The following is a 114159-nucleotide window of genomic DNA, read 5'->3' as shown; positions in this document are numbered from 1 at the left end:
CCCGCGATGGCGGCCTGCTCCAGAATATGGCGCGGATAATGGGTCGGGAAGGTACCTAGGATCCGCTTGATGACGCGGGCCTCCTCGACCACGCGCTGCAGGTCGTTGCCGACGATCTCCTCGCCCGTGCCGAGTTTCAGGACAGCGCCCTCAACCCCTTGGGCGATCAGGTAATCTTCCAGGGCATTCTGGTCCTTGAGGTAAACCTCGGACTTGCCGCGCGAGACCTTATAGAGCGGCGGCTGCGCGATATAGAGATAGCCACGTTCGATCAGCTCCGGCATCTGGCGGAAGAAGAATGTCAGCAGAAGGGTGCGGATATGGGCGCCGTCCACGTCCGCATCGGTCATGATGATGATCTTGTGGTAGCGTAGCTTGTCGATATTGAACTCGTCGCGACCGATACCGGTGCCGAGCGCGGTGATCAGCGTGCCGATCTGGTCGGAGGACAGCATCCGGTCGAACCGCGCGCGCTCGACATTGAGGATCTTGCCGCGCAGCGGCAGGACGGCCTGATTTTGTCGTGCGCGCCCCTGTTTGGCCGAGCCACCTGCCGAATCCCCCTCGACGAGGAAGACTTCGGAGAAGGCCGGATCCTTTTCCTGACAATCCGCCAGCTTGCCCGGAAGCGAGGCCACATCCATCGCCGTTTTCCGACGGGTCAGCTCGCGGGCCTTGCGCGCGGCCTCGCGGGCCAGCGCCGCCTCGACAATCTTGCCGACGATCTGACGGGCTTCGGCGGGATGCTCCTCGAACCATTCGCCAAGCTTCTCGTTCACGAGGTTTTCCACCGCGGGGCGCACCTCGGAGGAGACCAGCTTGTCTTTGGTCTGGCTGGAGAATTTCGGGTCCGGCACTTTGACCGACAGCACGCAGGTCAGGCCTTCGCGGGCATCGTCGCCGGTAAAGTTGACCTTTTCTTTCTTCGCGATCCCCGAGGATTGCGCGTAATTGTTGATCGTGCGGGTCAGCGCGCCACGGAAGCCCGCCATATGGGTGCCGCCATCGCGCTGGGGGATGTTGTTGGTGAAGGGCAGCACGGTCTCGTGATAGCTGTCATTCCACCACAGTGCCACCTCGACGCCGATCCCGTTGACCTCGCCCAGCATATAGACGGGGCTCTCCATCACGGGCGTCTTGGAACGGTCGAGATATTTGACGAATTCGCGCACGCCACCATCGTAATGCAGCTCGGTCTTCAGCGGCTCCGCGGGGCGTTCATCCTCGATGATGATACGCACGCCCGAGTTCAGGAAGGCCAGCTCGCGCAGGCGCTTTTCCAGCGTCTCGAAACTGTAGTTGAGATTCGAGAAGGTGCCCTCGGGGTCGGTTTCCTTGTTGGACGCAAGGAAGCGGACCTCGGTGCCACGTCCACCGACCTCGTCGCCCACGACATGCACATGCTCGACGCATTCGCCCTTCTCGAAGCGGGCTTTGTAGATCTTGTCGTTGCGCCAGACGGTCAGCTCGAGCCAGTCCGAGAGCGCGTTCACCACTGAAACGCCCACACCGTGCAGACCGCCCGAGACCTTGTAGGCATTGCCATCGGTATCGGTATTGTTGAACTTCCCGCCCGCATGCAGCTGGGTCATGATGACCTCTGCCGCCGAGACGCCTTCCTCGGCATGCATATCGACCGGAATTCCGCGCCCGTTATCGCGCACCGATACCGAGCTATCGGCGTGAATTTTTACATGGACATAGTCGGCATAATTGGCCAGCGCCTCGTCGATGCCGTTATCGACGACCTCATAGACCATGTGATGCAGGCCCGACCCGTCATCCGTATCCCCGATATACATGCCGGGGCGTTTCCGTACAGCTTCCAACCCCTTCAAAACCTTGATGGAATCGGCACCATATTCGGATTTCTTGACGTGTTCTTCGGTCATGCCTGCTCGTCCTTTTTTACGTCCCCGATTTATAGGGGTTTTGGGCCGCCATGTCACGCCTTAGCCACAGAATTCGGGGCTTTCTTGGCGATACGGGCGGCCTGTCAAATAAGGGCGATCAATACCGCTACGGCAAGCATGAGGCTGCCTGCGATGCGGTTCATGCGGGTCATGGCCGCGGGGCTGGAAATCAGTCTGCGAACGCGGCCGACAAAGGCGGCAAGGATCAGGTTTCCGATCATCGGGCAGAGCGCCGAGAGCAGGGCAATCACCGCGATATCGGCCGGGGTGATCGTGTCGAGCGCGAAGAAGCCCGGCACGACGCCCATATAGAACAGGATCGCCTTGGGGTTACCGAGGATTGCCACGACCCCCACAACAAACCCCGCCCAGCGTCCGGGCCGGGTCAGTTTGCTGTTTTGCGAGATCCCCGCCTTGGCATGGCGGATCAGCATCGCGCCCATAAAGGCGAACATCGCCGCAGCCACCCAGCGCAGGACCGTCAGGAAGCCCGCGACATGCTCTACAACCCAGCTCATGCCGACAAGAGCCAGCACGGACCAGAACGCATCGCCAAGCGCCACGCCCACGGCCAGCGGCCACGCTGCGGCAAAGCCGCCGGAGACGGTGCGTGCGAGCATCGCGAGCCAGACCGGTCCGGGGGTCAGGAAGATCACGAGAAGCGCGCCCGAATAGAACAGGGCCTGATGCAGCGTAATCGTCATGGCAGGGCTACTCGGTCGGGGGCAGCGTCAGGCTGCCATCTGCGGCCAGCGGCAAGAACGGATTCATTGCGACCTCCCAGACATGGCCGTCGGGATCGGACCAATAGCCGGAATATCCGCCCCAGAAGACCTTTTCGGGACGTTTGAGCGGCGTGGCACCTGCCGCGAGGGCTGCGGCAAAGGCTGCGTCCACCTCTGGCTCGGTGTCGAAATTCTGCGCCAGTGTCATGGCGCCCGTGCCAAGGGTCGCGCCCGCACGGCCTTGATCCTTGGCCAGATCATCGCGCCCGAAAAGCGCCAGACCCTGTCCGTGCATCTGGTAGAAAGCCACGCCGTCCTGCTGCGCCGCAGGCTCCCAGCCCAGCTGCGCGTAGAAGGCGCAGGAGGCGGCGAGATCGGTCACACCTAGCGTGATCAGGGTGATGCGCTGCACGGGATAGCTCATTCGACTTCCTCCAGAACCGAGGTCGCGGCCTCTTCCGAGACCTGAAGATAATGTCCGCGCGCGCCCAACGCGTCGAACAAAGCGCGTTCCGTGCCCGTCATGAAGACCTGTGCGTCGAGGGCGCAGATCTCGTCATAAAGGGCTGCGCGGCGGTTCGGGTCAAGATGGGCCGAGACCTCGTCGAGCAGGACGATGGCGGGCGCCCCCTCGATCGCGCGCGCATTGGCCAGCACCAAAGACAGCAGAAGCGCCTTCTGCTCTCCGGTCGAGACCTGATCGGCGGGCATCGCCTTGGCACTGTAGATCGCCGTCAGATCGGCCCGATGCGGCCCTTCCAGTGTGCGTCCGGCGGCCATATCGCGACGGCGCGTCTCGGCCCAGAACAGGGCGAGATCTGCGGTGTCATCGCCGGTAACCGACAGATCGGCCGCCGGAAATGCGGTCTGGGCCGCCGTTTGCGCCTGTGCGATCCGCGTAAGAGCGGCAGCGCGTGCGCCACGGATCTCGGTTGCGGCCTCGCTCATCCGCGCCTCCAGCACCTGATACCAATGCGGATCGCCCGCGCCGTCCTTCAAAAGTCTGTTCCGCTCGCGCATGGCCTTTTCGTAAGCCAGACTGGCCTCGGCATGATCGGGGAAGAAGGAAAGAGTGATCCGGTCCAGAAAACGTCGCCGCCCTTCGGGGGCCTCGATCCAGAGCCGGTCCATCGCGGGCACCAGCCACTGAATGCGCACCAGCCGCCCCAAAGCGGTCTGCGGCACAAGTTTTTCATCCACCCGCACCTGACGGGGCTGGGCGGGTGCGGCCTCGGTCTGCACCTCGTGGCCGGACAGTCGGGCGCGGATCTTCCAGCCGACATTTTCAGCACGGCGCATCAGGTCGGGGGCCTGCGCGCGGCGCAACCCCCGACCAGGCGATAAAAGCGAGATCGCCTCGAGGATATTGGTCTTGCCCGCACCATTGGCCCCGAAGATCGCAACAGGGCGCGTATCCGGCGCCAAAACGGCACGGCGATGCGACCGGAACTGATAGAGGCTCAGTTCCGATAGCATCGCGTTACTTCCCGTAAGAGGCTGATCTTAGACACGCATCGGCATGACGACATAGACCGCCGAGGTGTCGCCACCTTCGCGCATCAGGGTCGGGTCGCCCGAGGTGTTGAACATGAAGACCGCATTCTCGCGATCGACCTGATTGGCGATTTCCAGCAGGTATTTGGCGTTGAAGCCGATTTCCAGACGCTCGTCGGCATAGGCCACAACCAGCTCCTCCTCGGCGGCACCAGCATCGGGTGCGTTGACCGAGAGCACCAGCTTGTCGGCGTCCAGCGTCAGCTTGACGGCGCGCGAACGTTCAGACGAGACGGTGGCCACACGGTCCACAGCCTTGGCGAACTCGTTTGCATCTACTTCGAGACGGCGCGTATTGCCCATCGGGATCACGCGTGTGTAATCGGGGAAAGTGCCGTCGATAACCTTGGAGGTCAGGGTGATACGCGGGGTGGCAAACCGGACCTTGGTCTCCGAAACCGAGACCTCGATCAGCGTTTCGTCATCATCCAGAAGCTTGCGCAGCTCGCCCACGGTCTTGCGCGGCACGATCACGCCAGGCATGCCCTCGGCGCCTTGGGGCAGGGGGGCATCGATACGGGCCAGACGGTGACCATCGGTCGCCACGGCGCGCAGCATCTGGCCATCTTCGGCGGTGGCCACATGCAGATAGACGCCGTTCAGGTAGTAGCGGGTCTCCTCGGTCGAGATCGCAAAGCGCGATTTCTCGAAGAGACGTTTCAGCTCGCCCGCCTTGGCCGAGAAATTCGCGGTGTAATCCGAGCTGGCCATCACGGGGAAATCCTCGCGCGGCAAGGTCGCCAGCGTAAAGCTCGAGCGGCCCGCCTCGATCACCAGACGGCCCGAGGCAGGATCATCCATCAGTGTGACGAGCGCCCCGTCGGGCAGCTTGCGCACGATCTCGTGCAGCATCACGGCGGAGACAGTGGTGGCACCGGCCTTCTCGACCTGCGCGGGCGCACGGTCGACCACTTCGATATCGAGATCGGTGGCGCGGAAGGAGATCGTGCTGCCTTCGGCCTCGATCAGCACATTGGCCAGAATCGGGATCGTGTTGCGACGTTCGACAACCGATTGTGCTTGCGCGACGGCTTTCAACAGCTCTGCGCGTTCGATGCTGATCTTCATTTCAATCCCTCACGGCTGTCCGGACCGTGACGTTACCATCTAAGACACCGGACACAAGAATTTTCGCGACAATCTAACGCAAAGGCGGGCAGGTCAAGGGACCAGCCCGCTTTCACACAGATTTCGCTTGGTTTTCCCGGAAATCAGTTTTCCAGAAGGCGGCGCAGCAGATCGATATCCTCGGCCAGCTGGCGGTCATCGCCCTTCAACTCCTCGATCTTGCGGATACCATGCATGATGGTGGTGTGATCGCGGCCACCGAAGCGGCGCCCGATATCGGGAAGCGAGCGGGTGGTGAGCTGTTTGGACAGATACATCGCCACCTGACGCGGACGCGCGATGGTGCGCACGCGCTTGGGGCCGATCATATCCGCAAGACGGACATTGTAATGCTCGGCAACCTTGCGCTGGATCTCCTCGATGGTGACCTTGCGGTCCGAGGTGCGCAAGATATCGGTCAGACATTCCTGTGCCAGATCGAGCGTAATCTCGCGGCCGACCAGCGAGGCGAAGGCGAACAGACGCGTCAGCGCGCCCTCAAGCACACGCACGTTGGTCGAGATACGATGGGCGAGGAATTCCAGCACGCCATCGGCAATCATCAGGCCCGGATATTGCATCCGGTAATTTTCGGTCTTGGTCTGCAGGATGCCAAGGCGCAGCTCGTAATCGGTGGGATGGAGATCCACCACCAGCCCGCATTGCAGGCGCGATTTGATCCGTTCTTCCAGTTCCTTGATCTCGCCCGGCGCACGGTCGGCGGAGATCACGATCTGTTTGCCCTGATCGACGAGCGCGTTGAACGTGTGGAAGAACTCTTCCTGCGTCGAATCCTTGCCCGCGATGAACTGCACGTCATCGACCATAAGCACGTCGACCGAGCGGAACATCTCCTTGAAATCCATGATCTGGCGTTCGCGCAGAGCCTGCACGAAACGATACATGAATTGCTCGGCCGAGAGGTAGAGCACGCGCAGATCGGGGCGCTTGGTTTGCAGCTCGTGGGCGATGGCATGCATCAGGTGGGTCTTACCCAGGCCCACGCCACCATAGAGGAAGAGCGGGTTGAAGGTCACCGGACCGCCTTCTGCCACACGGCGCGCGGCGGCATGGGCCAGCTCGTTCGGCTTGCCGACCACGAAAGTGTCGAAGGTAAAACGCTGGTCCAGCGGCGCGCCGGGCAGATCGTCATCCTGCGTCTGGGCAAGACGTGGTTTGATCTGGGCAATGCGTGGCGTGCTCGTGGGGGCAGGGGCCTGCTGGACGGGATTGGCGGAATTGGCCGGACGGATCATCGGTGCCGAAGACACGCGAAGATCGATACGCTCAACGATAATCCCAAATTTGCGCAGCTCGTTCTGGATCGCCTCGGAGAAGTTCCGCTGCACCCAGTCGCGCATGAATTTTGTAGGGGCCTCGAAGGCGGCAATGCCGTCATCGACCTCAATGACCTTCAGCGGGGCAATCCACGTCAGGAAGTTGTTTTTTCCCACGCTCTTTTGCAGCTCATCGCACACACGCCCCCAAGTATCGTCGGTCATCATTCTTGCCCATTCTTATCACACCTCGCGACCAACGATTCTCGGAAAATACGATCCACCACGCCAAACAGATTTTGGCGCGTGGTGCATTTTCTGCACTTAGGACAAGGTTACCCGACCCGCTCACGCGGGTTTCGACAGAATCGAAATGTGGGAGGTGGCAGCCCTCCAGCATCGGAATCGCATCCCCCAGGCCAATTGGTCCGGTTGTTATCCTTGTCGTGGCAGACGTTATTGTCCGGTCCAGCTAGGGTAAGATGCGTCAGTCCCCCGAGGCGACGTTGATCGCTCAGTGAAACTACTCCGGCTCGCTGACGAGTCGCAACAGAACTTCACGCTTGACTCCGGATTGCGTGAATCGAATCTGCCACAGTTTCGTCATGTTGCATTTCGGACATATCATCTTATTGAAAACATTGCGAAAAATGAAAAAGGCGCCATAAATGGCGCCTTTTTATCTTGCTTTTGCAAGGGAATCGCTTAGGCGTTCAGAGCCTTCACGCGAGCCGCCAGACGCGACACTTTGCGCGATGCGGTGTTCTTGTGAATCACGCCTTTGGTCACGCCACGCATCAGTTCCGGCTGCGCCACTTTCAGAGCTTCCTGAGCTGCTGCGTAGTCGCCCGAGGTGATGGCTTCTTCGACTTTGCGGAGGAAGGTACGGATGCGCGAACGACGTGCTTTGTTGATGTCGTTACGACGCTCGTTCTGACGTGCGCGCTTTTTGGACTGGAGCGTATTTGCCATGTGTGTGTTTCCACTTTCGGGTTTGGTACAATATGCGACTGCATGCAAAACCCGGGCACACCAGTGAACCGGTTGATTCTAGCCTAAGCGGGCTCCACACGCATTTGAAGGGGGCCTATACGGCAATTTTGCCAAGTTGGGAAGCCCCAAATGAGAACCGGGCCCCGAGGCCCGGCATTTCGCGTAAGTGACCGCGCTTATTTATCGCGGAATTGCGGCTCGCGCTTCTCGAGGAAGGCGGCCATGCCCTCTTTCTGGTCCTCGGTGGCAAACAGCGCGTGGAACATGCGTTTTTCAAACAGCAGCCCCTCGCGCAGGGTGGTCTCGTAGGAGCGGTTCACCGCCTCCTTCACCACCATGGCCGAAAGCTGCGATTTCTCGGCGATCTTCGAGGCGGCAGCCATGGCTTCGGACACCAGTTTGGCAGTCGGCACCACGCGGGAGACAAGGCCCGAACGCTCGGCTTCCTCGGCATCCATGAACCGGCCCGTCAGATGCATGTCCATTGCCTTCGACTTGCCCACGAAACGGGTCAGGCGCTGGGTGCCGCCGATTCCCGCGCAGATGCCGAGATTGATCTCGGGCTGGCCGAATTTCGCATTATCGGCGCAGATGATGAAGTCGCACATCATCGCCAGTTCGCAGCCGCCGCCAAGCGCATAGCCCGACACGGCTGCAATCACCGGCTTGCGGGTGCGCAGGAAATTCTCGGTGGCATCGCCGAAGAAATCGGCCTTGAACATGCCGACAAAGCCCTTCTCGGACATTTCCTTGATGTCGGCGCCGGCGGCAAAGGCCTTCTCGGAGCCGGTGATGACAATGGCACGCACCTTGTCATTGGCGTCGAGATTCGCCAGCGCGTCCCCCATCTCGGTCAGCAGAACGGAGTTCAGCGCGTTCAGTGCTTCCGGACGGTTGAGCCGGACTAGGGCGACATTATCTTCGATCTCGACGATCAGCGTCTGGTAGGCCATTTGGCAGTGCCTTTCCTTTTCATCAGACCGGAGTCCTAACAAAACCGGCCCATATATCAAGTCAACTCTCGCGCCCGTGTTCCTCTTAGCGCTGGCAATGCGCGCAATAAAAGCTGGATCGCCCCGATTGCACGATCCTGAGCACCGGTTGCCCGCAGCTTTGGCAGGGCGCGCCCTCGCGACCGTAAACTTTGAAGCGGTGCTGGAAATATCCCAGCTCCCCATCGGCCTGCCGGTGGTCGCGGAGCGAAGATCCACCCGCCTCGATAGCCTCCTCCAGAACCTCGCGGATGATTGCGACAAGAGGCCGCAGACGCTTCTCGGCAATCTGGCGGCCCTGACGGCGCGGGTCGATGCCCGCGCGGAACAGCACCTCGCAGACATAGATATTGCCAAGCCCCGCCACGATCGCCTGATCCAGAAGCAGCGTCTTGATAGGGCTCGCGCGACTGCGCAGTCTGGCGGTCAGATACTCCTCGTTCAGCTGGTTGCTGAACGGTTCAGGGCCGAGCTTCTCGAGGAGCCAGTAACTGTCCTCGGCGCCAGTGGGGAACAGATCCATCGCCCCGAAGCGACGCGCATCATTGAAGGTGACACGCCCGCCGCCCTCCATATGGAAGACGATGTGGTCATGTTTCTGCGGCGTCGGGTGGTCGATGACGAACTCTCCCAGTGCCACACCGGAGACCAGCATCCGCCCCGACATGCCCAGATGGATCAGGAGGGTCTCCCCGCGATCCAGGTCGGCAAGGATATATTTCGAGCGTCTGCGCAGGCGCAATATGCGTGCGCCGGTCAGGCGGGCGGCCATGTTATCCGGCAGGGGCCAGCGCAGATCGGGGCGGTTGACCTCGGCGCGTTCGATCACGCGGCCCTCCATCGCGGGTAAAAGGCCCCGCCTGACGGTTTCGACCTCGGGAAGTTCGGGCATTGTGATCGTCCTCGTGCATTGTCACTTCTGAAACGGCCCCTATAAGAAGGGGGTAGACCAGACGAACCTCAAGGGGCCACGGGACAGATGACCGCAGATCAGAGCAAGACGACGCATTTCGGCTTTCAGACCGTGGACGAGAGCCAGAAGGCCGGCATGGTGCATGGCGTGTTCTCGCGCGTGGCTTCGAAATACGACATCATGAACGACCTGATGAGCATGGGCATCCATCGCGTCTGGAAAGACGCGATGATGGATTGGCTTGCGCCGCGCCGTGGCCAGAAGCTTCTGGATGTGGCGGGGGGGACCGGCGATGTGGCCTTCCGCTTCCTCGGTCGTGCGCCCGAAGCCACGGCGACCGTCTGCGATATGACCGAATCGATGCTGATCGAGGGCCAGAAGCGCGCCGAGGCCGAGGATATGGCCGAGCGTCTGGACTGGATCGTGGGCGATGCGATGGCGCTGCCGTTCGAGGATAACTCCTTTGATGTCTATACGATTTCCTTCGGTATCCGGAACGTGACGCGCGTGCAGGACGCGCTGGACGAAGCCTATCGTGTGCTGAAACCCGGCGGGCGTCTGATGGTTCTGGAATTCAGCCAGATCCCGAATGATCTGATGCAGAAAGCCTATGATCTCTATTCCTTCAATATCATTCCGGTGATGGGCCAGATCGTGGCCAATGATCGTGACAGCTACCAGTATCTGGTCGAATCAATCCGCAAATTCCCCGATCAGGAGACGTTCCTGTCGATGATTCGCAAGGCGGGCTTCGAGCAGGCGAGCTATCGCAACCTGACCATGGGTATCGCGGCGCTGCATTCTGGCTGGAAGATCTGAGATGCGCGGGCCGATCAATATCTGGCGCCTGATCCGCACTGGCGCCACCTTCATCCGCTCGCGCGCGATGCATCAGGTGCTGGAGGCCATGGACGCGCCGCCGCGCCTGCGGGCGGCCGCCTATGCGGTATCGGCCCCTTTCGCGTGGCTTGGCTACAAGGGCGACCCGAACTTGCCGCCGGTGACACGGGCGATCACAGCGCTTGGTCCGGCCTATATCAAATTCGGGCAGATTCTATCGACGCGCGCAGATGTGGTCGGGCCAGAACTGGCCACGCAGTTGCGCGTGTTGCAAGACCGCCTGCCACCGTTCTCGACCGATCTGGCAAAGAAGACGATCGAGGAAGAATTCGAGCGTCCGATCTCCGAGATGTTCACAGAGTTTTCCGAGCCTGTGGCTGCGGCCTCTATCGCACAGGTCCATCAGGCCGTGCTGGCGCGCACTGGCGAGAAGGTTGCCGTGAAGGTGCTGCGTCCGGGGATCGAACGCGCCTTCCGCCGTGATCTCGATGCGTTCCATTTTGTGGCGAAATTCATCGAGCGGTTCTCGCCTTCGTCGCGAAGGTTGCGTCCGACCGATGTGGTGAAACACTTCGAGCGCACTGTCATGGGGGAGTTGGATCTGCGCATGGAAGCGGCGCGCGCGTCGCAATTTGCCGCGAATACGGCAGATGATGCGGGGTTTGCGGTGCCAAAGCCTGCCTGGGACATGTCGAGCCGCCGCGTGATGGTGCTGGACTGGGCCGAGGGCGTGCCGATGGGCGATCCCGAGGCGATCAGGGCTGCAGGCCATGATCTGGTCGCACTGTCCGAGCGTATCTTGCAGCTCTTTCTCAGCCATGCGCTGCGCGACGGATATTTCCATGGGGATATGCATCAGGGCAACCTGAAGGTCGCCGCCAATGGTGATATTCTTGCCTATGATTTCGGGATCATGGGGCAGATCGATGAATATACCCGTCGTGTCTATGCCGAGATCCTCATCGGGTTCATCCAGCGCGATTACCGCCGTGTGGCCGAGGTGCATTTCGAGGCGGGCTATGTGCCCGCGGATCGGGACGTGAACGAATTCGCGCTGGCCCTTCGCGCGGTGGGCGAACCGATCTTTGGCATGGATGCAAGCCATATTTCGATGGCACGCCTTCTGGCCTATCTCTTTGAAGTCACGGAGCGTTTCGGAATGCCAACGCGCACCGAACTGATCTTGCTGCAGCGATCGATGGTTGTGGCCGAGGGGGTCGCACGGTCTCTGAACCCGTCGCTGAATATGTGGCAGGCCGCCAAGCCCGCCGTCGAAACCTATATCCGTGAGAATCTCGGGCCGAAAGCGGCGCTGCATGACCTGCGCAAGGTGGTGAAAGTCATGGCGCGTTACAGCCCGCAATTCCCCGATATGTTGAAGAATTCCATCGAGCGGCGCGCGCATCCGGAGGCGCCAACCCCTGCGGACAAACCGCTTCATCCCGCCATTTGGGCGGGGATCATCGCAGCTGTCTTTGTCGCGGGGCTGGCGGCCGGTCTGCTGGCCTGATCAGCTTGAGGGGCTACGCAGTCCGGTGATATCGTCGCTCGAGACGGTAGAGCCCGACATCATGACGAGTTCTGTGCCACTATCGGTGACGCGCGCTTCGATGATACGGCCATAGGCTGGTGCGGTCTCGGTAGAGATAAGGTCACTGCCGCTATAGCTTTTGAGTGTGAAGGTGTAGTTGCCATAAACGGCGGTTTCACCATCCGAATTGGTGCCGTCCCACTCGACGAAATCCTCGTCCACATCTACGGCACCGCTGTAAACGGTGTTCCCCGACTCGTTCTGAACCGTAAGAACAGCCGAATCCGCTTGGCTATCGGCTTCGGTTTCAACGACGATCGAGCTACCAAAGAAATACACAGGCTCTTCGGTTTTTCCGTCCATACCGACCCAGCTTGCCAGCTCCGAGATGCCCATCTGGCTGATCGAAGATGCGATGCTTTCCAGAAGCGAGTTGGTCTCTACCTGCTGTTCGACCCCCGAGAAGGTCGCGAGTTGCACGGCATAATCCGTACTATCCATCGGATTGAGCGGGTCCTGATTCTGCATCTGGACGGTCAGCATCTCGAGGAAGGTCTGGTAATCCGAGGTTGCGAAGGTTTGTGCATCCGCCGTCGAGCTGGAGCTCGTCGCGGATGCCGTGGTTGAGGCGCTTGTTACAGTGGTCATGGAAATCCTCCGTCACATTCTGAGATCTAGCCCCCCCAGCACGGAGCCGGAGGTGCGCGAGGGATTGAGGGTGTTGGAAATGGAGCCAGCGCTGAATGCGGCTTGGGTTCCGCGTTCGGCGCGGATACGGTCGGCTTGTTCGGCAAGTTCCTGGGCGTTCTGCCCGCTTTGGCCCTGATCCGTGAAATTCAGGTTCACATCCGTATAGCCGAGCTCCCGCAGGTCGCGGCTGAGCATCTCGGCATGTCTTCGCATCAGGTCGAGAGTTTCGGGCCTGTCGGCATAGATCATCACGGACATGCCGCTGTCGCTATGATGCATGACCATCCGCACCTTACCCAATTCTTCGGGGGCGAGGGTCAATTCGACTGCTCCATCCGATGTGCTGGTTGCGGCGCGTGCGAGCTGTTGCGAGACGTTTTGGGCCATAGCCTGTTGCGCGGCGGGTTGGGATGCCGTTGTCGCCGCGGTCATGCCGGTGTGACTGGGGAGAGGAGCAAGGCCGAAGCGTTGGCTGTCTTCATCGATAGGAGTGGGTTGATCCTGCGCAAGCAAGCCGCTTTCCGCCGGCAGAGACTGTCCGGATGCGCCGTTCGACATTGTCGTGCTCGCTGCGGAGGTAACGGCATAGGCCGTCTCCATACGCGATTGCGCCGTTCGGTCCTTGCCGATCTGGGTAACTGTCAGTTCCTCGTCGAGTTGTTCGCTAAGTTCACGGCGCTTCGTGACATATTTCTCGGCACCCAGTTGCGCCTGCGCAACCGTTTGTAGAGGTATCGCCGAGGTCTGCAGGGGCGTATTCGAGCCGGTATTCACGGTCGAGGTAATAGTCGTCGTATCCGTGCTATCGGTCGTCTCGATGTCGATCGGTGCTGCTGCGGCCGGCTGGGTTTCCTGCGGAGAAATGGCACCGGTCTGCCCGGTTACAATGCCGGAAGGTACTTTGGGTTGCGAGATGTTACGCACCGAGACGCCAATCTCGCTGCGCAGCGCGGGATCGGATTCCACATTTTCGTCCGTCGGAATCGGTAGAGCTACGGCATTTTCCGAGATCTCCTCCATACCGTCGGGAAGTGCAACCTGCCCGGAGGTGGCTCCGTTCTGTGGTGTGCTGAAGAAGCTTGCAGTCGAACTGTGCAAGGCGAATCGTGCTTCGCTGACCGAAGGTGCCGCGGTCGCGGTATATCTTGCTTCGGGGCGCTGCTCGGAGGCTGGCTGTAGTGTTGCGGGTTCGTCTGCTGTTGCGACCGTCTCAGCGGTGCCGGTCTCGTCCGCTGCTGTCAACTGACGACCATATACATCAGATTGCCGAGGCAGGTCGGGTTGCGGAGTTGCGCTCGTACCAGAGGAGGACTGGGCATCAGGGCGAACCGTTTGAGGGGGAGCCTTCTCTTGCGACGGGAAGCCTCGGTTATTAAAAGCGATTTGTGCGGTTGGCTCCGAGGTCTGCAACTCGGAATCCTGCATCGGTGCTACTGCTGACTGCGGCACCATGGCGGATTGCGTCTGGACGCCTGTGTGCGACAGGAATTCAGGCGCGGTATCTGTTCCCTTATCTGTCTGGAAGGAAGCCATTTCCTCGTCCAGTTCGGCGTGGGGTTCGCTCACTTCCGATGCCGTGAAGTTCAACGTTGGGGAGCTTCGGGGATCAGATTGAGGGAGTGCCGATGCCTCTAGCTGCGTATCGGCGGCAGGAACGTGCTCGGTATCGAAAACCTCATCCGTTTGGTCTCCATCCTTCGAGGAACCATCATTTTTCTTGCTCTCGACCGGGGAGCTGGTGGCCTCTGCTGCGCGCGGCAAGCCCTGTTCTGTCCAGAGAGGATTACTTTGTTCACCTGGCGCCCACGCTTTATCCGTGTTCTTTGCAGAAGAAGGAGCATCTTGCGGTGCTTTGATCTGCCCGGGTGTTACTGTGGGCATCTCGGCAGAGACAATCTGTTCGTCGCGCGGCAAGTTGAATGCGCGGGGTTGCTGTTCAGAATTCGTAGAAACCGGGCCCTTTGAATGTGGCCGAATCGTCGCGCCAGTATCAGCGCGGCCTATCGTCTCGGTCAGAGCCGAAAACTCCAAAGAAAATTCTGTGCTCTTACCGTTCGTCGCGGTGGCGGGCGAATCGATTCCAGCTGCTTGGCCCTTTGTAGCAAGGGGAAATTGAGCTGCTATTGCGTCAAAACTGGTCATGATCCTCAAGACTTCTGCCTGTGATGATCACCACATTGCCTCAATGAGGTTACCGGTTCTTTACCGCAAGCTGTCAAAAAGGAGAGAATGCGAATGATGCGGAGAATCCCATGCAAGTCACATCGACTGGGTTACCTTTAACGACAGATGGATCGAAGTCCTTGCGCGTTGTCAGCGCGGAGCAGCAAGAGAAGATGCGTGATACTGCGCAGGCTCTTGAGGCGAGCTTCCTGTCCGAGATGCTCAAATATACGGGTTTGGGCGAAAATAAATCCGAGTTTTCCGGCGGTGTCGGCGAGGAACAGTTCTCGTCGTTCTTGCGGGAAGAGCAGGCCAGTGAGATGGCGAAGGCCGGAGGGATCGGCCTGGCTGAAACTATTTTCAACTCGATGCTGAAGAGGGCGCAGAATGGCTGATAAAGATGATGCGGTAGTTGAGGAGCTGATCAATTTGCTGCGCCTCGAACGGGATGTGATTCGCAAAGCAGAATTCGAAGCGCTGACGGCTCTGGTTGCGCGAAAGGAAGCACTCCTTATGCAGGTGAAGGATTTCCCGGCGCAAAAGCTGAAGCGTGCACATGAGATGTCCCGCCAGAATCAGCGGCTTCTTTCTGCGGCGTTGAAAGGTATCCGCGCGGCGCAGATCAGGCTCTCGGCGATCCAGAAAGCGGCCCATAGTTTCGGAAGCTACGACAAATCGGGCCGCCCGCAGCGCATTGTCGGTACGCAGGGGTCGATCGAGAAGCGCGCATAAACCATTTTAATAAAATGCAACCAAAACAAGGCCGGCCGCAAAGCCGGCCTTAGCTTTTCGTTAGGGGAGATGGTGCAAACATACCCCTGCATCCAGTGACTGGGTGGCGCGCTCCGGGAACCGGGGCGCATGTGTCAGAAGGACCTGTGCATTCGCTCCGACAAGAAGTCGGGCGGTATATAGACACCTTCGCGCAAAAGCGCACATATCTGAGGACCCAAAACTATGTCCAGCATTCTGACCAACACCGGCGCAATGACCGCACTTCAAACCCTGAAGTCGATCAACTCCTCGCTTGGCGATACCCAATCGGCCATCTCGACCGGTAAAGATATCTCCACTGCAAAAGATAACGCCGCAGTTTGGGCAATTTCGAAAGTCATGGAATCGGACGTTGCCGGTTTCAATGCGATCGAAGACTCTCTCGCTCTGGGTGAATCGACCGTTGCTGTCGCGTCGACCGGCGCAGAGCAAATCGTTGAGAAACTCAACGAGATGAAAGAGAAAATCGTTTCGGCGACCGGTGAGAACGTTGATAACGACAAGCTGACCGCAGACGTGAACGAGCTGAAAAAGCAAATCGGTTCGATCATCAATGCGTCGCAGTTCAACGGTGCAAACCTTCTGCGCACCGATGTTGATGGCAATGGCGGGACCGGTATCAGCGTCCTGTCCTCGCTCGACCGCGTCGGTTCGGGCACGGGTGCGACGGTGAGTGCGTCGAATATCAACGTGGCATCGGCTGACCTCGAAGCTGCGTTCGGTACCTACAGTGCGGCTGCCTCTGATGGTGGCATGCTGACCGACATCGACGTGTCCAGCGCAACTGCCGCTGATGCATCGCTGGCGGCGATCGAAGTCCATATCCAGACTGCAACCAACAAAGCTGCAGAACTGGGTGCCGCTGCTTCGCGCATCTCCGATCAGAGCGACTTCATCTCGAAGCTCTCTGATGCCGTGACCTCGGGTATCGGTTCGCTCGTCGACGCCGATATGGAAGAGACGTCGGCACGTCTGCAGGCTCTGCAGGTTCAGCAACAGCTGGGCACGCAAGCTCTGTCGATTGCCAACCAAGCGCCGCAACAGCTCCTGTCGCTGTTCCAGTAATGAGCATCTGAGGGGCGCAGTCAATGCGCCCCTCAACCACCTGGCAAAACGCCGGGTTTTAAAACTTGCAGCCACAGGAAGGGCTTCTCGTGAACGCTTATGCTCAGGCCAAAATGGCCTATTCCAAACCAAACCAGGCGGTGCGAACCGACCGCGATATCGAGTACGAAGCACTTGCTCGTATCACCAGCCGCCTTCGTGGTGTAGCTGGCAAAGAAAAAGAAAAGTTTCCAGATCTCGTCGACGCTGTAAGCCGAAACCGCAAATTGTGGCGGATCTTCGCAGATGATGTCGGTCTTTCGGATAATGGCCTACCAGAGTTGTTGCGGGCGCGGATATTATTCCTCCAGAAATTCGTCGATGTGCACAGCTCGAAGGTTCTGGCGCGTAAAGCTAACCTCGATCCTCTTATAGAAATTAATACTGCCATTATGCGTGGCCTTCGCCCTACTGGAGGCACAAAATGAGTGGCCTTGTTCTAAAGTTGGCTCCCAAGGAGCGTGTTCTCATTAATGGCGCTGTGATCGAGAATGGAGACCGGAGATCCCGTCTCGCGATCATGACCCCGAACGCGAATATTTTGCGACTTCGCGATGCAATCCATCCTGAGGAGGCAAACACACCTGTTCGCCGGGTATGCTATATCGCGCAACTCGTTTTGTCGGGAGATAACAATCCTGAAGAAACTCGGCTGCAGCTACTGCGCGGTATTGAGCAGCTTAGCCAAGTCTTGACGGATCACGATAGCCGGACGCAGCTCGCGATTGCAACCAAATCCGTTCTTGAGGAACAGCACTATCAGGCTCTCAAGGCGCTTCGTAGTCTTCTACCAAGGGAGGAGCGGCTTCTGGCCGCGGCACGCCAATGACATATCAACCCATTGTTCCGCTAAGTGGTTATGCCGGTTGGAAAGTCCTTAATCGGACAATGGAAACACAGAAGGCGGCATTCACCGCCTCTGTGACTATTCAGAATGACGAAGAGTATTTTCGTGAAAATATCGGAAACGTAACCTCGGCGGAGGAACTCGTTTCCGATTATCGGCTGCTCAAAGTTGCGCTGGGGGCTTTTGGTCTGGATGATGACCTACAGAACAAGTATTTCATCAAGAAGGTTCTCGAAGAGGGGACGCTTGACGAGGATTCCTTTGCAAACAAGCTTTCGGATAAGAAATATGCGGCACTTTCCGAAGCCTTCAGTTTTGATTTCGATCCACCCAATACCGTTCTGAGTTCCTTCGCTGACGAGATGATCGCGAATTACGAAGAAAGGCAGTTTGAGATTGCTGTGGGAGATAGTGATGAAAGCTACCGTTTCGCACTCAATGCTCAGCGTGAATTGGCAGACCTCGCAGCAGAGGATAGCTCTGACAATACAAAATGGTATACGATTATAGGTAACGAAGCTCTCGCTACGGTTATGCGCACCGGTTTGGGATTGCCCGAAAGTACATCGTCCTTGGATGTCGACCAACAGGTCACAATATTCAAGCAAAAGGCCCAACAGGTATTCGGGTCCGATGAGGTTTCACAATTCACTGACGAGGAGAGCGTCGAGAAGCTCATCAAATACTATCTTCTGCGAGATCAGGTGATGAACGGCAGTGTTTCAACCAGCTCCAACTCTATTGCGCTAACCCTGCTGCAAAACGCAGCCAGCTTTTCTGCTCGTTTTTAATGTAAAGCCAAGTATTAAATCACGGGGCCAGTGGCTAGTTTAAGAATGTACTTGGTAATCCCCCCGTTTTTGCGGGGGCTTGGTCGTAGAGTTTCCGCGGCCATTCTCAGTTTCTATGCGGGGGTCATCCCGCCGTTGCCCATGTTCGGACGTTCGTTGTTGTAGGACCAGAGCCATTCGGTGGCAATGTTCTGGACCTCGTCGATGGTTTCGAAGATATGGAGGTCCAGCTATTCGTGCCGGACCGTCCGGTTGTAGTGCTCGACAAAGGCGTTCTGCTGCGGCTTTCCGGGCTGGATGTGCGCCAAGGCGATGCCCTTGTGTTCGGCCCATTCCATCAAGGTGCCGCTGATATATTCCGGGCCATTGTCGACCCTGATCGTCTTGGGCGGGCCGCGCCATTCGATGATCTGGTTCAACGCTCGGACAACGCGCTCGGCGCGGAGCGAGAAGTCGATCTCGATCCCTAGGCCTTCGCGGTTGAAGTCGTCTAGGACGTTCAGCAGCCGGAACTGGCGACCGTCCCCGAGGCGGTCTGCCATGAAATACATCGACCAGACTTCGTTCGCGGCCTCTGGAACCGCCGACGCCTCTGGCTTGTCCCGCTTCAGCCGCTTGCTGGGCTTAATCCTGAGATTCAGCTCCAGCTCGCGGTAGATCCGGGACAGGCGCTTGTGGTTCCACCCGTGCCCTTGGACGTTGCGCATGTAGAGAAAACACAGGCCGAAGCCCCAGGTCTTCTTTGCCTTTGTCAGTCCGGGCAGCAGACCGGCAATCTGTTCGTTCTCGTCATCGAGCTTCGGGCTGTATCGAAAGCACGTCTCGCTGACATCGAAGGCCCGATACGCTAGCGCAATGCTGACGCCCTTCATCGTCACCGCTTTTACGGCCAACTCCCGGCGTTGAGTTGGCGACTTCAGGCCTCCTTGAGCAGATCATTCTGCATGCTGACGTCAGCATACATGCGCTTCAGGCGGCGATTCTCCTCCGCCATCGCCTTCATCTCGCTGACGATACTTGGCGCGCCACTTGTACAGTGTCGTGCTGCTCATCCCGTGCTCACGGCAAAGCTCGGCTGCTGGCACACCGCCTTCCACCTGGCGCAGCACGCCCATGATCTGGACCTCGGTGAAACGTGTGTTCTTCATCGGAATCTCCTCACTCATCCTGACGAGAAAATTCTACTTCCGCATCCCTTTGGGATCAGGGGAGATTACCCGCTGAACGGAAAACTTGGTCTCACCAACCATCATGGCCTGTGCCGGTGCTACATGCCGCTACGTACGAGCGCATCTGGGACAGTTGTGCCGCGGCGAGCGACGATGAGGAAGTGTCTACAAAGCGCTGAGACCGGCCATCGGATGCAATGGCACGAATGACGGCAATGGGCCGTGAGTGTCAGGCAGCGGGAGGCCGGAGGGACCATGCGGTTTGTCCGCTTCAGCAGTTTCGCCAAGGAATCTAGAGATGAAGGTCAATTTGCCATTTGCTTACAGACAAAGTCGGCGCGTGTTACAAAATCGGCGCGCGGCAGCTCCGTGATTTTGTATCCGAGGGCCGTGTAGGTCTCGCGCGTGATGGCATTGGTCGCTTCGACTTCGGCGCGAGTCTGCTTGCCTTCGGTGTCTTGCGTGAAGATCTCATCCTAGAACGACGCTAGGAAGACACGACGGTTGTGGCAGGCTGCCTTAGCCGCTGTAGCCACGTGGGGAGGCCGCAGAGAGTCAAGTAGCCCATGATGTTGGGAGTGGCGCGATTGAAGATTACGGGCCCTGAAAGGGGCTGTGCCGCGCTGTGGGCGCGCAGGTAGTGCTCCAGCATCCGTGCGGCGTAGGCCATGCGGTCGGCCCAAGGGAGGGCGTCTCCTCGCGAATGACCGCGCGGCCGGATTCGGGGATCGCGTGAAAGCCGCGGCAGGAGAGCTCGGTGATCAGGCTGGTCTTGCCCGCGCCCCAAGGCCGCCCGTCACGACGAAGAGATGGTCGCTCATGGGGCATCCTCTGGTTCGACAGAGGGAAGCGCTGCGGAGCGATCAACACGCCGAAAAGGCGCGGATCAAAGCAGCATGGATTTTTGTAGGAAAACAGCACCGGTCTGCACGACAGAGGCAAATCCTCTGACAAGAAAGGCAGAACTATTTGGTGCTTTTCAGTAAATGGGAAGGGGCACATAGTTTTGCCTCTGAGCGTCAGAATTTCCTTTTGAATTCAGTACCCCGAAATCTCGATGCTGAACTGAAGCTGCCTTTTTCGTCAGATAGGGTTGCCTCTCGGAAGATATGAAAAAAGCCGACGCAGTGGTCGGCTTTCTCAAGGGTTATCGTGTCAGAAGGTCCTGGGGATGGAATGCACAGGCTTCGGCCCAATCAGGCAGCAAATCCCACCATCATTCTTGACCTCATCTATCGTTCACATCGCGACGGCGAAAGATGATCCGGTTTTCGCCGTTGAAGATGAGTGGTTCGACGCCGTTCTTGTAAAGCTCGCGGCAGAGATTGGCGGGATCGCGTCGTAACTCGCGGGCAAGATCGGTAGCAGAGATGTAGTGCTCGGCGAAGATTGTGACGGAGGCCTCATCGACCACCCGCCAGCGTTCTGAGGACTTTTGGCTCTTTGGAGCAGCGGTCAAGTAGCCCGCGTTCATCAGGTTGCGGATTGTTGCGGTGTCGACACCGAGCTTGCCGGCAGCCTCGGACATGCTGATCGCACCAGCTGAGTTCTGGCCTATGGCCGTTTTTACCCGCTCTACAGATATCAGGAAATCGTTGAACCTTGCGTCTGCACCCGCCACGCAACGTAGCGGAATATCATGTTCGAAAATCAGGTGCAGGAGTTCGAGGGTCGAACATTGGCACGCGGGCGTGGCCGCAATGAGAGAAACCTCATCATTGGCCGGTTCCAGCTCGGGGCGTGTTTGGCGATTCAAACGACCGAGAAAGGCGTCGAGATCCTCCCTCCGGAAATACGGCGCGTTTCGGGCCATCTCTCCGGCCTTCTTGACGAGCCCTACCACGACGAAAATGCGCAGCAGGTGGATGTCCACCCCGAGATAGTCTGCAGCGTCGAACCCGCGGAGCAGCCCATTTGTTTCATCGGCGAGTTCCTGCAGCGTCTCCCGTGAGGGATAGCGACGATAGGTGATGGCACCGGATTTTCCCGTTCTCGAGATGTCGCCACGCTCCAAGAGCTTATGGCGCAGCATCCGTTCGTCGATCCCGTAGGCCTTTGCGCCTTTTCGAAGGGAATACACCTGTTGCCTGTCGCACCGTATCCGCAGGACGGTGCTACCGACGAGCATGGGATACGTCCGCAGAATATAGTCGAAAACAATCCGGCGGATGTGATTGAAGGCAGCATCATCCTCACGCTGGGACAGCCAGGTCAGGAAAGAACCGGCAATCGCACCGTAGGTGTGACAGCCAGGGCCTGCCTCCATGCGAAGCTCTTCAAGCGCTGCGACCATTTGATCAGGCCCGTTGCGTAGGAGGTCGTATCCTGCTGCACCGGCCTCAAGCCATTGTCGTTCGGTCGTTTCCGCTCGGGTGGCCTTGGGGCCTTGCGTCATCAAAAGGCCAAAATTCTCGCAAAGCTGTGCTGCGACATGGAACTCCAGCGTGTCGAGCCAACAGCCTGCGGGCGTGCCATCCAATCGGCCAAGGAGGTAGCGTTCCAGAGATCGCGCCTCTTCGGCAACAATCTGGATGTCGTCTATGTCCATGTTGTCGACCATCCGCGCGAAATCATAGCTGTGCTTGTGATGCGAGGGAGGCGGGACCTCGATCAACATGCAAGAATGCCGGGCGCAGGTCCGGATTGAAGTGAGCTGCCATGCCCCGAGATGAAACGGGCCATGGGCACCCTGCTCTGAAAGAGCTTCAGCGGCACATTTCGGGCATCCTCTGATCGTGCTTCGGCTGTAGGCCGTGAACCTCGGCGCCTCTGCTCCTAGCTGATAATTCGTCTTCGACGGGGCGTGGGGTGTCCAAGTGCGGAGTTTGGTGGGAGCACACCCTGCGAGTGCGGCTACCCGCTCAATCTCCACCGGGTCGCCGACCTTCAGGGCGCGATAGGAAATGCTCATGTCGGCGCAGAAAGACTGAAGGCTGGCAGTCCCGTTCTTCCGCGCGATGCGGGACGCAAGCGACGTCGCGCTTTCACCGGGTACCGGGGTGACGGTGAGGGGAAGCGGCTTGAGGGGTGACAACATCATGTGCGGTTCTCCCGAGAAAACACCTGGCGGGCGTCGATGCGCATGAAGTCCGGCACGACAAACGGGTTGAACTCGGCATCGCAGGAGGTCCGCCGATGGTAGGCCCTGATGAAATTGCGCTGGTTCAGCGTCTTCTGGCCTTGCAAGTAGGCATCCTCGATGGCGTCGAGGATCAGGACAATGGCGATGCCGAACTGGTTTGCCGCAGCATGGACCACGCGTTCGCCGTGGGATAATTCCAGAACGTCATCCTCTGGTTCGAGCTGCGCCAGTTCGCAGTAGTTCTCGAGCAGGTCGAGAATATCATCACCATACGCAGCAGCGGATAGGCTCTCGAACCGAACGGTCCGCATGCGCCGAGCGAGCTGATGGTCGTGGTTGAGGATGTCTTCCAGCTCGTTTGTGCCCGACAGAATGATCCCAACTGGCCATTCCGGGTCCGTCATCAGAGTCTTCAGCATGGATGTCACTGAATCCAGCTCGTGCTTGGTGCCCCGCGACGCCAGGTCCTGCGCCTCGTCGAGATGCACGAACAAAACGCGCCGCTCCTTCAGGTGATGTTGGACCAGGTCCCAGATGTACCAGGCATGGCGATCGGCACCGATAGGGTAGCCGAGCGCCCGAAGGAGCATCTGCCCGACGAATTTCAGCGTTGCGGGTGATGGCACCCGCAAGCTGATGATGGTTGAATCTCCGTATCCCTGATCGGCCAGCCGCTGCCTTTCTTGGGCAAGGAGATGGGTGATTGCCGCGCTTTTTCCGGCCCCGGAGTGCCCGGACAGGGCAAGCCCTTGCGCCTCGCTGATACGGTCGGTCTGGATGTCTACGAGCCTTTTCTCAGCGAGGATGGAAAACCCTTCTGCCAGAGGAACGAAGCGCTCGTGATCGACGAAATATGCCTTCAATTCAGCGACCCGTTGTGCCGCTTGGGTGATCAGATCATTTCCCATCGTTGAACCCCCAGCGTCTGCGGTTCTTGCGTCTCGTTCGACGCTCTGAGATCGGCCCGTTATCGTCGCTGTCCGGCTTCCGAGATGTGTCCGTTGGCGGAGTAATGGAGATTGCACCATTGAGAAGGTCGTTGCTCGGCGGCATGTGTCGCAGCCGCTGCTGATCAGAGCGGAGCGGATAGTGCAGTGCAGCATCTGCGCGGGCGACGTCCACGTCGGTCACATGGAAAGGGGTCAGGGCGCGCAGAGCGAATGCGCGGCGGTTCGCTTCGGAGATCCGCGCAATTGCCCGCTGGACTTTGGGCGCGTCCAACTTCGCGTTACTGGCGTGCACGTGGCGAACGGCACGCATGCCTTCTCGCAGCTCTTCGAAGCTCACGCCCTCGAAGCCAGGCTGATTGGCGAGCGCAGGATACCAGGACGCACCGACCTTGACGGCTATCCACCCGATGTCCTGCAGATCGACCCTGATTTCCACCTCCCGTACGGGAGAGTGTAGGTGCGCTTCTCGCAACGCCTCGCAGCTATAGCTTAGGCCCGAGAACAGGACGCCCTCTTTATTAAATTTCCGGGATTTAGGTCGCCCAAATGCTTTTCGAAGGGTCAGGCCATCCGGAACCGGAGGCGTCCCGTGTTCAGCCACCAGCCGCTTCCAGGCTGCATTCGGAGTTTCCCCGTTCAGAGAGCCATGCGGTTGGTTGTGATAGATATCAACAATATAGGTCAGCAGGACCTTGATCAGGTCGTCGTCACACAGACAGGCGAGCATTTCTGAAGGATAGTCGCCGCGATCGATGGTGTCGAAAAAGGTTCGACCTGCCAAGAGCGGCATGAGCTGATGTCCGAGTGTGCGGAAGAAGGACTCAATGTGTCCCCGCATCCATGGGATGCCAGCGGGCGGCAAGTGCGACGTGACCCCAAGTGACGCTACCGTTGCCTGGAAGGCGTCCGAGACGAAGGCAGGCCCCATGTCGGTCACAAGTGTTCCGATCCCGCCATGATGATGCCATGTGCTTTCGCATTCGGCCGCCTGGGCCAGCGGGGTCTTGTCCTCGAAAATCTGCCGCAGCGCGCGGATCGCATCATCCGAGTTCGGATTGTCGGCCAGTCGCATCGACACGACACATTTCGTGGCGCAGTCGATCGCTAGATACATCCAGCGCCGCCCTGTCTCGAATTTCTTCTGCCGATCCGGCGGCAGGTGCTCCCAGATGCCTGTCAGCGTCAGTAACGACACGACGTCGAGCTTGTTTTCATCCATCTCGACCCGCTCCATGGGGCGCACAACATCGGGACCGTTGCTGCTCATTGCGAATTTCCTGGCGGCTGCAGACACGCCAAATCGTTTTGCGCAGACGTAGAATGGGTCTGCCGAGTCCAATCGGCGTTTAACGCTGGAGGCAGAGGGGATCGTGAGCGGCGTTGCCCCCGCGCTGGCTCTGCGCGCGTTCTCTTCGGCGAACAGTGCCCGAGTCTCCTGAATAGACTGGACCTTGGTTGGTTGCTGCGTGTCGGCGTAAATCTCGATGACCTGGTTCATCAGGGCTTCCGCCTTCGGACACCAGCGCCGGCTCCGATTGCCGGATAGGTGAGTGGCCGGAATGAGAGAAAGTGCAGAGTAGCCTGCAGCCTGATAGGAGCGGACCCACTGCAAGACTGTTCGGCTTCCCGGCAGCTTACGAACTTTTATTTCCTTGCCCGGTCGTATCTTGGCAAAGGCCGCTGCGCCTTCGCCAACGAGCCTGGCCGTCACTGATGCGAGCTGCGCTTTGGCCTGCTCATATGCCCGCTGCGTGCGTTTGACGAGGCCCGCAGCTTCGAGAGCTAGGAAGGCGTCACAGACGGCCTTCCGCCAGATCACCAGCCGTGCGGTCTTTTCCGACAGTTCGCTGATGACCTCTACCGGCTTGTTGCGACGCGCCTCTTGCGTCGCCCGGTCAAAATATCCTGGAAAATATTTGGTATCTGGGCGACGCATCATCTCAGCAAGTTCTTGGTGAGAAAAAGCCTCTGTGACCCCCGGCTGGCCCACACGCCCATAGACGCCGCCGTGCTCGTTGGTCTCAATCGGGTAGATCGCGACACCCGCAGTGATAATCATGTCAGAGGTCGACAAGCGGAAGCGAGGGATCATGCTGCGGACTCCACTAGAGAGGGGCGCGACCAAGCGAGCGTCCGCGCCGCTTCAGCGGCAGCCTGTCGGTCAATGTGCTCGTCCGTGACGAGCAGCACACGATCCGCAAATGACTTGGTTACTGCCGCAGAGACAGCTTCGAGCTCGGATGCAAAGTTCAGCCTCAGCACACGCTGCATGGGTTTGATGGCCACGGCGATGCGCTCCCCGTCCGTTTTCGTAACCAAGAAATCGAAGACATGTCGCGCGGGGCGGCCGTCAGTGCCGACATAGGATATCGCCTGGGGTTGCTCGCGGATGTGGTGCACGTCGTCGCGTACCAACATCAGGCAGAGGAAGGCGTATTCGAGCGCACTCTCGAAGTGGATGATGCGCGGGCGCTCGAAGCCGGGCAGCTGTGCGACCATCGAGCCGCGCAGGCTCCCTTTAGAACGGCGCGCAGGCACTCGGGTCGCGTGGCTCGGTTCCGGCCCGCGGTAGAACAAGGTGTTGTACATGATGTTTTGGAGCGCACCTCACCTGGGCGCCGACCCATGTGGATCGGAGCAGGCGCGGGGCGACATCCCCCTATGTTTGAGATGAGTTTGACTGCCCTGCCGAGAGACGCCTCGGCAGGTTGACTTTTCGTGAGACTCAGGGGATGAATAAGGGGTCGGATCGAAACGACACTTATTCAAAAGGCCTTCCTGTTAGCGCAGGAGGGTCTTTTTATTTCCCGATGTCAGGTTTTGTTTGCCGCGCTGTCCTCCTCTGCTGCGTAACGGTCGGGGAAGAGCTTCTGGGGAGTTGTACCAAGCTGAGTTGCGATGGCGGACTGCACACGGTGCGAACGACGATAGCCTTGGCTAACTACCGTCACGCTGCTCTGCTTGATGCCGAGCGTGCGGGCGATTTCCGCCATGCTCGACCCGGCTTGCCGAAGCCTGCACTTCAGCTGCTCGTGATTGTGCAAATCTACCTTCATGGCCTGATGCAAGTCCTTAGACTCCGTTCTTACCCACTCCAACAGTGATTCGGAGATTGATTCGTCGTGCAAGTTTTCTTCGGCTGCGGAGGCGTTTTCTCAGATTTTGTCGGGCTGCTTTGCCGATCAAACCGAGAATACCGGCAAGCTTCAGACCTGATGACTTTGCACTGCCGGTTTACCGCGCCAAGGTTGTCACTGAAGGAGCGACTCCAGTGACAACGCAACGAAGTGAAGAAGAACGACGACTTCGGGAGGCTCGGGAACAACTCGAAGCTGCCAAGAGTGTTATTGCTGAACTGGAAGGCCCACGCCTTCGGCTGCGCGTATCCCGTAGAAAACTCGCGTGCCAAAAAGCCACACAGTCAGAAGCGGCGGGGACACAAGCCCAGGCGGTAGATGTCAGCGATGTTGGGGCAGAGCCGCAGGACCCTGTTCGCAAGGTGCTGCGGGGCGGAGAAAAGCCTCGGTTGCCGGAGTCGGCTGAGGTCAAGCGGATATATGAGGAAATGCCGTCACTGGACCAAGTGGCGCAGGCTTTGGCACGAGACCGCCGTGCGGCAGTCAAAGCTTTGGCCGCCGCAGGGATCGACATAAAAGAAGATATTGCGAAACAGTGGGACTCGGGCAGTTCCCTGCGTGAGCTGCACAAGCGGCATGGTCCAGGATGCGATACGATTTCGAGATGGATCAAGAGTACTGGCCGCAAAGTCCAACCGCGAAACGCCAACCGTCAGTGCGATGAAGCGCTGATCGTCGAGACGTATTTAAAGACACGATCCGCAAACCGATGCGCCCTGGTGGCAGGTGTTTCATGGGAAAAAGCGCGGAACATCCTGCGGAAGCGGGGAATGTGGGAGAAGTAACCGCTTCGTACCAAGAGCTGAAGGAACCTACCATCAACGAGGACAGCATGGTCAAGCCGACGCATCCGGATCAGCATGAGTTGCACGATTGGCCGATGTACGGTCCGAAGAACCCGGAAATCGCAAACATGGTGGAGCGGCTTGCTTACGATCATGGGATGCGCGTTCGTGACATTGAGGAGGTCATACTGTTGGCGTTACAGGACAGGCTCCGAGAAGCCGAGCGCGGAAGTGGTGCCTAATGATTTCAAGCTGCCCGAATGAGGATCGTTCGACGGACGGAGTACAGCAGCTCTCCGGCGAGAAACTGATGCGAGCGTAGCAATGGGCGGATGAAAACCGCTCCCTTTTCGTCTGGCTGTTTTTGGCTGACGCACACCTGCCGATGTGCCGAGAGTTCATTCGGATCGGTTGGCGGGCGGTATTGTAGAGGTTCGTCGCCGTGCGCGCCTATTTCAATAACAAGCGCGGGCAAAATCCACTCGCCGCGGTGTCTTGGTCCATGGCAAGACGTAGGACCAGAAGAGGGGGCAAGTTGACCATGGGCCGATATAGCCGCTCGCGTGTCCTGTTTAGACGAACACGTTCATTGGGCGTCCACCTCCATGACCCAAACGCTTATCCTCCGACGTTCCACAAGTTGCCACGCTTATCGGGGCCGAGCCTATGTCATCATGCTTCGGCACTCGGCGTGTCAGTGACGAGACCCAGCGTGTCGATTTCGGCGATTTTCTGAAACTCAGCCAAATATTCTTGTCGGTGGTTCAACAACCAGCGCGCGACGCGGGCGTTGGCGAGAAGCTTGGTGATATAGCCGCGCGCGACCGTCAGGTGTAGATTATCGATGCCATACGTATCTTCGACCGATTTGACCTGGGTCTGTAACGCGGCTAATTCCCGTTCCATGCGTGCGATCTGCTGGCCGGAGGGGGTGGGGACCGCTGCACCTCTTCCCTTTTTGGCTGCCACAAGTTGACTTTCGGGTGTTGCGGCGCGGATCGCTCTAGCAAACATGACCGAATAGTTATTCTGCCCGATCATCAGATCGGCGGCCTCTATTTGCCGAACAGGGGTCATCTGCCGCAGCGTATCGAAAACCTTCATTGAGCAGGGTGTGTCCTTGAGCATTTCGGCGGCCTCTGGGCTGATACCTTCGAGTAGTCGGAAGCGCCTCAGAACGGACTCGACGTGAAGATTGAGGGCATCGGCGATCGCGGTTGATGAGACCCCGCGCTCCATGGCGCGGGCGATCATCCGATGTTCTTGGATCGGGGGTATCCGGTTAACGCGCTTGTTGTAGGTGTAGGTATCGTCGTCCGTGGCAAGCAGGCATTCGACCTCCACGATGCCCAACTCCTTGAGGGCTTCCAGACGAAGATGGCCATCGATCAGAAAATACATCCCGCTGTTCGCAGTATCGGCCACCACAGCAGGCGCCTCAATTAGTCCGACCGCCTTGATAGAACTCAAAACTTGCGAAAATGCCCGGCTTTCGCGAGCTCCATCAGGCAAGGTCTTGAGCGGTATGATCACCGTGAGTGGGAGCGTGATGAAACTTCGGTCAAAGGCGAGACGGACAAGCCCGTCGTCGTCGCCATGATCTTTGAGCTGATCAGCCATCATTTTCCCCTGAGATTCGCGTGGACAAGGCGCGAGGCATCGTCGCGAGACCTTCTGCCCTGAGCAGATTAAGGAAGCTCTCATCTGTCAGAAGATCCTTGAGTGCCTCGACGATGAACAGGAGCCGCACCTGAGTAAAATCCGACTTCTTGACCAAGAGCCGCTGCTTTTCCGCCTCACGCTGATAGACCTGCATGAGGTCATTTGCCGTCATCCGGCGGCTATGCCCTTTGCGTCCTAGGCGCCCTGCCGGCAAACCTTTGCCCTGGGTGCGCATTCGCATGTCGAGCATCCGCCGGACGGCCGCCAGCTTCTTGCCCCTGAGCTTGCCGGTCTCATAGGCATCGAGAAGTAGATTTTGTGCCTCCTGCGTTTCTGCTTTGGATATTTCCATCGCGAGCGTGATCGGGATCAGCCCGGTCTCGACAGCGGCGACCAGACGTTCTTCACCACGCTCAAGCAGCGACGCTATCATATTCACCCATGAGGCGCCGACGCCGATCTTCTCGCCGATGGCACCGTCACTGTAGCCTCGCGCACGCAACGCCCCGATCTCCCGCATGATGTCGATGGGCCTGGGCGTTCGACGGGCAATATTTTCTACGAGACTCATCACCAGGCATTCAGTTTCGTTCGCATCGATCACCACTGCGGGGATCTCGACCTGACCAAGCATCTGGAACGCTTCCAGCCGGCCCTCGCCGCAAACCAGATCATACCGGGTGCCACTTGGCCCATCCCGGCGGCTGACGGTGATGGGGCGTTTCAGCCCGATGGCCTCGATATTGTTTACGATCTCCCGGTGCTGCCGTTTGTTCCGCGCACGAGGATTGAGCACGGTGATGCGTGAAATCGGGATCATTTCCACATGACTTGGATGGGTGCCGGGCATCAGGCAGCCTCCGGAAGGGGAACAGGTGTCGAGATGTCGTAGAGAAAATTCAGGTCATCGAAGCGATAGGCGTCGAGGCTCAAGTCGTTATCTTCTCTCAGCCTTAGCTTGTCGGAGAGCCTGTCAATATGCGGGAACAGGTAGTAGTCGAACGGGGCATGATTGCTGCTGTCCATACGAACGACGATGGTGATGTCGGGCGAGAGCGATGTATCAAAGCGGAGTTCCCAACGCATAAGTCCGGTCGGTGACTGAATGCAGCGCGAGATGACGATTGAAAGGCTGAACTCGCCATTGACGATCACGCGATCCGTTTCGAGATCCTGCCTAACGTCGCTACCTGCTGCCTGCAGACCATCGATCACCTCGCGGACGATGCCTGGGTGAAGCTTGCGTAGCTCGCGGTTGATCTCGACATAGCGATAGTCCCGTTCCGGCGTGAACCCCACGAGACTGTAGGCCCGGAGCAGGCTGCCGAAACGCGAACGATAGGCCGCACTCGATGGCATTCCTTCGGATTCGTCGATAACGATACCGGAGAGGGCGCCATGCCTCTGATATAGCGCCTGCAATGCCTGAAGCATATCCTCGTCGCTCAGACGAAAGGAGCGAGCATTGATGATCGCCCGCGCAGCCTCGAAAAGCTCGCGGTCGATAGCTGCCTCGAACGCGCCTTCGGCCCGAATCCACATATCAGGCGCGTTGCTAACTCGCTTCTTTTTCAGCTTGTAGGAACGGCGGTTCCAGACGTTGTCACCGGCGTATTTCTCGTTGATCAGGATCTGGTGAATCGTACCCCTGGTCCATGGCCGTTCAAGGTCTGTAGCAAGACCTCGTGCGTTTAGATCAGCCGCAATCTCGCTTTCTTTGCGCCCGTCAATAACAAAGGCTCTATAGATTTCACGGACAAGATCGACTTCTTCGGAAGGGCCCAAGGCTAGGATCACGCGGTCAGTTTGGATACTCTTGTGCTCGCCGCGCCTCAAAACGCCTTTGATGGCTCCATGCTCGTCGATTAGGGTTCGTCGCAAGCCGAAACCGGCTGGCCCCCCTTGGCGATATCCTTTTTCGATCAGCCGACCTTGCCCGGCGAAGACTTTGGTGGATAGCTCGCGGCTGTACTCACCAGCCATCGCCCGCTTGACGCCCTTGACGATGGTTGAGACAGGGCTGCCATCATTCTCGAACTGCTCGGCACAGTACTGGACGGCAATTCCGGCACGTCGGCAGATATACTCGTAATATGCGCTTTCGTCTGCGTCCTGAAACCGGCCCCAGCGGCTGACATCATAGACCAGAACGACCGTGAAATCAGCGCTGCCGTTCTGCACATCCTCGATCAGTTGTCGGAGTGCATCGCGTCCCTCGAGCTTCAGGCCGCTTTTTCCGGCATCTGCGTAAGTGCGCACCACTTCTATGCTACGCGCCTGAGCATATTGCCGGATCGCGTCAGATTGGTTTTCCGTCGAATATTTCTGATGATCAGTTGACATGCGGACGTATTCGGCTGCCCGAACAGGATGATCCGGCTTCCATGAGCATTCATCGCGAGGTTCCTGGCTCTTCAAAATCTTGCCCCTTCACCGTTCTGGCAGCGGTGGTCCGGGCGACCTACCGCTGCAGCGCCTGACAGGTCTGTGCCGTAGCTCCGCACTGTCGTGAATCTAACAGCGGAGGAAGCGGAATATGTTGCCGAAAAAGGGCAGGAGATTGCCGGTATGGGAGGGCGTCCTCAGTGGGCGCGGTGCCTATACTCAGACCATTGCCGAACTGTTGCGAAAGGAGCATGGGGACAGCCACCGCGCGGTCAAGCAACTGATGCGCCAGACGCATGCGAGCGAGCGTGCGGTCAAGCACTGGCTTTCTGGACAACATGGCCCGGATACGGTGTTTTTCCTACGCTTAGCGGTTTCATCGCCAATCATTCGCGTCTTCTTGCTCGGCCTGATCGAGAAGCCAGCTGCGAACAGCTCGGCTGACCACGTGGATCGGAATTCTCTTTCGGCGGCACGGGCGGCATATGTCGCGGGTGAGAATACGACCGCCGTCCCGAGAAGGCGCCAATGGCACAATGACCCTATGGATGACCCTGATCGTGACACTATAGATGACCCTGAACCAGCGGAACTTAACGAGCGCCAGCGTTGGTTCCTCGCTCGAGTTGAGGCGGGTGATCGCTGTAGCGCAAATGAGATTGTTTCAGCCTGGCAAGTAAGTCTGAAAAGCGCGCGCCGAGATATCGCGGGCCTGAAAGCGCAACGCCTCATCCAGTATGTCGGGTCACGGCGAAAGGGCCGTTACAAAAGGTGCGTGCGACGAAGTAGATGACGGCTGCAGATTTGCCTTCCGGGGAGATCACGCCGTCGTGAGACGCGCTTTGTTGCGACGCGCAAATTCGGACTAAGGCGACTGCAGCGTGACTCTTTACACTTCGTGTGTTTTGTTAAGAGTTGATCTCGGCCAAGCCTTGCCAGGCAGAGACTTGTGAGAGGCGACATAACCATGCCCAATCGGCGAAGTGTCAAGAGTGGGGATGACCGGGCGACCGACGCCCATGTGCGGAGCCGTGACTACCTTGGTCAGCCGGATATCGACCGGCTTCTCGCTTCCGCCAAAAAGGGCCGCCACGGGGTTCGCGACCACCTATTGATCCTGATGATGTTTCGGCATGGACTGCGCGTCTCCGAAGTGATCGCGCTTCGTCGGCAAGACGTGGATCTTGCGCAGTCGCGGATCTGGGTCGCACGGCTGAAGAACGGGCTCAGCGTCGAGCAGCCAGTCGCTGGCGAAGAGCTGCGGGCTATCAAGCGCTGGCTCGCGCGCAGGGAGGATGCGCTGCCTTGGCTCTTCGTCTCCGAGCGCAAGCAGCCGCTCACGAGGCAGGCCGTAAACTACATCCTCGGATCCGCCGGCACCCGTGCCGGGCTTGAGCGCGTCCACCCACATATGCTTCGCCATTCCTGCGGTTTCGCCTTGGCGAACAAGGGGCACGACTTGCGAGTCATTCAGGACTACCTCGGACACCGTGATCCCCGGCACACAGCGCATTACACGCGGACGGCTGCGCACCGGTTCAACGATCTGTGGTAGCCGGAAACTGCAGCGGCTGAGAAGAGGAAGAATGGGCGGAAACCGGTCATTCGCTGCACATGCCAACGGTTCGGACTTAAACGTTGGGAGCAGACATTGAGCGGCAAACAATTAACCGGCGGACCATATTATTCAGGGCATTATGTCAGATCACTCACCCTTTGAAGGCTCTTCGAAGCGCGTTTCAATATCCGTAAATGTGATGACTTCCACGGAGTGCTTATCGGTCAATTCCGCAAAAACCAAAGGAGTGGGTTGGCTGAGCAATAAGACACGCTCCACTGTCTCCACTTCCATGCCAACATAGTCGCCCACCTTATCGAGATTCGCCTCAATCTCTTCACATCTGTTCAAGTGCTTTTTGAGGTCGTCTGGCTTGCCGTTACTCTTGATGATGCCTTGGTACTTCGATAACCGATTTGCGACTTCGCCGATTGTCTTATCAAACGACAAATCTTTGCATTCTATGATGAGAAGGCGCTTACTCGCCTTATCCCATGCCAACACATCAACATCACCAAATGTCTTTGATTTCGGCCTGTTGAAGATTTGACCATCCGATTGATTGGGCCTGGCTTCCCAGCCGATCTCACCGAACTTCTTCGCTACAATGCTATTGAACTCTTCGCCCATCTCACCATTTATTGCGTCCATCAACTTATAAAGATTCCCGTTCGTTCTGAACATATCATGCGAAAATACGCCTTGGAGCGTATTCGCATAGAACCGTTCCAAGTGCTGGACGCACATGGCGGGAGCGATTATCAGCACTGGGTCTTCTTCATCATCCAACTGGATGATGGGTTTCGTCACCAATGACAGTTGTCGTTGAAATCGCCACGGATGCCAAGCGTTGTCAGGATAACCGTCTGACACGTCAGTCCATGATGGACGCGGTTGAAGCGTAAAGCGATCGAGACATTTTCCGATTTTTTCATCGTCAAGTTCGATGTCCTTCCCGATCCGCTTGACAAGAACTGAGCGTGCCTCTTTGATGATCGGCTCGCGATCTGTCTGCAGGATCATCCAAAAACCGCCGATAAATTTGAGAAAATCTTCGGCGCTGAAGCCAAACTCATCAAGCCAAGCGTTCTCAAAGGCATCCTTATCTTTCTGTTCTTTCTCGGAAAGATCGGGCGGTGTTTGGTTTACCTCCTTGGATTCGTAGCGAGAGGCGTATTTTCTCTTCTCTCCTGCGAGGGAGTGTGCGGTAAAATGCTGACCAAACGGTCTTATCACGGAGTCACTGAACCCGTGGTCCATCATGACTTCACCAGCGGGTGAGATCACAATCTCTGGCGGCATAATGCCCGCCAGTATAGCGGCGCGGTATCCGCCCAGATGATGCATTTGTGAGGCATCAGCAAGAAGTCTGTTGATGTCCATATCACCAGGTTCGAAGCCTTTATACAAAGGGGCTTCGCATATGGCAGCCTCAGCGATGATCCTTGAGGCCATGCTCCCAGCAAACAGGCGTCCAATTTCTTCGGACGCATCTTGAACTGCAAAATCATCTGTATCACCCAGTGCCTCGACCGCACCAAAAGTACGTTTCCACACGTCGCTTTCGTGCGAACATGACTCGTGATTTAGCAATGCGCGCCCAAGCAAAGCCTCACGATCAAAGGTTGCCACCTGTTCCTTGAACCGAGTAGCAAGCGCATCAAGCAACTGAGTTAGATAAGCGGCACACGGGCCTTTGCCTTCAATTTTGTGACCGTCCGAGCGGTCGCGACACGACCATCCTAGTCCAATCCGTGTGAAGGCATCGTCTAGCTGTTCAACGACCAAAGGCGACGGCAAATGATCACGAACATAGTCGCGTAAATCTGGTTCAGCGAAGGCGTGTAAGTGCCGCGCTTTCTCTGACTTCACCACTGACCAAATCAGTGATTCGATCTCATCGGCATTCAGCTCGCGCCCTTGCGCCTCAACACAGGCGTTGATCAGTGCCCCAACAAGTTGGCGCTCTCCGAAATTGTCCGCACGACGACCTGCCGACATAAAGCCCTTCTTGACATCGATGACAACGTCCACACCCTCGGATTGAATGCCTGAGCGTCGCTCAATCAGGGAGGCAACTTCTTCATCGGTTGGTCTTGGTAGGGTCCCATCAATCGCGATCTCATCGTCACCAAAGGCGACATGGTGAGACATCTGAACACCCTGCGGCGTCTCATCTTGTGCATCAATCATGCGAAAAACTTTCTCGGCCCAATGCATCGTCAAAGAAAGCAGTTGATAAGCGCTGTGACGGTCCAAGTCATCTTTGGTGCTCACGCTTATCCAATAGGTCCCCTTTTCACCACGATAGACATTTCGATATTCCCCGTCGCGATAGCCAGTCACGTCAACATAAAATGGCGATAGAGATCGCGTACCGTATCGTGGCGTTGCATGTGCACGTTGCGCTTCTGCAAAGGTACCATCGGGACGTTGCAAGGTCTGAATGTCAGACGCTAGGTAGGATTCAATCCGCGCATCCAACAAGCTATTTGTTGGGATATGCATCATTCCAGGACGGTCCGCAGTAACAAAATCATGCTCCAACTTCTCATGTTGGACGATGTGTCCATCGTTATTCATCATCCACGCCCACAAATTAAAAATTCCGTTTGCATTGATCAGGACGATATTCTGTTCTGACACGGCGTCTTGAGCATCCAATATCTTGAATAAGTCAGTCGTCTTGAATTTAGGCATGTCATGAAAAGCAAGCGCATCATGAGGGGGCATCAAATCAATGCGCCAATTGTGAGGGAGTTCAGGTGGTCGAAATCCTACATATCGACCCCAGCCGCATGGAATAACAAGCGTCAAGCCCTCGCGGAAGTCAGACGCCTCAATGCATTTCTTACGCGCTTCCTCTATTGATTTCCGTACATAGTCCGAAATCGGTTCTACTGGGTTTGTGCCGACAAATGTTTCTTCTGCGAAGTCCTCAAAGCCATCAACAAAGAACAAGAGGTGTAGGTATCGCCCTTTATCCAGCTCTTGCACGAGTTGTGCGGCATGGAACGGGCCACAATACTGCATCTGAAGTGGCGGAGGGTTTTTCTTAAGCAAGCCTTTATTGGCAAAGATTTGCACATACGCATTGGCAAGCGCTCCGTGCAGTTCTCTTTCCATGTCCATCCTCTGACATATCGTTATCATCATGTGACGGATCGCCGTGCCGATCATCGTCGGATGGAAAACGACCAATTCATCCTTATGCAGGATGAGAGGATGCCAATCCAATGGGCTATGACCAGGCATATGGTCTAGCAGACCTTTCGCGTGATCTTTCTGAATGAAGAAGGGCTCAAGCGTTGACAGATCAATCGCATGGGCTCCAAGCGCACTCCGCGAGAAGACGACCCTTTGGCGTAACTCTCGCCACGCCTCTGGTGAAGGTTTGCCAATCCCTGATCTCGGTGTTGTGCTCCCTACATAGTATGGCGGGACACCAAATCGTTCTGCGATCAGCTCGGATAGTGTGAGGATCGAGCGAACACCATTCTTCATCATGGTGTAAGGTCCGCCATTCGGCATGTCCTGTAAGATCGTTAAGAACAGTTGAGTGTGGAAGCGATTGCCTTCTGCGCTTCCCTCAAACAGTCTATATTGCTGCCCTTCAAATGTGACAGGTGCAACAAATACATCTTCGGTGGCGTCCTCTTGCCGCCCGCACGTCCCCTTATCGAGTGCGTTAAACCAAGCTGTTACATTCGTGGGCGTAGGACGAGATTTTCCTTCTGCATGAAGGAACGCTAAGTGGATAAGGACTTCCAAACGATAATGATTGGCCTGCAACTCGGGTATGGTCATCATGGCGCCAATAATGCGCAAGCAATTTACACGACCATATTTTTTTAGTGCCCTAGAGATTGCTTTGTATTCTTTTGAGAAATCCCCAAATGTTTTGCTGAGGGGAGAGCCTGCGAAATTTTCTAGGCTGAAATTATCGCCAAGATTTAAGCTCGCCATTGTTGCTTCAGGCGGGCCTGATTTTCCTTTTATAAAATCAGAGATCAGTTTTAAGAGATCATCATCGTCTTTAGACACAATACCCTCGCAGGGAGTTGACATATACGCATTTTCGTTTTCCGCGAAGGTCGGCCTTGAGGCCACGCACGCAGTATACTCTTAGCACTTGGTCGTCGGTTCTTAGAGGGTCAGTGGAAACAGTTCTTGGGTTTCGGATTTGTCAGCAACAAGTACTGAGCATACTCAATCATTCAGCGTTCCCCTATATCGTCCAGCACCAACGAGCACCTACAACATGTGGTCGTTGGATGGCGTCGATTCAACCGTTGGGGCCGACCTTACCACAACGTGGAAGTCATTATTCTTATGAATGGCTGCTTTGATGGGCCGCGACGTAAAGCCGGAACACCGTACCCAATGGCAGCAAAGGGCCGTTCGTTGGTCTGGCTGCCTCACTTTGGCCTCAAGCGCGTCGCAGTGCCCCAGTTCGGCATGGAACTCAAAGCGATCTGTCGCAACGAAGCTTGAGCCTTCGTTTAATTGAAGCGGGAGATTGACAGGCCGAGTGAAGGACGCCCCTATCACCATATTTAAACAAGGCAGGTGGGGCATGGTGTTTGGCGTTTTCAGGAAGATGTTCGGGGGAAAAAACGCTGCAGGGCGGAACAAGGATCTTCCTGTGATTAGCGAGGCGGCCGGCTCAGGCGATGATGGCGTGGACAGTGAGCGCCGCAGCCGTTTTGAGGACTTTGAACGGGAAACGAGGGAGCGCCTTGAGGCACAATCCCATGAAATGCCAGGGCAGGCTTACTTCAGCCAATTACAGGCCCTGCAAGAAAGTATATCGGATCGCAGGTACATGGACGCAGCAACCGCGGCGCGCAAGAGCCTGCCGCTCATTCGCAAGTGGCTCGAGGATCCCAGAGGCAACGGGAAGAGGCTCAGCCTGAGCATGCCCGCGCTCACTCAAGGCGGCACCATGCTGGCCATCACCGGTGACCGGAAGGGACTGGCGATGCTGCATGATCTGGTATCAGAATTCGATCATCTCGAGGAATACCGCGCCGATGCCGAAAAGCATCTTGCCGCCATCGACCTCTTCAACGCTATTCGCAAGGCTGTCGCAGCGAAGCCTGGCATCTTGCAGAACAAGATGAAGTCGGAGGTGGGCGCCGAGGATGGCCGCCTTGTCAGCAACCTGATCTCGTGGCTGGAGAAGGCTGGCGAGATCACCCGCGCCAAGAACGGAAAGACCTACGCGCTCTACGTAGATGGCGTCGAGATGAGTGCCAAGGACGCTTCGGCAATCTACACCGAGCCGCCGCGTCCTGGGTCTCATCAGGCCAGATCCAAGCCGGGCAAACTCATCGAACTCAACCTCGACAAGCTGACCTTGTTGCCGCTGCCACCATCCCCGGAGGCCTGGAGCAGCCAGTTTACGCTGCCTGCGACCTCTGAGACATTCGAGGATGCCGAAGGTGTTTGGCGTGAACTTACTGTAGAGGCGATCGCACCCGCGGATCGCCCGGACCCTGCCTTCCGGAAACACTTCACCACGCGCGGCGGTGTGCTTTCCTTTGATGATCTTGCAAAGTCCGAGGCAAGTCTCGGTGCGCCGGGTGCAGTGATGTTCACCTCCGAGCAGGACGGCACCCCTATGATCGAACGACTGGAGCGTCCGATCTATGCGCTTGATGTTCATCCCGAGGGCCAAGGCTTCGCGACACGGTCGAAAACGAATATTCTGACCGTCTATGGTGAGGACCTGAAGGTCGATTTCGAGACCGACCTTTCCGCCACGCCCGAAGTCGCAGCAGGGCGCCGCCGTCTCGATCTTGACGGGGAAGGTGGTATCCTTTGGGGCGAACCCCACTTGGCGCTCAACTGCATCGCGCTCAGCCCTAACCGAGACCGCTACCTTTACACACACGTGGATGAAGCGTGGTGCATCGACCGGGACGGAAAGCCCCTCTGGGGTGTCCGCATGCCCGAGCGTCCGGTAGAGACCTATCATCAGACCTTTGAATTGGGCGGCATAGGCGGACATACGGGAACCGCCGTGGAAATCGAGGAGGCCCTCGAAGAGTTTGGGCTTGCGCTGCCGGTAACGCCGGATGAGATCCGGCGGCAATACCGCGGTCTAGTGCGTAAGCTGCACCCGGACCTCAGCCCGGGCAACGAGGAGCGGATGAAGGCGGTCAACGCGGCTTACGAGACGCTGACTGGGGCCAGCCACGATGATCTGCAGGGTAAGGGAAGTGCCGAGGACTTGCTGACGTTCTCCGCCACCGTGACGTTCATGACCGGCGGCGGTCCTGACCGCCTTCAGGCTGCGGCCTTCTCGGGGCGTGGCGACTCGGTGTTGCTGGGAACCTCCCAGGGACGGGTCCTGCGCATTGATGCTTCCGGCAAGCCGATCGCTCTATACGATGTGGGCAGCGCGCCGATCCGGGTCCTGGAGACGGATCGCTACCTCTACATCCAGACATTCACCCGGCTTTACGTGCTTGAAGGAGACCGCCTAGTGGGGCTGCAGGACTGCACGACCAAGTGCGACTTGCTGGTCGACGAAGGCTTGGTCTTGCTGGTCGAGAATAAGGGCGTGCGGGTGCTAACGGAGGCGGGCCGACTGCTGGGCGTTGCGCTAACCAAGGCACCGATCCGCCGGGCTGGGATCGAGGATGGCGTGCTTGTCGTCGAAACGCGAACTCATCGCGGCCGGTTCAGCGGTCTCGTTGCGTAGCACGTGAGCGATGCAGCTGTTCCGCTTGCACCGCATCGCCGCCGGTCGACCCACAGCGAGCAGCACCTTTAGGGACCGGCAGGAACGTCCTGCATTGTTGAGGTTGGCTTGCCGGACCACGCTACACAGTGTCACCAATGACCGGTCTAGGGACGTCGCAGCGCAGCATTGGCCAACCCGGTGAACGGCACCAACGGGCCGTGAGTGTCAGGCAGCGGGAGGCTGGAGGGGACATGCGGTTTGTCTGCTTCAGCAGTTTCGCCACTGCCTCTAGAGATGACGGTCAATTTGCCAGTTGCTTACAGACAAAGCCGGCACGTGTTGCAATGTCGGCGCGCGGCAGTTCTGTGATTTGGTATCCGAGCGCGGTGTAGGTCTCCCGCATGACGGCGCAGGTCGCTTCGGCTTCGGCGCGGGTCTGCTTGCGTTCGGTGTCCTGCGTGAAGATCTCATCCCAGAACGGCGCCAGGAAGACGCGGGCGTTGTAACGGGCTGTCTTGGCCGCAGCGGCGAAGTGGGGCGGCACGGGGAGGCCGCAGAGCGTCAGGTAGCCCATGATGTCGGGGATGCCTCGATCGAAGATGACAGGTCCTGAGAGTGCCTGTGCGGCGCTGTAGGCGCCCAGGTCCCGCTCCAGCATCCGTTCGGCATATGTCATGCGATCCACCCAGGGGAGGGCATCTCCGCCGCGCGCCACCTCCTCGCGAATGATCGCGCGGCCGGATTCGGGGATCGTGTGAAAGCCGCGGCGGGCAAGCTCGGTGATCAGGCTGGTCTTGCCCGCACCGGGACCGCCCGTCACGACGAAGAAATGGTCGCTCATGGGCCATCCTCGGGTTTGACAGGGGAGGGACTGCGCAGCGATCGACGCGCTGAAGGGCGCGGATCAAAGCAGCATGGATTTTCGTAGGGAAAACAGCACCGGTCTGCGTGGCAGAGGCAAATCCCTGACGAAAAAGGCAGAACTATCTGGTGCTTTTCAGTAAAATTTGGTGGAGCCTAGGGGGATCGAACCCCTGACCTCTTGCATGCCATGCAAGCGCTCTCCCAGCTGAGCTAAGGCCCCGTTCGCAAAGTGTTTTGCGTAGGCGGGTTATTAGTAGGGAATTTGGGGTAGTGCAAGCGGGAATTTTGATTTTTTGTAATTTTCCAGAAGATGTTTTTGGATGTCGCGAGGAACCATCCCAGTGGTCTCATCCATATTTGGCCCGCTTATCAAAATGTCTCTTTTTACAAGACGAGGTAATAATGTCGCCGTCCCCCTTTTCTTTTTTGTGGTCTCTGAGCTGGCCTCGAAATGGTAATTGTCGTCGTCGGTCCTGAGAAGGTCGCTACGCTGTGCGCGGCGGTCTTCTTTGCGTCGCCTAAGACGCAAGTCGGTGAGCTGCAGCTTGAATATCTGGTGGTTACGACACTGGGGTGCGGTTAGGGTTTGGCTCGCGCAGGTGGGACCGCAAGGCGACGCATGAGGCGCCGAAGGGCAGGCATCCTAACTCCCCCGGGAACACGCACCCGCTCCGGATCAACGCTTCTGTGGACCTCCCCTCACTTTGCTGCGCCTCCACCAGTCCGATTGTTTGGGCGCAGCACAGCCCCCGCGCAGATGCAAGAGCGCCTGAGACCGGCGGGCCGTCGCGACATGGCTGGTCCCGGTTTCTGACAACCAATCAGGACTACGGTGCCGGCACCAACCAGGAATTCCATTGGGAACGTTGCCGCATATGGTCCTTGTTGATCCCGCTCGCTGCGAAAGTGATGCCAGACAGGTCTTTGTTAGACGGGACAAGATTGACCCGCCCGCCCGAGGTTTGGTGGAATACGAGATGGAAGAGACCTTATGTTCTGACATATCGGCCTTCGGTAGCTGTAAAAGGGTGGGGCATGTTAAAGGGCGCCTGCATCATCTTGATGGTATGCGTCCGGCATGGCGTGATGCGGTGCCAAGGGCAGGATTTCTCCTCTCCCTCGATCACTGCCTCGCGCCCAGGAACCGATTTATCCAGCAACTGGCGGAATGCCCCCGGAATCTCGAAATATGGGGAGCCATTGTGCGCAGCGCATCCGGTTGCGAGCCTGAACCTGAACCGGGAAAGCTACCAGAGGATCAAACCCGTGGTGGATCTTCGCGCTTGCCGACCGGAGTGGCGATGCGGATTTGTTGCGCGAGATGATCGGCTTTATCGCGGAGCACCTGATGGCTCGGAGGTAGGCGTGGACCAGGGAGACATCAGGGCTGAGCGGCTGGCTCCGCGCAATGGCCCCAGAGAGCGGGATCGGCAGATCCGCGTATCCCGACATATCCGGTCTGGGGAAGGGAAGCGGGGAGGCTGTTCTCAGCGACACCCAGTAACGATCTTCCAGAACGTCAAGCAGCGCTGCTTTTTCAGCGGGGGTTTGCGGAGAGCTGTCGATGTGTCTCTGGTGGTCGGCCGGTTTGGTGATCTCGGCGCATAGGGGCATGAAAAAAGGCCGGGAAGATGTCCCGGCCTTTCCATCGTTATCAGCCCAGCTCTGCCAATCGTTTGACGGCAGCGGCGATCTTGTCCGCCTCTTCCTGACGAAGTGCCAGATTGCCGCGAGTTTCCTCGATCACCTCGGCCTCGGCTTTTTCGAGGAATTTCGGGTTCTTCAGACGCCCCTCCATTCCGCCGATCTCCTTCTGGATCTTGGCCAGAGCCTTCTCCAACCGAGTCTTCTCGGCTTTGACGTCGATCACCCCTTCGAGCGGCAGGCCGAAGAGCGCGCCATGGGCAGGGATCGAGATCGCCCCTTTCGGGATCGGCCCTTCGGTGATGCTGTCCACGCGCGCCAGTTTCAGGATCAGCGCCTCGTTATTGGCAAGCGCCGCACGCGCCGCCGCATCGGCCTCGGCCAGGATCATCGGCAGTTTCAGTCCCACCGGCACGCCCATCTGCGCCCGCGAGGAGCGGATTTCCTCGATCAGCGCGATCACCCAGTTCATCTCGGCATCGGCTGCCGGGTCAACGAGTTCCGCTGCCGTGTAAACGGGCCAATCGCCATGGGCCAGAAGCTTCGTGCGCTCGCCGGTCAGCTCCCAGAGCTCTTCGGTGATGAAGGGCATGATCGGGTGCAGCATGGTATAGGCCTGATCCAGCACCCAGCGCATGGTCTCGCGGGTTTCCTGTGCATGCTCGCCGTCAAACAGAGGCTTGGCGAATTCGACATACCAGTCGCAGACCTTGCCCCAGACGAAGCCGTAAAGTGCGTTGGCGGCGTCATTGAAACGATAGGTGTCAAAGGCCGCATCGACCTCTTCGCGGACCTTGGCGACCTCGCCCACGATCCAGCGGTTTACCGTATGGGTGGGCGCGGGCATTGCGACAGGTGCGCCCTCGAACACCCCATTCATCTCTGCGAAGCGGGTCGCGTTCCAGATCTTGGTGCCGAAGTTGCGATAGCCCGCGATGCGGTCTTTCGAGAGTTTCAGCACGCCGCCAAGGGCCGCCATCGACGCATTGGTGAAGCGCAGCGCGTCGGCCCCGAACTCGTCGATGATTTCCAGCGGATCGATGACATTGCCGGTGGTCTTCGACATCTTCTTGCCCTTCTCGTCACGCACGAGCTGGTGCAGGTAGACGGTGTGGAACGGCACCTGATCGACAACGGCGAGCTGCATCATCATCATGCGCGCCACCCAGAAGAACAGGATGTCAAAGCCGGTGACCAGAACATCGGTCGGGAAGTATTTCTTGGTGCTCTCGTCCCAGTTCGGCCAGCCCAGCGTGCCGATCGGCCAGAGGCCCGAAGAGAACCAGGTATCGAGCACATCGCCGTCGCGCCAGACCGGATAGACCAGATGGGTCGGGTCCTGAGACAGGTTATACTCGGCCAGAGATGCCGCCAGCGTTTCCATTGCGGCCTTCCGGTCGGCCACCTCGACGATACGGGCCGCCGAGAGTGGCACGGGCAGAGCGGCATTCGCATCGCGGAACATCTCGGTCACCGAGTCGAAATCGGCGGCGCAATGGTGGATGTCACCACGGTGCAGCATGCCGCCTTCGTTCAAGAGACGGCCCAGTTCGACCTCGTCCAGATCGCCATTGTTCTCGTCATCGGTGAAACCCGTCACCGACAGGTCCAGGCCATACCATACAGGGATCTGATGCCCCCACCAGAGCTGGCGCGAGATGCACCACGGCTCGATGTTTTCGAGCCAGTGGAAATAGGTCTTCTCGCCCGATTCCGGCATGATCTTGGTGCGGCCATCGCGCACGGCATCCAGTGCCTTGCCCACGATCTTCTCGGCATCGACGAACCACTGGTCGGTCAGCATCGGCTCGATCACCACCTTCGAGCGGTCGCCGAAGGGCTGCATGATCGGCTTGTCCTCGACATAAGGCACCCAGATCGCGGCTTCGTTATCCTCGTCATCAGTAATGATCTTCTCGATCGTCACCGCAAGCCCGGCGGCATTGATATCCGCGATCACCGCCTTGCGGGCCTCGAACCGGTCCATGCCGCGATATTTCTCGGGCACGAGGTTGAGGCTGTCGATCTCCATCTCGCCCGCTTCGGCGCCTGCCGCGATCTCGCGGGCACGCGCCACGCAATCCTCGTAGGGCAGGCCATCGGCGCGCATCGCGCCCTGCATGTCCATCAGGCGATACATCGGCAGGTTGCAGCGTTTGGCGACCTGATAATCGTTGAAATCATGCGCGCCGGTGATCTTCACGGCGCCCGAGCCGAAGGTCATGTCCGGATATTCGTCCGCCACGATCGGGATCAGACGGTCACAGAGCGGCAGATGCACCATCTTGCCGACGATGGGCGCATAACGCTCGTCTTTGGGGTTCACGGCCACCGCGCCATCGCCCAGCATGGTTTCGGGGCGGGTGGTCGCGATGGAGATATAGTCGCGCACCTCCTCGAAGGTGACGTTGCCGTCTTCGTCCTTCTCGCGGTAGGTATAGGTCTCGCCACCGGCCAGCTTGTATTTGAAGTGCCACATATGGCCCGCGACTTCGATATTCTCGACTTCGAGGTCCGAGATCGCGGTCTCGAAATGGGGGTCCCAGTTCACGAGACGCTTGCCGCGATAGATCATGCCCTTGTTATACATATCCACGAAGACCTTGATGACGGCATCGTGGAAATTCGGGCTATTTTCGTGGCCGGTGCGCGGATCGCCCGGTGCGCCCGCCATGGTGAAGGCATTGCGCGACCAGTCACAGGACGAGCCAAGTCGCTGAAGCTGGCCCACGATGGTCGAGCCGTATTGGCCCTTCCAGTCCCAGACCTTCTCCAGGAATTTCTCGCGGCCCAGCTCGCGGCGGCCCGGCTGGCCGGTCTTGGCCAGTTCCTTTTCCACCATCAGCTGGGTGGCGATGCCGGCATGGTCCTGACCCGGCTGCCAGAGCGTGTCAAAGCCGCGCATCCGGTGCCAGCGGACCAGAATATCCTGAATGGTGTTGTTGAACGCATGGCCCACATGCAGCGCGCCGGTCACGTTCGGCGGCGGGATCATGATGGTGAAGGTTTCGGGGCGCGAGGCATTGGCGCCCGCTTTGAAGGCCCCTGCCTCTTCCCATTTGGCGGAGATGCGGGGTTCTGCCTCGGCGGCGTTGAAGGTCTTTTCCATCGGCATGCGTCTGATCCTTGTAAGGCTTGGCCCTCTTTAACGTGGGCCAAGCGCGAGGAAAAGCCTTTGGAGCAAGGCAAATGTGTCAGAGCGTGATCCGGTAGAGCGCGAATCCGTCTTGGGCTTCGCCCGCATCCGCGATCTGCACACCCTTCACGGCCTCCATGAAGTCCCGTCCAGCGGGGCCGGAGGCGAAGGTCACCGTGGTGCCTTCCATTGGCGCAAAGCTCCAGTTGCCATCCGCCGCGGGGTTGATCGTGCCTTGCTCCTGAATAAACCGCACGATGATATCGCGATTGGTATCGGGCCCTTCGAACACGATTTTCGAGGCATCCACGCCCGGGAAATGGCCACCGCCGCCAGCGCGGTAATTGTTCGACGCCACGATGAACTCCTGATCAGGGTCAATGGGTTTGCCCTCGAACATCAGATCCACGATCCGCCCGCCCTCGCTGACCTGTTTGCCCTCGCTGTCGAATTTGGCGGGTTTCGAGAGGTCGATGCGGTAGCTCACCCCGTCAATCACGTCGAAATTATAGCTCGGGAAATCAGGGTTGAGGAGGGCCGCATCCTTGGCCCCCACCTCGATCTGGTTGAACGCCCCCGCCGAACGCTCGAGCCAGTCGGCCACGGTGGCACCCGTCACCTTCAGCGCGCGGAAGGTGTTGGGATAGAGATAGAGATCGGCCACATTCTTGATGGCAACAGGGCCTTTGGCGACATTGGTGTAATAGTCCGGCCCGCCACGCCCGCCACATTTGAACGGTGCCGCCGCCGAGAGGACGGCCAAATCCTTATAGGCGGTTTCCTTCAGCATATCCTTGGCATACCAGCTTTGCGCCTGCGAGACGATCTGCACCGAAGGGTCATCGGCGACCAGCGCGAAATAGCTGTAAAGCGGGGCCGAGGTCTCGCCCACCGGCGAGCGGATATAGGCGAGTGTCGCCTGATGGTCCGGCTCGACGGCCTCGGTGATGGGTGCGAAGCTCTCTGTCAGGGCGATCGCCTTGCGGTCCTCGCGCTTGTAGATGGGGCGGGCCTCGGAAGTATGGCTCACAATCCCCCATTTGCCGTTCTGCTTCTCCAGCATCAGGTCGATCAGCCCCATATGCGAGCCCCAGAACCCCGCCATCACGGCGGGCTTGCCGGCGAGCGTGCCCTTTTCGGCATCCACGCCCTCGATGCCCGCATAATCGGGGCCGGGCAGGACACGGTGCTGGTGGCCGGTCAGCACGACATCGATACCCTCGACCTCGGCCACATAAAGGGCCGCGTTTTCCATGCCTTCGGTGTAACCGCCGCCCTCGATGCCGGTATGGGCCAGCGCGATCACCAGATCACAGGCCTCGTCGCCTTTCAGCTTGGGCACCCATGCCTTGGCGGCCGCCACAATATCGCGCGTCGAAACTCGGCCTTTCAGATTGGCCTCGTCCCATTGCATGATCTGTGGCGGGACGAAACCGATCACGCCGATCTTCACCAGATGCGCCTCGCCCGAGCCATCGGTCAGGGCGCGCTCCATCACATAATAGGGCGGGAAGAGTGTCTGGTCCTCCAGCGGATCGGCGCTTAGCTCGGGGCCCGAGACGACATTGGCGCAGACGAAGGGGAAGGCTGCCGCCTCGAGGGATGCCTGCAGGAATTCGAGCCCGTAATTGAACTCGTGATTGCCGAGCGTCGCGCAATCATAGCCAAGGATGTTCATCGCCTTGACCATCGGGTGCACGTCATCGCCTACACCTTTCTGATGCGCGATGTAATCACCCAGAGGATTGCCCTGCAGCAAGTCGCCATTATCCAGCAGAAGCGTGTTCTCGGCCTCGTCGCGCAAGCCCTCGATCAGGGTCGCGGTGCGGGCCAGCCCTTGGGTGTCGTCGGGCTTGTCGCCGTAATAGTCATAGGGGTCGAGCGCCACATGGATATCGGTCGTCTCGATGATGCGCAGATGGATCTGGCCCTCGGCGGCCTCGGCCTTGAACGGATGCACCAGATAGGCGCCGGTGGCGGCGGTAGCCGACAGAAAGAAGCGGCGAGAAATGCCCGACATGAAAATCCCCTTCATCAGTTTTTTCCAAATCTGGCGCAGATCCCCGACAGTTTCACGACAATTGCGCAGGGCACGTCGGGTCAATCCGCCGCAACCTGCCGAAATGCGCGAAAATTAGACCACACGATCAATTCCTATCAACGAGCGGAGGACGGCTTCGGGGTTGATTTGGGTGGTTCAGCTGGCACTTTGGGGACGTGACGCGGTAATTTGCCCTTTTCAGGGCAGGGCTTTGGCCCCATATCGCAGTTCTGGAAAGGCAGGAAGGGCGGACAGCCTCACCTGAGAACGAATTGCGTAAGCGCTTACCCATCCGCAGGGCGGTTCCTGCATTGGGGCAAGAGGTGGCTGCCACTATGATGGGAGGAAAGCCGATGGGCGTTTCGAAGACGATCTGGATGAACCCGTCCGAGATTATCCGTGTGAACCGGCCCGATCATCCGGTGCTGGTCTTCTCTCCTGCGGTGCTACAGCAGACGGCGGTGCGCTATATCCGCGGCTTTCCGGGGCTTGTGACCTATGATGTCAAATCGAACCCCGCCGAGATGGTGATCGAGAATCTCGCCGCCGCCAGTATCCGCGGCTTCGATGTGGCCTCGCCCGACGAGATCGATCTGATCCGCCGCCTCGCGCCCAATTGCGCGCTCCATTACCATAATCCCGTGCGCGGGCGGGCCGAGATCGCCCATGCGGTCGAGGCCGGCGTGAAGGTCTGGTCGGTCGATAGCCGGAGCGAATTGTCGAAGCTGGTCGATCTGGTGCCCTATGAGGGTTGCGAGATCTCGGTGCGCTTCGAGCTGGCCGACGAGACGGGGGCCTATGACGCAAGCGCGAAGTTCGGCGCGACCGAGGATCTGGCGGTTGCTCTTCTGCGCGATGTGGGTGAGGCGGGCTTCAAGCCCTCGCTCACCTTCCAGCCCGGATCGCAGGTGACCGACCCGATGGTCTGGGACCGCTACATCCGTGCCGCGGCGCGCATTGCGGAGCAGGCAGGTGTCAGGCTCCACCGGCTTAACGTGGGCGGGGGATTCCCCAATCACCGCAAGGCGGGGCCTGCGCCCAAGGTCGAGGAGATTTTCACCACCATTGACCGCGTGGCGGGCGAGGCCTTTGGCGAGGCGCGTCCCGCATTGGTCTGCGAGCCGGGGCGGGGGCTGGTGGGCGATGCCTTCACCCATATCACCCGCGTGAAATCGCTGCGCGATGGCGGTGACGTGTTCCTCAATGACGGGATCTATGGCGGGCTGGCCGATCTGCCGCTGGTGGGCAATATCGAGCGCCTGACCTGCTACGGACCTGATGGCCGCAAGCGCGAGGGCGCAACGCTCCCGCGCACGGTCTTCGGTCCGACCTGCGATCCGGTGGACCGCCTACCCAGCCAGCTGGCGCTCCCCGAGGATCTGGAGGAAGAGGATTACATCGTCTTCCACGGCATGGGGGCCTATAGCGCCGTGACCAACACCCGCTTCAGCGGTTTCGGCAAGATGGAGATCGTCACGGCGCTCAGTCTTGTGTGATCAGGGCTTCAGGCTGGTGGTGACGTAATTCACCGACAGATCGCGCGCCGAGGTGGACCAGCGCCATGTGATGGGGTTGAGCACCATGCCCTTGCGGTCGACCATATCCAGCTGGGCGTTCAGGACCATGTCCTCCAGCTCGTCGGGGGTGATGAACTTTGCCCAGTCATGGGTGCCGTTGGGGAGCCATTTCAGGATCCGCTCGGCCCCGATGATGGCGAACATATAGCTCTTGGCATTGCGATTGAGGGTGGAGACAAACATCATCCCCCCCGATTTCACCAGCGCCGCACAGGTCTCGATGAACTCTTGCGGCACGGCCACATGTTCGACGATCTCCATCGCCAGAACCACGTCGAATGTCTCGCCATCTGCGGCCAGCGCCTCGGCGGTGCCGTGGCGGTAATCGATCTCGAGCCCCGATTGCTCGGCATGCAGCCGCGCCACCGGCAGGTTGCCTTCAGCGGCATCCACACCCACCACGGTCGCGCCGAGCCGCGCCATCGGTTCCGACAGGAGCCCGCCGCCACAGCCGATATCCAGAATGCGCAGCCCTTCAAAAGGTCGTGCGTCGCGCAGGTTGCGGCCGAATTGCGCTGCGATCTGTGTGGTCAGATAGTCGAGGCGGCAAGGGTTCATCTGGTGCAGCGGGCGGAACTTGCCGTTCGGGTCCCACCATTCGGCGGCCATCGCCTCAAATTTGGCGACCTCATCGGGATTGATCGTCGATTTCGCGTCTGACATGCTTTGCCCTCGAAATATCTGCCTCTGCCCCGTGGTGGAGCACCGTTTTGCGCTATATAGTCTGATCATGGATAGAACTGCAGGTCAAAAACGTCAGCCGACATCATATCTTTACCCGCCGATCGAGCCTTTCGACCGGCGGATGCTGGATGTGGGCGATGGCCATCAGCTGTATGTCGAGCAATCGGGCAATCCGCATGGCGTGCCCGTGGTAGTGTTCCATGGCGGTCCGGGGGGCGGGTGCAGCCCCGCGATGCGCCGGTTCTTCGATCCGGCCCATTACCGGATCGTGCTCTTCGACCAGCGTGGTTGCGGGCTGTCCAAGCCGCAGGCCTCGGTGGAGCATAATACCACATGGCATCTGGTCGCCGATATCGAGCTGATTCGTCAAACCCTCGGGATCGAGCGCTGGATCGTTTTCGGCGGCAGCTGGGGGGCAACGCTGGCGCTGATCTATGCCGAGGCGCATCCGGACCATGTGCAGGCGCTGGTGCTGCGCGGTGTGTTTCTGGCGATGCAGCGCGAGATCGACTGGTTTTACGGGGGCGGCGCGGGGCAGTTCTTCCCCGATCTGTGGGCCCGCTTTTGCGAGCAGATCCCCGAGGAGGAACGCGACGATCTCGTCGGGGCCTATCACAAACGCCTCTTCTGCGGCGATTATGTGACCGAGGCCCGCCATGCCCGCATCTGGACGATGTGGGAAAACGCTCTGGCATCGGTGGATACTGACGGCCATATGGGCGAGGCGCCGGCGGATTATGCCCGTGCGTTCGCGCGTCTGGAAAATCACTATTTTACCAACAGGGCCTTTCTCGACGAGGATGGCCAGATCTTGCGTGACCGTCACCGGATCGAGCATATCCCGACCATGATCGTGCAGGGGCGGATGGATATGATCTGCCCGCCGCTTTCGGCATGGCGTCTGGCGCGGGACTGGCCGCTGGCCGAACTGCAGATGGTGCCAGCCTCGGGGCATGCGCTGTCGGAGCCGCGTATCACGCAGGCGCTGGTGGGCATCATGGACAGGCTGCGTCGCTGAGGCTCCGAAAGCGGGGCCTGCGCGAAACGCTTGCAAACAGGCGTTCTGTAAGCTATAGACAGGGCCAACAGCGGCGTGTCGGGCTTGGCTCGGCATCCACCGAACCTATGTAACGGGCCGCTTGGCCCGTTTTTTGTTATACGGGTCAAGGCATTCAACGAAGGACGGACATGACCGACCTCATCGCAAAGACCGCCATCGACCGGCGTTTGGCAGATATTGTTCAGCCCACCATTGAGGGGCTGGGTTTCGAGTTGATTCGTATCCGCCTGCAGGGCGGCAGGACGGCAACGCTCCAGATCATGGCTGATCGCCCCGAGGGCGGTATCATCGTGGACGATTGCGCCAAGATCTCGACCGCGGTGAGTGCCGTTCTGGATGTGGAAGACCCGATCGAGGAGAATTACCATCTCGAGGTCTCCTCGCCGGGTATCGACCGCCCGCTGACGCGTCTGAAGGATTTCGACGCATGGGAAGGCTACGAGGCGAAGATCGAGACCTCCGAGATGATCGACGGCCGCCGCCGCTTCAAAGGTTTTATCCGTGGCACGGAGGGCGAGGAGGTCCTTCTCGAGCTGGAAGAACAGGGCGAGACGGTGACCATCGGTCTGCAATTCGACTGGCTGTCGGATGCAAAACTCGTGCTGACCGACGACCTGATTGACGAGATGCTGCGCCAGAAGAAAGCCTCTGGTGCGATTGATGAAACCCAATTCGACGAGATCGAAACGGATACGGATGCTTCCGACGAGGAGAAAGAGTGATGGCAATCACCTCTGCCAACCAGCTTGAACTGCTGCAGACCGCCGAGGCCGTGGCCCGCGAAAAGATGATCGACCCCGATCTGGTGATCGAGGCGATGGAGGATTCGCTGGCCCGTGCGGCAAAGTCCCGTTACGGCTCGGAAATGGACATCCGCGTCCATATCGACCGCAAGACCGGTCGTGCGACCTTCACGCGGGTGCGCACCGTCGTGGCCGACGAAGATCTGGAAAACTATCAGGCAGAGCTGACCGTCAAGCAGGCCAAGCAATACAAGGCAGAGCCGGAGATCGGTGACGAGATCATCGACGAGGTTCCCCCGGTCGATCTGGGCCGCATCGCCGCGCAATCCGCCAAGCAGGTGATCCTGCAGCGCGTGCGCGAAGCTGAGCGTGACCGCCAGTTCGACGAGTTCAAGGATCGCAAGGGCACCATCATCAATGGTGTGGTCAAGCGCGAGGAATACGGCAATATCATCGTCGATATCGGTCGTGGTGAGGGTATCCTGCGCCGCAACGAGAAGATCGGCCGCGAATCCTACCGCCCGAGCGACCGCATCCGCTGCTTCGTGAAAGACGTGCGCCGCGAGACCCGTGGCCCGCAGATCTTCCTGTCGCGCACCGATCCGCAATTCATGGCGGAACTGTTCAAGATGGAAGTGCCGGAGATCTATGACGGCATCATCGAGATCAAGGCCGTGGCCCGTGATCCGGGCTCGCGTGCGAAGATCGCCGTGATCTCGCATGACAATTCGATCGACCCCGTCGGCGCTTGCGTCGGTATGCGCGGTTCGCGTGTGCAGGCCGTCGTGGGCGAGCTGCAGGGCGAGAAGATCGACATTATTCCGTGGAACGAAGATACCGCGACCTTCCTCGTGAACGCGCTGCAGCCGGCAGAAGTGTCGAAAGTGGTCTTCGATGAAGAAGCGCAGAAGATTGAAGTGGTTGTGCCCGACGAGCAGCTGTCGCTGGCCATCGGCCGTCGCGGCCAGAACGTGCGTCTTGCCTCGCAGCTGACCGGTCTCGACATCGACATCATGACCGAGGCCGATGAATCGAGCCGCCGTCAGGCCGAATTCGCAGAGCGGACCAAACTGTTCGTGGATGCACTTGATATCGACGAGTTCTTTGCCCAACTTCTGGTTTCGGAAGGCTTCACCACTCTCGAGGAGGTGGCCTATGTCGAGAGCGACGAGCTGATGTCCATCGAAGGTATCGATGATGGCACCGCCGAGGAACTCCAGGCCCGCGCCCGCGATTATATCGAGGAGCTGAACCGCAAGGCCATCGAGAGCGCTCGCGCGCTTGGTGCCGAGGACAGCCTCTTCGAGGTCGAAGGTCTGACCGCACCGATGGTCGAGGCGCTGGCAAAAGACGGCGTGAAGACGCTGGAAGATTTCGCGACCTGCGCCGACTGGGAGCTGGCCGGTGGCTGGACCACCGTCGATGGCAAGCGCCAGAAAGACGACGGTCTTCTGGAGGCGTTCGACGTCTCGCTGGAAGATGCGCAGACAATGGTTATGACCGCACGCGTTCAGCTGGGTTGGGTTGACCCGACCGAGCTGGAAGCAGCGGCAGACGTAGAAGAGGCCGAGGGCGAAGAGCCCAAGGCCTGAAAGAGAAGGGGATCGGACCGATCATGAGCCGTGGTGGGCGAGACAAAACAAATGACGAGTCGGAACGGCGCTGCATCGTCACGCAAGACGTGCAGCCCAAGGCCGGGCTTGTGCGTTTCGTGCTGGGGCCGGACGGTCTGATCTATCCCGACGTGGCAGAAAAACTGCCGGGTCGGGGGATCTGGGTGACCTCGGATCGCGAGATCATCGAGAAGGCAGTTGCCAAGGGATTGTTCTCCCGTGGCGCAAAAACCAAGGCGGAGGCGCCGGATAATCTGGCGGATCTCGTCGATCAGGCTCTTGCACAACGCGTGGTCGAGCTTATCTCCTTGGTCAGGAAATCTGGCAAAGCCGTATGTGGCTTTGAAAAGGTCAAGGGCTGGCTCGCGGAAGGTCGGGCAAAGGTACTCTTCCAGGCGACCGATGGATCGGAACGCGGGAAGGGCAAGCTCTGGACCCCCGAAGGCAGCCGTTGGTTCGGTTGCCTGACCAGCGCGGAATTGGGTTTGGCTTTTGGGCGTGATCGTGCAATACACGGCGCGCTTGGTTCTGGTGGACTCACTCCGCGTGTCATAACAGAAGCGGCAAGGCTTGCGGGGATGCGCAAGCAGGACGGCGGCAAAGCGGCTGCCAGTAAGGATACGAAGACGGCATGAGCGATACGGACGGCAAAAAAACCCTCGGTCTTGGTGGCGCACGCCCCGGTTCGGTGAAGCAGAGCTTCAGCCACGGGCGCACCAAGAGCGTGGTGGTGGAAACCAAGACCAAGAAACGGGTCGTGAACAAGCCTGCGGCCGGTGCGGCCGGCAAGCCCTCCGGCTCGCGCCCGAATTTGGGTGACCCTAAAAAACGCCCTGCAGGCATCTCCGATGCCGAGATGGAGCGCCGTCTGAAGGCGCTCCAGGCTGCAAAAGCACGCGAAGTCGAGGAAGCTGCAACCCGTGAGGCCGAGGAAAAGGCCCGCGAGGAAGAGCGCGAGCGTCGTCGCGCCGAGCAGGAAGCAAAAGAGAAAGAAGAGCGTGAGCGCGAAGAAGCGCTGCGCCTGAAGGCAGAAGAGGACGAGCGCAAGGCGCGCGAGGCCGAACTGCGTGCGAAGAAGAAGGAAGAGGTCCGCAAGGCTCCCAAAGCCGACGCACCTGCCGCGCCGCAAGACCGCGCCGCTGCAGAGGCCGCTGCTTCGCGTGCCGAGACCAAAGGGGTTTCGGCCTCGGGTCCGCGCAAGACTGATCGTGAGCGTGATCGCAGCAGCGACCGCGATTCGCGTGGCAAAGCTGCCAAGGACGAGAGCCGCCGTTCGGGCAAGCTGTCGCTCAATGATGCGCTGACCGGCCGCGAAGGGCGCCAGCGCTCGCTCGCGTCGATGAAGCGCAAGCAGGAGCGTCAGCGTCAGAAGGGCATGGATAGCGGTCGCGCCGAGAAGCAGGTGCGCGATGTCCAGCTGCCGGAAACCATTCTGGTCGGCGAGCTTGCCAACCGTATGGCCGAACGGACTGCGGATGTGGTGAAATCGCTCATGAAAATGGGTATGATGGTGACCGCAAACCAGCCGCTTGATGTCGATACCGCAGAACTGGTGATCGAGGAATTCGGCCACCGCGCGGTGCGCGTTTCGGATGCGGATGTCGAGCAGGTGATCGACACGGTTCAGGACAAGGATGAAGATCTTCAGCCGCGTCCGCCGATCGTGACCATCATGGGCCACGTGGACCACGGCAAGACCTCGCTTCTGGATGCGATCCGTAAGGCGAATGTCGTTTCCGGTGAGGCCGGCGGCATCACCCAGCATATCGGCGCCTATCAGGTGACCACCGATAGCGGGGCGGTTCTGACCTTCCTCGACACCCCCGGCCACGCGGCGTTCACGTCGATGCGGGCACGCGGTGCTAATGTGACCGACGTTGTCATCCTGGTTGTGGCGGCAGACGATTCGGTCATGCCGCAGACGATCGAGGCGATCAACCACGCGAAAGCGGCGAATGTGCCGATGATCGTGGCGATCAACAAGATCGACAAGCACGAGGCAAACGCACAGCGCGTGCGCACCGAGCTTCTGCAGCATAACGTGGTTGTCGAAGAGATGGGCGGCGACGTCCAGACCGTTGAAGTGTCGGCCAAATCGGGCAAGGGGCTTGATACCCTGCTGGACGCCATCGCGCTTCAGGCAGAGATCCTCGAACTGAAAGCCAACCCGAACCGTCAGGCGCAGGGTGCGGTGATCGAAGCCAAGCTCGATGTGGGTCGTGGTCCGGTTGCCACCGTTCTGGTGCAGCACGGCACGCTCAAGCGCGGCGATATCTTCGTCGTGGGCGAGCAGTGGGGTAAGGTCCGCGCGCTGATCAACGATCGCGGTGACCGCGTCGATGAAGCCGGTCCGTCGGTTCCGGTCGAGGTGCTCGGCCTCAACGGTACGCCCGAAGCAGGCGACGTGTTGAACGTGGTTGAAACCGAGGCACAGGCCCGCGAGATCGCGGATTACCGTATCTCGGCCGCCAAGGACAAACGTGCGGCTGCCGGTGCGGCGACAACGCTGGAGCAGCTGATGGCGAAAGCCAAGGCCGACAAGAGCGTTTCGGAACTGGCCGTTGTGGTCAAGGCCGACGTGCAGGGGTCGACCGAGGCGATCGTTCAGGCGCTCGAGAAGATCGGCAACGAGGAAGTGCGCGTGCGCGTCATCCATTCGGGTGTGGGTGCGATCACCGAATCCGATATCGGTCTGGCCGAAGCAAGCCAGGCGCCGGTCATCGGCTTCAACGTCCGTGCCAACGCTCCGGCGCGCAGCTCGGCCAACCAGAAAGGTGTCGAGATCCGCTATTACTCGATCATCTATGATCTGGTGGATGACATCAAAGCGGCCGCATCGGGCCTGCTGTCGGCCGAGATCCGCGAGAACTTCATCGGCTATGCGGAGATTCGCGAAGTCTTCAAGGTTACCGGCGTCGGCAAGGTTGCAGGCTGCTTGGTCACCGAGGGCGTTGCCCGCCGTTCGGCAGGCGTGCGTCTGCTGCGCGAGGATGTGGTGATCCACGAAGGCACCTTGAAGACGCTCAAGCGCTTCAAGGACGAGGTCAAGGAAGTCATCTCCGGTCAGGAATGCGGTATGGCCTTCGAGCGTTACGAGGATATCCGCCCCGGCGATGTCATCGAGATCTTCGAGCGCGAAGAGATCGAACGCTCGCTCTGATCAGACACAAGAAAAGGCGGCCCGCGAGGCCGCCTTTTTTATTGCGCGAAAGGGCGGGGCTCAGAGCCCCAGCACATCCATCATATCATATTGCCCGGGGTCCTTGTCCTGACCCCAGAGCGCCGCTTTCACCGCTCCGCGGGCGAAGATGCCGCGATCGGTCGCCATATGGCGCAGGATGATCCGCTCGCCCATGCCCGCAAACAGCACATCATGTTCGCCCACGATATCGCCACCACGGATGGCGGAGAAGCCGATGGCGCCTTTCTCGCGCGCGCCGGTGATGCCGTCGCGACCGGCTTCGCGGTGATCGGCAAGCCGGATGCCACGGCCCTCGGCTGCGGCCTCGCCCAGCATCAGTGCGGTGCCCGAAGGCGCATCGACCTTGCGGTTGTGATGGGCCTCGATCACCTCGATATCCCACTCCTCATCCAGCGCTTGGGCCACCTTTTTCGTCAGCTGGGTCAGCAGGTTCACGCCAAGGCTCATATTGCCCGCGCGCACCTGCACCGCATGGAAGGCCGCGGGTTTCAGCGCCTCGAGCTGCTCATCGGTGAACCCTGTCGTGCCGATCACATGGGTGGCGCGTGCCTGCGCGGCGAGTTCGGCAAATTCCAGCGTGGCTTCGGGGGTGGTGAAGTCGATCACCGCCTGGGCCTTGGCAAAGGCTTCGAGCGGGTCATCGGTGACCACGACGCCATGGCCCAGCCCCATCAGCTCGCCCAGATCGCGGCCGGCCCATCCGTTGCCCTGCCGCACGACCGCGCCGGCCAGCTGCACTTTGTCGGAGGCCACGACGCTGCGGATCAGCATCTGCCCCATACGGCCCGAGGCCCCTGTGATGACGATTCCGGGAAGTTCACCCATGGTTCTCTCTTTCGTTATTGGCCTTTCAGTTGCGACCCTGCTTATCCTGAGTGCCAAGTGTTGGCAAAGCCTCATGCGCCCCTGCCTATCAGGGGCATTGCGTGACGGGCTGCAAATGTCTATGTGCGGAAGTATGGCAAAGAACCGCTTCAATTCGGCCGAAGGGCCCTCTCAACGGCAGCTCCGCGTGGGCGAGCTGATCCGTCGTGCATTGTCTGACATCCTGCTGCGCGGCGATGTGCATGATCCCGATCTGTCCGGCGTGTCCGTGACGGTGGGCGAGGTGCGCTGTTCGCCCGACCTGAAGGTCGCCACCGCCTATGTCACCCCTCTGGGCGGCAGGGGGGAGGAGGGGCTGATCAAGGCTCTGGCCCGCAACAAGGGCGAGATCCGCCATATGGTGGGCAAGAGCCTGACCCTGAAATTCACTCCCGATCTGCGGTTCCGCCTGGACGAGACCTATGACCGTATGGATGAAACCCGCCGTCTGTTCTCGGACGAGACGGTGCAGCGTGATGTGGCCCGTCATGATGACGATGATGACGAAGATCTGGACTAATTTCCTGATCCTTGCCCTTCTGGCTCTGGTCTCGCGCCCACTCTGGGCGCAGACCGCTGATGACCCTTGCCATCGGGTCGATTTCGATGGCGCGGCCTTTACCGTATGCGAGGCCGATGCAGGCGATGATCTGCGGCTATGGTGGAACGATCCGTCCGGACAGCTGATCGGCACCCCCGAGCGCCTGGAAGGTCAGCTGGGCTCCGACGAAGTTCTGGGCTTTGCGATGAATGCGGGGATGTATCACTCGGATCGTCGCCCCGTGGGGCTCTATGTCGAGAAGGGGCAGCAAGAGCGCCCGATTGTCACCTCCGAAGGGCCGGGGAATTTCGGGCTGCTGCCCAATGGCGTGTTCTGTATTGCACCCGACCGTCTGACGGTGATGGAATCGCGCAGCTTCAACGCCGATCCGCCCACCTGCACCTATGCGACGCAATCCGGCCCGATGCTGGTGATTGACGGGGCGCTTCATCCGAAATTCCTGCCCGATAGCGACAGCCTGAACATCCGTAACGGAGTGGGCGTGTCGGCGGATGGCAAACACGCATGGTTCGCGATTTCCGAGACACCGGTGAATTTCCACCTCTTCGCGCGGCTCTTCCGTGACGAGCTGGGTGCACGCAATGCGCTCTATTTCGATGGCAAGATCTCGCGGTTGGTCGATCCGTCCGAGAACCGCGCCGATTTCGGCCTGCCGATGGGGCCGATTGTCGGGCTTGTGCGCCCCAAGCCCGCGCCTGCCGAGTGACCCTGTCGATACTCTCGACGGCAGGTTGACCGGATGACGCCCTTGAGCTAGCAGGGCGCCTTGCAGATCTGGTCAAGCGAAGGACGGGCAATGGCACGCAAAAAAGGTCGGGATGTTTCGGGCTGGCTGATTATCGATAAGCCCGCCGGTATTACCTCGACATCCGTTGTCAACAAAGTGCGTTGGGCGCTTGGCGCCAAGAAGGCTGGCCATGCGGGCACGCTGGATCCGGCAGCAACCGGCGTGCTGGCCGTGGCCTTGGGCGAGGCCACGAAGACCGTTCCCTATATCACCGATGCCGACAAGTGCTACCGTTTCCAGGTGCGCCTGGGGGCTGCCACCAATACTGATGATGCCGAGGGCGAAGTCATCGAGACTTCGGACAAGCGTCCGAGCGATGACGATATCCGCGCGGCACTTCCGCAATTTGTGGGCGATATCATGCAGGTGCCGCCGCAGTTTTCTGCCGTGAAGGTGGATGGCGAGCGCGCCTATGCCTTGGCCCGCAAGGGCGAGGAAATGGAGCTGGCCGCACGCCCCCTCTGGGTCGAGAGCCTGACGCTGGTCTCGCGGGTCGATGTCGATACGGTCGAGCTGGAAATGGTCTGCGGCAAGGGCGGTTATGTGCGCTCGATCGCCCGTGATCTGGGGCAAGTGCTGGGGTGCTTGGGCCATGTCCTGTGGCTGCGCCGCGAATGGTCCGGCCCGTTCGAGGCCGCGCAGGGGATCAGCCTCGAGACGCTGGATGAGCTGGCCAAGACGCCCGAGCTGGATGCCCGCGTGCAGCCGCTGGAGATCGGTCTGGCGGATCTGCCCGAGCTGAAATGCACCCCCGAGGGCGCGGTGCGCCTGCGCAATGGCAACCCGGGAATGGTGCTGGCCTCGGCCTGCGAGTATGGCGATGAGGCATGGGTGTCCTATGAGGGGGTGCCGCTGGCTGTAGGCACCTACAAGGCGGGCGAGTTGCATCCGAGCCGCGTCTTTAATCTGTAATCCTTGACAGGCCGGTGGATTTCCTCCGGCCTTTGCCTTGGCGAAAGGACGGCCTCATGGTCACGCGCGAGTTTCTCAAGGGCGATGCGGCTTCCATCGCGGTCTATTCCGATGACGAGCAGTTCCGGTATCTGCTGACCCGTGTATGGGACCCGAAAGGCCCGCGCGCGCTGTTCATCATGCTCAACCCCTCGACCGCGACCGAGGTGCAGAACGACCCGACCGTGGAGCGCTGCGAGCGCCGTGCACGGGTGTTGGGATTCGGGGCGTTCCGCGTGACCAATATCTTCGCCTATCGCGCCACCGACCCCAAGGTGATGCGGGCCCAGCCAGATCCGGTCGGCCCCGAGAACGACCGCGCCATCCTCGAGAGCCTCGATTGGGTGTCCGGCCCCGAGGATCGGGTGATCTGCGCATGGGGCGCACATGGGGCACATCTGGGCCGTGGCGCGGTTGTCGAGGCGCTTTTGCGCGGGGCCGATCGCCCGCTCTACCATCTGGGCCTGACACAGGCCGGCGCGCCCAAACATCCTCTTTATATCAGCTACGCGCAGCAGCCGGTGCTCTGGGGGTGAGTTTACCATAGCACCAGAAAGCCTTCCCATTTCGCGATTGCCCTTAGGGAATCTTGTGATGTTGCTGTAATGTTCTTCCTCGCTGGGGGGCGCGAGGAGAGTGGAATGTTGTTTCTGACGGGATTGGTCGGGCTGCTGGTGGCGGGGGCGGGTGCGGCCTTTGCGGGCGGTTTCCGCACCGATGAGGCCGATGACGAAGAGGATGCACAGGAGATAAGCCCCGTTATGGAGGACAGTCCCCTGACGGAAGCGGGGGACCGGATTATCGGTGGTGGTCCTACGGATGAGGTGATCACGGGCGGCGCAGGCGATGACCAGATCAACGGCTACGGGGGCGATGACAGCCTGACGGGGCGCGCGGGCGATGACCAGCTCTGGGGCGCGGAGGGCGATGATACGCTTCTGGGCGGGACGGGCGATGATACGCTGAGCGGCGAATGGGGCGAGGACTTCCTTGTCGGAGCGGAGGGCGATGATCTTCTGCGGGGCGGAAGTGGCGATGACAGCCTGACGGGCGGGGCGGGCGATGATAGCCTGCAGGGCGGCGAGGGCGCAGACACCCTGTCGGGCGGCGCAGGAGATGATGCGGTGCAGGGCGGGGCGGGCGATGACAGACTGTCTGGCGGTCCGGGCTCGGACGAGCTGGATGGCAATGGCGGCGATGACCTCCTATGGGGCACCAGCGATTTGGAAGAGGATCAGGATACGGGCGATTACCTCAACGGGGGCACGGGAGCCGATACGCTGATTGCAGGACATGGCGATTATCTTTCGGGCGGCGAGGATGGCGATGCCTTCGTGCTGGGGGCATGGCAAGGGGATGCGCCTGCCGTGATTGCCGATTTCGATCCTGCCGAGGACCGCATCGTTGTCGTCTATGACACCGCGCTGGTTGCCGACCCGGAACTCGGATTGGAAGAGGATGACACGGGCGCATGGATCACGCTTGACGGGCAGCGGCTGGCGCAGGTGCACTCCGAAGAGGGCGTGACGCTGGAGGATCTGCAACTGGTCGCGCGCGCGGCGTTCGAGGCGCAGATGACGGCCCAGTAACCGGGTCCGGTGATTGGGGCTTTATTTTTGGTGCGATTCGGTGTAACTGCGCCCATCGCTTCCCTGAGGGAGGCGTGTTCTATGGACCCTGCTGGACGACATCCCGGCTTGTGCCCCAACCCTTAACCAAGGAGATTCCGATGTCGATCACCGTCGAAGACAAGAACGCCCTGATCAAAGAATTCGCAACCAAAGAAGGCGACACCGGTTCGCCCGAAGTGCAAGTTGCGATCCTGACCAAGCGCATCTCGAACCTGACCGAGCACTTCAAAACCCACAAGAAGGACAACCACTCGCGTCGTGGCCTTCTGATGCTGGTTGCTCAGCGCCGTAAGCTGCTGGACTATCTGCGTGGCAAGGAAGAAGCACGTTACCAAGCGCTCATCGCGCGTCTGGGTATCCGTCGCTAAGCGCATCCGCGCATCGTCAGAATAGATCGGGACGCCCGCTGATTTCAGCGGGCGTTTTGTTTTTTCGTCCTATGTAGAATCAATATGTGACAATTTGCCGCTTTTTCGGGCATAATTTTAAAAACACAAATCGTCTAAATCGCGGGTATTTCTGTTCGTTTAGGCTGTTTGTTTCTGTCCATTTGGTCGGTTTGACTTATTTCGAGATAAGCACAATGTGATCCGTCTTTTTTCTTCGTTTTCGGGGCGGTCCGTGCCACAGACCGCACAAACAAAACAGAGGGGGAAATGATGAGTATCGGTATCTGGATCAGTCTCATCGCCTATTTCATCTTGATGCTGGGCATCGGTGTTTACGCCTGGCGCAAGTCCACATCGAATTCCGAGGAATACATGCTGGGTGGCCGCAGCCTGCCGCCCTCGGTCGCCGCCCTTTCGGCGGGCGCCTCGGATATGAGCGGCTGGCTGCTGCTGGGCCTGCCGGGCGCGCTTTATGCCTCGGGTCTCGTCAGCGCATGGATCGGGATCGGTCTGTTCATCGGCGCGCTGTTCAACTGGATCATCGTGGCGCCGCGCCTGCGCGAGCAGACCGAGCGCTATTCCAACAGCCTGACCATTCCGGCCTTCCTGGCTAACCGCTTCCCGTCCTATGCCACCGCGTTGCGGATGGTGTCGGCGGTGATCATCGTGGTGTTCTTCGCGGTCTATACCGCCTCGGGCCTTGTGGGGGGCGGCAAGCTCTATGCCAGCGCCTTTGGCGGTGATTATATGGTGGGCGTCTGCCTGACCTTGGGCATCGTGCTGGTCTACACGGTCATCGGCGGCTTCCTCGCCGTGTCGCTGACCGATTTCGTGCAGGGTTTCATCATGATGCTCGCGCTGATCATCATGCCTGCCGTGATCCTTTATATGGGGCAGGGCAATGGCGTGGATCAGGCAACCGCTCGCCTGTCCGACATGCAGGAAGGCTATCTGTCGCTGACCCATGGCCTGACCGCGATCGGCTGGATTTCGGCGATGGCGTGGGGGCTCGGCTATTTTGGCCAGCCGCATATCATCGTGCGCTTCATGGCGGTGCGCTCGGTCGCCGATGTGCCAAAGGCGCGTAATATCGGCATGGGCTGGATGGCGATCTCGCTTCTTGGCGCGATCGGTGTGGGCATCTTCGGCCGCGCCTATGTCGAGCGTAACGGTATCTCCGTGGAAGATCCCGAGACCATTTTCATCCTCTTGGCGAACCTGCTGTTCCACCCGCTGGTGACCGGCTTCCTCTATGCAGCCCTTCTGGCGGCGATCATGTCGACGGTCTCCTCGCAGCTTCTGGTGGCGGCCTCCTCGATCTCGGAAGATTTCTACCGCATCGTGCTGAACCGCAAGGCGTCCGATCGGGCGCTGGTGAATGTGGGCCGTATCGCGATCGTGCTGGTCGGCGTTGTGGCGATCTGGATCGCGGCGGACCCGAATTCCGAGGTGCTGGGGCTTGTGTCCAACGCATGGGCCGGTTTCGGTGCCGCCTTCGGCCCGCTGGTGATCCTCGCGCTGACCTGGCCGCGGATGAACGGCGCAGGCGCGCTGGCAGGTCTGATCGTGGGGGCGGGCACGGTGATCTTCTGGATCTATTCTGGGCTTGCCGCCTCTACCGGCCTCTACGAGATCATCCCGGGTTTCGTCGCGGCCTTCATCGCCATCATCGTGGTGACGCTGATCACCCGCGATTCCGGCGAGTTCCGCGCGAAATAAGCGCCACATCTCCAACACAGAAAGGCCGCAGCCCCCGCTGCGGCCTTTTTTGTTGCGGGCAATGATTCACGGGAAACGCTAACGGGGCCGTTAACCAAAGAGGTGACGCGATGTCGCACAGTTTGCTTTCCCTGAGCCGCATTTTCCTGTATGAGCCGATGCATCTGAGACGTGACGCCCGAGCCCCCGGGGCACATGCACAGGATAGAGGGGCGGCGGCAATGGGGCCGCCATGCAAACGGGAGCCCACGGGATACGCCTGTGAGGTTTCCAGACAGGATACGCTGAATGTTCAACGTTACTAAAAAATCCATCCAGTGGGGCGAAGAGACCCTGACGCTGGAAACCGGCAAGGTGGCACGTCAGGCCGATGGGACCGTGATCGCCACGCTGGGCGAGACCTCGGTCATGGCCAACGTGACCTTCGCCAAAGCACCGAAGCCGGGTCAAGATTTCTTCCCGCTCACGGTTCACTACCAAGAGAAATACTACGCAGCCGGTAAGATCCCGGGTGGCTTCTTCAAACGCGAAGCACGCCCGACGGAAAAAGAGACGCTGACCGCGCGTCTGATCGACCGTCCCTGCCGCCCGCTCTTCGTTCCGGGCTTCAAGCATGAAGTTCTGGTCATGTGCACCGTGCTCAGCCACGATCTGGTCAACGAGCCCGATATCGTCGCGATGATCGCGGCTTCGGCAGCCCTGACCATCTCGGGCGTGCCCTTCATGGGTCCGATCGCGGCTGCCCGCGTTGGCTTCGTGGATGGGGAATATATCCTCAACCCCGAATGCGAGGACATGACCCAACTGCGCAACAACCCCGAGCAGCGCCTCGATCTGGTTGTCGCCGGCACCAAAGACGCCGTTATGATGGTGGAATCCGAAGCCTACGAGCTGTCGGAAGAAGAAATGCTCGGCGCGGTCAAATTTGGCCATGACGCGATGCAGCCAGTTCTGGACATGATCATCGATCTGGCCGAAGCCTGCGCGAAAGAGCCCTTCGATTTCGTTCCGCCGAACTATGACGAGCTGTATGGCAAGGTCAAAGCTGCTGGCGAGACCCAGATGCGCGCCGCTTTCGCGATCAAGGACAAGCAAGAGCGCACCAATGCGATCTCCGCTGCCGTGACCGCGATCAAGGAAGCGCTGTCGGAAGAAGATCTGGCAGATGCCAATCTCGGCTCGGCCATCAAGAAGCTGGAATCGGGCATTCTGCGCGGTGACATCATCAATGGTGGCGCCCGTATCGACGGCCGCGACAACACCACCGTGCGTCCGATCACCTCGGAAGTGGGCATCCTGCCGCGCACCCATGGTTCGGCGCTGTTCACCCGTGGCGAGACCCAAGGTCTTGTTGTGACCACGCTGGGCACCGGCGATGACGAACAGATCATCGACGCGCTCGAAGGCAACTACCGCTCGAACTTCCTGCTGCATTACAACTTCCCCCCCTATTCGGTGGGCGAGGTTGGCCGCGTGGGCTCGCCCGGCCGTCGTGAAATCGGTCACGGCAAGCTGGCATGGCGCGCGCTGCAAGCGGTGCTGCCGGCTGCGACCGACTTCCCCTACACCATCCGCGTTGTCTCCGAGATCACCGAATCGAACGGGTCTTCCTCGATGGCTTCGGTCTGCGGCGGTTCGCTGTCGATGATGGATGCGGGCGTTCCGCTGAAAGCTCCGGTGGCAGGTGTGGCCATGGGTCTGATCCTCGAAGACGACGGTCGCTATGCGGTCCTCACCGACATCCTCGGTGACGAAGACCACCTGGGCGACATGGACTTCAAGGTGGCGGGCACCGAGAACGGCATCACCTCGCTGCAGATGGACATCAAGGTTGCAGGCATCACGCCCGCGATCATGGAACAGGCTCTGGCACAGGCCAAAGACGGCCGGATGACCATTCTGGGCGAGATGAACAAGGCGCTGTCCACCGGCCGCACCGAGTTCTCCGAGCACGCACCGCGCATCGAGACCATGCAGATCCCGACCGACAAGATCCGTGAAGTGATCGGCTCGGGCGGTAAGGTCATCCGCGAGATCGTGGAAACCTCGGGCGCGAAAGTCGACATCAATGACGACGGCATCATCAAGATCGCCTCGGCCAATGGTGAAGCCATCAAGAAGGCCTATGACATGATCTATTCGATCGTGGCAGAGCCGGAAGAAGGCAAGGTCTACACCGGTAAGGTTGTGAAGCTCGTCGATTTCGGCGCCTTCGTGAACTTCTTCGGCAAGCGTGACGGCCTCGTGCACGTGTCGCAGATCGCCAACAAGCGCCTGAACCACCCGTCGGACATCCTCAAAGAGGGTCAAGAGGTGAAGGTCAAACTGCTTGGCTTCGACGATCGCGGCAAGGTGCGCCTTGGCATGAAGATGGTCGACCAAGAAACCGGCGAAGAAGTCGCGCCGGAGAAGAAAGAAGAAAAAGCAGACTGATCCCAGCGATCTATGCTAAAAACTTTAGTCAGGCGGCCTCCTTGCTGGGGCCGCCTGATTTTTTGAGATGGATGCTGGATGCTGGAAGCCTCAATGCCTGAATTGGACGCTGTTATTTCTTGGGTTGATGGAAATGACCCGAAGCACCTGCGAAAGCGGGCGCAGTTTAGCGAGGATGCTGCAAAAGCACATTCTAAAGGCCTTTTGCCGACACGCTTCCAACAAGTTGGCGAGATCTATTTCTGTATAGCCTCGATCCTGAAATTCTGTCCGGATGTGCGGACGATCTGGCTTGTTACGGATGATCAGACGCCAGAGTTTTTGGGCGATTTTGTCAAAGAGGGCCTCTGTCCACCAGGCAAGATCCGTATCATCGATCACAAGGATATTTTTGCAGGGCATGAGAATTGTCTTCCAACGTTCAATTCGCGCTCCATCGAAGTCATGTTGCACCGCATTCCGGGATTGGCTGAGAAATATATATATCTCAACGACGATTTCTTCCTGACGCGCGAGGTGACGGTTGAGGATTTCTTCAAGGATGGAAAACCCGTTATCCACGCCGATTACGTCTTGCAGCACCGGAAGAGTTTCAAGGTGCGCTGGCGCCGGTTCTTGCGTAAGATCACATTCCGGAAACAACGTGAGAAGACCAATACGCATATCTGCGCGTCTATCTCGGCGCAGCTGGTCGGCGAAAAGACACATACTGTCAATCCGCGTCACCAACCGCATCCCTTGCGCGTGTCCACGCAGCGAAACTTCTATGAGCGGCATCCCGAGATCCTCCGTGCCCAAATGAAATTCCGCTTCCGCAACCATACCCAGTTCCAAGTTGCAGCTTTGGCTTATCTTCTTGAGTTACGGGCAGATCCGGCGCTTACGATCCACAATGAGCGTGTCCATTACGAGGTAGATTGTGGCTGCGGCGAAGGGGCTGACAAGATCAGGGCCAATATGGAGCCGGCGGTAAAATTCCTCTGTGTCCAGAGCTTAGACTGTGCGGCGGAAGATGATCGGGCTGCGGTGATCGACTGGCTCGTCGAGCGCGTCGGCTCGCACTGTCCCGCGGCTGTTTTGCGGCAGAATGGCAGGGCGCCAGATGATATCCGAACCGCAGCACTGCACCGGGAGAGCGCCTGAACCCGCAGACCATGGCGCGATGCGCACCCATTGCGTCCGGAGGTGGAGTATGGGAAGTCGGAACTGTCCCGTTTTTCGATGAAAGCAGAACAAGATGACGAAAATGGCGACCCTTTGGGTTGGTGAATTAGGTCCTATGGAGCGGGCAAGTCTGGCGTCCTTTGCGCGGTTCGATCAGACCGTGACGGTCTTCAGTTACACTCCTCTGGCCGATATGCCCAAAGGGTTCGAGAACCGCGACGCCAACGAGATCCTGCCGACCGAGACGATTTCCTATTACGCCAAGGAAAACAGCCCCTCGCTGCATTCCAACTTCTTCCGCTATCACATGATGGGACGATCCGAGTTCATGTGGGTGGATCTCGATGTGATCGCGCTGCGTCCTTTCGTCTTTGACAGTGAATGGGTCTACGGGCTTCAGCAGCCAGATTCGGTGAATTGTGCCGTAATGCGGGTGCCTTCCGACAGCGCCGTCACGCGCGAGCTGATGCAATACAAGGCGGGGTTCAGAGGAATCCCTCCGCAGGTGACGGGCCTGCGACGCCTGAAATACCAGATCAGAACACTGGGGCGGGGCCTGCCCATCGAGGAATGGATCTGGGGATCGACCGGTCCGCGTGCCTTTACCGCCGCTCTGCGTAACCATGGCGCATTCGAGCGCGCCTTGCCGATCGACGCATTCTATCCCGTCGCGGTGCGGGATGTGCGCCAGTTCATCGAGCCGGGACGTCTGGATGACAGCAGTTTCGGCCCCGATACCTATGGTGTGCATCTGTCGAAAAGTGTGGTCGAGCGCCATGCCAAACGCGATTTCGAGGGAAAGATCCCGTCCGGTAGCTATCTCGATCTGCAGATCGCGAAAGCTCGGGCGCAGGGCTTCCTATAGGGCCGAAAGGGGGCTGTCATGACCAAACCGGTTCTTATCCTCACCATGAAATGGGGCACGCTTTACGGGCCCGAATATGTGAACCGATTGGCGGCAGGGGTGCGCAAACACCTTGGCCGGCCGCATCGCTTCATCTGTTTTACCGATGACGCCACGGGGCTGGACGCATCGGTCGAGGCGCTGCCGCTGCCCGAGCTGGGGCTGGCCAAGGGCAAGACCGACACCCGCTGGCGCAAGCTGGCTTTGTTCCGCGAGGATCTGGCGGGGCTGTCGGGGACGGCGCTGTTTCTCGATCTCGATCAGGTGGTTGTCGGTGCGCTGGAGCCGTTTTTCGAGGTGGAGGGCCCGTTCCGTATTATCCGCGATGACGATCTCTTCCGTCACAAGCCCCTGCGCAAGGTGAATAGCGCACGGGATGCTTTCCTGCATTCGGTCGGCAACAGTTCGGTCTTCCGCTACGAGATCGGGGCGCATAGCTATATTCTCGATGCCTATCTGGCCGATCCCGAGGCCGCGACCCGAGATTACGAGATCAGCCAGCAGTTCCAGTCGGCACAGCTGGCCAAGCACGGGCATCTGGCCTATTGGCCCAAGGGCTGGTGCGTAAGTTTCAAGAATGACTGTGTGCCGCGGGGGCTGAAGAGCTATCTGGCCGATCCCTCGCTCCCCGCAGGTGCGAAGATCGTCTGTTTTGCCGGTAATCCCAAGATGACCGATGCGCTGAACGGGCAGGGGGGGAAATGGTATCGCCGGATCGGCGATGTCTCGTGGCTGAAGCGGGCATGGGAGCAGCCCGATGGCTGAGCCGAACTGGTTCCGCTATCTGAAATGGCGCAGGCGCGTGGCAAAAGCACGGCGCGAGATCGCGTCGCGCACAGGGCAGGGGACACCGCATGGCCTGCCGCACCGGCTTGTCGTGTCGCTTACCAGCTTCCCGCCGCGCTATCCGGCGCTGGTGCTGGTGCTGCGCTCGCTTCTGACCCAGAGCATTACGCCCGATGAGGTGGTGCTCTGGCTGGCCGAGGTCGACGAGACCGCCTTGCCCGACGAGATCCGTGCGCTCGAGGCGAAGGGGCTGACAATCCGCACCTGCGCGGACTGGCGGTCCTACAAAAAGCATATCCCCGCTCTGCTGGCCTATCCGGAGGCGGCCGTCGTTACCTTCGATGACGATGTCTATTATCCGCGCGACTGGCTCGAACGGCTGGTGCGCGCGTCTATCGCCCATCCGGGAGAGGTGATCGCCCATCGGGCGCATCGCTTCACGCTATGCGGCGGGCGGCCCGCACCCTATCTCGACTGGCCTAAAAATATAGGCGAGGCCGGATGCGGGGCGGATATCTTCCTGACCGGTGTGCATGGTGTGCTCTATCCGCCCCGTAGCCTGCATGAGGATGTGACCCGCGAGGATCTGTTTTTGCGGTTGGCGCCGACGGCGGATGATGTCTGGATGTATTGGATGGCGCGGATGCAGGGCACGTTGATCCGCCATGCGGGCGGGCGCACCCGTGTGATCGAATGGCCCGGCACGCAGGAGGTCAGCCTCAAATCGATCAATCGCAGCGATAATTCGCAGGGCAATGACGAGGCGATTGCCGCTATGATGGCCCATTACGGATTGCCCGAGCCGAAATGAAAAAGCCCGCGACAGGCGCGGGCTTTCCGGGGATTACTTCGGCTGTTTGGCGAAGCGCAGATAGGGTAGCTTGATGTCCAGATCGCCGTATTTGGCTTTGGCATCCTCATCCGACACCGACAGAGCCACGATCACGTCCTGACCGGGCACCCAGTTGGCGGGGGTGGCGAAGGGCACGCCATCGGTCGCCTGCACGGCATCGAGCGCGCGCAGGATCTCGGCGAAGTTGCGGCCCACCGACATCGGATAGGTCATGGTCAGGCGGACCTTCTTGTCCGGCCCGATAATATAGACCGTGCGCACGGTCGCCGTGTTGGCGGGGGTGCGGTTGGCCTCGGGCAGGTAGAAATCGGCCGGCAGCATGTCATAGGCTTTCGACACGGTCAGCGAGGTGTCGTCGATGATCGGGAAGCCGGCCTTGGTGCCTGCGAAGCTCTCGATATCATTCTTCCATTTGGTGTGTTCCTCGACCGTATCGACCGAAACACCCAGAACCTTGGTATTGCGCTTGGCCCATTCCTCGGCCAGTTGCGCGACGGCGCCAAATTCGGTCGTGCAGACCGGTGTGAAATCGCGCGGATGCGAGAAGAGAACGACATAGCCGTCGCCGATGAAATCGTGGAATTTGATCTCGCCATCGGTCGAGGGTGCGGTAAAATCGGGGGCGATATCGTTGATGCGCAGTCCCATAAGATCCTCCATCTGAAAATGCTGCCAAAGATATAAGCCTGCCGGAAGGGTTTGCCCAGTGGAGGGCAGGAAAATGCCCCGATTTGTGCGGGTACATTATATTCCGTTTCGGCATACCGGTATGTCATTGTGACGCCTTGCGTCCTCGGGATCTTTGCGACAGGCTGCGCCCCAAACAGGAGTCTGCTTATGATCGAAAAACGTCAGTTTTACATCAATGGCGAATGGGTTGCGCCGCTGGCCCCGCGCGACCACGATGTCATTGACCCGTCCACCGAAGAGGCCTGCGCCGTGATCAGCCTCGGCACGTCCGAGGATGTCGATATCGCGGTGAAGGCCGCCAAGGACGCGCTGCCCGCATGGCGCGCGACCCCGCCTGCCGAGCGCATCGCCTATGTCGAGCGCCTGCTCGAGGTCTATAAATCCCGCCAGCAGGAGATGGCCGAGGCGATCAGCCTCGAGATGGGCGCGCCCATCGATCTGGCCTTCGCCTCGCAGGCCGGTGCCGGGATCAGCCATATCACCAACTGTCTGACGGCCGCCAAATCCTTCGAATGGCTGCATCCGCTGGGCGATGGCACGCCGGGCGCGATGATCGGCTACCAGCCGATCGGTGTCGTGGGGCTGATCACGCCGTGGAACTGGCCGATGAATCAGGTCACGCTGAAGGTGGCCCCCGCGCTTGTGGCCGGCTGCACGATGGTGCTCAAACCCTCCGAAGAGGCGCCGCTCAGTTCGATGCTCTTTGCCGAGTTTATCCACGAGGCCGGTATTCCGGCGGGCGTGTTCAACCTCGTGAATGGCGACGGTATGGGCGTGGGCTCCGCGCTGTCGGGCCATGTCGATATCGAGATGATCTCCTTTACCGGCTCGACCCGCGCAGGCCGTGCGATCTCCAAGAATGCCGCTGAGACGCTCAAGCGCGTGGCGCTTGAGCTGGGTGGCAAGGGCGCGAACCTTGTGTTTGCCGATGCCGATGACAAGGCCGTGGAACGTGGCGTGAAGCACATGTTCAACAATTCGGGCCAAAGCTGCAACGCGCCCTCGCGGATGCTGGTCGAGCGTTCGATCTATCCGCAGGCGCTCGAGATCGCCAAGAAGGTTGCGGACGAGACCAAGGTCGGCAGCCCGCGCGAGCATGGCAAACATATCGGTCCGGTGATCAACAAGTCGCAATATGACAAGATCCAGGGGCTGATCGAGAAGGGCATTGCCGAGGGCGCGACCCTTCTAGCTGGTGGTCCGGGTCTGCCCGAGGGCGTGAACCGTGGCTATTTCGTCCGCCCGACGATCTTTGCCGATTGCACGCCGGATATGACCATCATGCGCGAGGAAATCTTCGGGCCCGTGCTGTCGATCATGCCCTTCGATACGGAAGAAGAGGCTGTGCAAGTGGCCAATGACACCGAATACGGTCTGACCAACTATGCCCAGACCCAAGATCCTGCGCGTCTGCGCCGGATGGCCACGCAGCTTCAGGCCGGTATGGTCGAGCTGAACGGCCAGTCGCGTGGCGCGGGCTCGCCCTTTGGGGGCGTGAAAGCATCGGGCCGCGCGCGTGAAGGTGGTCGTTGGGGCATTGAAGAGTTCTGCGATGTGATCGCGATCTCGGGTTATGCTGCCGAATAACCGGGCCGGATAAATACCTAAGTAAAAAAGCCGGAGCGTGAGGCTCCGGCTTTTTTCGTCAGGCGGGTTTGACTTGCGCCACGGCCTCGAGCAGCGCATCCGCGATGAACTCGAGATCGGGTTGCGTTAGCCTAGCGGGCAGGCGGATGTCGCAGGCGCGCATCAGCATGGCGCGGGTCTTGGGCAGATCGGGTAGGTCGGTCAGAAACTGCCAGTTCCAGAAGGCGCGCGCATTATCGGTGGACAGTCCGAAGACCGAGACCGACACGCCCTGCGCCTTGGCCTCGGCCTGGAAGGCGCGGGCCTCCTCGTCGCTCCAGTCGCCAGATAACAGGAATTGCAGCGAATCCGGCGCGCGGGTTTCGGGCGGCAGGGCAGGTGGCACCGAGAGCCAGCGGCTCTCGCCCAGACGCTCTGCCACATGGTCATGGTTGCGCAGACCGTCCGCCGCACGGCGGCTGATCTCGCCCAGCTGCGGCAGCAGGATCGCCGCTGAAAGGTTCTGCATCCGGCAGTTATAAAGCGGCAGCCGGTTCTGCCAAGCCTCGCAGCGCGCGGTCAGGCCCGGGTGCTTTTTCCAGTTATGCTCGTAGGCGCCCGACATGATGATGGCACGCGCCGCCAGTTCGGGATCATCGGTGATCATCACCCCGCCTTCGCCCGCATTCAGCAGCTTGTAGCTCTGGAAGGAGAAACAGCCGATACGACCGATGGTGCCGATCTTGCGGCCATGCCATGTGGTGCCAAGACTATGGGCGGCATCCTCGATCACCGGCAGGCCACGGGCCCCGGCCTCGTCCATGATCATATCCATATCGGAGGTATGGCCGCGCATATGGCTGATCAGCACGGCATCGGCCCCCTCCAGCTTGGCGCGGAAATCCAGAGGGTCGATCCGCAGGCTGTCATCGACCTCCACCAGAACCGGCACACAGCCCGCATGGACAATCGCGGAAGGTACGGCGGCAAAGGTGAAGGCCGGCACCAGAACCCGCGCACCTGCCGGCAGGTCCAGCGCCTTCATCGCCAGAAACAGCGCCTGCGAGCAGCTGGAGACGGCGATGGCGTAGCTGACCCCCATATGGGCGGCAAACTCCGCCTCCAGCCGCGCAACGGGCGCGTCCTCGGAGGTATAGCGGAAGAGATCGCCGGTGCTCAGCAGGCGCTCTATTTCGACGCGGGCCGCCTCGGGGATCGGCTCGGCATCGTAGCAGTTTGGGGCGATCCGTGCATCGCGTGGCATGAGACTCTCCTGACACAATTTGCAGCTTCATTGCCCCGGCAGTATGCTAAGGGCGCGTGAAACTAATGTGTCAACAGATAGGCCTGCTTACAACCCTAAGCGGTCGCGCATCGCATACCACGTCATGGCCGCCGCCAGAAGCGGGCTGCGCAGCAGCGCGCCGCCGGGGAATTTGGGCACATCGAGCGAGGCGAAAAGATCGAACTTCTCGGCCTGACCGCTGATGGCTTCGGCCATGATCCGCCCCGCCAGAACGCCCATCGCTACCCCGTGCCCGGAAAACCCCGAGGCCGAGAGGATATTGTCTCCCGCCGGCCGGATGAAGGCTGGCATGCGGTTCATGGTGATGGCCAGCGTGCCGCCCCAAGCGTAATCGATCCTCACATCCTTGAGCGAGGGATAGATCTCCAGCATCGGTTTGCGCACGGTCTTCACGATATCGGGGAAGCGGTAGCCATAGCTCTCGCCCCCGCCGAACAGCAGCCGGTTGTCTTCCGACAGTCGCCAGTAATTGACCACGAATTTGGTGTCGGCCACGGCCACGTTCTCGCGCAGCACCTCGGCGGTGCGGGTGCCCAGCGGCTCGGTCGCGACGATGAAATTGTTGATCGGCATGACGCGGGCCGCGACCTTGGGCTTGAGATCGCCCAGATAGCCGTTGCAGGCCAGCACCAGATAGCTTGCCTTCAGCACGCCATTATCGGTGGTGATGGTGACCTCGGGGCCGGTCTCGACCTTCTGCACATGGCTTTCCTCGTAAAGCACCGCCCCCGCCTTCTCGGCGGCCAGCGCCAGCCCCTGCGCGAAGTTCAGCGGATGCAGATGCCCTGCGCCACGGTCGATATCGCCGCCCTTGTAGCGGTCTGAGGGAAGGATCTCGTGCAGCTCTTCCCTGGAAAGCGGCTCGACCAGATTATAGCCGTAATCGCGGGCCAGTTTCTCGGCCATGTGATGCGAGTGCCGGACCTCGTGCTTGTTCAGGCAGGCATGCACGATCCCCTCATGGAAGGTGACCGGAATGTCATGCGAGGCGATCAGGCATTTGATCAGCCCCTTGGCCTCCTGCCCGAACTCCCAGAGCCTGTGGGCCATCTCGCGCCCGTAGCGCAATTCCAGCTCGTCCTGCTCGAGCCGCTGGCCGGAGCCGACCTGCCCGCCATTGCGCCCTGAGGCGCCAAAGCCTATCCGATGTGCCTCGAGAAGCCTGACCGAATAGCCGCGCTGCGCCAGATGCAGCGCGGTCGAAAGCCCCGTGAACCCGCCCCCGATGATCGCCACATCCGCGCGCGCCTCGCCCGTAAGGCTGGGGCGGCGTTTGTCGGAATAGGCGGTGGCGGCATAGTAGCTAGGCGCATGCTCGCCGGTGGTATCATTGGCAAAGAGCAGATTCATCGGGTCTCCGTCTTACACGTTGAGCAGCAGGTGCTCGCGCTCCCACGGGCTGATGACCTGTAGGAACTCTTTGTATTCGTTTCGCTTGACCGCTTCATAGACCACGCAGAACTGTTCGCCCAGCACATCGCGGATCGGATCGTGACCGGCCAGAAGATCCAGTGCATCGCCCAGGTTGGCGGGCAGCTCGTCCGTGCCGGAATAGGCGTCGCCCAGATATTCGGGGCGCGGCATCTGCTTTTCCTTCATGCCCAGATAGGCGCAGGCAAGCGTTGCCGCAAGCCCCAGATAGGGGTTGCAATCCATTCCCGCCAGCCGGTTTTCGATCCGCCGCGCCGCAGGGCTCGAGATCGGCACGCGCAGGCCCGTGGTGCGGTTGTCGCGGCCCCATTCGAGGTTGATGGGGGCGGCAAAATCCGGAATGTAGCGGCGGTAGCTGTTCACATAGGGCGCAAGCAGCCCGATCACCGCAGGCAGGTGGCGCTGGAGCCCGCCGATACAATGCAGGAAGGTCTCGGTTTCGGCGCCATTGGCATCCGAGAAAATATTGTCGCCGTTCTCGTCGATCACCGACTGGTGGATATGCATCGCCGATCCCGGCTCGCCCTCGATGGGCTTGGCCATGAAGGTGGCGAAACAGTCATGGCGCAGCGCGGCCTCGCGGATCATCCGTTTGAAGAAGAAGATCTGGTCGGCCAGCTGGATCGGGTCGCCATGGGCGAGGTTGATCTCGATCTGGCCCGCGCCGCCTTCCTGCAGGATACCGTCGATCTCGAAGCCCTGCATCTCGGCGAAATCGTAGATATCGTCGATCACCTTGCCGTATTCATCCACAGCCGACATCGAATAGGCCTGTTTGGCGGCCGCGCGCCGCCCCGTGCGGCCCATCGGCGGGATGATCGGCTGGTTGGGGTCGGTATTGCGGGCCACGAGGAAGAATTCCATCTCGGGCGCGACGATCGGCGTCCAGCCCTCGGCCTTATAGAGGTCCACCACGCGTTTGAGCACGTTGCGCGGTGCGATCGGCACCAGATTACCCGCCTGATCCTTCACGTCATGGATGACCTGCATCGTCCAGTCCGCAGTCCAGGGGGCGGCGGTGGCGGTCGAGAAATCGGGTTCGAGGATCATATCCGGCTCGGTGAAGGCCCCCGCGGGGTTATCGGTCCATTCGCCGGTGATGGTCTGCAGGAAGATCGAGTTCGGCAGGTAGAAATGCGATTGATGCGCGAATTTCGACGCGGGCATGGCTTTGCCGCGCGCCACGCCTGCGATATCGGGCACGATACATTCGACCTCGTCGAGCCGCCGGTCAACGAGGTAATCCTGCGCCGCCTGCGGGCATTTCTTGATCCAGTCGCTCATGCGGTTTTCCTTTCAGCGGCAAGGAACATCCGCGCGATACGCTCGCCGATCACGTTTGATGTCTTGCGTTCAGTCAGTTTTGTTTCGGCGGCATCGATCAGCGCATTCGGGATCGGGCCGCCGCGGCGGGTGGCCAGCATGTCGCCGATCAGGGCGTCGTCGAATTCGGGATGTGGCTGGATGGTGAAGATGTGATTGCCTTTCACCATCGCGCCATAGCGGCAGAAATCATTGCCGCCCACACAGTCGAAGCCCTCGGGCATCTGCGTGACCTGATCCTGATGCCAGGCGTTGAGCACCATCGGCTGGCCGTCGATAGTGTAGTTCTGCGCGCCCACGGCCCAACCGCCCTTGAATTTCTCGACATGGCCGCCGAGCGCCTGTGCGATAATCTGGTGGCCGAAGCAGATGCCGGCCATCGGCACCTCCGCCTTGGCCACTGCGCGGATAAAGGCCTCGAGCGGCGGGATGAAGGCGTGGTCTTCATAGGCGCCATGTTTGGACCCGCTCAGGATCCAGCCTTCGCATTCATCGGGCCTGGCAGGTATTTCGCCTTTTTCGTCAACGTCATAGATGCGGTAGGTGAAGCCGTGTCCGGAGAGAAGTCGCTGGAACATGTCCGAATACTGGCCATGTTTTTCGCGGAGCGGCTCGGCCATGGGGCCAAGCTTGAGGATGCCGATCAGCATATAGAAACCATTCTTTGAGGCGAGATCGCCGATGACAGGAGCCTAGTGCTGCATGCCCCGCGCGACAAGGGGGTCCGGGCGGGGGAGACCGGAGGCACGAGAAGACCCTTTCTATTACCGTCAGGCGCGTTACTTTCCGCCCATGCTGAGAATCACCGACACCATCTCGATCGCCGATTGGGAGATCACCGAAAGCTTCACCCGCTCGCAGGGGCCGGGGGGGCAGAATGTGAACAAGGTCTCGACCGCGGTCGAGTTGCGGTTCGAGGCCGAGCGCTCCCCGCATCTGCCCGCGCCGGTGAAGACGCGGCTGCGTCAGCTTGCCGGACGACGCTGGACGCAGGACGGCGCGCTGCTGATCCGCTGCGAGGAAACCCGCTCGCAGGCGCGCAACCGCGAACTGGCACGCGAGCGGTTGGCCGAGCTGATCGTGGCGGCGACCCATCGCCCCAAACGCCGGATCGCCACCAAGCCCACCAAGGGCAGCCAGCGGCGCCGGCTGAAGGCCAAGACGATCAGGGGCGAGGTGAAATCATTACGTGGAAAGGTGGATGGCGATGACTGAGGCAGTTGTTCTCGAGCGGCGGGACGGCCCTTGGGGCTGGGACGCGGCTGGCGCGCGCTATCTTTGTGCCGATGGCGGCGAGGCGGGCGCGCCCGATCCCGAGGTGATGGCGTTCCTTCAGTCGCGGCTTGCGGCACTTTCCGCGCCACAGGTGGCCGTCCATGACGACCGGATCGTGCTGGTCTTCGACACCTCCGACACCGCGGGGCGCGCGCGTGACGCGCTTGCGGGGCATCTGATCCTGCTGGCGGAGTGTGAGGAGAACCGGTTGCCGGTCCGTCCGGGTGCGGGGTTCTCGCGGCAGAATGCGGCGCTTCTGGTCGAGATGCTGTCGGAGGTGATGTTGGATCTCTCGCCCTCCGCCCCCATGTGGTAGGGGACCGCTCTGTGCCCCCGACAAAGGATCAAGGATGATACGCCGACTGCTGGATGTGATGCAGAGCCTGCTGGGCCGCCGTCCACCTGCGCTGCAGGTGGCCGCGCTATGCACCCGCAAGACGGGCGAGGCTACGGAGGTGCTCTTGATCACCTCGCGCGGCACGGGGCGCTGGGTCACGCCCAAGGGCTGGCCGATGCGCGGGCGCTCGCTCTCGGGGGCTGCGGCGCAGGAAGCCTGGGAAGAGGCGGGTGCGACGGGCCGGATCTCCGAACGGCCCGTCGGGTATTTCAACTATGACAAGGCGCTCGAGAGCGGGCTGGCCATCTCGGTGGATGTGGCGGTCTTTCATATGGGCAAGGCAGAGCTTTCGGAGGACTATCCCGAAAAGGGCCAGCGCCGGCGCCGCTGGTTCAGCCCCGAAGACGCTGCAAAAGCCGTTGCAGAAGAGGGTCTGGCAGACATAATTCTGTCATTGCAGCCCATCAAACGTTGATCTTTAAACGCGTCCCGCTTATGGCCGCCACCGGATGTAACAGTTTTGTGGCGGATTCATGTCGACGGAAGATCAGAACGGCAAGCCGGTGAACCAGTGGAAAACGCTCGACCGCGACCTGAAGCGGATCGGGCGGCTGGAATATGGTGCGCAGCACCTTTCCCGTAGTCTTGTGGCGCCCGGCATCGCGCTGGCCTTCATTGGTCTGGCCGGTCTTATGGCCGCGCTTCTGATGGGCGCAGGTCCGGGGCAGGGTGTCGTGGTGATCGGGGCGGCGATCGGCGCCTATATGGCGCTCAATATCGGCGCCAATGACGTGGCCAACAATATGGGCCCTGCCGTGGGCTCCAAGGCGCTGCCGATGCTGGGTGCATTGGTGATCGCGGCCGTCTGCGAGACTGCGGGTGCTCTGCTGGCGGGGGGCGATGTGGTCAAGACCGTGGCCACCGGCATCGTGGACCCCTTCGCGCTGCAGGACCCCGCAAAATATATCTGGGTAATGATGGCTGCCGCGCTGGCTGCGGCCCTCTGGCTGAACCTTGCCACATGGATCGGTGCGCCGGTGTCGACCACCCATTCCATTGTGGGCGGCGTGTTCGGGGCGGGCGCGCTGGCGGCGGGTTTCCATGCGATCGAGTGGTCGATGCTGGGCCAGATCGCGGCCAGCTGGGTGATCGCGCCCGTGCTGGGCGGGGCGATTGCGGCGAGTTTCCTTGCGGTGATCCGTCGCCAGATGCTGGATGTGGAGGACCGTATCGGCGCCGCGCGGCGCTGGGTGCCGGTCTGGAACGGGATCATGGGTGGCACGTTCGGCGCCTATATCCTGTTCAAGGGGCTCAAGCATGTGTTCCCGATCCCGCTCGGCGCGGCCTGTCTGATCGGCCTGTGCTTCGGTATCCTGTGCTGGCTGGTCAGCGTGCCACTGATCAAGCGCAAATCGCAGGGGCTGGAAAACCGTAAGAAGTCGGTGAAGACGCTGTTCTCGCTGCCGCTGATCGTGGCTGCCGCCCTTTTGTCCTTTGCCCATGGCGCCAATGATGTGGCCAATGCGGTCGGTCCGCTCGCGGCCATCGTGCATGTGGCCGAGGTGGGCTCGATCACGGATTCCGTGGGCCTGCCGCTCTGGGTGCTCTTGGTGGGCGCGATGGGGATCTCCTTCGGTCTGTTGCTGTTCGGGCCGCGCCTGATCAAGCTGGTGGGCTCCGAGATTACCAAACTCAACACCGTGCGCGCCTTCTGCGTGGCGCTCTCGGCGGCGATTACGGTGATCGTGGCCAGCTGGCTGGGGCTGCCGGTCAGCTCGACCCATATCGCCGTGGGCGGTATCTTCGGCGTGGGCTTCTACCGCGAATTCCACGCCCAACGCCGCGCGTCCCGTCCGGGCGCCATCCAGAAAGGCAAGCCCGTGCCGCCCGAGGAGCGCAAGCGTCGCCTGCTGGTGCGCCGGTCGCATATCCTGCAGGTGGCCGCCGCATGGGTCATTACCGTGCCCTTCTCGGCCTTCCTCGCGATGGCGATTTACTATCTCCTGACGCTGGTGGCCTGAGCTTCGAGGCTGCGGACAACAAAAAAGACGCAAGCGGGTTGCTTGCGTCTTTTTCATGTGCGGGACCTGTTATTCAGGAGACCTGACAGGGGTCAGGCCAGCGTCGCATGCAGCGCCGTCACGCCAAGCGCGGCCTGGGCGGCCTCACGGCCCTTCTGCACGAAATGCTCCTTGTAGATCCGGTTATGGTGATCGGTTTCCTGATAGTGATGCGGCGTCAGCGACACCGACAGCACCGGAACGCCGGTGTCCAATCCTGCTTTCATAAGGCCATCGACCACGGCCTGCGCCACGAAATCATGGCGATAGATGCCGCCATCGACGACAAAGGCCGAGCAGGCAATCGCCGTATAGCGGCCGGTCGCGGCAAGCTTCTTGGCCACCAGCGGCAGCTCGAAGGCGCCGGGGACGTCAAAGACATCGACCTGATCCGCGGGGATCAGCTCGCAGAAGCCTTTATAGGCCTGATCAACGATATCGGCATGCCACTGGGCTTTGACGAAGGCGTAACGGGTGGGTGTCATCTGGATCTCCTTTCGCAACAACACGTCACCCAAGGCGATCACATGCCATACCGCCCGCAGGCGGGAGTTGGCACATTCTCTTCCATCCGGACTATGACCGTCGGCCCGGGCCTCTCACCCGATCTGCTGACCCCTCATGTGGAGGGCGCTCGCGGGCTTGCAGTCATCCTGCTTACCGCCGGTGGGGAATTCCGCCCCGCCCTGAGAACCGCGCGAAACTGGCGCGTTTTCAGGGCAGGTGCAAGAGGCGGGGATAGGGCAATTTTGCACAGCTCCCATGCAGTTCGGGCCCTTAGACGATTACCTCGCGCGCAACCTGTCCGGTGGCCCCGAAGACGCGGCGGTAGCGCTCGATCTCGGATTGCGGGCCCATTGCCTTGTTGGGGTTATCCGACAGCTTGACCGTAGGGTGACCATTGGCCGAGATCGCCTTGCAAACAAGGCTGAAAGGCTCGAGCCGGCCATCGGGTTCGAAGCCGCGGAAATCATTGGTCAAGAGCGTGCCCCAGCCGAAGCTGCATTTGACCCGCCCATGGAACTGCGCATGCAGCGCCTTGATCTCTTCGACATCCAGCCCGTCGGAGAAGATCACCAGTTTCTCGCGCGGATCCTCGCCACGCGCTTCCCACCATTTGATCGCTTTCTCCGCCAGGGGCGCTGGATCGCCGCTATCGATACGGATACCGGTCCAGCCGGCGAGCCAGTCGGGCGCGTCATTGAGGAATCCTTCGGTGCCATAGGTGTCGGGTAGGATGATGCGCAGATTGCCTTCATGCTCCTCGTGCCAGTCGGCCAACACCTTGTAGGGCGCTTGCTTGAGCGCCTCGTCATTCTCGGCCAGCGCGGCATAGACCATCGGCAATTCATGCGCATTGGTGCCCACGGCCTCGATATCGCGGCGCATGGCGATCAGGCAGTTGGAGGTGCCGGTAAAGGCCCCGCCATTGGCGCTATCACCCAAGCCCTCCAGCATTGCCTGCACGCACCAGTCCTGCCAGAGGTGGCTATGGCGGCGGCGGGTGCCGAAATCGGCGATCTTGAGGCCCTCGAGCTCTTTGAGGACGTTGATCTTTTCCCAGATGCGGGTCATCGCGCGAGCATAGAGCACCTGCAGCTCGAAGCGGCGCATCTGGTTGACTACCGCGCGCGAGCGCAGCTCCATCAGGATGGCAAGGGCAGGGATCTCCCAAAGCATGACCTCATGCCATTTGCCTTCGAAGGTCAGCTCGTATTGACCATCCTTCACCTGCAAATCGTATTCGGGCAGCTGGTAGTTATCGAACCACTCCATGAAATCAGAGCGGAACATCTGGCGTTTGCCATAGAAGGTATTGCCGCGCAGCCATGTGCTTTCCCCGCGCGAGAGCTTCAGCGAGCGGGCATAATCGAGCTGCATCCGCAGGACATTCTCGTCGATCATCTCGGCCAGACGGATATCCTTGGAGCGGTTGATCAGCGAGAACCGCACCACCGTATCGGGGCTGTTGCGGAAGATCGACTGGCACATCAGGAGTTTATAGAAATCGGTATCGATCAGCGAGCGGATGATCGGATCGATCTTCCACTTGTGGTTATAGACGCGTGTCGCGATGTCGACCATGGCTGGCCCCTCCCTCTCGTTGCGGGGACTAAACCTATAAATCAGGCACTTGGCAAGGGCAGAGCCCTTGTCTTCTCCGCTCAGATAAGGCGGATGCCGGCCGCGTCCATCTTGGTCAGTGCCGCCTCGAGCGACCCGTCCAGATCGATGCCACGGCAGGCAGAGCGTTTGACAGCAACCTTATAGCCCAGCTTCACCGCATCGAGTGCGGACCACGCCACACAGAAATCGAGCGCGAGACCGCAGAAGGTGAGATCCGTCACACCGCGCTCGCGCAGATAGCCATGCAGCCCCGTGGGCGTGGTCTGGTCATTCTCGAAGAAGGCCGAATAGCTGTCGATTGCGGGGCGGAATCCCTTGCGCAGCACCAGATCGGCGGGATCTGTCGCCAGTTCGGGGTGGAAGGCCGCTCCGTCTGTCCCCTGCACACAGTGGTCCGGCCAGAGCACCTGCGGACCGTAGGGCATCTGGGTGAGGGAATAGGGATCGGCCCCGTGGTTCGAGGCAAAGGATTGATGGTCGGCCGGATGCCAGTCCTGCGTCAGCACTGTCACCTCATGGCGGCCCATCAGCGCATTGATCTCGCCCACGATCAGGTTGCCCTCGGCCACAGCGAGCTTTCCGCCCGGACAGAAATCGTTCTGCATGTCGATGACGATAAGGGCGGTGGTCATGGGCAGCTCCTGTTGTAACGGGCTCACGCTAGGCGGGCAACGAGGAAGGGTCAACCGACGACGCAAAGCTGTGGCGGGAATACCGATTATATCGGACTTGCCTGACGGGCACCCGAAGCAGTAAACGCAGGCCCATGTATATCGTAGCCGCACTCTACCACTTCACCCGATTCGATGATCTGGCCGCTATCCGCGGCCCGCTCCTGGCGCTTGCGCAGGAGGCTGGCGTCAAGGGCACGCTTTTGCTGGCGCATGAGGGGATCAATGGCACCATTGCAGGCCCGCGTGAAGGGATCGATGCAGTGCTGGCCCATGTGCGCGCCTTGCCCGGTTGTGCCGGCCTCGATTGGAAGGAAAGCACGGCCGAGGACGAGCCCTTCCTGCGCATGAAGGTGAAGCTGAAGAAAGAGATCGTGACGATGGGCCAGCCGGATGTGGATCCGACGGCCTCTGTGGGCAATTATTGCACGCCCGAGGAGTGGAACGAGCTTATTCAGGCCCCCGATGTGGTAGTGATCGATACGCGTAACGATTACGAGGTCGATATCGGCACGTTCAAGGGGGCCGTGGACCCCAAGACCAAGACCTTCCGCGATTTCCCGAAATGGTGGGAAGAGAACCGTGAGCGCTTCCACAACAAGCGCGTGGCGATGTTTTGCACCGGCGGTATCCGCTGCGAGAAATCCACCAACTACCTGATCGGGCAGGGTGTGGAGGATGTCTATCACCTCAAGGGCGGCATCCTGAAATATCTCGAGGAGATGCCCAAGGAAGAGAGCCTCTGGGAAGGGGATTGTTTTGTCTTTGACGGGCGTGTGGCGCTGACCCACGGGCTCGATCAGGGCAAGCACCGCGAGGTCTGCCATGCCTGCCGCCGTCCGCTGGCCCCCGAGGACAGGCAGCGCCCTGAATTCGAGCAGGGTGTGCAGTGCCATCATTGCGTGGGCGAATATTCCGAGGAAGACCGCGCCCGTTTCCGCGAGCGCGAGCATCAGATCCAGCTGGCGAAAGCCCGTGGCGAGCGTCATATCGGGCGTGATGAGACGGGTGTGATGTAACCTCGCGTTTAGGATGCGTTTGCAGGGTTGCAAATCGGCGTGGCTCGGGTAGTTTAGAATTATTCTAAACTTGAGGGCCGCGCCTATGTTTTCCTTCCTTGGCAACCGCCGCCGTTTTTCCGATCTCAACGAACAGGAAATCCTCGCATTGGCGATTTCGTCCGAGGAGGATGATGCGCGGATCTACCGCCAGTTCGCCGAGCATCTGCGTGCCGAATTTCCGTCCTCCGCCAAGGTCTTCGACGGTATGGCGCTGGAGGAGGACGAGCATCGCCGCCGCCTGATCGAGGCACATCAGGCCCGCTTCGGTGATGTGATCCCTTTGGTGCGGCGCGAGTTCGTGGCGGGGTTCTATGCCCGCAAGCCGGTCTGGATGGCCGAGACCATGTCGCTGGAGGCCATGCGCGGCGAGGCCGCCGCGATGGAACGGCAGGCCGAACGGTTCTATGTGGCGGCCGCCGCGCGGGCGACGGATGCAGCGACCCGCAAGCTTCTGGGCGATCTGGCCGCAGCCGAGGCAGGTCATGAAGCGACCGCCGAACATCTGATGGAAGAGCACCTCACACCGGATGCCCGCGAGGAAGAGGATCGCGCGGCGCATCGCCAGTTCGTGCTGACATGGGTGCAGCCCGGTCTTGCGGGTCTGATGGATGGCTCGGTCTCGACGCTGGCACCGATCTTTGCCACAGCCTTTGCCACCCAGGACCCCAAGACCACGCTGCTGGTGGGGCTTGCTGCCTCGGTAGGCGCGGGGATCTCGATGGGCTTCACGGAGGCCGCCCATGATGACGGGGTGATCTCGGGCCGTGGTTCGCCGCTGAAACGTGGTCTCGCCTCGGGGGTGATGACCGCGCTGGGCGGGCTTGGCCATGCGCTGCCCTATCTCATCCCCGATTTCTGGACGGCGACGATCATCGCGATGGTGGTGGTGTTCGTCGAACTCTGGGCCATCGCATGGATCCAGAACCGCTATATGGAAACCCCCTTCCTGCGTGCGGTCTTCCAGGTCGTGCTGGGCGGGGCGCTGGTCTTTGCCGCGGGCGTGTTGATCGGCGGCGGTTGAGAGCGCTGCAAAAACGAGCAGTGCGGGGCTATTTGAGTACGCTCACGGAGCCCGCGCTGGCCCTTTCAAAAAAGCCGTGCTAGCGGATTTTCTATGTTCGATATCTTCCTGCAATTGCTTCCGTTTTTTGCCCTGATCGCGCTTGGCTGGTTTGCCGGTAAGGTCGGGTTCTTCCCGCCTGCGGCCACGGCCTATCTCACGAAGTTTATCTTCTTCTTCCCGCTCTCCGCGATGCTGTTCGATTTCACCTCCGGTCTGGAGATCAGCCATGTGTTTCAGGGCCGTTTCATGGCGGCCTATTTCACCGGCTCGCTCTGTATCTGGCTGATGGCTTTTGCGGTGGCCAAGTTCCGTGGCGAGGCCACGGATATGTCGGCGATGGAAGCCCAGACGGCAATGATCGGCAATACCGGCTTTCTGGGTGTGCCGATGCTGGCCGCTGTGCTCGGCCCGCAGGCGGTGGCGCCGATCATCATGGTGCTTTGCGTCGATCTTATCGTGTTCTCGGTGCTGTTCACGGTGGTCCTGAGCGCCGCCCGCACAGGACGGGTGGCAGTCGCGCCGATTGCCTTGGGGATCGTGAAGAATCCGATGATCGGCTCAATGGCGCTGGGGCTCCTGTGGTCGGCTTGCGGCATTCCCATGCCGGCATGGCTGTCGGAGACGGTCAAGATGCTGGCCGCTGCCGCCACGCCCGGCGCGCTTTTTGCTATCGGCGCGAGCCTTGCGGCGCTGACGCTCAACCGGCTGGGGCCGGCTTCGTGGCTTTCGGTCTGCAAACTGTCACTCCATCCGGGCATCGTCGCGCTTTCGGCGTTTTTCGTCTATGGTGTCGACCGGTTCGATGCGGGGGTGATGGTGGCCACCGCGTCCTTGCCTGTCGCGGGAAATGTCTACATGCTGGCGCAGAACTACAATGTCGGCGCGCCACGGGTCTCTGCGGCGATCTTCGTGTCGACTGCCGCCAGTATTCTAACGCTGCCAGTCATCCTGCACTGGATCCAATAACGAGAGGGCATCATGCGCATTATTTCCGAAAACCGCTGCTTCGAGGGCGTTCAGGGCGTCTATGCGCATGATGCCAAGTCCACCGGCACCGAGATGACCTTTGGTCTGTTCCTGCCCGAAGAGGCCGAGGATGGCCCCGTGCCGCTTCTGTGGTATCTCTCGGGGCTGACCTGCACCCATGAGAACGCGATGACCAAAGCGGGCGCGCAGGCATGGGCGGCGGAGCATGGTGTGGGGCTTGTCTTCCCCGATACCTCGCCGCGCGGCGAGGGCGTGGCCAATGACGAGGCCTATGATCTGGGGCAGGGCGCGGGCTTCTATGTGAACGCGACGCAAGACCCTTGGGCCAAGCATTTCCGCATGTGGGATTATGTCGCCGAGGAGCTTCCCGCGCTGCTGATGTCGGAATTTGCCATCGACCCCGATCGCCAGTCGGTCACCGGCCATTCGATGGGCGGGCATGGGGCGCTGACCATGGCGATGCGCCTGCCGGGCCGCTTCCGCTCGGTTTCGGCCTTTGCGCCCATCGCGCAGCCCACCCAGAGCGACTGGGGCCGCAAGCAGCTGGGCGCCTATCTCGGCGCGGATGAGGGCGCGTGGCTCGAGCATGACAGTACCCATCTGATGACGGAGCTGGGCTTTGACGGCCCTGTTCTGGTGGATCAGGGCGCCTCCGACCAGTTCCTCGATCTGCTGCGCCCCGAGGCGCTGGCGGGTGCCATGATGGGGCGCCGTCAGGAAGGCACCTTCCGTATGCAGAAGGGCTATGACCACAGCTATTTCTTCGTCCAGAGTCTCATGGCCGATCATCTGGCCTTCCATGCCGAGGCACTGTGGAAATGATCGAAGCCGTTGTTTTCGACATCGGGAACGTGCTTCTCGAATGGCAGCCCGAGCGGCATTTCGACACGTTCATGGACGCCCAAGACCGCAAGCGTCTGTTTGCGGAGGTCGATCTGCATGCGATGAATGATGCAGTCGACAAGGGCGGCAACCTTCCCGATCTCTGCGCGGCGCTGGCGGAGGCGCATCCCGAATGGCGCGAGCAGATCCTGCGCTGGAATGCCGACTGGCTACAGATGGCCTCGCCCGCAATCCCGCATTCCGTGCGGCTCCTGCGGGCGCTCAGGGCCAAGGGCATTCCGGTCTTCGCGCTGTCGAATTTCGGAATCGGAACCTTCGCGATGGCCGAGGGCAAATACGATTTCCTGCAGGAGTTCGATCGCCGCTATATTTCGGGCCACATGGGCGTGATCAAGCCCGATCCCGAGATCTACCGGATGCTCGAGGCGGATTGTGGCGTGGCCCCCGAGGCGCTTCTCTTTGCCGATGACCGCGCCGATAATATCCAGGCTGCTGAAGCGCGCGGGTGGAAGGGGCATCTCTTCACTACGCCAGAGGCTTGGGCCGACAGGCTGGTGGCCGAAGGGCTTTTGACACCCGAAGAGGCGATCTAACGCGAAACGGCACCCGCAAGGGTGCCGCCCGTCATTTGCAGCACTGCTCTGGCTCAGGCGCGTTTGGCCACCGAGATGTTCAGCATCTCCAAGACCTTCGCCTCGATCTGCACGGCATTCATCCCCGCCACCTCATACATCTTCTCGGGCGAGGCATGGTTGATGAAATCATCGGGCAGCACCATCGAGCGCAGCTTGAAGCCACGGTCGAACACGCCCTCTTCCATCAGGAAATTCTGCACATGGCTGGCAAAGCCGCCAATCGCACCTTCCTCGATGGTCAGGATCGCCTCATGCTCGGCCACAAGGCGCAGGATAAGATCCTTGTCCAAGGGTTTGCAGAAGCGGGCATCAGCCACGGTCGGTTGGATGCCGCGCGCGCGCAGTGCCTCGGTGGCCTTCAGCACCTCCGAAAGGCGCGCGCCATAGCTGAGGATGGCGACCTGCGCGCCCTCTTGGAGGATGCGGCCTTTCCCGATCTCCAGCGGCACGCCCTGCTGCGGCATATCCACGCCCATACCCTCGCCACGCGGGTAGCGGAAGGCCGAGGGGCGGTCGTTGATGGCCGCAGCGGTCGCCACCATATGCACCAGCTCCGCCTCGTCACCCGCCGCCATCACCACGAAGTCGGGGAGGTTGGCGAGGAAGGCTGTATCAAAGGCGCCCGCATGGGTCGCGCCATCGGCGCCCACAAGCCCCGCACGGTCGATGGCAAAGCGCACCGGTAGTTTCTGGATTGCCACATCATGCACGATCTGGTCATAGCCGCGCTGCAGGAAGGTCGAATAGATCGCGCAGAACGGCTTCATCCCCGAGGCGGCAAGCCCCGCCGAGAAGGTCACGGCATGCTGTTCGGCAATGCCCACATCGAACATCCGGCGCGGGTGATGCGCCCCGAATTCCTTCAGCCCCGTGCCATCGGGCATCGCCGCTGTCACGCCCACGATCGTGCCGTCGCGATTGGCCTCGGAGATCAGCGCCTCGGCGAAAACCTTGGTGTAGGAAGGAGCGTTCGAGGGCGCCTTCTTCTGTTCGCCCGTGGCGAGGTTGAACTTGGCCGTCGCATGGCCGCCATCGGGGCGGCTCTCGGCGGGGGCATAGCCCTTGCCCTTCTTGGTCAGCGCATGGATCAGCACCGGTCCGCGGGCGCGCGCCTTCAGCGTGCGCAGAAGCGGCAGCAGGCTCTCCAGATCATGCCCGTCCACGGGGCCGACATAGGTGAATCCCAGTTCCTCGAACAGGGTGCCGCCCATGGCCATGCCCTTGAGCATTTCCTTGGCGCGTTTCGCCCCTTCCTTGAACGGTTCGGGCAGGAAGGTTCGGGCCGCGCCCTTGGCGACCTCCTTGAGATCCTGGAACGGGCTCTCGGAATAGAGCCGCGTCAGATAGGTCGAGAGCGCACCCACGGGCGGCGCGATCGACATCTCGTTATCATTGAGCACCACAAACACGCGGTTCTTCAGGTGGCCGCCGTGGTTGAGCGCCTCGAAGGCCATACCGCCGGTCAGGGCACCATCACCGATCACTGCGATCGCGTCGCCGGTTTCGGCCCCCAGCTCGCGTGCCGCCGAGAACCCCACCGCCGCCGAGATCGAGGTCGAGCTGTGGCCCGCCCCGAACGGGTCATAGGCGCTTTCCGAGCGTTTGGTAAAGCCCGACAGCCCATCCTCCATCCGCAGGGTGCGGATACGGTCGCGGCGTCCGGTCAGGATCTTGTGCGGATAGCACTGGTGGCCCACGTCCCAGACGATCTTGTCGCGCGGGGCGTCAAACACGGCATGTAACGCCACGGTCAGCTCCACCACGCCTAGACCCGCGCCCAGATGGCCGCCGGTTTCGGACACGGCGGCAATGGTTTCACGGCGCAACTCGCCCGCCAGCTGGATCAGTTCGCGGTCGCTCAGGCCCTTCATATCGGCGGGCAGGCGTACACGGTCCAGAAGCGGCGTGCTCGAAGTTTGGGTCTGCGGGAGGTCGCTCATCTTTGGCTATCCGCTTTCGTCAGTGTTTGCGCGCAATGGTGAAGCGCGCGAGGTCTCGCAATATGTCGGCACGTTCGCCATAGGGCTCGAGGGCCGCAATCGCCTGCTCGCACAACTCGCCGGCGCGGGCTTTCGCGCCTTCGAGCCCCAGAAGCGAGACGAATGTGGCCTTTCCGGCCTCGGCATCCTTATGCAGACGCTTGCCGGTCAGATCCTCGTTGCCTTCCACATCCAAGATGTCATCGGCAATCTGGAAAGCAAGGCCCAAAGCCTCTGCATAGGCGGCAAGTGGCGCAGGATCTTGGCCCGCAATCACGGCCCCCGCACGCGCGGCAAAGCCGATCAGCGCGCCGGTTTTGCCTTCCTGCAGCTTGGTGATCTGTTCAAGCGTCAGTGGGGTGGCGGCGGTTTCCGCGGCGATGTCGAGCGCCTGACCATAGACCATACCTTCCGCACCCGAGGCGCGGGCCAGATCGGCCACCAGCGCCAGACGGGCAGGGGCCTCGCCAAGGGCCGCATCGGTCAGCAACTCGAAGGCCATCGTCTGCAGCGCATCTCCGGCCAGGGCAGCGGTCGCCTCGTCCCATTGCACATGGACTGTGGGCATGCCGCGGCGCAGGTCGTCATTATCCATGCAGGGCATGTCGTCATGCACGAGGCTATAGGCATGCAGCGCCTCGACGGCACAGGCCGCAGGCATTGCCTGCTCGGCCGGAATGTCGAAAATCGCGGCGCCTTCCAGCACCAGGAAGGCGCGCAGCCGCTTGCCGCCCTGTAACGCGTAATGCATGGCGTCACGCAACTGGCCCGCGGGATATTGCGCCACACGCGCATCAAGCGCGGTCTGCACCGACGCCTGGGCTTCACTCAAACGGGTCTTGAACATTTACAGCCCTTCGGTCGGCACCGTGCCGGTGGGGGTGCCGTCGGCGGCCAGCGTGATCTTCTCGACGCGCTCCTCGGCGGCTTTCAGGAGGGTCGCACAACGCTCTTTCAGCGCCGCCCCGCGTTCGTAAAGCGCAATCGACTGGTCCAGAGGCACATCGCCCCGGTCGAGCTGGTTCACGACCTGCTCGAATTCCTTCATCGCTTCCTCGAAGCTCATCGTCGAAACGTCGCGCATCTGATCCGTCATCGCCCACTCCTTCGTTGAGGCTTGGGATGCCACCAAATGCGGCTTTGGTCCAGCCCTGTTCACGAGAAAGACATGAGGACGGGGCCGTAAAACGCAAAACCCCGCCTGTGGCAAGCCATGGCGGGGAAGCAACTTGAAGGGCCGTCTTAAGAAAGACGACCCTCGAGTTCTAAGGAGATGGTCCGGTTAGGGGTCTGAAGACGATCCAAATCGGAGCCCACCCAGGGTTCAAATTGCCTTAGGGATTGCCCTCAGGCCTCGGCCCCCCTGAATGTCCCGATACCTCTCTCCAATATCACTCTAGACACTGGATCACCTCCTTTCATTGCGTTACCGATACCTCAAAGGTGGCATAGATTTGGTTTATGACAAGTTAATTCTTGCGGATTGAGGTGATAGTTTCGTGACGGCTGCCCGAAACGGCAGCAGTGCGATTAAAGATAAGGCAAACTTTAGCGAACTATCTGCAATTGCAAGCGAAACCCAGAGCGGTGCCAGCGGTCCAAAGCCCAGAACGGGCACGGCGTCATTGGCCCAGGACACGTCATCGGCAGGCCAGATGAAGCTGAGCTGGGTCGCAAAGGCGATCGAGAAGAAGATCGTGGTATCGAGCACGGATCCGACCAGCGAGGAGACCAGCGGCGCACGCCACCAGCGGCCCTCGCGGAGGCGGTCGAAGATGGCGACATCCATCATCTGCGCCACAAGGAAGGCGGTGCCCGAGCCAATGGCCACGCGCACCGAGACGAGCGGGCCGAACTGGCCTTCGATCTGGCTGCCGACCAGCGAGCATATAACGCCTGTCACGAAACCGGCCAGCACGACGCGGCGCGCCATGGCGGGGCCATAGAACCGGTTCATCAGGTCGGTGACGAGGAAGGCGAAGGGATAGGTGATCGCGCCCCAGGTGAGCCAGTCACCCAAGAGGAATTGCACGAGAATATTGGAGGCCACCACGATGATGGCCATGGCGATGACGCCGGGCAGGAAGTGTTTCATAGGTTCTGGCCGTTTTTACATGGTAGCGGAGACATGGTCCGATGCATCGGACGACAGGCGCGGATAACGCCGCGCCGCCCCTCCGGTCAAGTAAAAAAGGCGAAAACGCTATTTCGGCAGCCGGTATTCGACGATCTCGGTCCGTTGCAGGATCTTGCGGAAATTGTCATCCGAGATCATCGTCAACCGGATAAATCCCGCTGCGTCGCGCCAGACCGAAAGCCCTTCGAGATTGTCGTGGTGGCCGGCGGTCGTCTGGAGAAGCACCTCGCCACCGCTGAGTTTGCCGTTTTTCACGTCAAATACCTGCACACGGGTCAGGAAGCCCAACAGCCCCCAGAAATCGCGCTCGAGCAGATAAAGCCGGCCATCCGGCCCGAAATCGGCACCGACGGCTTGCCATTCACCCTCGCGCGGGATGGAAAACGGGCGGCTCCAGCGGTTGTTTTTCAGCTCGAAGACCGGAAAGGCCAGACCCGAGCGGCCCGAGCGTTCGGGCAGGGTGTAGAGCGCTCCGCTCTGGTCTACGGCCAGCGCCTCGAGCGAGGCATTGGCCTGCATATTCTTGAATTCGACTGCGCGGGGCAGCTTGCCTGCCCGACTGGAGCCCTTGGCATAATGATCGACCCGCGGCAGGTCGCCCTCGAAGGACACATAGACCCCGCCATCGGGCGCCAGTGCCAGCCCCTCGGAATCACCGCGCGATACGGTCATCTCGCGGTCGCGGTAATCATGCAGGGTGATCGGGTTCTCTGTCGGGGCGACGGCCGTGATCCGGCCTTGCGCATCGCGGGTGATATGGGCGCGCCACAGGCTCGTGCGGTCCGACAACGTGACCAGATCATTGCCATCATCGCTCAGTTCCAGCCCCGAGAAGCCGCCGAATTGCGGGTGGTCCACATGCCATAGATAGCTTTGCAGAAACTCGGCAGGGCCGGTCGCCTGCGCCATGGCCTGTAAGCCGAAGCACAGTGCAATCATCGTGAATACTAAGGTTCTCATTGGGCGTTCAGCACGTTCCGGCATTGGGCGGGAAGATCCGCCATCACATAGGTTTTGGCCGTGCGCTTGGGCGGGCCCGAGGGCTCTTGCGGTGCGGCGGGTTTGGTCGGGTTCAGTGCTTCGGTGACCCACCAGTTGAGCGTCTCGTCACAGCCGTCACCGCCCTTGGACAGCTCGGCCACGCTGGGCGTCTGTTTCTCGCAGGCGCTGGCACCGGGCGGACATTTCAGCCGCACATGGAAATGCGTGTTATGGCCCCAATAGGGGCGGATCTTCTGAAGCCATGCGCGGTCACCGCGCGGCGCGGCATTGCACATCGCGATCTTGGCAGCCGCCGCCACAAAGATGCGATCCACACGCGGATCCTTGGCTGTCATCTCCATCAGCGCCATATGGGCGGGCGTCCAGTTGGCGTTGATGCGGGTCTGGTCGGCCGTGCGGATGGAGATCGAGGAGATCTTCTCGCGTTCGCTCCGGCTCAGGTCCAGCCGCTTGGGCGGCAGCATCCAGATATCGGCATCCAGCCCTGTCTGGTGGCTGGCATGACCGCCGGTCATCGGGCCGCCACGCGGCTGGGCGATATCGCCGATATAGAGCCCCGCCCAACCGGGGAGGGTGGCGGCCTGACGTGACAGGTCCTGCAGGAAGGCCAGCGTTTCGGGCTGGCCATAATTGCGATTGCGCGAGAGCCGCATCACCTGCCATGTCGGGCCGCTTTCGGGCATGGCCACCATGCCGGCCGCACAGCCTTTGGAATAGAAGCCTACCGCTGATGGGGCTTGCGCGGAGGGCGCCCTTTCCGCCCCGAAAAGCTGGCGTGCCAGTGGCTCTGCCTCGGCCAGAGACGACAAGGCCAGACAGGCGCTCAGAGTGGCGATCACGATACGGGGTAGAGCCAAGGGCGGGTTCCTCTTGTCACATGCGGGGGGCGCAGGATTGCGGGGATCTGACCCAGCCTAGCAGGAGAAGCCCCGCCACGAAAAGCACTAAGACGGGGGTGATGCCCCATGACTGGCTGTCTGTCGCCGATGTCACCAGCCCGATGGAGAGCGGCGCGAGGAAGGCGGTGGCCTTGCCCGAAAGTGCGTAGATGCCGAAATATTCGGTGATCCGGTCGGGGGGAGACTGGTGGACCATCATCACGCGGCTAGCCGATTGCAGCGCTCCGCCCGCGCCACCGATGACGCAGCCCAGCACGAAGAAGGCGATGTCGGGTGCGGAACTGCCTTCGGCTACAGCCATGCCGAAGACGGATGTGGGCGTGATGGTGATGATGCCGATCACCGCAGCGATCAGGGCCAGCAGGCAGACGGTGATGACCGGTTTCGAGCCGAACCCGTCATCGGCCCGACCGCCCGCCCATGCAAACACCGCCCCCGCGATGATCGACAGGAGGCCGAAGATGCCAATCTGGGTGATTGACCAGCCGAGCACCCCTGCCGCATAGAGCCCGCCAAAGACGTAGACACCGTTGAGCGCATCGCGATAGAGCATCGAGGAGACCAGCCATGCCGCGAGGCTCGGGCGTGCGGGCAGCGACACCAGCGTGGCGCGCAGCGCAGGCCAGCCCTGCGCCATGGCCGCGCGGATCGGCAGCGCATCGGGTTTGGGGCGGTCCTTGACCCAGAGGAAAAACGGGATCATGAAGACCGCATACCAGAGTGCGGTCAAGGGCCCCACGATGCGGGTATCGGCACGGGTGGCGACATCCAGCCCGAACAGAGGGGCGATGCCGATCATGGTCCGCCCCGTTTCGGGATTGGCCTGGAACAGCGTCAGCATGATGACCAGCGCGATCAGCCCGCCCAGATAGCCGAAGGCCCAGCCCGAGCCCGAGATCCGCCCAAGACCGCTGCGCGGGCCAAGCTCGGGCAGATAGGCATTGGTGAAGGTGGTGGCAAATTCCATCCCGATCAGCCCGATCGCAAAGCTCGCCAGCACGAAGATCAGGCTGTAATCGCCCGGAATGGCCCACCACAGGCCCGCAGCCCCGAGCACATACATTGCCGAGAACAGCCACAGGAAGCGCCGCTTGGCGCCGCTGCGGTCGGCGATCGCGCCGAGGAAAGGCGAGGCCAGCGCGATGATCACGCCTGCCGCGCCGATCCCGTAACCCCAGACCGCCTGCGCCGCACTCCCGTCGCCCATCAGCGTCTTCATATAGGGGCCGAAGATGAAGGTCAGCAGGAGCGTGTTATAGGGTTGGCTCGCCCAGTCGAAGAAATACCATCCCCAAAGGGTCTTGCGATCGCTCATCAGGGGCTCTCCTTCTGTTGACTGAAGGATAAGCCCGAAAGCCCACGCCCGTGCAAGCACTTCAAGCCCTGAAATTAACGCTAAAATCGCGATCACTTGCATGCGTTGCAAGGTTGCAAGATGAAAGCGGCTCGCTTAGGTAGGAAGTCACCCAGCCGGAGGTCTTTTACATATGGTCACGCTGTTTCAGGCGCTCAATCTCATACTGGATATTGTCTGGTTCATCATGATCGTCCACATCATCATGAGCTGGTTGATCAATTTCAACGTCCTGAACCTGCGTCAGCCGATTATCGGCCAGATCTGGTATGGTCTCAATTCGCTGCTGGAGCCGATCTATTCGCCGATCCGCCGCATCCTGCCCAATACGCCCGGGCTCGATCTGGCGCCGCTGGTGGCCTTCGTGATCCTGATGATCCTGCAGCGCGCGCTGATCAACAACGCGGGCTTCTTCTACGGGTATTGATCCGGTGGTCGAGGCGACATTGCCCGACTGTCATGCAGTCCTGACCGATATCTTCGGGTTCCGCGAATTCCGGCCCGGACAGGAAGAGATCGTGCGCTCCGTGATGGCGGGGCGCAACACGCTCGCCATCATGCCGACGGGCGGCGGCAAATCCCTGTGTTTCCAGATCCCTGCTTTGTGCCGCGAGGGGTTAACGGTGGTGATCTCGCCGCTGATTGCGCTGATGCGCGATCAGGTGCGCGCGCTGCGCGAGGCGGGGGTCGAGGCCGGCGCGCTGACCTCGGGCAATACCGAGGAGGAGACCGAGGAGGTCTTCCGCGCCATCGACGAGAGCCGGCTCAAGATCCTCTATATGGCGCCCGAACGGCTGGCCTCTGGCGGGGCGGTGCATCTGTTGCGCCGCGCGCGGGTAGGGTTGATCGCCGTAGACGAGGCGCATTGCGTCAGTCAGTGGGGCCATGATTTCCGCCCCGATTACCTGCGGATTGGCGAGTTGCGCCGTGACCTCGATGTGCCGCTGGCGGCCTTTACCGCCACTGCCGACGAGGAAACCCGCGCCGAGATGGTCACTCGGCTGTTTGCAGGCGTTGCGCCCGAGACCTTCCTGCGCGGCTTCGACCGGCCAAATATCCATCTGGCTTTTGACCCCAAGAACCAGCCCCGTAACCAGATCCTGACCTTTGCTGCCGCGCGCAAAGGGCAGTCGGGCATCGTCTACTGCGCGACCCGCAAGAAAACAGAGAGCCTTGCGCAGGCGCTCAACGAGGCGGGGCATAGCGCCTGCTACTATCATGGGGGCATGGACCCCGATGACCGGCGTCAGGTCGAGACGCGGTTCCAGCAGGAAGACGGGCTGATTGTGGTGGCGACGGTGGCTTTCGGGATGGGGATCGACAAACCCGATATCCGCTGGGTCGCCCATGCCGATCTGTCGAAATCCATCGAGGCCTATTATCAGGAGATCGGTCGCGCGGGCCGCGATGGCGCGCCTGCCGAGACCCTGACGCTTTATGGTCCCGACGATATCCGCATCCGTCGCGCGCAGGTAGATGAGGGGCTTGCGCCGCCCGAACGCAAGGATGCCGATCACGGGCGGCTCAACGCGCTTCTGGGGCTGGCCGAGGCGACGGCCTGCCGCCGTCAGCGCCTGCTGGCCTATTTCGGCGAGGAATCCGAGCCTTGCGGCAATTGCGATATCTGCGATACGCCGCCCGATCTGTTTGACGCGACCGAGCCGGTGCGTATGGCGCTCTCGGCCTGCCTGCGCTGCGACCAGAGTTACGGGAGCCAGTATCTTATCGAGATCCTGCTGGGGCAGTCGAACGAGCGGATCTCCTCGCGGGGCCATGACCGGTTACCGACCTTTGGGGTTGGCAAGGCATGGTCACGCCTGCAATGGCAGGCGATCTTCCGGCAGATGATGGGCCATGACCTGATCCGCCCCGATGCCGAGCGTCATGGCGCGCTGTTTGTAACGCAGGCCGCGCATCCGATCCTGCGGGGCGAGCGAGAGATCACCTTCCGTCGTGACCCCGTGCGCAGTTCCAGACAGCAGACGGTGGTCAAGGCGCTGGTGTCCGACGAGGATGCCCCACTGCTTTCGGCGCTCAAGGCCAAGCGTCGGGCACTCTCCGAGGCGGCGGGCCTTCCGGCCTATATGATCTTCCCCGACCGGACCCTGATCGAGATGGTCGAGGCCCGTCCGCAGAGCCTTGATGACATGGCGCGGATCAACGGTGTCGGAGCCAAGAAGCTCGAGAGCTATGGCCGCGCGTTTCTGGATGTGATGGCCGAGGACGGCGTGCAGAAGATGCATCCCGCACGGCGCGCGCTGGCGGGAAAACAGTCCGGGCTGCTATTCGATGCGCTCTGGGCCGAACAGTTACGGCTGCGTAGGGGCGAGACTGGAACAGACCGTATCCTCAGCCTGTCGAGCGGGCTTGTCCGCAAGATCGCCGAACAGGGCCCGACCGATCTCAATGCGCTGGCGCGGCTCGGTCTGGATGAGGCCAAGCTGGAACGGTTCGGCCAGCCCTTCTTGAAGATCATCGCCGAGACCTGAACCGCAATCCTGAACTTCAGGCAGCGCCATCCGTCACCGGCAGCGCCATTTTGGGGCAGTTTGCCGCGATATGTTCCACGATCGCAGCCTTGCGCAGCGGCTTGGTCAGGTAATGGTCGATTCCCGAGGCAAGAATACCCTGACTATCGCCCTCCATTGCATGTGCGGTGAGCGCACAGATCGGCACATGGGTGCCGTTCTCGCGGGCACGGATCTGGCGCGTGGCTTCCTTGCCATCCATCTGTGGCATGGAAATATCCATGAAGATCAGATCGGGCTGGAAGCTCTGCCATTTTTCGATCGCCTCGAGACCGTTATTGGCAAAGACCAGCTCGATCGGCAGATCCTTTACCATCTTGCCGAAGACCAACTGGTTGGTGCGGTTATCCTCGGCGGCCAATATCCTCATCTTGCGTTTTGCGGCAGGAGGCGGCGGAGAGGCTTTATGGGGTTTCGGCGCGGGATGCGAGAGGGTTTGTAGCAAGCTGAACAGATGCGAGCGCAGAACCGGCTTTTCGAGGCAATCGAGCCGTGCCGCACGCGCCAGCTCGGGGGAGACCGCATCCGGGTCCGAACTGAGCAAAACGAGGGGGATATCCACCCCGCGTTTGCGCAAGGCCTGGCATAGATGGAGCCCGTCCATATCCGGCATCCGGAAATCGCTGAGCATGAGATCGAACTTGCCCCCCCGCTCGAAGGCTGCAAGTGCCTCCTGCGCGTTGCGGCACAGCGTGACCTCGAGACCATAGGTCTGGAGCTGGCGTTCGAGGATGACGCGGTTGACCATCAGATCATCAACCACTAGGGCGGCCCGCAGGGTAATCGGCGGGCCGGGATTGGTAATATGCGGGGCGGGTTCAGCCGCTGGCACAAGGATCTTGAAGCCGAAGCACGACCCGCGGCCCAGCTCGCTATCGACCCAGATCTCGCCGCCCATCATCTCGATCAGCTGTTTGGTGATGGCAAGGCCGAGCCCCGTGCCCTCGAATTTGCGGTTGGTCTCGCTCTCGACCTGATTGAACTCGCCGAACACATGGTCGACGAGGTCGGGACCGATACCGATACCGGTATCCTCGACGGTGATATGCAGCTCATAATTGCCCTGCACCCGCTCGATGCCCACGATGCGGGTCAGCACATGGCCTTCCATGGTGAATTTGACAGCATTGCCCACGAGGTTGGTCAGAATCTGGCGGATACGCCCCGGATCGGCCACGAAACGGGTGGGCAGGAACATATCGTAATCGACGAGAAGCCGCAGGTTCCTGTCGCGCGCGGAAGGCTGCAGCAGCATGGTTACCTCATGCACACAACGTTCCAGATCGAAGACCTCGGGATAGAGTTTCAGCCGCTCGGCCTCGATCTTGGAATAATCGAGCACATCGTTGATGATGGTCAGCAGGGCCTCGCCCGACGAGCGGATCGTCTCCGCGTAAAGACGCTGATCCTCGGTCAGCTCGGTCTCCGCCAGAAGTTCGGCCATGCCGACCACGCCGTTCATCGGGGTGCGGATCTCGTGGCTCATATTGGCAAGGAAGGCCGATTTCGCGCGATTGGCGGATTCGGCCTTTTCGCGCGCCTCCTCCAGCTCGGCTTCGCGGGCGACATGCGCGGAGATATCCTGCGCGATGCAGACCAGATCGCCACCTTCGCCCCAGCGGTCGATCAGCCGGATATGGGCGCCCGAATGGGTGATGATCGTCATCGGCTCGATCGGATTGCGCCGGATGCGGGCGACCATCTCGTGATGCCAGTCGGCAGGGTCACGCCCGTCCAGATCGACCATCTTGTGTCGGGCCACGATCCGTAGGACCGAATCATAGGTATTGCCTGCGGTGATGGCGACCTCGCCCTCGAAGAAATCGAGATAGGTCTTGTTGGCGGCCACCAGACGCAGATCGGCGTCATAAACGGCAAACCCGTCCGGGATCGTCTCCAGCGCATCCCAGAGGCGGCGCTGCGCGATCAGCGCGACCGAATTCGCGCGTTCGAGATCGCCCATGACGCGGTGATTCTCGCCCTTGAGCGATTCTGCCTCCGTCAGGGCGCGGGTCAGGCCATGACGCTGCTCGACGATCTGGTCCGAGAGGGAACGGGCGTGTTGGGCCAGTTTCTGGTTTGCCGCAAAGAGTTCACGCTTCTTCTGGTCAAGCAGACGCTCGGCCGCGAGACGGGCGCGACGCTCTTGTGCCAGCTTGTCAGCGATGGTGTTCTTCGTGCCGGTCGGCATACTGGATCAGCCCCTATAACATACGCTTCGCATCTTCGTGACGTTCGGTAAATTTTGGCTTAAGCGGGACTGGCCACCGCAGCACAAGCTGTAGAAAAAGCTTCGTGTTTTTCTATCCAAGGGTGTAAATCTCCCGCATTTACAGCTTGGGACCTACAGGCGGAAATGCAGAACCCGCCGCCACCGGAGGGGTGGGGCGGGTCGCGCGGGCGCAGACCGGCGTAAGAACCGGAGGACAGGCCTGTCAGGCGGCAGTGACCGACATCGGCACGAGGGGCTGACGCCCGTTCTCGGTCAAGAGCCACGCATCGCGGCCCTCGATCACCACGGCAGAGACCGGCCCGCCATAGCCTGCGCTGCTGTCCAGATTGAGGCGGTTGCCATAATGGGTCACCTGATCGAGCGCGGTATGGCCATGCACCACCAGACAGCCGTGATCGGTGGTATCCTCGAGCCAGCCCTTACGGATCCAGCACAGATCATCCTCGGTCTGGTTGCCGATACTGACGCCCGGACGGATGCCCGCATGAACGAACAGCAGATCGCCATAGATGAAATGGTTCGGCCGGCTGCCCAGCCAGAGGATATGCGATTCGGGCACTTTCTGAAGCGCTTCGGCATGAACGATATCAGCGGGGCGCTCGTCGGCATTCAGCACCCCATAGGAGGCCAGCGTCGTATCGCCGCCAAGCCGCGGGTTGAGCCATGTCAGATCCTTGCGCAGCATCGGATCGGCATCGAAGGGATCATTCATGAAGATCGAGAACATCCGGTCGTGATTGCCCTTCAGCACCACCCAGTTCTTGCCCGCGCGCATGGAGGCGATGAGGTAATCAATCACTCCGGCGCTATCGGGGCCGCGGTCCGCCACATCGCCCACATGGATGACGGGGGCGGAGGTGTCACCACAGGCCGCGCGGTCCTGCTCGATCAGATCGTGCGCAATCTTCAGCTTGTCGAGATGTCCGTGAATGTCTCCGATGGCGTAGGCGCGCATATGTGATGTTCCTTGCAAATGGAAAAGGCCCCCGCGGGTCGCAGGGGCCTAAGCGTTCATTTACCTATTATGGCTTAGCCGAGAATGAATTCCAGCGGTTTTACCTGCTTGAAGATGCCCGAGGCTTTCATGGCCTCGACCGTCTCCGGCTTCAGGGCCTCGTCGAGATAGGCGATCGCGATGGCTTCGCCACCGGCTTTCGAGCGGCCGAGGGTGAAGTTCGCGAGGTTTGCGCCATGCTCGCCCAGCAGCGTGCCGAGCTTGCCGATCACGCCGGGAACGTCGTCATTGGTGGTGTAGAGCATGTGCTCGCCCACTTCGGCATCGATATTGATACCTTTGATCTGGATGAAGCGCGGCTTGTCATCCGAGAACACGGTGCCCGCGATCGAACGCTCTTTCGATTCGGAGACGACGGTGACCTTGATGTAGCCCTCGTAGACGCCCGATTTGGTCTGCGAGGTGGTCGAGATCTTGATCCCGCGCTCTTTGGCCAGAGCAGGAGCCGAAACCATGTTCACGTCGGGCTGGCTGGCCTTCATGATACCGGCTACCACGGCGGCATCCAGCGCCTTGAGGTTCAGATCGGCTGCGGCGCCATCATAGGTGATGTTGATCGCTTTGATCGCATCCTCGGTCATCTGGCCGATGAAACCACCCAGATGCTGGCCCAGCTTGACCCACGGGCCCATGACCTTGGCTTCTTCCGCGGTCATCGACGGCATGTTCAGCGCGTTTTCGACAGCACCGTCCAGCAGGTAGTTGGACATCTGCTCGGCGACTTGCAGCGCCACGTTTTCCTGCGCTTCGGTCGTGGACGCACCAAGGTGGGGCGTGCAGACGACATTGGGCAGATTAAACAGCACGTTATTGGTGGCGGGCTCTTCGGCGAACACGTCGAGGGCCGCACCGGCCACATGACCCGATTTCAGCAGATCCGCGAGTGCTTCCTCGTCAACCAGACCACCACGGGCGCAGTTGATGACGCGAACGCCTTTCTTGGTTTTCTCGAGGTTCTCGCGCGAGAGGATGTTCTTGGTCTGCTCGGTCAGCGGAACGTGCAGGGTGATGAAATCGGCGCGCTTCAGGAGGTCTTCGAGTTCGACCTTCTCGACGCCCATTTTCTCGGCCTTTTCCTCACCTAGGAAGGGGTCATAGGCGACCACTTTCATCTTCAGGCCGCGTGCACGGTCGCAGACGATACCACCGATATTGCCGGCACCGATCACACCGAGGGTCTTGCCCGAAAGCTCGACACCCATGAATTTCGACTTTTCCCACTTGCCCGCATGGGTCGAGGCCGAGGCTTCGGGGATCTGGCGGGCCACGGCGAACATCATCGCGATGGCGTGCTCGGCGGTGGTGATCATGTTTCCGAAGGGCGTGTTCATGACGATCACGCCTTTTTTCGACGCCGCTTCCTTGTCGACGTTATCGGTGCCGATACCGGCGCGGCCCACGACCTTCAGATTGGTCGCGTGCTCCAGAAGTTTCGCGGTCACTTTGGTGGCCGAGCGGATAGCGAGGCCGTCATATTTGCCGATCACCTCGGCGAGCTTGTCTTTGTCCTTGCCGAGTTTGGGCTCGAAATCGACTTCGATGCCACGGTCACGGAAGATCTGGACGGCGGTTTCGGACAGGCTGTCAGAGACGAGAACTTTGGGGGCCATGTGCGGGCTCCTTGAATATGGGGGTATCTGGGGAAACGGACGGGCAGGGGCTGCCCGTCACGACATCACAGAAGAGATCACTCTTGCGCGGCGATCTCGGCTTCGAACGCGTATTCGATCCAGGGCATCAGCGCCTCGACATCGGCTTTCTCAACCGTCGAGCCACACCAGATGCGCAGGCCAGCCGGTGCATCGCGATACGCGCCTGCATCCAGCGCCACACCTTCGGCTTCCAGCCGTTTTGCAACGGCTTTGGCGAAGGTCGCGCCATCCTTGATACGGTCATCGGTGAATTTCACGCAGACCGAGGTGGTGGAAGCGTTTGCCGCGTTATTGGCGAGGTTGGCGATCCACGGTTTGGCCGCGCAGAAGTCCCAGACCACTTGGGCATTGGCATCGGCGCGGGCGATCAGCCCTTCGAGGCCACCGATGGTCTTGGCCCAGTTCAGCGCAACGATATAGTCCTCGACGCAGAGCATGGAGGGCGTGTTGATGGTCTCGCCCTTGAAGATACCCTCGATCAGCTTCCCGCCTTTGGTCATGCGGAAGATCTTCGGCATCGGCCATGCGGGGGTATAGCTCTCGAGGCGGGCAACCGCGCGGGGCGACAGGATCAGGACGCCATGGCCGCCTTCACCGCCCAGCACTTTCTGCCAGGAGAAGGTGGTGACATCGAGCTTGTCCCAGGGCAGGTCCATCGCGAAAGCGGCCGAGGTCGCGTCGCAGATGGTCAGGCCCTCGCGGTCGGCGGGGATCGCGTCGCCATTGGCCACGCGCACGCCGGAGGTGGTGCCGTTCCAGGTGAAGACGACATCGGTGTTGAAATCGACGGTCGCGAAATCGACGATGTCACCGTAATCGGCGGTCTTCGTCTCTGCGTCGAGCTTCAGCTGTTTCACGACATCGGTGACCCAGCCTGCGCCAAAGCTTTCCCATGCGCACATGGTAACCTTGCGCTCGCCCAGAAGCGACCACAGCGCCATTTCGACAGCGCCGGTATCCGATGCCGGAACGATACCGATCTTGTAATCGGCAGGCACGCCCAGAATTTCACGAGTGGTTTCGATCGCCTCTTTCAGCTTGGCCTTGCCAACAGCTGCGCGGTGCGAACGGCCCAGAGGCGCGTCGGCAAGCATGTCGAGGGAGAAACCGGGGATCTTCGTGCAGGGGCCCGAAGAAAAACGCGGATTAGCCGGCCGCGTGGCCGGAGCTTCAATAGCCATATCTGGTATCCTCTCAGATAAACGCCCCTCGTTGGGGAGGGGTGTCCCGCTGTCGCCTCTACGCCTGTGCACTCGCCCTTGCAACAGGAATTTTGTCTCAATGCGAAGGATTAGAGTGGTTTTGCGACATCTGCATGGCAGGGGTGCGCGGGGTGCAGGGATGTTAGCGCCTACAGCCCCGCAGCCTGTCTATCCGGTGGGGGCAGGAGGGGGCGACCGGAGCCGCCGGCCCTGCCTTGCACGATGGTGGAGCTCGGCGCAGCCTGAGGCCGGACCACAGAGGGAGAAGAGGATGCGGGAACTGGTGATTCGGCCATTCGAGGCCAGAGACGAGGAGGCGTGGCGCGTGCTCTGGCGCGGCTATCTGGACTTCTATCAGGCGCAGTGCGCCGACGAGGTCTACAAGGCGTCCTTCGCGCGGATGCTTGATCCGGAGCGGCCGCAGCAGGTGGGGTTTGTAGCCGAGTCCGAGGGGGCGCTTCTCGGCCTCGCCCATGTGATTTTCCATGCCCATAACTGGCATCTGGAGGAGGTCTGCTATCTACAGGATCTCTATGTCGCGCCGGAGGCGCGCGGGTCGGGTGCGGGCCGTGCCCTGATCGAGGCGGTCTACCGGCTGGCCGACACGCGTGGCGCGCCTGCTGTCTACTGGACGACGCAGGAGGACAACAGGACCGCACGACAGCTCTATGACCGGATCGGCGAGAAGACGGCCTTCATCAAATACCAGCGTCCGGCCTGACACCGAAGCGCTGCGGGGTCTTCGGCCATGAGGGGCGGCGGGGCTGGCCGCAAACGGGTGGGCCGCAAACGGGCGGGCTGGAAACGGGCGGGGCTTTCGCGCTATATCGCGGGCAACCTCATGATCCGGAGATCTTGCGCATGTATGTAGCCCTTCTGCTGGCCAGCCCGACCACCCCTAAACTCGATGACACCACCGTTGTGGCGCTGCGCAATGCTTGGGGTGGCGGCGAGATCACATGGCTTGCCGAGGGAATCGCGGCAGAATTCCCGATCGAGACGATCCCAGATAACCGCTGGACGGTCTGGGAGGACCTGCAGGCGCTGCAGATCGATCTGGTGGTCGTGCCTTCCGAAGGCCGCAGGAAGAAGATGCTGCTGGCCGATATGGACAGCACCATGATCCAGCAGGAATGTATTGACGAGCTGGCCGATGTGGCGGGCGTGGGCAGCCGCGTGAAAGAGATCACCGCCAAGGCGATGAATGGCGAGCTGGATTTCGAGGGCGCGCTGACCGAGCGCGTGGGCCTGCTGGCGGGCTTGCCTGAGACGGTGATCAGGGAGGTTATCGACACCCGGATCACCCTGATGCCGGGTGGTCCGGAACTCTTGGCCACCATGAAACGCGATGGCGCCTATTGCGCGTTGGTTTCGGGGGGCTTCACGGCCTTCACCCGCCATATCGCGGCGACCCTTGGCTTTGACGAGAACCGTGCCAATACCCTGCTGGTCGAGAATGGCAAACTGACCGGCAAGCCGGGCCTGCCTATTCTGGGGCGTGAGGCCAAGGTGCAGGCCTTCCACGAGATCTCCGAGCGTTTGGGCCTGTCTGCCGATCAGGTGATGGCCGTGGGCGACGGGGCCAATGATCTGGGGATGCTGACCATTGCCGGTGCCGGTGTGGCGCTGCACGCCAAGCCCTCTGTGGCCGCGCAATGCGATATCCGTATCAACCATGGTGATCTGACGGCGCTTCTCTATGTGCAGGGCTATAGCCTCGCGGACTTCGCCTGATCGGCAGGAACTGGCGGATAGGCTGCCGCTTTGACCGCGGGAACGATCACAGAATTGCGGGGTCGCTTGCCCTTTAAGGTGCGACCTCCTAAGCCTTGAGGCAACTTGACGCGCTGAGGAAAGGGTGACCGGAATGTCGATCTTGCAGGTAAAACTGGGCGTGGCCGTTCTGGTATCGGCGCTCGCACTGGCCGGTTGCCAGACCACGACGGGCGGGCGGGCCACGGGCACCGTGATCGCGGGCGATACGGTCCTGAGTGCGCCTGCAGGCTATTGCGTGGCGGGGGAGGGCAATCCCGGCCAGACCGAGAATAACGTGATACTCTTTGGGGACTGTGCGGCGGTCACCGACGATGCGACGCGGCAGGGCGCTCCGCATCCGGCGATGCTGTCGGCCACGGTCGGGCCCAAGATGACCGGAACGCTCAAGAGCCGTTTTCCGATGATCGAGGCCTTCTTCCGTTCGGCGGCAGGGCAGGCGGCCATTGCTCGCTCGGGGCGCAGCGATGATGTCGATATCCTGAAATCGCAGAGCTCGGGAGATATCCTTCTGCTGAAGGTGCGTGACCGTTCGCTGGCCGAGGAATTTCCCGTTTCGGCGGAATACTGGCGCGGGGTGACCTCGCTGGAGGGGCATCTGACCGCGCTGTCGGTCATGCCGCTGAACACCCAGCCGATGAGCGATGCGCAGCAGCTGAAGCTGCTCAAGGATTTCGTAGGGCGGTCCGCTGCGGCAACGAAGGCGCATCTGGCCCGACAGGCTCAGCCCGCGCAATAACGGCTGCGCGCTAACCGGTCCCTGCCGTAACCGGTCTGGATCAGGCCGCAGCTCGCGGAATAACTCGCCTCCGGCGGTTCTGGTCAGGAAGCCGTGCCGCCATATCTTACGGCAGATGAAATACGAAATAACCTCAGGGGCTTCTGATCGCGCAGTCTTGACGTAACGCAACTTGTCTGCTTGGTCTGATAGTGACGGGGCGCAAGTCGGGGAAGCGGGGCGGAAAATGGCGCAAAGACAGAGCGGTCTGATGGACCGGCTGGCATTCAGGCGGATGCAGCGGCGCTGGGAGAGGGCGCAGAAAGCAGCACGGTTGCGGGGTGCGGGCGATCTGTCTGAGCTCTGGCGCGAGGTCACCGAGCTGACGCGCACGGGGGAGGCCCTGTGTCATACGATTTCCTGCGAGCGGGCGGCGCGTTTCGCGCGCAGCGAGACGATCGAACGGCCCTTGGGGTGTGACTGGGCATGGCGGCCACCGGTTATGACCCTGCCGGTCGCGCCGGACCAGCTGGCGGGGGCCGCCTCGGGCAGTCTGCTCGGCGAGGGGATAAAGCTGTTCCATGACTGCCCGTCGCAGGAGATAAGCCTGCGCCAGATCCGCAATACCGGCGCAAGCGCCACGCCTTTCGGCATCGAGCTGGAGGTGTTCGGCTTCCATGGCAGTTTCCTCTCGCTGGTGCTCGATCTACCCCAGGATGCGGTTTCCGGCTTCCGGCTGCATCATCTGGTCGAGCTCGATCTCGATATAGAGATGGAAGAGCCCCGTCCTGTCTATTGCCGTTTCAACATCCAGCACGGGCCCAATCATGACCAGCTTCTGGGCCAGATGCCCGAGGGCGGCGGGGTCGTCCAGTTCGATCTGGCCTATACCAAACTCAACGAGAAGCGGCTCGAGAAAGCGTGGATCGATCTGCTCTTCGAGGCGCCCGCAATGAACAAGATCACGCTGCGTGATATGACGCTTCTACGCCATCCGCGTGCCGATCTCTGACCCGAACTCTTCTCCGAAGGAGCCCCGCCTATGACTGTCGAATTCTCACGCCTGCGCGCCGGTGAATGGATCGTCGAGCTGTCTGCCCCGGGACAGCCCGTTCTGGAGGTCAGTTGCCACGGAACGGTGCTCGAGGACGGGATATGGGAGGATCTCGGAGAAGGACGCTGGCGCCTGCGCCAGCCACTGCCGGTGCAGATGCTGGAGGAGGGGGCCCAGACCCTCCTGCTGGCGGAACACTCGGGCGAAGTGGTCGCGCGGTTGCCCCTTCTGGCGGGCGCGCCGGTCGCACAGGAACTGGTTGCGCAGGTCGACCGGTTGCAGGCAGAGCTGGATCTGCTCAAGCGCGCCTTCCGCGCGCATTGCCGCGACACACGGTAGCCATCGCGCGGTTCAGCCCAGTGTGCCGCTGCGGCGGACCTCTTCGAAAAGCTGTTTGCACAGAGTGACGGTTCCGTCCTCGCAATGCTCCTCGACCGAAAGCCCGAACCTGCCCATCTGGGCGGTATAGGCCAGCGCGCCGGCGCCGGTGATAAGGCGGGCGTAGGTATCGGGCTGATCCCTGAACTGCCAGATCGGCTCGGGCTGGGGATGCACGGTTTCCCAACGGCGCGCGGCCTCGATCAGCATGTCGCGGGAGGCGACATCCGGCCCCAGATCGATCCGCAGCGCCTCAAGCCCCGTAAACTGACCCGCGAAGGCAGAGCGGTAGTTATTGGTCGCCACGACGAATTTCTGGGTATCCTCGACGGGTCGCCCCTGATGGCGCATATCGCGGATACGCCCGTGCCCCTCGCCTGTCGCTGCCCCTTGCAGATCAAAGGCAGGCGGGGCCGAGATGTCGATCTCGTAGGTCAGGCCCAGCATGACGTCGAAATTATAGGCGGGGACGCTGGGGCGGATCAGTGTCTGGCCCTGCGAGCCAGCGGGGATTGTCTCGAAAACGATGGCGGCCCGCTCGAGCCAGCTCTTCAGCCCGGCACCGTCGATGATGACGGCAGTGACGATATTGGGGAATAGATAGATCTCGCTGAGATTGCGGATACTGAGCGGGCCGGGTTTCAGATCGAGATAATATTCCGTCCCTGATCTCCCGCCCGATTTGCAAGGGGCTACAGCCGAAAGCAGGGGTAATTCCCCTTCGATCCGGCCTTCCAGCAGGGTTCGCACATGCTCGCGCTGGGCATGGGCCACGAAGGTCAGGGCGGCATCGGGCGCGGCCAGCGAGAAATAGCTGTGCAGCGGTACATCGAGCCGCGCGATACGCTGCCGGCTATGGCGCTGCACCTCGTCATGGGCCTGTGCCGTGCAGGCCACGATTCTCGGCGCCTCGGGCACGCTGGGCGTCTGGCGGACAGGGATGGCCTGCACCTGCGCGCGGGCCACCTGCCACCCCTGAGCATCGTGATGTAATGTCAGGTCGATCTGCCCCAGATGGCTGCCGAAATGGCCGGGCGTGACGGTTGGCACGCCATGCAGGACGCCGTGCTCGGGGTCGATCCAGTCCCGCGCGGGCACGTCAGGGCCGGGGAAAGTGATGTGGTCATGGCCGGCAACAAGCGCATCCAGCCCCTCGAGGCGGGCCAGAAGGGTCGCGACATGCTCGGCATGGGGATCGTCCTCGCGCGCATCGGGGTCGATGCCGGTATGGGCAAGCGCGACGACCAGATCGCAGCCCTGCGCCTTGAGTGTCGCGATCTCGTCTCTGGCGGTATCGACAATGGCACGGCTTTGCAGTCGGCCGGCCAGAAACGCACTGTCCCACAGGATGAATTGCGGCGGTAACACGCCAAAGACCCCGATCCGAAGCATATGGACCGTGCCCGCCTCATCGGTCAGCGCCCGCTCGATGATCGTATGGGATTGGGTCAGCGGCGCCCCCTGCGCGGTCAGGGCATTGGCCGCAAGGCAGGGGAAACGCGCGTCCGACAGGCTTTCGAGAAGGAATTCCAGACCGTAATTGAATTCGTGATTTCCCAGCGCTACCGCATCATAGCCCAACGCATTCATCGCCTCGATCACCGGATGGGGCGCGGCGGGACGCCCGGTGCGGTTGCGCGCCCAGTATTCGGTCAGCGGCGTTCCTTGCAGGAAGTCTCCATTGTCGAACAACAAAGTGTTCGGACAGTCGGCGCGGGCGGCGTCGATCAGGGTTGCCACCCGCGCGAGCCCGCAGCTGGTATCCTCACGGTCGGAAAACAGGTCATAGCCCCGCACATGCCCGTGCAGATCCGTCGTTGCCAGAAGGCGCAGACGCAGGGTTGTCACTTGGCCGTTATGCGGCTGCTGCGTGGGCACGGGCATCGCATTCCTCTCGAACGGGCGATCCAAGATCGCCTTTTGTCACTCATACCATATTAACCACGCTCAACCCTAAGGTGTATTTGTGACATCAGGTCACGGAGGGAAAAGCTATACTCTTTTGACGATTAAGGCCTAAATTCGTAACACTAAGCAAGCGTATTGCGTAACCAGACTTAAAATCGGGGTCTCCCTTCATGTCATCTGCTGCTTCTGGCCGAATCCTTCCATCGCAAGGACCGTTTTTCCACGACCGTCGGACAGGGCTGGCCTTTGCGGGGGGCGGGCTGGACCGTGCCGGGCTTTCGCGTGAGATGCCCGATCTGGCGGATGCGTGGGTTCTGGCGGTGGCGCAGGGGCAAATCCTGTGCTGCGGCGATCACGAGGCAACGCCCGTTCTGGGGCTTCTGCCGGCTTCCGCGCCGTTTTTTTCGGGGCAGGCGGGCACGCAGGTGCTCTTGGGGCAGGTCGAGGGAAAGATGATCGTCGCGCGGGATCTTCCGCCCGACATCTCCGCCCCCGAGGGTCATGGTTTCCGCGATCTGCGCGAGGTGATGACGGATCTGACCCCGCTCGAGGCCGAGCTGTCGGCCACGGCGCGCGGGGTGCTCGGCTGGCACCGCAGCCACGGGTTCTGCGCCAGCTGCGGCCAGAGATCCGAACCGGTGCAATCGGGCTGGCAGCGGCAATGTCCGTCCTGCGGGGCCGCGCATTTCCCGCGCACAGATCCCTGTGTCATCATGCTGGTGACCCACGGCAACGACCTGCTGCTGGGGCGTAACCCCAATTGGCCGGAGGGGATGTATTCCTGTCTCGCGGGCTTCATGGAACCCGGCGAGACGGTCGAGGCCGCCGTGCGTCGCGAAGTCTTCGAGGAAACCTCGGTAAGCGTTGGCCCCGTCCGGCCCGTGGCCTCGCAGCCTTGGCCCTTTCCGGCCTCGCTGATGATGGGGTGCCATGCCGAGGCGCTCAGCCGCGAGATCGTGACGGACCCGATCGAGATCGAGGATGCACTCTGGATCAGTCGCGAGCGGCTGTTGCAGGTGCTGGCGGGGCGCGATAGCGTGATACGCGCGCCACGTCGCGGTGCCATTGCAGGTTGGTTAATGCGGGAATGGCTTGCAGACCGTCTGTGAATGGCGTCTAGATCAGACCTAACGTCATGATCGCCGTGATCTTTTCAGTTGGCATGTGCCAAGGAGTGCCGGATGAAATTCTCGACCAGAGAAGATATGCCTGTCCCTGTTGAGTTTGTCTTCGACGAGCTCAGCCGCTTCGATGCTATTGAAGAGGTTGCCCGCGAGCGTGGTGTGAAACTTCACCGCACCGACCAGCTGGAAGGCGCGGGCAAAGGCGCAAGCTGGGAGATCGCTTTCCGCCTGCGGGGCAAGATGCGCAAGCTGACTGCGGAGGTCACGCGGTTCGAGCGTCCGGAGGCGGTGGGGCTTTCAGGCGAATCGTCGAGCTTCCTGATCGAGACGGTGATCCTGCTGACCGCGCTGTCGCGCACCCGCACGCGGTTGCAGGTCGGGCTGGATATACGTCCGCGCACGCTGGGCGCGCGGCTCATGCTGCAATCGGCAAAGCTTGGCCGCTCTAGTCTCGACCGCAAATTCGCCGACCGCATATCGAAGCAGGCCAAGGAGATCTCGGCCCGCTACGAGGCATCGGGTCAGGCGTGATCTACGGGCCCTAGCTGCCCGCATTGGGCTCCGTGCGGCCGCTTAGCCGCAGATTTCCTGACGGATCGGATCTGCCGGATAGACGCCGAGGATTTCCATCATATCGGTGAAATAGGACAGCTCCTCGAGCGCCAGTTTCAGGTTGGGGTCCTCGGGGTGGCCTTCGACATCGGCATAGAACTGGGTTGCGGTGAAATTGCCGCGCACCATGTAGCTCTCGAGCTTGGTCATGTTCACGCCATTGGTCGCAAAGCCGCCAAGCGCCTTGTAGAGGGCGGCCGGAATATTGCGCACGCGGAAGATGAAGCTGGTCATCATCCGCTCGGAACGGCGCGAGAAATCGGGCTGGCGCGACATAACAAGGAAGCGGGTCGTATTGTTCGAGGCATCCTCGATATGGCGAGCCAGAACCTCGAGCCCGTAGATATCGCCTGCCAGCTCCGAGGCCAGTGCCGCAACCGAGCGGTCGCCTTTTTCGGCCACGATCTTGGCGGAGCCTGCGGTATCGGCCCCCACGATGCGGTGCAGGTTATGGGCGCTCAGGAAGTTGCGGACCTGCCCCAGAAGGACGGTATGCGACATCGCCGATTTCACCTCGGACAGCTCTGTGCCGGGCAGGGCCAGCAGGTTGATATGCACTCGCACGAACGCCTCGCCGATCACCTTCAGCCCCGAGGATGGCAGCAGCTGGTGGATATCGGCCACGCGGCCATAGGTGGAGTTCTCGACCGGCAGCATGCCCAGATCGGCCTCGCCCGAGCGGACGGCCTCGATCGCATCCTCGAAGGTCCGGCAGGGAAGGGCCTCCATATCGGGGAGCGCATCATGGCAGGCCTGATGGGAATAGGCCCCCAATTCACCTTGAAAAGCGATTTTTCCGGTCGTGGTCATCGGGTTCTTCCTGTCTGTTTGCCAAGCTGCCTACCGCCAGATTGCCTGCAAGAAAAGGAAAATATCGTCGGGAGCTGTGCGGCAGGTAGGGGATTTACCGTCTGGAGCCGCGCGACTAAGATGCGCGTCATGACCATGCATAACCTCCCGCCCTCCGATCTGAGCTATGATGCCGCCCTCGCGGCGCTCGAATGGCTATGCGAGCTGGGCGCGGACGAGGCGCAGGGCGACGGGGCGGTGGATTGCTACGCGCTGCCCGACCGGCTGGCCAAGCCGGAGGTCGTGCAGGCCGCACCTGTTATGGCCGAAAAACCGGCGGCGCCTGTGCGCGTTCAGGCCGTGCCACAGGTCGATCATGTCGGGCTGGCCGCGCAGGCGGCAGGGCAGGCGCGCAGTCTGGCCGATCTGCACGAGGCGCTCGATGCGTTCGAGACCTGCGAGCTACGCAAGGGCGCGCGCTGCACGCTGCGTGCCGAAGGGCCCGAGAATGCGCGTGTTCTGGTCATCGGCGACGCGCCCGATCGCGAGGACGAGCGCGCAGGCCGTCCGTTCACGGGGGCGCAGGGGCGGATGCTCGACCGGATGTTTGGCGCCATCGGGCTGGGGCGCGAGGCCCCCGACCGCAATGCGGCGCTCTTTGTCGCGCCGGTTCTGCCGTGGCGCCCACCGGGCCAGCGCGAGCCCGAAGCCGCCGAGATCGCGATGATGCGCCCGTTCCTGATGCGGATGGTCGAGCTGGTGGACCCCGATATTGTGGTCCTGATGGGAAATGCCGCCTGCTCGGCAGGGATCGGCAAACGCGGGATTATCCGTCTGCGCGGGCAATGGGCCGAGGCTTTTGGCAAGCCCGCGATCGCCATGTATTCGCCCGCCCAGCTTCTGCGCCAGCCCGAGGCCAAGCGCGATACATGGGCCGATCTCCTGTCGCTGCGGGCGCGGCTCGACGGCTAGACCTGCCGCAGGCGGCCAAGTTTTTCTATGCGGCACCGGCAAAGACTGGCACAATGCTCCAACCTCGCCCGATAGTTCCGGATACGCGCATAGATGCATTTTCTTTCACGCAGCCTTGGCGGAATTTTCCTGTTTGCCCTGACGCTTGGCCTGCTTGCCACGGCGGTGGCCGTGATGCGGATGGGCCCGTCCGGAACGGAGCACGGGCACGCAAGAGCACCCTCGGAACGTATTTATGCCGCCGATGTGGTGGCGCTTGAGTATCAGGATCTTCGCCCCGAACTGACCGCCTATGGCGAGATCCGCTCGACACGGCGGCTGGAGTTGCGTGCCTCGAGCGGGGGAACAGTTGTGGAGCTGTCCCCTGTCTTCGAGGATGGGGCAATGGTGCGGCAGGGCGATGTGCTGGTGCGGCTCGATCCGGCGCAGGCGCAGGCCGCGCGCGACAGTGCGGCTGCCAGCCTGTCCGAGGCCGAGGCGGCTCTCGCGCAGGCCGGACGGGCGCTGGTGATCGCCGGCGATGACCTGAAGGCCGCGCAGGCACAGGCCGCGCTGCGGCTCAAGGCGCTGCAACGCCAGCAGGATCTGAACACACGCGGGATCGGCTCGGCGGCGGTCACCGAGGAGGCCGAACTGGCCGCCTCTTCCGCTGATCAGGCCGTTCTGTCGCGCCGCTCGGCGCTCTCGCAGGCGCAGGCGGTGCTCGATCAGGGGAAAACCACGCTGAGCCGCGCGCGGATCGATCTGGCCGAGGCCGAGCGCGAATTGTCGGAGACCGTGATCCGCGCGGGCTTCGACGGCATCCTCGGCGGGGTGATGGCGGTGCAGGGCGGGCTGGTCTCGGCCAACGAGATGCTGGGCGAGCTGATCGACCCGGGCGCGCTGGAAGTCGCGTTCCGTGTGTCCACCAGCCAGTTTTTGCGGCTGACCGATGAGGGCGGTGCCTTGCTGCCACTGGAGGCGCAGGTGCGGCTTGAGACAGCGGAGGCGCAGGTGCAATCGTCGGCGCAGCTCCTCAGGGCGGGGGCAAGTGTCGAGGCGGGCACGGCGGGACGGCTTCTTTACGCGCGCCTTGCGGAGACGCGCGGCTTCCGGCCCGGTGATTTTGTGACCGTGACGCTGAGCGAGCCGCTTCTGGCCGATGTCGCGCGGCTTCCGTCACAGGCGGTGGATGGGAATGGCGAGGTGCTGGCGCTGGATGGCGAGAACCGCCTTTACGCCGCGCAGGCGCGCATCCTGCGTCGCGAGGGCGATACGGTGCTAGTGCGCTCGGATCTGCCGCAGGGCACGCTGGTCGTGGCGCGGCGCAGCCCGCTTCTGGGGCAGGGGATCAAGCTGCGTCCGCTGACAGAGGCATCCCATGACCAGAGCCTGATCGACCTGACCCCCGATCACCGTCAGGCCCTGATGGAGGCCGCCGAGCGCGATACCGGCCTTAGCACCAGCCAGCGCGAGAGCCTGTTGAGCCAGTTGCAGCAGGACCGCGTGCCCGCTGCCGTGATCGACCGGCTTGAACAGCGGGGCGGCTGAGATGGGGCTGATCGGCCTGTTCACCCGCCATGCCACGCTGGCCAATATCGTGCTGGTGGTGATGCTCTGCGCGGGGATCGTGGCCGCCCCCAAACTGCGGGCGCAGTTCTTTCCCGATACGGTCAGCGACGAGATCGATGTTTCGGTTGCCTGGGAGGGGGCGGGCGCCGAGGATGTGGATCGCGCGATCATTCAGGTGCTCGAACCGTCGCTGCTGAGCGTCGAAGGGGTGGCTGCGACAGAAAGCACGGCCCGTGAAGGCCGCGCCGAGATCGAGCTGGAATTCGAGCCCGGATGGGATATGGGCCGCGCGATGGATGACGTGCAGAGCGCCATCCAGCTGGCGGGCGATCTCCCCGAGGCCGCCGAGACCCCCGAGATCCGGCAGAGCGTGTGGCGCGATACGGTCACAGATGTGATCATCACCGGTCCGCTCGCCCCCGAACAGCTGGGCCGTCTGGCCGACGAAATGATGGCGCGCCTCTATGCCCAAGGCGTGACCCGCACCACGCTCTCGGGGATTGCCGCGCCCGAGGTAAGGGTGGAGGTGCCCACGACCTCGCTGATGGCACATGATGTCAGCCTGAGCCGGATCATCGCGGTGATCCGAGCCGCCACAGATGCCACGCCGGCGGGCGATGTGGCCTCGGGGGCGGCGCGGGTGCGCGCGGGCGAGGAGCGCCGC

The 114159-nt window shown here is 60.8% G+C and carries 99 protein-coding genes, 1 tRNA gene, 2 pseudogenes and 1 riboswitch (2 of these 103 only partly in view); of the genes and pseudogenes, 54 read left to right on the top strand and 48 right to left on the bottom strand.

Annotated features, from left to right (window positions below; genetic code table 11):
- From gyrB to mutM, 9 genes are all read right to left on the bottom strand, one after another.
- Positions 1-1892, bottom strand: the 5' portion of a protein-coding gene (gene gyrB / locus WDB91_RS03345) for a DNA topoisomerase (ATP-hydrolyzing) subunit B (RefSeq protein WP_339113752.1). The gene continues 559 nt to the left of window position 1, outside the view; 1892 of the gene's 2451 nt are visible here — the first part of the coding sequence; it begins with the start codon at positions 1890-1892; its stop codon lies beyond the left edge, outside the window.
- A gap of 104 nt (positions 1893-1996) precedes the next feature.
- Positions 1997-2617, bottom strand: coding sequence for a LysE family translocator (locus WDB91_RS03340; protein WP_339113751.1), 621 nt, complete (start codon positions 2615-2617; stop codon positions 1997-1999).
- Positions 2618-2624: 7 nt separating this feature from the next.
- Entirely contained in the window at positions 2625-3062 is a 438-nt protein-coding gene (locus tag WDB91_RS03335; RefSeq protein ID WP_339113750.1) for a VOC family protein, read from the bottom strand.
- Positions 3059-4114 (bottom strand): DNA replication/repair protein RecF, encoded by a 1056-nt coding sequence (gene recF / locus WDB91_RS03330; protein WP_339113749.1) that lies wholly within the window; start codon positions 4112-4114, stop codon positions 3059-3061. Before recF ends, WDB91_RS03335 begins: the two co-directional genes overlap by 4 nt.
- Before the next feature lie 27 nt (positions 4115-4141).
- The gene (gene dnaN, locus WDB91_RS03325; protein ID WP_339113748.1) at positions 4142-5260 is read right to left on the bottom strand and encodes a DNA polymerase III subunit beta; all 1119 of its coding nucleotides are present in this window, start codon (positions 5258-5260) and stop codon (positions 4142-4144) included.
- Between the two features lie 143 nt (positions 5261-5403).
- Positions 5404-6801 (bottom strand): chromosomal replication initiator protein DnaA, encoded by a 1398-nt coding sequence (gene dnaA, locus WDB91_RS03320; protein ID WP_339114439.1) that lies wholly within the window; start codon positions 6799-6801, stop codon positions 5404-5406.
- A 480-nt stretch (positions 6802-7281) separates the two neighbouring features.
- On the bottom strand, positions 7282-7548 hold the full coding sequence (gene rpsT / locus WDB91_RS03315; protein WP_339113747.1) for a 30S ribosomal protein S20: 267 nt from the start codon (positions 7546-7548) through the stop codon (positions 7282-7284).
- A 197-nt stretch (positions 7549-7745) separates the two neighbouring features.
- Positions 7746-8522: an enoyl-CoA hydratase gene (locus WDB91_RS03310; protein WP_339113746.1), complete on the bottom strand. Its 777-nt coding sequence runs from the start codon at positions 8520-8522 to the stop codon at positions 7746-7748.
- 85 nt (positions 8523-8607) lie between these two features.
- Positions 8608-9453, bottom strand: coding sequence for a bifunctional DNA-formamidopyrimidine glycosylase/DNA-(apurinic or apyrimidinic site) lyase (mutM, locus tag WDB91_RS03305; protein ID WP_339113745.1), 846 nt, complete (start codon positions 9451-9453; stop codon positions 8608-8610).
- Between the two features lie 87 nt (positions 9454-9540).
- Here mutM and ubiE point away from each other — a divergent pair, with 87 nt between their 5' ends.
- Complete coding sequence (gene ubiE / locus WDB91_RS03300; protein ID WP_339113744.1) at positions 9541-10293, top strand: bifunctional demethylmenaquinone methyltransferase/2-methoxy-6-polyprenyl-1,4-benzoquinol methylase UbiE; 753 nt, start codon at positions 9541-9543, stop codon at positions 10291-10293.
- A gap of 1 nt (position 10294) precedes the next feature.
- On the top strand, positions 10295-11824 hold the full coding sequence (ubiB, locus tag WDB91_RS03295) for a 2-polyprenylphenol 6-hydroxylase (RefSeq protein WP_339113743.1): 1530 nt from the start codon (positions 10295-10297) through the stop codon (positions 11822-11824).
- Here ubiB and WDB91_RS03290 read toward each other — a convergent pair whose 3' ends face one another.
- Positions 11825-12493, bottom strand: coding sequence for a flagellar hook capping FlgD N-terminal domain-containing protein (locus WDB91_RS03290; RefSeq protein WP_339113742.1), 669 nt, complete (start codon positions 12491-12493; stop codon positions 11825-11827).
- A 12-nt stretch (positions 12494-12505) separates the two neighbouring features.
- Entirely contained in the window at positions 12506-14677 is a 2172-nt protein-coding gene (locus WDB91_RS03285; protein WP_339113741.1) for a flagellar hook-length control protein FliK, read from the bottom strand.
- Between the two features lie 110 nt (positions 14678-14787).
- Between WDB91_RS03285 and WDB91_RS03280 the strand changes: the two genes are divergently transcribed.
- The 6 genes from WDB91_RS03280 to WDB91_RS03255 all read left to right on the top strand — a co-directional run bounded on the left by WDB91_RS03280 (position 14788) and on the right by WDB91_RS03255 (position 18214).
- Positions 14788-15093: a rod-binding protein gene (locus WDB91_RS03280; protein ID WP_339113740.1), complete on the top strand. Its 306-nt coding sequence runs from the start codon at positions 14788-14790 to the stop codon at positions 15091-15093.
- A complete protein-coding gene (locus tag WDB91_RS03275; RefSeq protein WP_339113739.1) occupies positions 15086-15430 on the top strand; it encodes a hypothetical protein in 345 nt (114 codons plus the stop codon). Before WDB91_RS03280 ends, WDB91_RS03275 begins: the two co-directional genes overlap by 8 nt.
- A gap of 225 nt (positions 15431-15655) precedes the next feature.
- Positions 15656-16537 carry a flagellin gene (locus tag WDB91_RS03270; protein WP_339113738.1) on the top strand — a complete coding sequence of 294 codons (882 nt, stop codon included), beginning with the start codon at positions 15656-15658 and terminating at the stop codon, positions 16535-16537.
- Positions 16538-16626: 89 nt separating this feature from the next.
- Positions 16627-17004: a flagellar biosynthesis regulator FlaF gene (gene flaF, locus WDB91_RS03265; protein WP_339113737.1), complete on the top strand. Its 378-nt coding sequence runs from the start codon at positions 16627-16629 to the stop codon at positions 17002-17004.
- A complete protein-coding gene (gene flbT, locus WDB91_RS03260; RefSeq protein WP_339113736.1) occupies positions 17001-17405 on the top strand; it encodes a flagellar biosynthesis repressor FlbT in 405 nt (134 codons plus the stop codon). The genes flaF and flbT overlap by 4 nt, the downstream gene beginning before the upstream one ends.
- Positions 17402-18214 carry a DUF1217 domain-containing protein gene (locus tag WDB91_RS03255; protein WP_339113735.1) on the top strand — a complete coding sequence of 271 codons (813 nt, stop codon included), beginning with the start codon at positions 17402-17404 and terminating at the stop codon, positions 18212-18214. Before flbT ends, WDB91_RS03255 begins: the two co-directional genes overlap by 4 nt.
- 113 nt (positions 18215-18327) lie before the next feature.
- Here WDB91_RS03255 and WDB91_RS03250 read toward each other — a convergent pair.
- The 6 genes and pseudogenes from WDB91_RS03250 to WDB91_RS03225 all read right to left on the bottom strand — a co-directional run bounded on the left by WDB91_RS03250 (position 18328) and on the right by WDB91_RS03225 (position 26471).
- Positions 18328-19362, bottom strand: a pseudogene (locus tag WDB91_RS03250) (IS3 family transposase).
- A gap of 1249 nt (positions 19363-20611) precedes the next feature.
- Complete coding sequence (locus WDB91_RS03245; RefSeq protein WP_339113734.1) at positions 20612-22423, bottom strand: TniQ family protein; 1812 nt, start codon at positions 22421-22423, stop codon at positions 20612-20614.
- Positions 22420-23373: an ATP-binding protein gene (locus WDB91_RS03240; protein ID WP_165971743.1), complete on the bottom strand. Its 954-nt coding sequence runs from the start codon at positions 23371-23373 to the stop codon at positions 22420-22422. Before WDB91_RS03240 ends, WDB91_RS03245 begins: the two co-directional genes overlap by 4 nt.
- On the bottom strand, positions 23363-25507 hold the full coding sequence (locus tag WDB91_RS03235; RefSeq protein ID WP_339113733.1) for a Mu transposase C-terminal domain-containing protein: 2145 nt from the start codon (positions 25505-25507) through the stop codon (positions 23363-23365). Before WDB91_RS03235 ends, WDB91_RS03240 begins: the two co-directional genes overlap by 11 nt.
- Entirely contained in the window at positions 25504-26004 is a 501-nt protein-coding gene (locus WDB91_RS03230; protein ID WP_339113732.1) for a TnsA endonuclease N-terminal domain-containing protein, read from the bottom strand. The genes WDB91_RS03235 and WDB91_RS03230 overlap by 4 nt, the downstream gene beginning before the upstream one ends.
- Positions 26005-26228: 224 nt before the next feature.
- A complete protein-coding gene (locus tag WDB91_RS03225) occupies positions 26229-26471 on the bottom strand; it encodes a helix-turn-helix domain-containing protein (protein WP_339113731.1) in 243 nt (80 codons plus the stop codon).
- Positions 26472-26686: 215 nt separating this feature from the next.
- On the opposite strand from WDB91_RS03225, the gene WDB91_RS03220 reads away from it, so the two are divergent.
- Together WDB91_RS03220 and WDB91_RS03215 are read left to right on the top strand one after the other, a co-directional pair.
- Complete coding sequence (locus WDB91_RS03220; protein WP_339113730.1) at positions 26687-27337, top strand: hypothetical protein; 651 nt, start codon at positions 26687-26689, stop codon at positions 27335-27337.
- Positions 27338-27384: 47 nt separating this feature from the next.
- Positions 27385-27579, top strand: a complete 195-nt coding sequence (locus WDB91_RS03215) for a hypothetical protein (RefSeq protein WP_222475081.1) — start codon at positions 27385-27387, stop codon at positions 27577-27579.
- A 430-nt stretch (positions 27580-28009) separates the two neighbouring features.
- On the opposite strand, the gene WDB91_RS03210 is transcribed toward WDB91_RS03215, so the two are convergent.
- Genes WDB91_RS03210 through WDB91_RS03200 form a run of 3 tightly spaced genes read right to left on the bottom strand, consistent with a single transcriptional unit; the run spans position 28010 to position 31342 of the window.
- On the bottom strand, positions 28010-28960 hold the full coding sequence (locus WDB91_RS03210) for a plasmid partitioning protein RepB C-terminal domain-containing protein (RefSeq protein WP_339113729.1): 951 nt from the start codon (positions 28958-28960) through the stop codon (positions 28010-28012).
- Complete coding sequence (locus WDB91_RS03205; protein ID WP_222475094.1) at positions 28950-29849, bottom strand: plasmid partitioning protein RepB C-terminal domain-containing protein; 900 nt, start codon at positions 29847-29849, stop codon at positions 28950-28952. Before WDB91_RS03205 ends, WDB91_RS03210 begins: the two co-directional genes overlap by 11 nt.
- Positions 29849-31342: a recombinase family protein gene (locus WDB91_RS03200; protein ID WP_339113728.1), complete on the bottom strand. Its 1494-nt coding sequence runs from the start codon at positions 31340-31342 to the stop codon at positions 29849-29851. Before WDB91_RS03200 ends, WDB91_RS03205 begins: the two co-directional genes overlap by 1 nt.
- A 193-nt stretch (positions 31343-31535) precedes the next feature.
- On the opposite strand from WDB91_RS03200, the gene WDB91_RS03195 reads away from it, so the two are divergent.
- On the top strand, positions 31536-32177 hold the full coding sequence (locus tag WDB91_RS03195; RefSeq protein WP_339113727.1) for a hypothetical protein: 642 nt from the start codon (positions 31536-31538) through the stop codon (positions 32175-32177).
- Between the two features lie 174 nt (positions 32178-32351).
- Positions 32352-32939 carry a tyrosine-type recombinase/integrase gene (locus tag WDB91_RS03190; protein ID WP_339113726.1) on the top strand — a complete coding sequence of 196 codons (588 nt, stop codon included), beginning with the start codon at positions 32352-32354 and terminating at the stop codon, positions 32937-32939.
- Between the two features lie 150 nt (positions 32940-33089).
- Here WDB91_RS03190 and WDB91_RS03185 read toward each other — a convergent pair whose 3' ends face one another.
- Positions 33090-36986: a hypothetical protein gene (locus tag WDB91_RS03185; RefSeq protein ID WP_339113725.1), complete on the bottom strand. Its 3897-nt coding sequence runs from the start codon at positions 36984-36986 to the stop codon at positions 33090-33092.
- 532 nt (positions 36987-37518) lie between these two features.
- Between WDB91_RS03185 and WDB91_RS03180 the strand changes: the two genes are divergently transcribed.
- Positions 37519-39651: a DnaJ domain-containing protein gene (locus tag WDB91_RS03180; protein ID WP_339113724.1), complete on the top strand. Its 2133-nt coding sequence runs from the start codon at positions 37519-37521 to the stop codon at positions 39649-39651.
- 283 nt (positions 39652-39934) lie between these two features.
- Here WDB91_RS03180 and WDB91_RS03175 read toward each other — a convergent pair whose 3' ends face one another.
- Both WDB91_RS03175 and WDB91_RS03170 read right to left on the bottom strand, forming a co-directional pair.
- A complete protein-coding gene (locus tag WDB91_RS03175) occupies positions 39935-40474 on the bottom strand; it encodes an AAA family ATPase (protein WP_339113723.1) in 540 nt (179 codons plus the stop codon).
- A gap of 167 nt (positions 40475-40641) precedes the next feature.
- Positions 40642-40717: transfer RNA gene (locus WDB91_RS03170), tRNA-Ala, on the bottom strand.
- A gap of 1037 nt (positions 40718-41754) precedes the next feature.
- Between WDB91_RS03170 and WDB91_RS03165 the strand changes: the two are divergent.
- Positions 41755-41937, top strand: a pseudogene (locus WDB91_RS03165) (IS256 family transposase); the annotation flags it as partial.
- A gap of 214 nt (positions 41938-42151) precedes the next feature.
- Here WDB91_RS03165 and WDB91_RS03160 read toward each other — a convergent pair.
- Positions 42152-45256, bottom strand: coding sequence for a valine--tRNA ligase (locus tag WDB91_RS03160; protein WP_339113722.1), 3105 nt, complete (start codon positions 45254-45256; stop codon positions 42152-42154).
- Between the two features lie 79 nt (positions 45257-45335).
- Positions 45336-47297 (bottom strand): bifunctional 2',3'-cyclic-nucleotide 2'-phosphodiesterase/3'-nucleotidase, encoded by a 1962-nt coding sequence (locus WDB91_RS03155; RefSeq protein ID WP_339113721.1) that lies wholly within the window; start codon positions 47295-47297, stop codon positions 45336-45338.
- 374 nt (positions 47298-47671) lie between these two features.
- Here WDB91_RS03155 and WDB91_RS03150 point away from each other — a divergent pair, with 374 nt between their 5' ends.
- The gene (locus WDB91_RS03150; RefSeq protein WP_339113720.1) at positions 47672-48814 is read left to right on the top strand and encodes a type III PLP-dependent enzyme; all 1143 of its coding nucleotides are present in this window, start codon (positions 47672-47674) and stop codon (positions 48812-48814) included.
- Here WDB91_RS03150 and ubiG read toward each other — a convergent pair whose 3' ends face one another.
- On the bottom strand, positions 48815-49558 hold the full coding sequence (gene ubiG / locus WDB91_RS03145; protein ID WP_339113719.1) for a bifunctional 2-polyprenyl-6-hydroxyphenol methylase/3-demethylubiquinol 3-O-methyltransferase UbiG: 744 nt from the start codon (positions 49556-49558) through the stop codon (positions 48815-48817).
- 67 nt (positions 49559-49625) lie between these two features.
- Between ubiG and pip the strand changes: the two genes are divergently transcribed.
- From pip to infB, 5 genes are all read left to right on the top strand, one after another.
- Entirely contained in the window at positions 49626-50597 is a 972-nt protein-coding gene (gene pip / locus WDB91_RS03140; protein WP_339113718.1) for a prolyl aminopeptidase, read from the top strand.
- Positions 50598-50767: 170 nt separating this feature from the next.
- A complete protein-coding gene (gene rimP / locus WDB91_RS03135) occupies positions 50768-51361 on the top strand; it encodes a ribosome maturation factor RimP (RefSeq protein ID WP_339113717.1) in 594 nt (197 codons plus the stop codon).
- Positions 51361-52974 carry a transcription termination factor NusA gene (gene nusA, locus WDB91_RS03130; protein WP_339113716.1) on the top strand — a complete coding sequence of 538 codons (1614 nt, stop codon included), beginning with the start codon at positions 51361-51363 and terminating at the stop codon, positions 52972-52974. Before rimP ends, nusA begins: the two co-directional genes overlap by 1 nt.
- A 23-nt stretch (positions 52975-52997) precedes the next feature.
- Positions 52998-53630, top strand: coding sequence for an RNA-binding protein (locus WDB91_RS03125; protein ID WP_339113715.1), 633 nt, complete (start codon positions 52998-53000; stop codon positions 53628-53630).
- Positions 53627-56155: a translation initiation factor IF-2 gene (infB, locus tag WDB91_RS03120; protein ID WP_339113714.1), complete on the top strand. Its 2529-nt coding sequence runs from the start codon at positions 53627-53629 to the stop codon at positions 56153-56155. The genes WDB91_RS03125 and infB overlap by 4 nt, the downstream gene beginning before the upstream one ends.
- 60 nt (positions 56156-56215) lie before the next feature.
- Here the strand turns inward: infB and dapB are convergent, their stop codons facing one another.
- Entirely contained in the window at positions 56216-57022 is an 807-nt protein-coding gene (gene dapB / locus WDB91_RS03115) for a 4-hydroxy-tetrahydrodipicolinate reductase (protein WP_339113713.1), read from the bottom strand.
- Between the two features lie 133 nt (positions 57023-57155).
- On the opposite strand from dapB, the gene rbfA reads away from it, so the two are divergent.
- From rbfA to WDB91_RS03055, 12 genes are all read left to right on the top strand, one after another.
- Entirely contained in the window at positions 57156-57581 is a 426-nt protein-coding gene (gene rbfA / locus WDB91_RS03110) for a 30S ribosome-binding factor RbfA (RefSeq protein ID WP_339113712.1), read from the top strand.
- Positions 57550-58329, top strand: coding sequence for a phosphodiester glycosidase family protein (locus tag WDB91_RS03105; protein ID WP_339113711.1), 780 nt, complete (start codon positions 57550-57552; stop codon positions 58327-58329). Before rbfA ends, WDB91_RS03105 begins: the two co-directional genes overlap by 32 nt.
- Before the next feature lie 90 nt (positions 58330-58419).
- On the top strand, positions 58420-59322 hold the full coding sequence (gene truB / locus WDB91_RS03100) for a tRNA pseudouridine(55) synthase TruB (RefSeq protein WP_339113710.1): 903 nt from the start codon (positions 58420-58422) through the stop codon (positions 59320-59322).
- 56 nt (positions 59323-59378) lie between these two features.
- Complete coding sequence (locus tag WDB91_RS03095) at positions 59379-59897, top strand: DUF1643 domain-containing protein (RefSeq protein ID WP_339113709.1); 519 nt, start codon at positions 59379-59381, stop codon at positions 59895-59897.
- A 105-nt stretch (positions 59898-60002) separates the two neighbouring features.
- A complete protein-coding gene (locus WDB91_RS03090) occupies positions 60003-60950 on the top strand; it encodes a calcium-binding protein (protein WP_339113708.1) in 948 nt (315 codons plus the stop codon).
- A 140-nt stretch (positions 60951-61090) separates the two neighbouring features.
- Positions 61091-61360, top strand: a complete 270-nt coding sequence (gene rpsO, locus WDB91_RS03085) for a 30S ribosomal protein S15 (protein WP_339113707.1) — start codon at positions 61091-61093, stop codon at positions 61358-61360.
- A gap of 288 nt (positions 61361-61648) precedes the next feature.
- Positions 61649-63100, top strand: coding sequence for a sodium/proline symporter PutP (putP, locus tag WDB91_RS03080; RefSeq protein ID WP_339113706.1), 1452 nt, complete (start codon positions 61649-61651; stop codon positions 63098-63100).
- A gap of 288 nt (positions 63101-63388) precedes the next feature.
- Positions 63389-65533: a polyribonucleotide nucleotidyltransferase gene (gene pnp / locus WDB91_RS03075; protein WP_339113705.1), complete on the top strand. Its 2145-nt coding sequence runs from the start codon at positions 63389-63391 to the stop codon at positions 65531-65533.
- 78 nt (positions 65534-65611) lie between these two features.
- Positions 65612-66676 (top strand): stealth family protein, encoded by a 1065-nt coding sequence (locus WDB91_RS03070; protein ID WP_339113704.1) that lies wholly within the window; start codon positions 65612-65614, stop codon positions 66674-66676.
- Positions 66677-66779: 103 nt separating this feature from the next.
- Positions 66780-67562 carry a hypothetical protein gene (locus WDB91_RS03065; protein WP_339113703.1) on the top strand — a complete coding sequence of 261 codons (783 nt, stop codon included), beginning with the start codon at positions 66780-66782 and terminating at the stop codon, positions 67560-67562.
- Between the two features lie 18 nt (positions 67563-67580).
- Complete coding sequence (locus WDB91_RS03060; RefSeq protein WP_339113702.1) at positions 67581-68366, top strand: hypothetical protein; 786 nt, start codon at positions 67581-67583, stop codon at positions 68364-68366.
- Positions 68359-69198, top strand: a complete 840-nt coding sequence (locus tag WDB91_RS03055) for a glycosyltransferase family A protein (RefSeq protein ID WP_339113701.1) — start codon at positions 68359-68361, stop codon at positions 69196-69198. The genes WDB91_RS03060 and WDB91_RS03055 overlap by 8 nt, the downstream gene beginning before the upstream one ends.
- Before the next feature lie 33 nt (positions 69199-69231).
- On the opposite strand, the gene WDB91_RS03050 is transcribed toward WDB91_RS03055, so the two are convergent.
- A complete protein-coding gene (locus WDB91_RS03050) occupies positions 69232-69888 on the bottom strand; it encodes a peroxiredoxin (protein ID WP_339113700.1) in 657 nt (218 codons plus the stop codon).
- A 189-nt stretch (positions 69889-70077) separates the two neighbouring features.
- On the opposite strand from WDB91_RS03050, the gene WDB91_RS03045 reads away from it, so the two are divergent.
- Positions 70078-71517, top strand: a complete 1440-nt coding sequence (locus WDB91_RS03045) for an aldehyde dehydrogenase family protein (RefSeq protein ID WP_339113699.1) — start codon at positions 70078-70080, stop codon at positions 71515-71517.
- Positions 71518-71575: 58 nt separating this feature from the next.
- Here WDB91_RS03045 and WDB91_RS03040 read toward each other — a convergent pair whose 3' ends face one another.
- The 4 genes from WDB91_RS03040 to WDB91_RS03025 form a co-directional block, all read right to left on the bottom strand.
- Complete coding sequence (locus WDB91_RS03040) at positions 71576-72760, bottom strand: aminotransferase class I/II-fold pyridoxal phosphate-dependent enzyme (protein WP_339113698.1); 1185 nt, start codon at positions 72758-72760, stop codon at positions 71576-71578.
- Between the two features lie 87 nt (positions 72761-72847).
- Complete coding sequence (locus WDB91_RS03035) at positions 72848-74152, bottom strand: FAD-binding oxidoreductase (RefSeq protein WP_339113697.1); 1305 nt, start codon at positions 74150-74152, stop codon at positions 72848-72850.
- Positions 74153-74164: 12 nt separating this feature from the next.
- Entirely contained in the window at positions 74165-75517 is a 1353-nt protein-coding gene (locus WDB91_RS03030) for a glutamine synthetase family protein (protein ID WP_339113696.1), read from the bottom strand.
- Complete coding sequence (locus WDB91_RS03025) at positions 75514-76206, bottom strand: type 1 glutamine amidotransferase (RefSeq protein WP_339113695.1); 693 nt, start codon at positions 76204-76206, stop codon at positions 75514-75516. The genes WDB91_RS03030 and WDB91_RS03025 overlap by 4 nt, the downstream gene beginning before the upstream one ends.
- 142 nt (positions 76207-76348) lie before the next feature.
- Between WDB91_RS03025 and arfB the strand changes: the two genes are divergently transcribed.
- Genes arfB through WDB91_RS03005 form a run of 4 tightly spaced genes read left to right on the top strand, consistent with a single transcriptional unit; the run spans position 76349 to position 79189 of the window.
- Positions 76349-76771, top strand: coding sequence for an alternative ribosome rescue aminoacyl-tRNA hydrolase ArfB (arfB, locus tag WDB91_RS03020; protein WP_339113694.1), 423 nt, complete (start codon positions 76349-76351; stop codon positions 76769-76771).
- Complete coding sequence (locus WDB91_RS03015; RefSeq protein ID WP_339113693.1) at positions 76764-77147, top strand: hypothetical protein; 384 nt, start codon at positions 76764-76766, stop codon at positions 77145-77147. Before arfB ends, WDB91_RS03015 begins: the two co-directional genes overlap by 8 nt.
- A gap of 34 nt (positions 77148-77181) precedes the next feature.
- Positions 77182-77643, top strand: coding sequence for an NUDIX hydrolase (locus WDB91_RS03010; RefSeq protein WP_339113692.1), 462 nt, complete (start codon positions 77182-77184; stop codon positions 77641-77643).
- A 58-nt stretch (positions 77644-77701) separates the two neighbouring features.
- Positions 77702-79189 carry an inorganic phosphate transporter gene (locus tag WDB91_RS03005; RefSeq protein ID WP_339113691.1) on the top strand — a complete coding sequence of 496 codons (1488 nt, stop codon included), beginning with the start codon at positions 77702-77704 and terminating at the stop codon, positions 79187-79189.
- A gap of 92 nt (positions 79190-79281) precedes the next feature.
- On the opposite strand, the gene WDB91_RS03000 is transcribed toward WDB91_RS03005, so the two are convergent.
- From WDB91_RS03000 to pncA, 3 genes are all read right to left on the bottom strand, one after another.
- On the bottom strand, positions 79282-79713 hold the full coding sequence (locus WDB91_RS03000) for a 6,7-dimethyl-8-ribityllumazine synthase (protein WP_339113690.1): 432 nt from the start codon (positions 79711-79713) through the stop codon (positions 79282-79284).
- 70 nt (positions 79714-79783) lie between these two features.
- Positions 79784-79926: riboswitch (FMN riboswitch) on the bottom strand.
- A 79-nt stretch (positions 79927-80005) separates the two neighbouring features.
- Positions 80006-81313, bottom strand: a complete 1308-nt coding sequence (gene pncB, locus WDB91_RS02995; RefSeq protein ID WP_339113689.1) for a nicotinate phosphoribosyltransferase — start codon at positions 81311-81313, stop codon at positions 80006-80008.
- Between the two features lie 80 nt (positions 81314-81393).
- Positions 81394-81987: a bifunctional nicotinamidase/pyrazinamidase gene (gene pncA / locus WDB91_RS02990; protein WP_339113688.1), complete on the bottom strand. Its 594-nt coding sequence runs from the start codon at positions 81985-81987 to the stop codon at positions 81394-81396.
- A gap of 134 nt (positions 81988-82121) precedes the next feature.
- Between pncA and WDB91_RS02985 the strand changes: the two genes are divergently transcribed.
- From WDB91_RS02985 to WDB91_RS02965, 5 genes are all read left to right on the top strand, one after another.
- Positions 82122-83045, top strand: coding sequence for a rhodanese-related sulfurtransferase (locus WDB91_RS02985; protein ID WP_339113687.1), 924 nt, complete (start codon positions 82122-82124; stop codon positions 83043-83045).
- An 85-nt stretch (positions 83046-83130) separates the two neighbouring features.
- The gene (mbfA, locus tag WDB91_RS02980; protein WP_339113686.1) at positions 83131-84108 is read left to right on the top strand and encodes an iron exporter MbfA; all 978 of its coding nucleotides are present in this window, start codon (positions 83131-83133) and stop codon (positions 84106-84108) included.
- A 93-nt stretch (positions 84109-84201) separates the two neighbouring features.
- Positions 84202-85116, top strand: a complete 915-nt coding sequence (locus WDB91_RS02975; protein WP_339113685.1) for an AEC family transporter — start codon at positions 84202-84204, stop codon at positions 85114-85116.
- Positions 85117-85128: 12 nt separating this feature from the next.
- A complete protein-coding gene (gene fghA / locus WDB91_RS02970; RefSeq protein ID WP_339113684.1) occupies positions 85129-85959 on the top strand; it encodes an S-formylglutathione hydrolase in 831 nt (276 codons plus the stop codon).
- Positions 85956-86573, top strand: a complete 618-nt coding sequence (locus tag WDB91_RS02965) for an HAD family phosphatase (protein WP_339113683.1) — start codon at positions 85956-85958, stop codon at positions 86571-86573. Before fghA ends, WDB91_RS02965 begins: the two co-directional genes overlap by 4 nt.
- Before the next feature lie 53 nt (positions 86574-86626).
- Here the strand turns inward: WDB91_RS02965 and dxs are convergent, their stop codons facing one another.
- The 7 genes from dxs to WDB91_RS02930 all read right to left on the bottom strand — a co-directional run bounded on the left by dxs (position 86627) and on the right by WDB91_RS02930 (position 93947).
- The gene (dxs, locus tag WDB91_RS02960; protein WP_339113682.1) at positions 86627-88555 is read right to left on the bottom strand and encodes a 1-deoxy-D-xylulose-5-phosphate synthase; all 1929 of its coding nucleotides are present in this window, start codon (positions 88553-88555) and stop codon (positions 86627-86629) included.
- Positions 88556-88574: 19 nt separating this feature from the next.
- A complete protein-coding gene (locus tag WDB91_RS02955; protein ID WP_339113681.1) occupies positions 88575-89441 on the bottom strand; it encodes a polyprenyl synthetase family protein in 867 nt (288 codons plus the stop codon).
- On the bottom strand, positions 89442-89690 hold the full coding sequence (locus WDB91_RS02950) for an exodeoxyribonuclease VII small subunit (RefSeq protein ID WP_339113680.1): 249 nt from the start codon (positions 89688-89690) through the stop codon (positions 89442-89444).
- A gap of 363 nt (positions 89691-90053) precedes the next feature.
- Entirely contained in the window at positions 90054-90689 is a 636-nt protein-coding gene (locus tag WDB91_RS02945) for a queuosine precursor transporter (RefSeq protein ID WP_339113679.1), read from the bottom strand.
- A gap of 108 nt (positions 90690-90797) precedes the next feature.
- Positions 90798-91691, bottom strand: coding sequence for an esterase-like activity of phytase family protein (locus WDB91_RS02940; protein ID WP_339113678.1), 894 nt, complete (start codon positions 91689-91691; stop codon positions 90798-90800).
- Positions 91688-92590: a penicillin-insensitive murein endopeptidase gene (gene mepA / locus WDB91_RS02935; protein WP_339113677.1), complete on the bottom strand. Its 903-nt coding sequence runs from the start codon at positions 92588-92590 to the stop codon at positions 91688-91690. The genes WDB91_RS02940 and mepA overlap by 4 nt, the downstream gene beginning before the upstream one ends.
- Positions 92591-92606: 16 nt before the next feature.
- Positions 92607-93947 carry an MFS transporter gene (locus WDB91_RS02930; protein ID WP_339113676.1) on the bottom strand — a complete coding sequence of 447 codons (1341 nt, stop codon included), beginning with the start codon at positions 93945-93947 and terminating at the stop codon, positions 92607-92609.
- A gap of 172 nt (positions 93948-94119) precedes the next feature.
- Between WDB91_RS02930 and WDB91_RS02925 the strand changes: the two genes are divergently transcribed.
- Positions 94120-94413 (top strand): YggT family protein, encoded by a 294-nt coding sequence (locus WDB91_RS02925; protein ID WP_339113675.1) that lies wholly within the window; start codon positions 94120-94122, stop codon positions 94411-94413.
- Positions 94414-94432: 19 nt separating this feature from the next.
- Positions 94433-96475 carry a DNA helicase RecQ gene (gene recQ, locus WDB91_RS02920; protein ID WP_339113674.1) on the top strand — a complete coding sequence of 681 codons (2043 nt, stop codon included), beginning with the start codon at positions 94433-94435 and terminating at the stop codon, positions 96473-96475.
- Between the two features lie 16 nt (positions 96476-96491).
- Here recQ and WDB91_RS02915 read toward each other — a convergent pair whose 3' ends face one another.
- The 4 genes from WDB91_RS02915 to WDB91_RS02900 form a co-directional block, all read right to left on the bottom strand.
- On the bottom strand, positions 96492-98705 hold the full coding sequence (locus WDB91_RS02915) for a response regulator (protein ID WP_339113673.1): 2214 nt from the start codon (positions 98703-98705) through the stop codon (positions 96492-96494).
- A gap of 244 nt (positions 98706-98949) precedes the next feature.
- The gene (locus WDB91_RS02910) at positions 98950-99702 is read right to left on the bottom strand and encodes a metallophosphoesterase (protein ID WP_339113672.1); all 753 of its coding nucleotides are present in this window, start codon (positions 99700-99702) and stop codon (positions 98950-98952) included.
- A 74-nt stretch (positions 99703-99776) separates the two neighbouring features.
- Positions 99777-101372, bottom strand: a complete 1596-nt coding sequence (gene serA / locus WDB91_RS02905; RefSeq protein WP_339113671.1) for a phosphoglycerate dehydrogenase — start codon at positions 101370-101372, stop codon at positions 99777-99779.
- A 77-nt stretch (positions 101373-101449) separates the two neighbouring features.
- On the bottom strand, positions 101450-102595 hold the full coding sequence (locus tag WDB91_RS02900) for a phosphoserine transaminase (protein WP_339113670.1): 1146 nt from the start codon (positions 102593-102595) through the stop codon (positions 101450-101452).
- 292 nt (positions 102596-102887) lie between these two features.
- Between WDB91_RS02900 and WDB91_RS02895 the strand changes: the two genes are divergently transcribed.
- The 5 genes from WDB91_RS02895 to WDB91_RS02875 all read left to right on the top strand — a co-directional run bounded on the left by WDB91_RS02895 (position 102888) and on the right by WDB91_RS02875 (position 106500).
- Positions 102888-103337 carry a GNAT family N-acetyltransferase gene (locus WDB91_RS02895; RefSeq protein ID WP_339113669.1) on the top strand — a complete coding sequence of 150 codons (450 nt, stop codon included), beginning with the start codon at positions 102888-102890 and terminating at the stop codon, positions 103335-103337.
- Between the two features lie 140 nt (positions 103338-103477).
- Complete coding sequence (gene serB, locus WDB91_RS02890; protein ID WP_339113668.1) at positions 103478-104350, top strand: phosphoserine phosphatase SerB; 873 nt, start codon at positions 103478-103480, stop codon at positions 104348-104350.
- A gap of 133 nt (positions 104351-104483) precedes the next feature.
- Positions 104484-105128 (top strand): hypothetical protein, encoded by a 645-nt coding sequence (locus tag WDB91_RS02885; RefSeq protein WP_339113667.1) that lies wholly within the window; start codon positions 104484-104486, stop codon positions 105126-105128.
- A gap of 226 nt (positions 105129-105354) precedes the next feature.
- On the top strand, positions 105355-106119 hold the full coding sequence (locus WDB91_RS02880) for a DUF6478 family protein (RefSeq protein WP_339113666.1): 765 nt from the start codon (positions 105355-105357) through the stop codon (positions 106117-106119).
- A gap of 30 nt (positions 106120-106149) precedes the next feature.
- Complete coding sequence (locus tag WDB91_RS02875) at positions 106150-106500, top strand: hypothetical protein (protein WP_339113665.1); 351 nt, start codon at positions 106150-106152, stop codon at positions 106498-106500.
- A gap of 12 nt (positions 106501-106512) precedes the next feature.
- On the opposite strand, the gene WDB91_RS02870 is transcribed toward WDB91_RS02875, so the two are convergent.
- Positions 106513-108423: a bifunctional 2',3'-cyclic-nucleotide 2'-phosphodiesterase/3'-nucleotidase gene (locus WDB91_RS02870; RefSeq protein WP_339113664.1), complete on the bottom strand. Its 1911-nt coding sequence runs from the start codon at positions 108421-108423 to the stop codon at positions 106513-106515.
- Positions 108424-108617: 194 nt separating this feature from the next.
- On the opposite strand from WDB91_RS02870, the gene nudC reads away from it, so the two are divergent.
- Positions 108618-109556 (top strand): NAD(+) diphosphatase, encoded by a 939-nt coding sequence (gene nudC / locus WDB91_RS02865; RefSeq protein ID WP_339113663.1) that lies wholly within the window; start codon positions 108618-108620, stop codon positions 109554-109556.
- 96 nt (positions 109557-109652) lie between these two features.
- A complete protein-coding gene (locus WDB91_RS02860) occupies positions 109653-110102 on the top strand; it encodes an SRPBCC family protein (RefSeq protein WP_339113662.1) in 450 nt (149 codons plus the stop codon).
- Positions 110103-110144: 42 nt separating this feature from the next.
- On the opposite strand, the gene WDB91_RS02855 is transcribed toward WDB91_RS02860, so the two are convergent.
- A complete protein-coding gene (locus WDB91_RS02855; RefSeq protein WP_339113661.1) occupies positions 110145-110993 on the bottom strand; it encodes a prephenate dehydratase in 849 nt (282 codons plus the stop codon).
- Positions 110994-111122: 129 nt separating this feature from the next.
- Here WDB91_RS02855 and WDB91_RS02850 point away from each other — a divergent pair, with 129 nt between their 5' ends.
- The 3 genes from WDB91_RS02850 to WDB91_RS02840 form a co-directional block, all read left to right on the top strand.
- Entirely contained in the window at positions 111123-111944 is an 822-nt protein-coding gene (locus WDB91_RS02850) for a uracil-DNA glycosylase (RefSeq protein WP_339113660.1), read from the top strand.
- Between the two features lie 93 nt (positions 111945-112037).
- Positions 112038-113474 (top strand): efflux transporter periplasmic adaptor subunit, encoded by a 1437-nt coding sequence (locus tag WDB91_RS02845; protein ID WP_339113659.1) that lies wholly within the window; start codon positions 112038-112040, stop codon positions 113472-113474.
- A 1-nt stretch (position 113475) separates the two neighbouring features.
- Positions 113476-114159, top strand: the beginning of a protein-coding gene (locus tag WDB91_RS02840) for an efflux RND transporter permease subunit (protein ID WP_339113658.1). The gene runs 2610 nt beyond the window's last position; the window shows 684 of its 3294 coding nt (coding positions 1-684); the start codon lies at positions 113476-113478; its stop codon lies beyond the right edge, outside the window.

The organism is Thioclava sp. GXIMD2076 (assembly GCF_037949795.1).
GTDB classification, from domain to species: Bacteria; Pseudomonadota; Alphaproteobacteria; order Rhodobacterales; family Rhodobacteraceae; genus Thioclava; species Thioclava kandeliae.
This window is presented reverse-complemented; position numbering and strand designations above follow the sequence as displayed.

Excerpts from the sequence above, each read along its gene's own strand:
- WDB91_RS03340 (WP_339113751.1), bottom strand. The coding sequence starts at position 2,617 with ATGACGATTACGCTGCATCAGGCCCTGTTCTATTCGGGCGCGCTTCTC.
- WDB91_RS03335 (WP_339113750.1), bottom strand. The coding sequence starts at position 3,062 with ATGAGCTATCCCGTGCAGCGCATCACCCTGATCACGCTAGGTGTGACC.
- recF (WP_339113749.1), bottom strand. The coding sequence starts at position 4,114 with ATGCTATCGGAACTGAGCCTCTATCAGTTCCGGTCGCATCGCCGTGCC.
- dnaN (WP_339113748.1), bottom strand. The coding sequence starts at position 5,260 with ATGAAGATCAGCATCGAACGCGCAGAGCTGTTGAAAGCCGTCGCGCAA.
- dnaA (WP_339114439.1), bottom strand. The coding sequence starts at position 6,801 with ATGACCGACGATACTTGGGGGCGTGTGTGCGATGAGCTGCAAAAGAGC.
- rpsT (WP_339113747.1), bottom strand. The coding sequence starts at position 7,548 with ATGGCAAATACGCTCCAGTCCAAAAAGCGCGCACGTCAGAACGAGCGT.
- WDB91_RS03310 (WP_339113746.1), bottom strand. The coding sequence starts at position 8,522 with ATGGCCTACCAGACGCTGATCGTCGAGATCGAAGATAATGTCGCCCTA.
- mutM (WP_339113745.1), bottom strand. The coding sequence starts at position 9,453 with ATGCCCGAACTTCCCGAGGTCGAAACCGTCAGGCGGGGCCTTTTACCC.
- ubiE (WP_339113744.1), top strand. The coding sequence starts at position 9,541 with ATGACCGCAGATCAGAGCAAGACGACGCATTTCGGCTTTCAGACCGTG.
- ubiB (WP_339113743.1), top strand. The coding sequence starts at position 10,295 with ATGCGCGGGCCGATCAATATCTGGCGCCTGATCCGCACTGGCGCCACC.
- WDB91_RS03290 (WP_339113742.1), bottom strand. The coding sequence starts at position 12,493 with ATGACCACTGTAACAAGCGCCTCAACCACGGCATCCGCGACGAGCTCC.
- WDB91_RS03285 (WP_339113741.1), bottom strand. The coding sequence starts at position 14,677 with ATGACCAGTTTTGACGCAATAGCAGCTCAATTTCCCCTTGCTACAAAG.
- WDB91_RS03280 (WP_339113740.1), top strand. The coding sequence starts at position 14,788 with ATGCAAGTCACATCGACTGGGTTACCTTTAACGACAGATGGATCGAAG.
- WDB91_RS03275 (WP_339113739.1), top strand. The coding sequence starts at position 15,086 with ATGGCTGATAAAGATGATGCGGTAGTTGAGGAGCTGATCAATTTGCTG.
- WDB91_RS03270 (WP_339113738.1), top strand. The coding sequence starts at position 15,656 with ATGTCCAGCATTCTGACCAACACCGGCGCAATGACCGCACTTCAAACC.
- flbT (WP_339113736.1), top strand. The coding sequence starts at position 17,001 with ATGAGTGGCCTTGTTCTAAAGTTGGCTCCCAAGGAGCGTGTTCTCATT.
- WDB91_RS03255 (WP_339113735.1), top strand. The coding sequence starts at position 17,402 with ATGACATATCAACCCATTGTTCCGCTAAGTGGTTATGCCGGTTGGAAA.
- WDB91_RS03245 (WP_339113734.1), bottom strand. The coding sequence starts at position 22,423 with ATGATGTTGTCACCCCTCAAGCCGCTTCCCCTCACCGTCACCCCGGTA.
- WDB91_RS03240 (WP_165971743.1), bottom strand. The coding sequence starts at position 23,373 with ATGGGAAATGATCTGATCACCCAAGCGGCACAACGGGTCGCTGAATTG.
- WDB91_RS03235 (WP_339113733.1), bottom strand. The coding sequence starts at position 25,507 with ATGATCCCTCGCTTCCGCTTGTCGACCTCTGACATGATTATCACTGCG.
- WDB91_RS03230 (WP_339113732.1), bottom strand. The coding sequence starts at position 26,004 with ATGTACAACACCTTGTTCTACCGCGGGCCGGAACCGAGCCACGCGACC.
- WDB91_RS03225 (WP_339113731.1), bottom strand. The coding sequence starts at position 26,471 with ATGAAGGTAGATTTGCACAATCACGAGCAGCTGAAGTGCAGGCTTCGG.
- WDB91_RS03215 (WP_222475081.1), top strand. The coding sequence starts at position 27,385 with ATGGTCAAGCCGACGCATCCGGATCAGCATGAGTTGCACGATTGGCCG.
- WDB91_RS03210 (WP_339113729.1), bottom strand. The coding sequence starts at position 28,960 with ATGATGGCTGATCAGCTCAAAGATCATGGCGACGACGACGGGCTTGTC.
- WDB91_RS03205 (WP_222475094.1), bottom strand. The coding sequence starts at position 29,849 with ATGCCCGGCACCCATCCAAGTCATGTGGAAATGATCCCGATTTCACGC.
- WDB91_RS03200 (WP_339113728.1), bottom strand. The coding sequence starts at position 31,342 with ATGTCAACTGATCATCAGAAATATTCGACGGAAAACCAATCTGACGCG.
- WDB91_RS03195 (WP_339113727.1), top strand. The coding sequence starts at position 31,536 with ATGTTGCCGAAAAAGGGCAGGAGATTGCCGGTATGGGAGGGCGTCCTC.
- WDB91_RS03190 (WP_339113726.1), top strand. The coding sequence starts at position 32,352 with ATGCCCAATCGGCGAAGTGTCAAGAGTGGGGATGACCGGGCGACCGAC.
- WDB91_RS03180 (WP_339113724.1), top strand. The coding sequence starts at position 37,519 with ATGGTGTTTGGCGTTTTCAGGAAGATGTTCGGGGGAAAAAACGCTGCA.
- WDB91_RS03175 (WP_339113723.1), bottom strand. The coding sequence starts at position 40,474 with ATGAGCGACCATTTCTTCGTCGTGACGGGCGGTCCCGGTGCGGGCAAG.
- WDB91_RS03160 (WP_339113722.1), bottom strand. The coding sequence starts at position 45,256 with ATGCCGATGGAAAAGACCTTCAACGCCGCCGAGGCAGAACCCCGCATC.
- WDB91_RS03155 (WP_339113721.1), bottom strand. The coding sequence starts at position 47,297 with ATGTCGGGCATTTCTCGCCGCTTCTTTCTGTCGGCTACCGCCGCCACC.
- WDB91_RS03150 (WP_339113720.1), top strand. The coding sequence starts at position 47,672 with ATGGGCGTTTCGAAGACGATCTGGATGAACCCGTCCGAGATTATCCGT.
- ubiG (WP_339113719.1), bottom strand. The coding sequence starts at position 49,558 with ATGTCAGACGCGAAATCGACGATCAATCCCGATGAGGTCGCCAAATTT.
- pip (WP_339113718.1), top strand. The coding sequence starts at position 49,626 with ATGGATAGAACTGCAGGTCAAAAACGTCAGCCGACATCATATCTTTAC.
- rimP (WP_339113717.1), top strand. The coding sequence starts at position 50,768 with ATGACCGACCTCATCGCAAAGACCGCCATCGACCGGCGTTTGGCAGAT.
- nusA (WP_339113716.1), top strand. The coding sequence starts at position 51,361 with ATGGCAATCACCTCTGCCAACCAGCTTGAACTGCTGCAGACCGCCGAG.
- WDB91_RS03125 (WP_339113715.1), top strand. The coding sequence starts at position 52,998 with ATGAGCCGTGGTGGGCGAGACAAAACAAATGACGAGTCGGAACGGCGC.
- infB (WP_339113714.1), top strand. The coding sequence starts at position 53,627 with ATGAGCGATACGGACGGCAAAAAAACCCTCGGTCTTGGTGGCGCACGC.
- dapB (WP_339113713.1), bottom strand. The coding sequence starts at position 57,022 with ATGGGTGAACTTCCCGGAATCGTCATCACAGGGGCCTCGGGCCGTATG.
- rbfA (WP_339113712.1), top strand. The coding sequence starts at position 57,156 with ATGGCAAAGAACCGCTTCAATTCGGCCGAAGGGCCCTCTCAACGGCAG.
- WDB91_RS03105 (WP_339113711.1), top strand. The coding sequence starts at position 57,550 with ATGATGACGATGATGACGAAGATCTGGACTAATTTCCTGATCCTTGCC.
- truB (WP_339113710.1), top strand. The coding sequence starts at position 58,420 with ATGGCACGCAAAAAAGGTCGGGATGTTTCGGGCTGGCTGATTATCGAT.
- WDB91_RS03095 (WP_339113709.1), top strand. The coding sequence starts at position 59,379 with ATGGTCACGCGCGAGTTTCTCAAGGGCGATGCGGCTTCCATCGCGGTC.
- WDB91_RS03090 (WP_339113708.1), top strand. The coding sequence starts at position 60,003 with ATGTTGTTTCTGACGGGATTGGTCGGGCTGCTGGTGGCGGGGGCGGGT.
- rpsO (WP_339113707.1), top strand. The coding sequence starts at position 61,091 with ATGTCGATCACCGTCGAAGACAAGAACGCCCTGATCAAAGAATTCGCA.
- putP (WP_339113706.1), top strand. The coding sequence starts at position 61,649 with ATGATGAGTATCGGTATCTGGATCAGTCTCATCGCCTATTTCATCTTG.
- pnp (WP_339113705.1), top strand. The coding sequence starts at position 63,389 with ATGTTCAACGTTACTAAAAAATCCATCCAGTGGGGCGAAGAGACCCTG.
- WDB91_RS03070 (WP_339113704.1), top strand. The coding sequence starts at position 65,612 with ATGCTGGAAGCCTCAATGCCTGAATTGGACGCTGTTATTTCTTGGGTT.
- WDB91_RS03065 (WP_339113703.1), top strand. The coding sequence starts at position 66,780 with ATGGCGACCCTTTGGGTTGGTGAATTAGGTCCTATGGAGCGGGCAAGT.
- WDB91_RS03060 (WP_339113702.1), top strand. The coding sequence starts at position 67,581 with ATGACCAAACCGGTTCTTATCCTCACCATGAAATGGGGCACGCTTTAC.
- WDB91_RS03055 (WP_339113701.1), top strand. The coding sequence starts at position 68,359 with ATGGCTGAGCCGAACTGGTTCCGCTATCTGAAATGGCGCAGGCGCGTG.
- WDB91_RS03050 (WP_339113700.1), bottom strand. The coding sequence starts at position 69,888 with ATGGGACTGCGCATCAACGATATCGCCCCCGATTTTACCGCACCCTCG.
- WDB91_RS03045 (WP_339113699.1), top strand. The coding sequence starts at position 70,078 with ATGATCGAAAAACGTCAGTTTTACATCAATGGCGAATGGGTTGCGCCG.
- WDB91_RS03040 (WP_339113698.1), bottom strand. The coding sequence starts at position 72,760 with ATGCCACGCGATGCACGGATCGCCCCAAACTGCTACGATGCCGAGCCG.
- WDB91_RS03035 (WP_339113697.1), bottom strand. The coding sequence starts at position 74,152 with ATGAATCTGCTCTTTGCCAATGATACCACCGGCGAGCATGCGCCTAGC.
- WDB91_RS03030 (WP_339113696.1), bottom strand. The coding sequence starts at position 75,517 with ATGAGCGACTGGATCAAGAAATGCCCGCAGGCGGCGCAGGATTACCTC.
- WDB91_RS03025 (WP_339113695.1), bottom strand. The coding sequence starts at position 76,206 with ATGCTGATCGGCATCCTCAAGCTTGGCCCCATGGCCGAGCCGCTCCGC.
- arfB (WP_339113694.1), top strand. The coding sequence starts at position 76,349 with ATGCTGAGAATCACCGACACCATCTCGATCGCCGATTGGGAGATCACC.
- WDB91_RS03015 (WP_339113693.1), top strand. The coding sequence starts at position 76,764 with ATGACTGAGGCAGTTGTTCTCGAGCGGCGGGACGGCCCTTGGGGCTGG.
- WDB91_RS03010 (WP_339113692.1), top strand. The coding sequence starts at position 77,182 with ATGATACGCCGACTGCTGGATGTGATGCAGAGCCTGCTGGGCCGCCGT.
- WDB91_RS03005 (WP_339113691.1), top strand. The coding sequence starts at position 77,702 with ATGTCGACGGAAGATCAGAACGGCAAGCCGGTGAACCAGTGGAAAACG.
- WDB91_RS03000 (WP_339113690.1), bottom strand. The coding sequence starts at position 79,713 with ATGACACCCACCCGTTACGCCTTCGTCAAAGCCCAGTGGCATGCCGAT.
- pncB (WP_339113689.1), bottom strand. The coding sequence starts at position 81,313 with ATGGTCGACATCGCGACACGCGTCTATAACCACAAGTGGAAGATCGAT.
- pncA (WP_339113688.1), bottom strand. The coding sequence starts at position 81,987 with ATGACCACCGCCCTTATCGTCATCGACATGCAGAACGATTTCTGTCCG.
- WDB91_RS02985 (WP_339113687.1), top strand. The coding sequence starts at position 82,122 with ATGTATATCGTAGCCGCACTCTACCACTTCACCCGATTCGATGATCTG.
- mbfA (WP_339113686.1), top strand. The coding sequence starts at position 83,131 with ATGTTTTCCTTCCTTGGCAACCGCCGCCGTTTTTCCGATCTCAACGAA.
- WDB91_RS02975 (WP_339113685.1), top strand. The coding sequence starts at position 84,202 with ATGTTCGATATCTTCCTGCAATTGCTTCCGTTTTTTGCCCTGATCGCG.
- fghA (WP_339113684.1), top strand. The coding sequence starts at position 85,129 with ATGCGCATTATTTCCGAAAACCGCTGCTTCGAGGGCGTTCAGGGCGTC.
- WDB91_RS02965 (WP_339113683.1), top strand. The coding sequence starts at position 85,956 with ATGATCGAAGCCGTTGTTTTCGACATCGGGAACGTGCTTCTCGAATGG.
- dxs (WP_339113682.1), bottom strand. The coding sequence starts at position 88,555 with ATGAGCGACCTCCCGCAGACCCAAACTTCGAGCACGCCGCTTCTGGAC.
- WDB91_RS02955 (WP_339113681.1), bottom strand. The coding sequence starts at position 89,441 with ATGTTCAAGACCCGTTTGAGTGAAGCCCAGGCGTCGGTGCAGACCGCG.
- WDB91_RS02950 (WP_339113680.1), bottom strand. The coding sequence starts at position 89,690 with ATGACGGATCAGATGCGCGACGTTTCGACGATGAGCTTCGAGGAAGCG.
- WDB91_RS02945 (WP_339113679.1), bottom strand. The coding sequence starts at position 90,689 with ATGAAACACTTCCTGCCCGGCGTCATCGCCATGGCCATCATCGTGGTG.
- WDB91_RS02940 (WP_339113678.1), bottom strand. The coding sequence starts at position 91,691 with ATGAGAACCTTAGTATTCACGATGATTGCACTGTGCTTCGGCTTACAG.
- WDB91_RS02930 (WP_339113676.1), bottom strand. The coding sequence starts at position 93,947 with ATGAGCGATCGCAAGACCCTTTGGGGATGGTATTTCTTCGACTGGGCG.
- WDB91_RS02925 (WP_339113675.1), top strand. The coding sequence starts at position 94,120 with ATGGTCACGCTGTTTCAGGCGCTCAATCTCATACTGGATATTGTCTGG.
- WDB91_RS02915 (WP_339113673.1), bottom strand. The coding sequence starts at position 98,705 with ATGCCGACCGGCACGAAGAACACCATCGCTGACAAGCTGGCACAAGAG.
- WDB91_RS02910 (WP_339113672.1), bottom strand. The coding sequence starts at position 99,702 with ATGCGCGCCTACGCCATCGGAGACATTCACGGACATCTCGACAAGCTG.
- serA (WP_339113671.1), bottom strand. The coding sequence starts at position 101,372 with ATGGCCCCCAAAGTTCTCGTCTCTGACAGCCTGTCCGAAACCGCCGTC.
- WDB91_RS02900 (WP_339113670.1), bottom strand. The coding sequence starts at position 102,595 with ATGGCTATTGAAGCTCCGGCCACGCGGCCGGCTAATCCGCGTTTTTCT.
- WDB91_RS02895 (WP_339113669.1), top strand. The coding sequence starts at position 102,888 with ATGCGGGAACTGGTGATTCGGCCATTCGAGGCCAGAGACGAGGAGGCG.
- serB (WP_339113668.1), top strand. The coding sequence starts at position 103,478 with ATGTATGTAGCCCTTCTGCTGGCCAGCCCGACCACCCCTAAACTCGAT.
- WDB91_RS02885 (WP_339113667.1), top strand. The coding sequence starts at position 104,484 with ATGTCGATCTTGCAGGTAAAACTGGGCGTGGCCGTTCTGGTATCGGCG.
- WDB91_RS02880 (WP_339113666.1), top strand. The coding sequence starts at position 105,355 with ATGGCGCAAAGACAGAGCGGTCTGATGGACCGGCTGGCATTCAGGCGG.
- WDB91_RS02875 (WP_339113665.1), top strand. The coding sequence starts at position 106,150 with ATGACTGTCGAATTCTCACGCCTGCGCGCCGGTGAATGGATCGTCGAG.
- WDB91_RS02870 (WP_339113664.1), bottom strand. The coding sequence starts at position 108,423 with ATGCCCGTGCCCACGCAGCAGCCGCATAACGGCCAAGTGACAACCCTG.
- nudC (WP_339113663.1), top strand. The coding sequence starts at position 108,618 with ATGTCATCTGCTGCTTCTGGCCGAATCCTTCCATCGCAAGGACCGTTT.
- WDB91_RS02860 (WP_339113662.1), top strand. The coding sequence starts at position 109,653 with ATGCCTGTCCCTGTTGAGTTTGTCTTCGACGAGCTCAGCCGCTTCGAT.
- WDB91_RS02855 (WP_339113661.1), bottom strand. The coding sequence starts at position 110,993 with ATGACCACGACCGGAAAAATCGCTTTTCAAGGTGAATTGGGGGCCTAT.
- WDB91_RS02850 (WP_339113660.1), top strand. The coding sequence starts at position 111,123 with ATGACCATGCATAACCTCCCGCCCTCCGATCTGAGCTATGATGCCGCC.
- WDB91_RS02845 (WP_339113659.1), top strand. The coding sequence starts at position 112,038 with ATGCATTTTCTTTCACGCAGCCTTGGCGGAATTTTCCTGTTTGCCCTG.